This window comes from Leeuwenhoekiella polynyae, from assembly GCF_004104075.1.
Lineage (GTDB): Bacteria > Bacteroidota > Bacteroidia > Flavobacteriales > Flavobacteriaceae > Leeuwenhoekiella > Leeuwenhoekiella polynyae.
Genome location: NZ_QOVK01000006.1, coordinates 57,672 through 173,014 on the forward strand (window position 1 = coordinate 57,672; position 115,343 = coordinate 173,014).

A 115,343-nucleotide genomic window follows, 5' to 3' on the forward strand; every position below is an offset into this window, starting at 1 on the left:
AGACCTTCAGTTTTAAAACTGATTTGACCTACAAACCAAAATCGGATGAAGACTTTGCCGGGATTACCGCTTTACAGAATGAGCGTTCTAATTATGCCTTTGGGGTAACCAAGAAAGACAAAGACTATTATATCGTTTTACAACGCACCGAAAGAGGAAAGTCCAGCATTGTAGCCAGTGAGAAAATTGATCTGGATGACGAAATCTCATTGAAAGTGGAAGGGGACAATGCTGATTATAAATTCAGCTATGTTATCGACGGAGATACCTATAAAAATCTGGGCGGAACCGTGAGTGGAGATATTCTTTCAACCAATGTAGCCGGAGGTTTTACCGGAGCTATGGTTGGGTTATATGCGACTTCGGGGAACTCTATCGAGCCAGCTGAATAGTTTATTTTGTTTTTAATACTAAAAAAGAGGTCAAGGTGGCCTCTTTTTTTATGGAGTATTGCCAACTATTTAATTTTACTCAATAGTCTGAGCGCAGCGCATTTTACTGAATAACCTGATTTTAGTCTAAAAACTGCTCTACATACAGGGAGACTTCGGTTGGTACTATTTATTTGTCAGTATAGCTGGTTTTAATGCTTATACTTTAAATGTAAATCGATATCAGAAACATACTCGTGATTAAGTACTGCTTTACTCCAGAGAGTCTCTCGGGTATCTTCTTTTTAAAAGGTATAGGTAGTAAAGCAACACTTGTCTTTAGTCTTTAGTTAATTGATTTAGATTTCCTTTTAGCTGTAGCCTCTTTTAGGAATAAAAAAACTGCCCAAAAGTTTTTAAGCTTTTGGGCAGTTGCTATTTCAAACGCTTAATTTAAAATTAATAGCCTGGGTTTTGATAGGCATCTTTTTCTGCCTGAGAAACGTCCATTGCATCAAGCTGACCTTGAGGAATTGGTCTCAGATAATGATACGGCTCAATTGTACGGGTAAAAGTCTGTGGACTGTGGTCTCCATATGCATTGCCTGATATACTATAGCTAGCTGCCACTTCATCCCAAGTTTGAGTACGAACTAAATCATACCAGCGGTAGCCTTCACCAAAATATTCTCGAGAACGTTCCTCCAGAATATAGTCGATGGTAATCACTGCTGGTGTCTCATTAACCAGTGTAGCACTATTATCTTCTATACGCTCTTCTTGTTCTCCGTTATCAAAGCGCCACTTACCGGCACGTTCACGAATAACGTTGATTAAATCCCGTGCACTTTTACCACCTTGTGGAGCTGCACCTTTTACAGCCGCTTCAGCCGCAATAAAATAGAATTCAGAGTACTTTGCAATTGGGAAAGGTCTGGTTAGACCAGCGTTAGGCGAACCTAACCCACCATTATTATCTGTTCTATACGTTCCTAATTTCCATAGACCCGGATATACAACACGACTTATACCATTTGGATTGATAACAAAATCTGATCTTCCGGGAAGGGAACCGGCACCAATAGATGCCTTATTTCCGGAATAATCAACAGCAGGATCATCCTCATCTAAGAAGGTAAGTACAGCCTCACCCGGTCCTACTGGAATATCGTTAGCATTAGGATATTCAGTAAAATCTGCTGGGGATAGTTTATCTCTGTTGTTACGGTAACTTGTTGTAAACGTAGCATCATATCTGGAGTCGTTATCTTTGTCTGCAAACGTATTTTTGAATACTTCTATTGGTGGAGCCATACGTGTCCATGGACGACCGTAGCTCTGCGCAGCTTCACGCTGAACGGTTGATACGTTATCACTGCTTCTTATAGCAGTATAGTTCCAAGTAGCCATCCAAACAGAAGCATTATCCTGATCACCTGAAATACCAAAACCTAAACTGGCACCATTATAAATTTCACTTTCTTCGGTATGATCGGCGTAAAGCATCATTTCTGCATGACGATCATTAGGAGCCCAATGCACATCGTAAAAATACTCTAGTAAAGTGTACGGTCCCGGATTATCAATTGCAGTTGTCGCTATGTTATACGCTTGTTGAAAATAATAGGCTGCATCCTTTCCATCAGGATCTGTACGTGGAGTATCAGGATAGGTTGGAATATTATTTGGATTTTGCAACCACCAGGCGTAAGTTAAATAGGCTTTGGCTAAATACAAACGAGCAGTATTCTTAGTTGCTGTACCAGTCAAACGAGGCTGTTCTGGAAGGTTTTGTACAGCCAGTTCCAAATCAGGAAATATAGCTTTAGTATATATTTCTGGGACAGTATTACGAGTAGATCCACGGAAGGTAGAAGTATTAAATACCAGTTCTCCTGATCCTAAATCTAAAGGAACACCACCATAGGTTTGAACTAATAGAAAATAATCAAAGCCACGAAAGAATCTGGCCTCGGCCACTAAAGACTCTGCAATACCTACAGCTTCTGCATTTTCAATAATACCATTAGCTGTATTGATTGCTCCAAAACAACTAAACCATGGCCCTGCCGGTGGCGCCGAACTTGAGATTATAGAACCCACACCAGACAAGTCCATATCTTTAAAGTTACCATCTGCACTTTGCGCATAGGTATATTCATCAGTTCCTGTCTCAGTTGAGTTATAGTAGTTCCACGCGCCATATAAAAAGCGCAAATGCGTATATAAAGCGGTAATACCACCCTCAACACCATTTTCTGTCTGAAAGAATTCTGGTGTAAAAACATTTCTGGGGTTTTCCTCTAGAATATCTTCTGAACAAGAAGTAAAACCTACCCCAACAGCAAGAAAAACCAGGAAGGCAATTTTAAATTGTATTTGTTTCATAATTAATTTTTTAAAATTTTACATTCAACCCTAGAAGGAAGTTACGTGTAGTAGGTACGTTGGTTCCTATGGTCGCAATTCCTCTCGAAATGAAACCTGCCGTACCTGTAGCAGAGTTTTGCGCGTTACCAGAACCATCTGATCCTGAGTTTGTTTCAGGATCCATTCCAGATTCTTTATGATAGGGAGAAAATAAAACAAATGGATTTTGAACGGTTGCATAAAGTCGTAAGCTATTGAGTCCGGCTTTTTCTACAAGAGAAGACTCAAAATTATAGCCAAGTGTCATCGCACGTATTTTTAAATATGAGCCATCAAAATACCCCATAGTTCTACCATATCGTGGTCCATCACCATCCTGAATTCCTCCCGGTGCAGGATATTTAGCATCAGTATTTGTTGGGGTCCAGTAATCCACATCAATATTATTTCTTCTTCCGGTAAGTAAATTCAAATAACCAGCAGAAGAATAAAGTGTACTAATTAAAGTACCACCACTTTGAAAAACACCTACCATATTAAAATCAAAGTTTTTATAGGCTAAGCGCGTATTAAAACCACCTTGAAAGTCAGGAGTTGGATCTATGATTTGTCTATCATCAGAATCAATTTGACGCACCGGTGAGCCATCTTCATTGAATTCTCCGGTATATTCTACTTTAATCATACCCACATTACCACCTGGTTCGTAAGTCTGTAAATACTGGAAATCAGGATCATCTTCATTCCAAAGTCCTATATTTTTATGGTCATAAATTACATTGATGGGGGATCCTACAAACCAAAGCTGTCCTTCATTTCGGTCCTGACCACTTGCCAAAGAAACAATTTCGTTTCTGTTAGTATACAAGTTGACACCAAAATCCCAGGTAAACCCATCAGGGTTATCTAAAATAGTGGCGTTTAAAGCGACTTCAAGACCTTTATTCTCGGTAGCACCTATATTTCCTACAAATGATCCAACACCAGAAGTTGAAGGTAACCCTACGCGGTACAAAATATCATTAGTTTTGGTTGTGTAATACTCTACAGTACCCGAGAGGCGGTTATTAAATAAGCCGAAGTCGATACCATAGTTATAGGTTTCAGAAAATTCCCAGCCTAAATTTGCGTTTGGCAAATCCTGAACAAAATAACCTGTAGCAAAAGTATCACCGAAGTTATAATTACGAACACCAAGATTACCAAGCGTTGCGTAATTTGCAACTGCCTGATTAGAGGTTTCACCATAACCTGCACGAAGTTTAAGGAGGCTTACCCAATCTACATCTTGCATAAATTTTTCGTTGGCAACATTCCAACCTAATGAGATTGCAGGATAGGTCACCCACTTATTTCCGGGTGCCAGTCTTGAAGAACCGTCAGCACGTACCGTAGCGGTTAATAAATACCGATTATCGTACTGGTAAATAGCTCTACCCATTATTGATTCTAGTCCATTTTCACCATAATCGCTTCCATAACCTGTAATATCTTCCAATAATGCAGAATCCAGATTATAGAATAAAAATTGCTCATTTGGTATGTTTCGGGCATTTAAAAATGAACTTTCTGATTTTGAGTTTTGAACCGAATAGAGACCTACAATGTTGACTTTATGCTTGTCTGCAAAAGTTTTATCATAGGTTAATAAATTTTCAATTACATAATCCTGAAATAAGTTGCTGCTGTTTCCTGCGCTATTGGGTGCAAAAGGATCAATATTAGCAACTCCCTGCCCGTTAAAAAATCCATCACGGCTGGTACGTAGATTTAAACCAATATTAAGTCTGTATTTTAATCCGTCAACTCCTGGGATACTTACTTCACCGTATAAGTTATTGTACGTACCAAAATCTTTCTGAAGATTCACTCGGCCTTCTCCCAAGCCTTTAAGCGTACTGCGTGTAGTTACCCAGAAGTCATCAGCAGGCATACTTACCACACGCTTTAGACTTCCATCTTCGTTATAAGGATTAAGAATAGGTGTAGCACTAAGATTTCCATAAATCCCGGTTCCGGCGGCATTGGTAACATTCCAATTCATAATTGAGTTAATACCAAAGCGGAAAGCACCTACCTGCTGATCGATCTGTGCTCTTAGCGAATAGCGCTGAAAATTTTCCACCGGCAATACTGAAGTTTCTTTAAAGTAACCTCCACCAAAACTGTAGCTTCCATTTTCTGTTCCTCCTGTAACACTAAAGTCATGATTGGTTTGCAAGCCTGTGCCATAAATCAAACCCTGCCAGTCAGTATTTACATTGGGATCTTCATCTGCACCATAATTCTCATAAATTGGAACCCCACTTTCTTGTTGTAATGCTGTAGCCTGACGAAGAGCTACAAACTGCGGTCCATTCATCATCGGATATTTTGCAAATACCTCTTTAGTGGCATAATATGTATTGTAGCTGAAGGTTGCCTTTTGTCCCTTTTGACCCGATTTTGTGGTAATCAAAACAACTCCGTTTGCTCCTCTTGAACCGTAAATTGCGGTAGCGGAAGCATCTTTAAGAATATCAATACTCGCTATGTCGTTAATACTAATGTCATTTAGCCCCCCTGAAAAAGGAATACCGTTTAAAACGATTAAAGGGTCATTACTTCCTGAAAGTGAACGCACACCACGTATACGTATGGAAGCATTGTCAGCACCGGGTCTGGTACTTGTTGTTGTAATTTGTACCCCAGGAGCACGACCTTGTAAAGCCTGTTGAAAGTTTGCAACCTGTACTTCTTCAAGCTCATCGCCGTCTAGTGATACTACAGAACCGGTAACCGACTCTTTATTCTGAGTACCGTAACCGATAACAACTACTTCACTTAAGGATTGAAGATCATTTTCAAGTACAGTATTTACCTGAGCTCTGTTGTTAACAGGTACCTCTTTTGCCTCATAGCCTACAAAGCTAAAGACTAATACACCGTCTCCCGGTACATTATTTAAGGTGTAATTTCCGTCAAAGTCGGTTACTGCACCATTGCTAGTACCTTTTACGATAACATTAACGCCTGGTATAGGGCCATTGCCATCACTCACAGTTCCCGTGATTGTTGATTGAGCGTAAATTCCTGAGCAGAAAAATACACTTAAGAAGAAGAGCCCCAGATACCTGAGTGTTTTCTTCTGAAAAAGTAAAATGCTTTCCATAAAACTTAGTTTGATTGAATTAATTAGTCATTTGAGTTAATTTGAATTGATGCGTCTTCATATAATACTTTAGAAAACATTAACATTTATTATACACTCAATCGATTTCGCTAATAATAAAAGTTATAATAATTAAGAAAAATAAAATGTATTTATGACAGTTATTGTCTTTAGTACTATATGTATTATTTTCAAATGTATGTAAATCTCACGTACCACACAACCGATTGCGTAAATTTTGTTTTAATATTTTTTTAGTTCTGAATGAAGTCAATAAAATATTGATTGTTAATGCATTATAAATTAGGTTTATTTTCAACCTCAATAAAATAAAAGGAGCAAATCAAGTTTTTATGTATCAAAACTAGTTTTCAGATTGAAAGAGTTTTACATTTTAAAGTGTTTAATCCACACTATAGAAGCTAATTTTTCGATATTTTACTAGTGTTAGTTGTAATTAGTAAGATGATAAATTTCTTTCTGGATGATATTATGTCTTTAAAAATGATGGTAAAATGCTAAATTATTTTTAGTTTGCAACCGATTGCGTAAATGCTTTAACTATCATTTCCTTCATTCACTTTAAATTTTCAAATTTTAATATTTATGAGTTATTTCTCTTCTTATCGTACGGCTCTTCTAATTATGAGTCTGATTATCCTGTCTTGTAATACTGATCAAAAAACGTCAGCGCAAACGATTGAAAAGGAAGAAATTTCAAACCCCGACTTTCTGTTCTATGATACTTCTTTATCAGTAGATGAGCGTGTAGCCGATTTGATTTCGCGATTATCTCTGGAAGAAAAGGCTGCGCAGATGATGAACAGTACCCCGGCAATTGAACGATTCGGAATTCCGCCTTATGATTATTGGAATGAGGCCCTTCACGGGGTTGGCAGGGCTTCTGCAGCTACGGTTTTTCCGCAGGCTATAGGAATCGGTGCCACTTTTGATGCAGATTTGGCGTATCGTATCTCCAATGCAATATCAGACGAAGCACGGGCTTTATATAATGCAACCAGTGAAAAGGGAAATTATAACCGGTATAACGGTCTGAGTTTCTGGACACCCAATATCAACATATTTAGAGATCCGCGTTGGGGGAGAGGACAGGAGACTTATGGTGAAGATCCGTATTTAATGTCTTTAATAGGAGTTGCTTTTGTCAAGGGCTTGCAGGGCGATGATCCTGATCATTTAAAAACTGCTGCCTGCGCCAAACACTTCGCCGTGCATAGCGGCCCTGAACAATTGCGCCATGAATTTAATGCTACGGCAAGCTTAAAAGATATGTATGAAACCTATTTGCCGGCTTTTGAAGCACTGGTAAATGAAAATGTGGAGGCTGTAATGTGCGCTTACAACAGTACTAATGGCGAACCCTGCTGTACCAATAAGTATTTACTGGATGAGGTATTGCGAAAAAATTGGAATTTTGACGGACACATTCTGAGTGATTGTGCTGCTTTGGTAGATTTATACGTTGCAAAAGGTCAGGGTGGACACGGTATCGCGCCCTCTAAAGCCGGTGCTGCGGCTATGGCAGTAAAAAGCGGAGTGAGTTTAAACTGTGGTGACACCTACAGTGCCTTACCGGAAGCGGTTGAAAAGGGCTTGATTACCGAAGCGGAGATTGACCAGCAGTTAGCTTTATTACTAAAAACACGTTTCAAGCTGGGATTATTCGACCCAAAAGGAAGCAACAAATACGATTCGCTTTCACTTGAAGTAGTAAACAACGATGAACACCGCGCTCTGGCACGCGAATCTGCTCAAAAAAGTATCGTGCTTTTAAAGAATGACGGAATTCTTCCACTTAAAAAAGACCTTTCCAAGTATTTTCTTACCGGGCCTAATGCTACGAGTACCGAAGTACTTTTAGGCAATTATTATGGCGTAAATTCGAATATGGTAACCATTCTTGAGGGTATCAGCACAGCGATAATCCCTACCAGTCAGTTGCAATACCGCCAGGGTGCTATGTTGAATAAAGATTCCAGAAATCCCATTAATTATGCGACCGGTAATGCCGCGAACAGCGATGTGACGCTGGTGGTTTTGGGCCTTTCAAGTACGCTTCAGGGCGAAGAAGGCGACTCTATAGATTCTGATACTGCGGGTGATCGTTTAGATTATGGTTTACCGCCTAATCAAATTCAATATCTGGAGGATTTAAGAGCTATGGCAGATAGAAACCCTGAAGATCGCAAACCACTTATTGCCATTGTAACCGGCGGAAGTCCGGTAGATCTTTCCAAAGTTCAGGAGCTGGCTGATGCCGTGCTCTATGTCTGGTATCCCGGTGAAGAAGGAGGTACTGCAATTGCAGATGTACTTTTTGGCGATGTTTCACCATCCGGGAGATTACCTATTACGTTTCCAAAATCTTTAGATCAGTTGCCTGCTTATGATGACTATTCTATGGAAGGTCGTACGTATAAATATATGAATGGAGAGCCGATGTATCCGTTTGGATTTGGGCTTAGCTATACGCAATTTGAATACAGCAACGCTACTCTTGATAAAACAGAACTTTCTGCAGAAGAGTCTGTAAGCCTGGAGGTCACCGTTAAAAATACCGGAAATGTAAAGTCAGACGAGGTGGTTCAGGTGTATATTTCTGATTTGGAAGCTTCGGTACGCGTGCCGAATTCTCAATTTATAAATACCCGCCGTGTTACACTAGAACCCGGTGCTTCTGAAAAAGTTACATTCGAGATTAAGCCTGAAAGTTTTCAGGTTGTTCAGGAAGACGGGTCTAAAATTATTGAACCCGGTAAATTCAGACTATATGTAGGGGGATCAAGCCCTATGAAACGCAGTGAGGCATTGGGGGCTTCTAAAATGGCTGAAGTAGAATTTGCAGTAAACTAAAAACACATGAAGTTTAAAAGAATAACCGGCATCACCCTTTTTATTTTAAGCTTAAGTCTTTCTGTACAGGCTGAAGTAAAATTACCTGTTTTAATAAGTGACGGGATGGTGTTGCAGCGGGATGCTAAAGTTCCGGTTTGGGGCTGGGCAGATCCCGGCGAAAAGATTACACTTTCGTTTAAAGGAAAGCAATATAAAACCACCACTGCTAAAGATGGAAAATGGAGCATAGAACTCCCTAAAATGAAAGCAGGCGGACCTTTTCAAATGCGCATTGCAGGTAAAAATGAGCTTGAAATCAATGATATTTTAATTGGAGACGTGTGGTTGTGCACCGGCCAGTCTAATATGGTACACCAGCTTGATATTCACGATGTGCGTTACGCGGAAGAAATTGCTACCGCAAATAATCCGAACATCAGACATTTCAAAGTGCCTACCACCCCTGTTTTGTCGGGTCCTGAGGAAGATATTACCGGAGGCGAATGGCAAAAAGCTGTGGGGGAGGAAGTCCGTTCTTTTTCGGCAGTTGCTTATTTCTTTGCTAAAAAAATCTATGAGAAATACCAGATTCCTATTGGTTTAATCAATGCCAGCGTAGGCGGTACGCCCATTGAAGCCTGGATTCCTGAAGAAGGCTATACCAATTTTCCTGAAAAACTTGAGATCATTGAAGAAAATAAAGATACCGTGTTTGTAAACCGCCAGAAGCAATTTCAACCCGTTAATTCCGGCCCTAAAGAAATCAGGGATAAGGGTTTGACAGGAGCACTTCCCTGGTATGATGTGAACTTTGAACCTAAAAACTGGAGACGAATTACTATTCCGGGTTACTGGGAAGATCAGGGAATTAAGGATCTAAATGGCATAGTCTGGTATCGCAGAGAAGTGGAAATCCCAGAGTCTATGGTCGGTAAAAAAGGCCGACTGTTTATGGGGCGTATTGTTGATGCCGATGAGGTGTATATCAATGGCGTATTGGTGGGGAATAAAACCTATCAATACCCGCAACGCCGCTATGATGTGCCGGATACCCTACTTAAAGCCGGAAAAAATAATTTTACCATTAAAGTCACCAATTACAATGGTAAAGGAGGCTTTGTGCCTGATAAACCCTATTACATTTTTACCGAGCAAGATACTGTTGACCTCAAAGGCTACTGGCAGTATAAAGTAGGAGAAGTGTTTAAACCTGTTGTTCGTTCCCGAAATAACTTATTGGGAGAACCGGTGCGCCGCATTAATCCACAAAATGAGCCTGCAGCCCTGTACAACGGGATGATTGCACCTTATGTGCAATTACCGGTCAAAGGTATTTTATGGTATCAGGGCGAAAGCAATGCAGGTAATCCAGAGGCTTACGCAGGCTATATGACGGCTTTGATTTCAGGTTTGCGCAGTGTTTTGCAGCAACCCGAAGCACCTTTTATATATGCACAGTTGCCTAATTTTATGGATGTTTCCTATTTACCGGAAGAAAGCAGTTGGGCCGAATTGAGGGAGTCGCAACTCAAAGCTTTACAGAATTCCAATACGGCGATGACGGTAAATATCGATTTGGGCGAATGGAACGACATTCACCCGGACAATAAAAAAGATGTGGGTGAGCGTATGGCACTGGCAGGATTGAAGTTGGCCTATGATGAAGATTTGGTGTATTCCGGTCCCATTTATAAAAGCTCCTCCGTTGAAGATGGAAAAGTGATTTTGAATTTTGAACATACAGGAAGTGGTCTGGTGAGTAATGATGGCGAACCTCTGAGCGAATTTGCACTGGCAGGGGAAGATGGCAAATTTGTGTGGGCGAATGCAAAAATTGAAGGTGATCAGGTTATCGTTTGGAGTGATGAGATCCCCGAACCAAAGTATTTGCGCTATGCCTGGGCAGACAACCCCGATAATCCCAATTTATACAATGAGGAAGGTTTACCGGCTTCACCTTTTAGAATTGAGTTATAACTCGCACAAAACCCATTAATTGAATATTTTATGATGCGCTTGACTTATTTTTTTGTTGTGGTTGCGTTTGCAGGGGCATTAAACTCCTGTAAAGACTCAGGTTTTCAGAAAAAGACGAGCACGGCAGAAACGCTTTTTACCGAAATCTCAAATGAAGACTCCGGGATTCATTTTAAGAATACCGTGACCGAAACAGCAGCCTTCAACATCCTCAATTACTACGATATGTATAATGGAGGCGGTGTAGCTATAGGTGACGTAAACAATGATGGTCTGGAAGATGTGTATTTCACTTCAAACCAAAATTCGAATAAGCTTTACCTCAATAAAGGAGATTTTAAATTTGACGATATTACTGAAGCAGCCGGTGTGGCAGATGCCGAAGGCTGGACGACCGGGGTCACGATGATCGACATCAATGCTGATGGCTGGCTGGATATTTACGTCTGTAAATCGGCTTCTCTGAATAACAGTTTAGAACGCCGAAACAAGCTGTTTATCAATCAAAAAGACGGCACCTTTACCGAAGAAGCTGCCAAATGGGGCCTGGCTGACGATGGTTTTTCAATTCAGGCGTATTTTCTGGATTATGATAAGGACGGTGATCTGGATATGTATTTGATCAACCATCGCGATGACTTTTTAAATTCGGTTGATCTTAATGCCATTGTCAATGACGAGCAGTTTTACCCGCAAACTTCAGATCACCTGTACCGCAATGACGGCAATAGTTTTACCGATGTAACTCCGGGTAGCGGTTTGATCAACAAAGAATTCAGTCTGAGTGCTTCTATCGGAGATTTTAATAATGACGGCTGGCCCGATATTTTTGTAGCTAACGACTTCATCACGCCCGATAAGCTCTACATTAACAACAAAAACGGCACGTTTGCCAATGAGGTCAATACCAAAATGAAGCACATCTCGTACAGCAGTATGGGCTCAGATTTTGCCGATGTCAACAACGACTTTTTACCCGATTTACTGGTTTTAGATATGTCTGCGGAAGATCATCAGCGTGGAAAACAAAATATGGCCAGTATGAATACCGAAGGATTTTGGTGGATTGTTGAGGCCGGCTTCCATTACCCATACATGTCAAACGTACTTAACTTAAACAACGGGAATGGCTATTTTACCGATATCGCCCAGGTTTCCGGAGTGTCAAAAACCGACTGGAGCTGGGCGCCACTCATTGCCGATTTTGATGGCGATGGCTTTAAAGATATTTTCATCACAAATGGAATTAAACGCGAGATTGCCAATCAGGATTTTGGCAGGTTTCTCGATGCCAACGAGGGTTCGCTGGAGCAAATGCCTATTGACAGCATTCTCAAGGAAATGCCTTCAGACAAGCTTCAGAATTATGCATTTAAAAACAACAAAGACCTTTCCTTTAAAAAAGTAATCGAAGACTGGGGTTTTACTCAGGCGGTGAATTCAAACGGAGTGGCTTACGGGGATCTGGATAATGATGGTGATCTGGACCTGGTAGTAAACAATCTGGAGGATGAGGCCGGTATTTACCGCAACAATTCCACCGCAAATTATATAAGTATTAAGCTCAAAGGCGATGCTAAAAATCCCCTTGCAATAGGTTCTAAGGTAAAAGTGTTTACAGACAGCACAAAGCAGTATCAGGAACTCTATTTATCGCGGGGATATCAATCTTCCGTTTCTCCGGTTTTGAATTTTGGGGTAGGAGAAGAGCAACAAATTTCAAAAATAGAAGTGGTTTGGAATACGGGAAAGGTTTCGGTTTTAGAAAAGGTTCAGGCCAATCAAATCCTCAGCTTATCTGAGGCCGAGGCCACAAATTCAGTTGAAACGCCTTATGATCGTCCAGAACATTTTGAGCGTATAGATCCGCGAGAGCTTGGTTTGACTTATGCGCATGAAGAAAATGATTTTAATGATTTTTCACGGCAGGTATTATTACCACAAAAACAATCGCAGCAAGGTCCGGCTTTTGAAGTGGCAGATGTAAATAATGACGGACTTGAAGATGTATTTCTGGGTGGTGGTCCTGGTCAGGCAGCTCAGTTGTACATTCAGCAAAAGGATGGAAAATTTGAACAAATCCCACAGGCCGCTTTTGAGTCAGATAAAGCCTATGAAGATAATGGAGCGCATTTTTTTGATGCAGACGGGGATGGCGATTTGGATGTATACGTAGCCAGCAGCGGTTATGAGTTAGCGGAAAATGATAGCAAACTACAGGATCGCCTCTACCTGAATGACGGAAAAGGAAGTTTTAGTGCTTCTTCGGCTTTGCCAAAAATGCTTACGGGATCTAAAGCGGTTGTTTCTTTAGATTACGATCAGGACGGTGATCTTGATTTAATTGTGGGCGGTAGAATAGTACCCGGAAAATATCCGCTGTCTCCGCGCTCTTATATTTTAGAAAACCAAAGTGGAAAATTTGTAGATGTTACCAAAACGGTTGCGCCAGATTTTGCTGAAGCCGGATTAATAAATGACCTGCTTTTGTCTGACTACGACGGCGATGGTGATTTTGACTTGCTGGTAGCAGGGGAGTGGATGCCCATTACGGTCTTTGAGAATCAAAACGGAAGCTTTCAGCCTTTAGAAATAGAAGCGTTAAAAGAGACGTCCGGCTGGTGGAATAGCATTGCTGAAATTGATTTTGACCAGGATGGGGATCTGGATTATTTCGTAGGAAACCTGGGTGCAAATAATAAGTTTCATCCCTCCTCAGAAAAGCCGCTGCATATCTACGGTAACAACTTCGATAGCGATGGTAATTATGATATGATTTTAAGTAAGGTGTACAAGGGCAGTTTAGTACCCGTTCGCGGCAAGGAATGTTCTACGATGCAGAATTCTTTTGTAAGCGAAAAAATCAAAACCTATAAAGAGTTTGCCAATTCTACACTAACTGATATTTATGGCAGTGAGCAGATTGCTAATTCGTATCACAAACAAGCTACCGAGTTTGAATCGGTTTATCTTGAAAATTTAGGAAATGGTGATTTTAGAATGAAACACCTGCCGGTTGTCGCGCAACTGGGGCCAACGATGTCGTTTGCATTTAGTGATATAAATAAAGACGGTCACCTGGATGTTGTGGGAATAGGCGCTATTCACGAAGCTGAAGTAGAAACGGTTAAATACGATTCAAACGTGGGTTACGTATTGCTGGGAGATTCAAAAGGTGGGTTGAAGCCTTATAAAGACATCAGTTTTTATAATGACCTCAATGCAAAGCTTATGAAGCAGATGAATATTGGCAATGAAAGCTATTTAGTTATCGCCAATAATAACAGGCCTCTTACCATATTCAAAATCAAAGACTAAACTTCTGTAAATAATTAGATTTCAACATAAATTCTTGCAGTTAGCTTTTAAATGTTTAAATTACATTTAAAACAAGTCGGTTTTTCGGCTTTCTAAAATTAACTTGAGACAGGTAACCCATGAAATCTATTTTTTTAGGTGTTGTAAGCGCTTTTTTAATCTGTACGAGCTGTGCTCGCCAATCTTATGAAACATCTAATTCTGGCGTAAAAACACAAATCGATTCTACACATGTGCGTATTGAATTTGTTTCTCCTTCTATAGTACGCATTCAAAAATATCGTGAGGGACATCCTTTTGAAAAAAAGAGCCTTTCCGTTATTAAAGAGCCAGAAGAGGTTTCTTTTGAAGTCAACGATATGAAGAACGGCTTTGCTTTGACCACGGCAGAATTACGTGTGGAGCTAGATACGCTAACCCAGGCGATACGTTTTTTTAAACCGGACGGAAGTCTTTTACTAAGCGAAAGCACAACTTCGTTTAAACCTTTTGTAGATAATGGGAACGAAACATTTACCGTTAAACAAGGCTGGACTTTAGAAGCCGATGAGCCCATTTATGGTCTGGGGATTTTGCAAAATGGCAAAATGTCTCAACGCAATCAGGAAGTAAAAATGGTTCAAAATAATACCTGGGATTTTTCGACCTTTTTTCAATCTCCAAAAGGTTACGGCGTTTTTTGGGATAATTACTCACCCACCACGTTTAAAGATGATACTGCTGAAACTTCTTTTTCTTCTCAGGTAGGTGATGGCATCGATTATTATGTGTTGGCGGGCGACAATGCTGATGCCGTTATTGCAGAAATGCGTGATCTTACAGGCGAAGTTCCTATGGTTCCGCTTTGGACCTATGGTTTTTGGCAAAGCCGGGAGCGCTATAAAAGTCAGGAAGAGACCGTAGGCGTGGTGCAAAAGCATCGCGAACTGGGAGTGCCACTGGACGGAATTATTCAGGATTGGCAATATTGGGGTGATAATTACCATTGGAATGCGATGGATTTTGGAAATCCGGCATTTCCGGATCCTCAAAAATTTGTTGACGATGTTCACGGACTTAATGCGCATCTTATCATTTCAATTTGGTCTTCTTTTGGTCCTGAAACGCCTCAGTTTAAAGAACTGAAAGAAAAGAATATGTTGATGGACTTCCAGACCTGGCCACAATCAGGCAAAGAAGATTGGCCACCCGATATGAATTATCCCTCAGGTGTGCAGGTTTACGATCCGTATAATCCGGAGGCACGTGATATTTACTGGGAATATTTAAGCAAGAATTTATTCTCTCTGGGTATTGATGGCTGGTGGATGGATTCTACCGAGCCTGATCATTTAGAGATTAAAGATGAAGACTATAACAATGAGACTTATCTGGGCTCTTTCCGCAAGGTGCGTAATGCGTTTCCGCTGGAGACGGTAGGAGGTGTTTATGATCATCAGCGCGAGGAAACATCAAATAAGCGGGTTTTTATTCTTACGCGTTCGGGCTTTGCTGGGCAGCAGCGTTATGGAGCCAACGTTTGGTCTGGTGATTTAGGTTCGTCCTGGCAGTCCTTACGCAACCAGATTCCTGCCGGTCTCAATTTTACGCTTACCGGAAATCCTAATTTTAATACCGATATCGGTGGGTTTTTCGCGGGAGCTTATAACAAGTCGTGGAATGACGGCACAGCTTCTGTAAATCCATTGTTTCAGGAATTATACGTGCGTTGGATGCAATACGGGGCGTTTACGCCAATGATGCGTTCACACGGTACTGAGATGAAACGCGAGATTTATCATTTTGGCGAAAAAGGCGAAGCCATTTACGATGCCATTCAGAATGCAATCGAACTCCGTTACAGTTTACTTCCCTATATCTACACGACTTCCTGGGAGGTTACTCACAATCAGGATAGTTTTATGCGCGCTCTGGTAATGGATTTCCCGCAGGACAAAAAAACCTGGGATCTTAAGGACGAGTATATGTTTGGTGATGCAATTCTTGTGGCACCGGTATTGGAAGCCCAGTACACGCCTGAGAAAATTATAAAAGTAGATGAAGAAACCGGCTGGAATAAAGGCAAGGAGCGAGGAGCCGAAGGATACCCCATAGTTGATTTTAAGGAGACCAAATCGGCAACGGTGTATTTACCCGAGGGAAGCGCATGGTATGATTACTGGACAAATGAGAAGTTTGACGGTGGGCAGGAAATCACAAAAGAAACAACTATAAATACGATTCCGCTGTATGTAAAAGCCGGAAGCATTTTACCCATAGGCCCTGAAGTGCAGTATGCCGAAGAAAAGCCCTGGAACAATCTGGAAATTCGTGTTTATGAAGGAGCTGACGGAAGTTTTAGCTTGTATGAAGATGAATTTGATAACTATAATTATGAAAATGGCGCCTATTCTACCATTTCATTCACGTGGAATGATGCGAACCAAACCCTGGAGATAGCAGATCGTAACGGAAACTTTGACGGGATGCTTCAGGAGCGCAGATTTACTATTATAAAGATCAGTAAAGACGGTTCAGTTTCTGAGCCTAAAACCGTTGATTATTCCGGAGCTGCTGTTGAGGTAGAGTTTTAGATACAGTCATTAATCTAAAACTAAAAAGCCCTTTGAAAATTTTTCAAAGGGCTTTTTTAATTCTGTTAAGCGAGCAGATACTCAGTCTAAAGAAACACTTATTTTACGTTTATTTTAAAAAATCTAAGGTATCACTTTCTAGAAAGTACTCATCATTTTTTACATACCACAAGAACAGGCGGTTGGCGTTCCCTAATTTTTTCAAACAGTTTGCCACTACAAGCTCACGGTATTGCTAGTTTAAAAGATGTAAAGTCTGTTCTGAATAATTTGTGATTTGACTAAAAGCAGCTAGTCAATAATAATAATAATAGAAAGAAACAGGCTGTCTAAAATATTTTAGGTTACCTGTTTCTAAAAATTATCAAGGGATGAAAGAAAATTCAGGTCAAAAATCAAAACGCTGAGGACCTCCTCTTCGAATATCTTCATTAGCGTAGGATTCAAATTTTTCAAAGTTTTTACGGAACGCATTTGACAGTTTAAATGCGGCCTTATAATATGCTGAATCATCATCCCAGGTTTTACGGGGACTCAATACCGAATCAGGGACACTTGGACAGGTTCTCGGTTGAGCAACTCCAAAAACCGAATGAATGTGATAGTTTTCATATTTATATTCATGATCAATGCTTCCATCAAGAATAGCATTGATCATGGCTCTTGTATATTTTAGTTTTATACGGGTACCTACACCGTAAGCACCACCGGTCCATCCGGTATTGATCAACCATACCTGGGCACCACTGCGCTTGATTTTCTCATTTAACATTTCGGCATACTTTGTGGGGTGTAAAGGCATAAAAGGGGCTCCAAAACAAGCTGAGAATGAGGGTAGGGGTTCTACAATACCTGCTTCAGTACCGCCAAGTTTTGATGTGTATCCTGAAATAAAATGATAAGCAGCTTGACTTGCTGTCAATTTTGAAACCGGAGGTAATACGCCAAAGGCATCTGCAGTCAGGAAAAAGATATTTTTGGGGGTGCTTGCTACAGAGGGGATCTGTATATTGTCAATATGGTTAATGGGATAACTTACCCGGGTATTTTGAGTAATCGAGGCATCTTCAAAATCGACTACTCCATTTTCATCCATAATTACATTTTCTAAAATAGCACCTTTCTTAATCGCCCCATAAATCTCAGGTTCCTGCTCTTCAGAAAGATTGATCACTTTAGCATAGCAACCGCCTTCAAAATTAAAAACACTATTTTCTGAAGTCCACCCGTGCTCATCATCACCTATTAATTTACGATTTGAGTCAGTAGAAAGCGTTGTTTTACCGGTGCCAGAAAGACCAAAAAAGATTGCGGTATCGCCATCTTTACCCACATTAGCAGAACAATGCATAGGCAATGCATCCCTATAAACGGGTAAAATAAAATTTAATGCCGAAAAAATACCTTTTTTGATTTCGCCCGTATATCCGGTTCCTCCTATTAATGCAATTTTCTTTGTGAAATTTAATATCGCAAAATTGTGTTGTCTGGTGCCATCTACTACCGGATCAGCCATAAAACCCGGAGCATTGATAACCGTCCACTCCGGGTCAAAATCTTCTAGCTCATCTTCAGTAGGTCTTAAAAACATATTATAGGCAAACATGTTAGACCAAGGGTATTCATTGACTACCCTTATGTTCAACCGATACTCTTTTTCTGCACATGCATAGGCATCACGAACATAAAGCTCCTTATCATTCAGGTACTCAATTACCTTATCATAAAGCGCATCAAAAGCATCACTTTCAAAAGGAATATTGATGTTACCCCACCATACTCTATTTGCAGTAATATCGTCTTTTACGATAAAACGATCCATAGGCGATCTACCGGTGAACTCTCCGGTATTTACGGCAAGAGCTCCCAGGGAGGATTCTTTGCCCATACCCTTGTCAAGGGTGATTTCTTGCAATTGCTCAGGACTTAACTGATACTGTATATTTTGGTGTGTAATTCCGTATTCTACTAAAGATAATGATTTGTTTGATTTGACATGATCTGTCATAAGAAGTGTTTTTAGTTATTTAGGTAAAGTTGATAAGCGAAAACGTTTGCTAAACCCAATATTCTTTTTTTGATCTCTTTATTATAAGATGCAGTTTTTGGTAAATACCCCTATTCATTTTGGAATAAATCTCTAAGTAAGGCTTTTGGAAACTTATCCTGCCAGACTGATTTTGACTATCTCTACATACCAAATAAATAGTATCAATTCATTTCTATTACAGCACAAAATTCGGCTCATGTAAAGGAGTTTTTATGCAAAGAATCTATTCATCAACCAGTATTATTTAGTTTTTATATTTTGAATTAACGCATCTGTTACCTGTACAGTTGAAGCATTTCCGCCTAAATCTGGCGTTAAAACCTTACCCTTAGCAGTTAGTTTCTCTATCGCATCTTCTATTAATGCAGCAGCTTCATGTTCGCCAAAATGCGACAACATCATCGCCGCAGTCCAAACAGAAGCGATAGGATTTGCAACATTCTTACCGGCAATATCTGGTGCGCTGCCGTGTACGGGTTCAAACATGCTCGGAAACTCTTTCTCCGGGTTTAAATTGGCCCCAGGGGCAATTCCCATACCACCTATCACAGCCGGCCCTAAATCTGAAAGGATATCACCAAAAAGATTGCTTGCTACCACGACATCAAATTCGTGAGGTCTTGTTACAAAATGCGCGGTCAGTATATCTATGTGAAACTGAGATTGTATTACGCCTGGATACAATTCACCAATAGCCTTGAATCGCTCGTCCCAATAGGGCATGGTGTGAATGATGCCATTAGATTTGGTAGCACTCGTCAACTTCTTATTTCTTTTGTTTGCTAATTCGTAAGCATACTTCATTACCCGGTCAACCCCTCGCTTTGTAAATATGCTCTCCTGCACGACTAACTCGTGTTCAGTACCTTCATTCAACCTTCCTCCAATTGAAGAATATTCTCCCTCGTTATTTTCCCGAACAATGTAGAAATATATGTTTCCGGGATTCTTCAAGGGTGAGTCAACTCCCTTAAGCAGTTTTACAGGTCTGAGATTTACATATTGCTGAAACGTTCTTCGAATAGGAACAAGTAAGCCCCAAAGGGAAACATGATCAGGAACTCCAGGATAACCAACAGCCCCCAAAAAGATACCGTCGCTATCTCTCAGTTTTTTTAGACCGTCATCATCCATCATTTTTCCGTGGTTTTTATAGTATTCACACGAATAGTCATAGTGTTTATACGAAATTTCAAAACCACACTGAGCCGCTACGGTATTGAGAAGCCGTATCGATTCAGGAACAACCTCATTTCCTATTCCATCTCCCGGTATTACTGCTACTTCATACTTTTTCATGCTAATTTTTCGGTTTTAAAGGTTTAAAAAAATCAATCAAAGCTTTCGTTGTTTCAGTGGGGGCTTCTTCCGGCAAATAATGTCCGCAGGGCAACCCAAATCCAACTACATCATCCGACCATTTTTTCCATTCTTCAATAACATTATATTTTCGGCCAACGAAAGCTTTTTCGCCCCAAATACAGAGAACAGGACATGCTAATTTTTTGCCAGCATTGATGTCTAATTGATCTAACTCAAGGTCTATTGTTGCAGAAGCTCGATAATCTTCACAACTAGAATGTATGGTTTCAGGAGTAAAACAGCGTAAATATTCTTGTCTTGCTTCTTTTGTTATGGCATTTTTATCCCTGCCCCATTGACCGAATTTTTTGTTCAAGAAGTACTCAGGGTCTTCTCCTATCATTTTTTCCGGAATGTCATTTGGTTGAATAAAAAAAAACCAATGGTAGTATGCAGTTGCAAATTCCATATCGGCTGTTTTGTACATCGTATAGGTCGGTGCAATGTCCAAAACCGCCAATTTCAATATGATTTTAGGATAATCTAACGCCATACGGTGGCCAACTCTACCGCCACGGTCATGACCGGCCAAATAGAATTGGTCAAACCCAAGAGATTGCATCAATAAAATTTGATCCATACCCATTTCACGTTTTGAATAGGGGAAATGTTCAGTATCGGTCGGTGGATTACCACTATCCCCGTAACCTCTTAAATCTGATGCGACAACCGTAAAGCATTTTGCGAGTTGGTCCGCTATTTTATGCCAGATATAATTCGTCTGCGGATAGCCATGTAATAAAAGTAGGGGAGGACCGCTACCTCCAATAACATAGTTTATTTTAACGCCGTTAACCTGTTTGATATGATTTTTAAATGCTTTGAAAATCATAATTTTTGTTTCAAATGCTTAGGAAAACTATCTATTGCGATGTCCCATAATTCCGGAAGCAGAAAATAGACAAATAGTGTGAGTAGAACTATAGAAATTATGTTCATTAAAAAACCTTTATTCACCATATCCGGTATTCGAAGATAACCCGATCCGAATACTACCGCATTAGGCGGTGTGGCAACGGGCAACATAAATGCACAGGAAGCTGCAACAGCTGCACCTACCATTAGAACAAAAGGATGTACATCTATATTTAAAGCCATAGGTGCCAAAACGGGTAACAACATTGCCGTAGTGGCCAGGTTTGAAGTAATCTCGGTCAAAAAATTAACAGCCGCTATTAAGATGAGCAACAGCAAAAATAGATGAAGCCCGGATAAACTGCCCATTTGAGAGCCTATCCATATAGCTAAACCACTGGTTTCAAAACCTTGTGCGAGAGCCATTCCACCTCCAAAAAGTAATATGATTCCCCAAGGCATTTTTACAGCTTCATCCCAGTTAATCAAAGTTCGCGTCCTTTTCTTATTGGGTATAAGAAATAATAATATGGAAAAAAACACCGCTATTATTGTATCATCAAGAGCAGGAAAAATTGCTTGTAACAGATAAGATCGTGTAATCCAGCAAAAAGCAGTCAGTCCAAAAACCATGGCGACCATCTTTTCTTCGTAACTGATCTTTCCTAAATTATTTAATAAGCGTTTAATTTCTGTTTTGCCTCCAGGAAACTTCTTTTGCTTAAATGTAAATGCATATCGGGTAAGATAGACCCAACAAATAAATAGTAATATTAGGGAAATAGGCAAACCAAACATAAACCATTGCATAAACGTAATTTCATACCCGTAGGTATCTGAGATTACTCCAGCCAGCACCAAATTGGGAGGAGTACCTATGAGTGTCGCAACACCACCAATTGATGCACTGTAAGCGATGGCGAGCATAAGAGCCTTGCCAAAGGTCTGGTTCTCATCTTCAACAGTATCGGGGTTATCCTGCAATTGCTTTATGATAGCAACCCCTATAGGCAACATCATAACCGATGTGGCTGTGTTTGAAATCCACATAGACAAAAATGCGGTTGCACACATAAACCCTAGAATGATCATACGAACGTTAGAACCTATGATGTTAATGATGTTCAGTGCAATGCGCTTATGGAGGTCCCATTTTTCAATAGCGATGGCAATTATAAAACCACCCATATACAGGAATATATATTTGTGCCCAAAAGAAGCTGCTGTGGTTTCCAAATCCAAACCGCCAGACAGCGGAAACAGGACAAGAGGTAACAAAGCTGTTATTGAAATAGGTAAGGCCTCGGTTATCCACCAAATGGCGACCCATGCAGTACCTGCCAAAATTGCGACACCCTCCTTAGAGAGCCCTTCAGGATGGATGAATAAGTAAATTAGAAAAAAGGTGAGTGGACCAAGAATAAGGCCAATTATTTTCTTTGTATTCATATCAATAGATTATAAAATAAATTAGAATTACGGTCAAAATAGATACAGGTATACCCAGTCCCGGCATTAAAAAAGATAAATCTGGTTTTAGACCAAGTTCTGCAGCTACAATTGCAATGGTATTCATAGGTCCAAGACCAGCACCAAGTACACATACCTTTGCAACTAGCGTATTATGTTCTCCCAAAAAAAAGAAAAGTAAAAATACTAGAAGTGGAGCTATTATAAGTTTATAAGATTGTCCCAAGAGAAAATAGTTTTTATTCCGTTTTACAGATTTCATACTTACGTTAAGCCCAATGGTAAACAAAGCCAAAAATGAAAAGGGTTTTGCTAGTATGGCAAGTGTTTCATTCATAAAATCAGGAAATTTTGTATTGGTAAATAACAGTATAAATGCCAGCACCATTGCTAAAAAGGGTGGAAATATAACAATATCTTTTATGAGCTTCACAGCACTTGTTTGTTTTTGGGCGTACCAAAAACCGGTAAAAACCCCTATGGTATTGCAAACCACAAAAGTACCTGCGAGGGAAAGAATAATACCTAATGCAAGACCTTTTGGACCTAAAAACATCTCAAAAATGGGAAAACCTGCAAATGAAATGCTTCCGATTCCCGAGGTCATTATGAGTACAGCTCTTGCTTTTCTTTCAATTGGTCTAATCAAATTAACCAGTTCAAAAAAAAGAAAGGAAAAACCATAAATGATCCACGGTGATACTATTAACCAGATGTGTTTTTCAGAAAATTCAATCTCCGGGAGATAGCGTAAGGTTAGTATAGGTATAAAAAAATGAATAAGCAGTTTGTTGAGTTTGCCACCTAAGCCTTTGGGCGTTACGCTGTATTTTTTACAGAGTATGCCTATTAGTAAAAAAGCAAAAAGGACTATTGTTTTTTCCATAATTTTAAAGAAGTGGCCCCCGTAGGAGCCACTTTCTACAAACAATCTAACTCAAACAACGCAATTAGAATTTTTAAAAGTTAATGTTAAAACTTGTATAATAGTATGCTCCATTAAATCCAAATTGATTTGAATTTCTAGAATAGGGAATCTGACCACTTGAATAGTTAGAGGCCTGCCCTATAGCACCATCTCTTGTATTGTTCCACTTATCTGGATACGTATCAAAAATATTGTTGCTACCTATAGACCATGTGAAGTTATCACTGAATCTAAAGGAGATTGATAAATCGACTAGTGCTTTATCACTAAATACCTGTACCAGTCTATCTCCCGAATCACTTTCAATTACGTTAGGATCTTCCAAGGACAAACCACCACTTGCCGCTTGAACTTCTCCAAAGTGTGTCATACGACCTATAAAGCCAAATCTGCCCGTATTGTAATTAAGGCTGGCCAAAAGCTTGTATCGTGGCTGTGCTACTTCTATTAATTGAGTTGCAATCTCACCTAGTAGTTTAAAATCCGGATCACCGCCAGCGGTAAGCTCAGCAGGCGCAGCTTGTTGACTTACCACCTCTGTTTGGTTTAAGGTCAAAGCTAAACTCCCTGAGAAATTACTTTTCTCTGAAAATCGCTCTTTGTAAGCTGCTACAATATCTACACCGGTTGTTTTGGTACTAATCGCATTTGTGAAAAAGCGAATTTCACTCGCTTCTGGAAAGAGCGCTGCAACTGCCGGAAAATCACCTGTATCCAATCTTTCGGTAATAACAATTCGATCATTAATATCTATACGGAAAGCATCTGCGGTAAACAGTAACTTACCTCCAAGTAATTTAGCAGTAACACCTATATTATAGTTATTTGAAATTTCGGCCTCTGGATCCTTAACACCTAATTGCGCCAATCTTGGATCGTCACTCGATACCTGCTTAGTAATTACAATGACATCATTTTGTACCGTTGAAGTATTCACCCGGTTACCTATTTGTGCTACAGATGGCGCTCTAAAACCTCTGTTGTAAGAACCTCGTAAGGCAATGTTTTCAGTAAGCTTGTAGCGACCTGCCAATTTACCGGATAAGTTACCTCCAAAGTCACTGTAATTTTCATAGCGAACTGCTGCTCCTAATAAAAATCTGTCAGAAAAATCTTTTTCGACGTCTACATACATAGCAAAATTGCTTCTTGACAAATCATTTTCGTCAATATCAGCGATACCTGGTCTTGCACTGGATCCTATTGCCTTGCCTTCTGTAGCTAATGATCCAACTTCAAAGGATTCTGGTGAACCTTGCTTTAATAAAAATCTATCGGTACGATATTGTGTTCCAAAGGCTAAGTTAAAGGTTTCGCTAAGCGCTTTAGACATGTTGAACTCTCCTATGGTTTGTCTAAAGTCATACCTTCCTACTTTAAATTCAGTAGGGGAGGCTGAACCTAAAGAAGGATTTACCGTATTATTAGCAAAAAGATCCAGATAGTTTCTACCGTAACTAAGACTTAAGTCATAGTTCCAACCTTCTCGTGTAATTCTATCCACACCTACCACAGTTGAAACATCTACAGAAGAACCGGGAAGTTCTGGTACAAAACCATCAGGAAAAATACCTAAAGCCGAATTTCCAAAATTGGAAGGTGCTCTAAAAAAACCATAGGCTAAAATATCTTTTCTGGATACACCTCCAAAACTGTATAATTTCCAGTCTTTTGTACCGATTGGCAACCCTGCGTTGTAAAATGCTTGATAGGTATCATTTTCATTTGAACCATAATTACCTACAACTACATCTCCCTGTGGATAAAACCCTCTATCTTCTCTTGGATTAGCCGTATCATAAGGGAAGTTAGGAGTAGGACCCGTTTGATCGTAGTCATCTGGTGTCTCAGGATATATTCTTCCTGTATAAGAATCAGACCTGTTAGTTCCAGAAAAGGTAAACATTTCTAAGGTTGTGTTAAAATAACTCCCCTCTTTACCTAAACCAAAACCATAATTAATACTGTGCTTAAAGGTAACACCATCGCCTTCTTTATGAATACCTGCTGTACCAATGTAAGTACCCTCACCTACCGATTTATTTAAGTTTAAATTGATTATACCGGATATCGCATCTGAACCATACTGTGCGGCTCCACCATCACGTAATACTTCAATTCTGCTAAGTGCACCAGATGGGATGGAGTTGATATCAGTAACAATGGTACCTAAACCTGGAGAAACATTTAAATTCAAGGTTGAAAATTGATGTCTTCTTTTACCATTGATCAATACTAGCGATTGGTCTGGCGACATTCCTTTTAAGGTAGCTGGTTCAGCATAGTTGGTAGTTCCGTTCACACCATATTTTGCAGAGTTGAACGATGGGGAGGAAAATTGAATTTGCTGACCTAAATCTGTCTGTCCTGTTAAAGCCAATTCTTTTGCCTCTACCACGTCAACCGGTACTGGTCTATTTACATCTGTTCTGGGTTTACCTCTTGATCCTACAAGAACCACATCGTCAAGTTGCGCGGCAGCGGCTTCTAATTGCACTTCAATAGTATCTTTATCGGTAATGTCTATTTCAGTAGTTTTAAAGCCTACATAGGATATGACCAGAATATTCATATCCGCGGGCACCTCAATTGTAAAATTTCCATCAAAATCTGTCGTAGCCCCTATAGTTGTTCCTTTTACTAGGATATTTGCTCCAGGCAATGGGTATCCTCCATCGTCTTTGACTACGCCCTCTATAACAGACTGCATGGAAACAAGAGTGGGACTGGACTGTTCTTTTTTGGTCAGGACAATTTGTTTCCCATTTATCACAAAATTGAAACCTGCTATATCAGAAAGATTTTCAAGCACTTTTTCAACAGTTTCTTTCTTAGCAGAAAAAGAAATTTTTCTAACTACATCGATTTCGTTCACGTTATAAAAAAAACTGTAATCAGATTGTGATTCAATCTCATCCAATACTTTTTTTAATTGTACCTCTTTAACATCAAAATCAATTTTCACTTGTGACAAAACCGTATTTGCAGGTAATTGAAATAAAGCAAAAAACGCTAAGACTAAACTTATTTTCATTTTAAAGTTCATTTTTTTTCCAGGTTCCTCTTTGAGAAAAACAAGGTTTCTTCCATGATTTTTCATAATTTTAGGTGTGTTTAGATTGTTAGAATTATTACTGATGATCTATTATTAAAAGGGGGTGTTCGCAGCACTTCCTTTTTCTTTTAATTAGATATTGTTATAACGTTATTATTTTTTTCATAGTTAAACGGTGTGCTTAATTCAATGGTTTTTAAGATTGTTTCCAAGTCTTCGTTATTAAATTCTCCTTTAAAAATTTCATTATCTAGGTTTTTAGCCTTGTTTATAAATTTCACATCGTACATGCGCTCCAATTTTATCAGGATTTCTGAAAACTTTAGATTATTTATAATCAATTTGCCCTGCATCCACGCGGTGTAGATATCTGTATCTACCACGGCTTTATCAAGCTTACCATCCTTTTTATTATAAGAAGCCTGATAACTGGGGGTTAATCTCAACTCTTCTTCCGGAGTACTGTTTCTGTAAACACTTACGGCTCCTTCTACCAAAGTTGCAGTTACAGACTCATTAGTATCATAAGATGATACATTGAATTTGGTACCTAAAACTTTTACATCTATATCTTTAGCATTAACTATGAAAGGTTTTTTTGCGTTTTTGGTTACTTCAAAGAAACCTTCGCCCTCGAGAAATACTTTTCGCTCCGCTAATGAACTCACAAATCGCTGCGGAAAACGCAACTTAGAACCAGAATTTAAATGCACTGTTGTACCATCTGACAAAATGATCTTAAACTTTTCTCCGAAGGGAATGTATATTTCGTTATAGACTAATTTTTCTGAACTTGAAGATTCGTTTGCTAAGAATGACAGGGAATTATGATCATTTTTAGCAACGATGTTCCCTTCTTTATCTTTAATCTGGTTATCATTTTTAGTGCTAATTACTTTCTGGGTACCATCAGCAAGTGTTATAATAATTTCATCTTTAGGATCAAGAGTATTTTCATGAAGTGTCACATTTTCATTTACAAGTTTTTCGCTGGTATACTCTTTTACTTGATAACCTATAGTAAATAACAGCGCAAAAACAGCAGCGTACTTAAGCAATCGATAAGTTAACTTAGGAGTCTGCTTTTTAGCTTTTGTAGCACTTATAAATTTTTGATAGGCCTTTTCTGCATTAAAATCAATCGAGCTATCTGGATTGTATTTTTGTATCTTCTTTTTAAAAACCTCTAAATGATCAGGATCCTCAAGAACCCATTTTTTTAATTCAAGCTTTTCCTTACTGGAAATAGTCCCTTTTAATAATTTATTGATAAGTATTATTTCTGATTTCATTATTGATATAGTCAGTTTGTCAACTCTATGATACAATTTTGATAAAAAACCCCTATCTATTTTTAATTTTTATTAATTTAGAATTTCTGATATACTAAATGGACGATAAAAAATTATTAAAAAAGTTACGGAAAGGAGATACCGCTGCGTATAAATATTTGTTTTCAACATATTATACCTGGTTGTGTAATTATGTCTTAAAACTTTGTAACGATCCCAGTCTGGCAGAGGATATAGTGCAAGATACGATGATTAATTTTTGGGAGAAACGAGACACAATTTTAATAACAACTTCCTTAAAGAGCTACTTATTCCGTTCTTGTCACAATCAATTCTTACAACATATAAGAAAACAAAAAATAAAGTTTGATTTTCTGGATAATATACGATGGGAAGTTATCGCAAGTGCTCAAAAAGAAGATACCAGTGCCAGAGATCGTGATTTAGAGAAATTAAATAATCTTATAGATAAGCTACCACCACGGTGTAAAGAAATTTTTATTAAAAATAAAATTCAGAAAAAAAAGTATAGAGAAATTGCTGTTGATATGGGGATTTCAATAAAGACTGTAGAGAATCAAATGTCTAAAGCCCTTCACTTTTTAAAGGAGAATGCCAATTCATTTCTAATCTAACTGGTGCAGCTGGAAGCACATTTATCGATTTATTTTTTAGTATATATAATATTGGACTTTAAAAATTTTATTGTTCTTAAAACATTTTATCTTCTTTAAGATATTTGCGTTTACATCCTTTAATACTGCTTGAATGCGTAATCCTATTTGTTTTGTTATTTAAAGCCTGAAGGCAACAATAGTGCATAACATTATTAATATTATCGCCGGTGATGTCATATGTTTTAGCCATTAATGATAAATCGACCTCTACTAAAACTAAACTTGTGAGATAAAGAATTTTCCCAAAGTTAAGTCTTGAAGCATAATCTGGCGTGGTAAAGTGTATTATAGACTGAAACCTGCGAGTAAAGGAGGCATCTATATTTGATTTAAAATTAGAAGCTAAAATATTAATCCCCGCAGTTCTTCAATCTCCCTTTTTGTTTTTTCAGCTAAAATAAGATCATCCCACGTGAGGGGTGTTTCTAATTTTTTAGCAGAAAATTCTATGCTCAATTTAGGGTCTGGTATTTTTCCTGTAATTTGGAGCTGTGCATAGTCTTTTTCTAAGACGAGTTGTCTATTCATTATAGATTCGTCCTAAAGTGGTTTTTCAATTGAATAACTTGATTTTTGATAAGCGCAGTTTCGGCATCAAAATATAGTCAAGCAAATGCTCGTTGTTCTACTTGAGCACCACCTATTAGATATATTGCAGTTTCTCCGGTAGGTAAAAATCCGTGATGATTTGTACCGTTTAATCCTCCTAATTGTGGAAGTTCTCCACCTTCAGGATAGACATCATTTACAGTTTTTGAAATCAATTCAGGAGCTAAATGTGGGTAAGTGTAAGGAGAAGAATTGCAATTTCTTCTTATGCTAGATCAAGCACTTTTATATTTTTTTTTAAAGAATCAGCAAGCGTATCCACTTTAAGAGCAGATGCATTTTTAAAATCCAACGACGGATTTTTTCAACGCCAGCTTAACAAGTGCTACAAATTGCATTGCGCTTTCAAAACCAGCATTAGCCTTATCAGTCTGAGCCATTCTAGTTGTCTAACTCTTGATTTTCCTTATTAAGATTATCTATAAAGTGAGCAATAGAATCTAAAGATACCTTGTCTGAGACCAGACCATAATCATTTATATAGATCGCTACTTGCTCACGTAATATTTCAGGGGCTTCGTAAAGCATATTAATGGAGCATTAGATTTTTTGTCTTTTTTAAATATTTGTTTATAATAGCTGATAATCAGGTGTATAAACCTGAAAAAGCTTGCTTAGAATCCCTTTTTTTAATTCCTGAAAACCCCTATCAATTAAGGGGTTTTTACCCTATTTTATTGAATAATAGATTCTTAGATTTAAAATGGTTTATTTTAAAAATCTAAATAAATATTTAATTATGAATCGTAAACTTTTAAACAGAACATTGCTTGTTTTGGTAACCTTTACTTTAGTCCTTACATATGGCTGTATGGATCAAAAAGACCAGTCAGCGAAGCCTCCTAAAGGAGTAATTTCAATTGAAGAGGCAAAAATACTAGACCGAACATTTACTGAAACACGAGTTGAAGCCATTAATAAGGCCATAGGTATGCCAGATAGCCGATCTGGCTGGTGGTCTATTGAAGATCTGGAGCAATATATAGCTTATGCTAAATCACAAGCAGCAGAAAAAGGATCAAAGGTAAATGGATTGAGAGTATATTTTGGTGCTTATCCTAAAGACCATTCTGATGAGGATGTAGCTGGCTACTCAACACTGTTTATTGTTCCTACCGGAATGAAAGCAGTTGAAAAAGCCGGCTTGATAAATTTCAATTCTTTTTTACAAAGTAATGAAGATCTAGAGATCGCACCGCTTAATATGGGGCACTTGAGAAAGCCACCTCCAGAAGATTACCAATAGAAGCTAGAATCATATGCAGGAATTGAGCTCATATTCTCAGTATTTAGAGTTTATCGCGATCGTGATAGGATTTCTTAGATATAAGGAGATTAAAGATTTTAAATTTAAGTATGTTTTATTCTTTCTGATTTATGTTTTTATAACTGAAATTTTTGCCGGTGTGTGTTATGATCTTTTTGGATTTGTAAACACACCGGTCTATAATGTTTACGTATTAGTAAACTTTGCATTTTTTATTGCCTGGTATCATTCGGTACTAAAGTCACTTATACGCAAAAGAATAATCAAGATATTATTTTTATTTTATGTTTCATTCTGGCTTATAGATGCTGTTTTTTTAGAACAGTTTCTTGTAGATTATTTGACATATTCTTTTTCTTTAGGAACGCTATTCCTTATTGTTTCAGTTTCTTTTTATTTTATTGAAATGCTCAATAGAGAAGTCGTGATGCACATAACTAAGTCTCCTTATTTCTGGGTTTCGTTTGGCATATTAGTTTACTGTGTTACGTTCTTACCGTTTTATATAACTTATTTATTTTTTCTTCAAGAAAACCCTATAATTTTAAGCATCGTATTATTTTTAATCAATTGTATTCAGTATTGTTGCTTTGCTATTGCCTTTGTAAGGGCAGATCGTTTTACGATAGAGCATCCTGTTGATAACAACTCACTTTAAGCGATGAATCCTATAAGATTTTATGATTTACAAGAATCTTTTGAGTTACTCATTTTTGTGTGTTCATTGGTGCTGCTCGCATTTCTAATTTTAGTTTTCATTTTATTTACAGTTTTTCAAAAGCGAAAAATAAAATTCATCACAGAACGTAATGAAGCAATTTTGAGATATCAGGAAGAGGTTGCACGTACACAGCTTGAAATACAGGAAGCTACGCTAAAGAACGTAAGTTGGGAGTTGCACGATAACATTGGTCAATTGCTATCTGTTGCAAACTTAGAACTCAATATTCTCACAAATACACCAACTTATAGAGATGAAGAACCGTTAATTGAAATTAAAGGTTTAATAGGTAAATCGTTACAAGAAATACGATCGCTATCTCGCAACTTAAATAGAGAGGTAATTAATCAAATAGGGCTGATTGAAAGCACAAAAAACGAACTAAACAGATTAGAACGTTTAAAGATTCTAGATACTACCCTTAATACTTCAGGTGCGATCTGGCAACCACCCCAAGACGATGCGCTTATACTTTTTAGAATTATACAGGAGTTTTTAAACAATGTCATAAAACACGCAAAAGCATCTCTTTTAAATATAGATTTTGAGTTCAGTGAACACGAAATTTTGATAAAAGCAGAAGATAATGGTATCGGCTTTGACATAAATCTGATAGCTGTTAGTTCGGGTTTGGTAAATATGAAAAGTAGGGCAGCTCTTATTAATGCTGAGTATAGTCTGCATTCTGTAAAAGAAAAAGGTACTGTTTTAATAATCAGGTATTTAAAACGAACATGAAAGAATTATAACTACCTTTGTAAAATTACAAGTATCAACTAACCAAATTTTATTATGAATAATTACGTAGTGGGGGTCGTTGACGATCACGTACTCTTTGCTCAATCGTTGCAGGGACTCATCAATAGTTTTGATGGGTTTGAGGTAGCTTTTATGGCTCGTAATGGTAATGATCTAATTGGTAAAATGAGCCAGACTTCTAAAGAACCTGATATTATTTTATTAGATATCAATATGCCGGTAATGAACGGTTTTGAAACCTTAAACTGGCTAAATGAAAACCATCCCAACATAAAAACGATAACCTTATCTATGGATGATGAAGAAGAAACCATTATCAATATGCTTAAGGCAGGAAGCAAGGGCTATTTATTAAAAGACATTCATCCAGATACTTTACATTTGGCTCTTAACGAGGTGATAAGTAAAGGCCATTTTTATACAGACAATGTGACGACGGCTTTATTAAAAGGTGTTTCTAGAAAAGATGAGGACGAACTTCAAGATAATTTTTCTCAACGTGAATTAGAGTTTATGGCGCTTGCCTGCTCTGATAAGACTTACAAGCAAATTGCTAGCGAAATGTGTCTAAGTCCCAAAACAATAGATAATTACCGCGATACTTTATTTAGAAAACTGGAAGTTCGCAGTAGAATAGGCCTGGTTCTATATGCTTTAAAGAATAAAATAGTGAGCAATTAGTCTGCTTTTAAAACACTAACTGTTACAAGTAGCTGGCCTAGATGTCGTTGGCTGTGCTCACCGGCATGAAAGAGTAAACCAAATAGCGTGGATGGTAATTCTTTTCTTCCAACCGTTCGGGTTTCTGTGAGAGTTTCTGAATCTAAAGTTTTAAAAAAACTTAAAGCTTCTTCAACGTTATCTTCAAAAGCTTTCAAGAGTTCTTTTATTGATAGTGCATTATTTTGAACTCCTTCGAGTTTTATATATTGAAATTGATCTTCACTTAATTTTTTAGCTTTAGCATAGGTAAGCATTCGATCTAAAACACCGGTTAAATGTTGTAAATGAAACGCAACACTTGCACGTCCTGAAGGCTTTTTCCAAAGTTTTTCCTGAGGAAACTCACTGAGCCAAAAATGCAATTCTTCTATTGTTTGCAATAAAGCAAAGGCAACAGGTTGTAGTAATACAGGAATATCTTCAACTGGACCTCTTAGCCACACTTCAGGTTGTTTTAATTTTTCCATAGAAAGGATTTAGCAACCACATTCCCCATAAATAGGAGTAGTATAAATTGAACCGTCAGCAGCAGTAACCTTAAGTGTACCTTCTCTGTGAAATAACTCTTGATCTAATTGAACTTCCTTCTCAATATCAAATTCAACTTTATAGTATGTGTTAGATTTGGGATCAACAGGAACGAGCGTATCTGCAATACTTATAAAAGCCGGCGTAGCCTCATAGCTGTCTAAGTAAATAAAGCGCTGGTTTTTGAAGTTTTCTTCTGAAGTGGCATAATAACAACTACATCCCATAATTTCAGAAGGGAATCCTTCAATAGTGCTTAATTTTAAATTTTTATCTGGTTTACAAGAGAGTAACAAAGTACAGGTTAAGAGAGATAAGAAGTAACGCATTATATTGTTTTTGAAGTCTAAAATTACAAATTCTAGTAATGCTAAAAACTCAGTCCAAACATAAATGCACCGTCTTTATTGGGACCGTTAATAGAGCGAACGTAATCTATTCTTAAAAATTTCAGCTTACCAAAACCAAGATTACCTATACCCGCAGAAAACTCATAATAGGGTTTGTTTTCCTGTGTTATTAAACTGTGACCTCCAAGTATAAGATTTGCATTTAAAGCTCGTATTCCAGGTATTTTACCAAGAACAAAACCTTTAAAATTATGTTCCAGATGTCCTTCAAAATAGCTGTTGTTTGTACTAAAATCATAATAGGGCAACAGATTAAAACTGTTAAGATGTCGCCCTTCTATATTAATTCTAGTTTGATTGCCTGAGAAATGCTGGTAATCTACAAAACTAATGTTATCTGAACTTAAGAATGTACCACCCCGTAAATTATAACCAAAACTTCCTTTATTTGATATATCAAACTCTTGTTTAAGCTGTGCCGCAAACTGTGTAAAATTATAATCACTGTTTGAAGCTGCAAAGGTTTGCTCGACATCGAGGGTTAGCGTTGGATATTTAGATTCACCAATATTGAATTTTCCGTCTGGATAGCTCATATATTTTTGATCAAAATTAATAATAGCTCGTGCATTAAATTTACCCAGTTGATGTGTTTGAATTGCTGCAGTATTAAAATCTTCAGGTGCTAATGGATTATTTGAGGTATAGTCAACACGGTTTTTGATCCATACCTGATCTGTCGTGTTAAAGAGCGGCGAACGCTTTTCATAAGAAGCGTTTGCATAGAATTTAAATCCATTAAAAAGTTCTTCACTATAAAATAGTCGGGCATAATCCAGTTCATATACTTTCATATAATTACGCTCCCAGAATAATGTAGAAATACTATTTATTAAAGTTGAAATAGGTTCTCTTGCGTTAAACTGTTGAACTTTTGTACCTCCAGAGACACCTATACTTCTGTTTGAAATTCGATTAAAACGTTTCGTTAAACTCCCCGTAAAACGTAAACGGTCATCATCTATTCCGTAATTGGCATCCAGACTAGCATAAGTAGCTTGTTTGTAATCTTCAGTCCAGGTACTATAAAATAAACCTGTCGAGGCATTAAACCCCTGTACGGTATTGAAACGCAGTTCTGGTAACGGACCTTTATATCCCACACGCCAGCGCTCATAAGTATTGGTGTATGAGTACCCCAACAAAGGGTCTGCAAAGCTGAATTTGTTACTCACCCCATCAATAGAATCCTTATACGGTCTAGAATCGCGTATTTCTTGCAGACTATCTTTTACTACATAATCAGAGCGTTCTTCTATAGTTAACGGCACCGGACGTATTTTTTGCCAAAACAAACTGTCTTTTTTATTGGCTTCAGTCTGAAAGCTCAACACTTCGTTACTAAAACTCGACTTTTCAAATTGGGGTTCAAAGTTGTAATTGCTATATACAGCGGTAAATCTTCCGTTACCACCAAAACCTAGAAGTTTAAAGCTAAAGTCTATACTTTGTGAAATTTTAACCCAGAGTTCTTTTTCGGCATCGTATTTAAAATTGTGCTTAAAAACCAATTCCTCAACAAACGGAACTTGTATCGCAGCTCCTGTAGTTTTAAGGTCTGCACCATACAATTGCCAATCATCTTCTACAACATAAATGATTCCTTCAAAAATGCGATCATTTTTACGTTTAGGTGTGACTTCAATTTTATTGATGAGTTTTTCGCCTTCGCGAAAAGCACCCACGAGCTTATAATTGTAATAATTAAACGCATTATCAGCTATGGGAGAAACCAACTGCGAATTGATCTCAAGCGTGTTGTTGTAAAAAGAATAATCAGCCTCCTGAGCACTGTTGAAGCTAAAACCATTATCGTTACCGCTCACTTTACTCGCGGTAATCGTTTCTTTAAAATCATCAGGAGCTTGATATGCAATTTTAGAAATGGTCTCACTCAAATAAACTATACCGGTTCTAGTAGAGTCAAGCCCACCACCTAAATCACCTATTTCCTGACCTAAAAATTTCTCGGGAGCATTTTCTACACGCCACAAACCTCTGGAATAAAAGTCAGCGGTATAAGCATTTTGCTTTTTTAAGATTTCAGGTTTTTTATTGATTACTTCCCTGATGATACGATCTGCAGGATTACCTTTTGCATCTACAACTACTTCATCAAGCGAAGTGGTTTCTTCAGCTAAAACTGTATTGAGCTCATATGGAAATTGATCAATATCAACATCAACTTCCTTTGTTTTATATCCTAAAAACTGAAAAATCACTGTGTGTTTTCCGGTTTTAGAAAGTGATAGTGAGTAGTTTCCGTCACCGTTAGTTGCCGTTCCGGTAGCAGAATTTTTTAAATAAATATTTACGTAGGGCAGAGGCTCGTTGTCATTATTTGTGACTAGCCCGGTGATTTGGCTGTAACCGTTAAAACATAAACATAGCGCTAAGAAAACAAGTAGCTTTTGGGTCATAATAGAAGTTTTTGCTCGGAGATTAAATTATAATAAGCTAAAAGCTAGTTTATTGGCACCGCCAATGGGTTTAATTCCCAGATATAGTTTACTATTCTTTAATTTTCTCGAAGTAAGTTTCTTTAAAGACGCTCACTACTTTTTAAGTGTTGCACTAATTGTTAAAAGCTTTTTTAATTTGACCTAATCTTTTCTTAGAGTCCCGGTCTTTAATAGCTTCACGCTTATCGTATAGTTTTTTACCTTTAGCCAGTGCGATTTGCATTTTAGCCAGACCGCGATCGTTTATAAATAAACGTAATGGTACAATTGTGAGTCCGCTATTGCGCACTTCTTTAAGCAACTTGTTAAGTTCACGGCGGTTGAGTAATAACTTACGACTACTCTTAGGATTATGGTTAAAATAAGTAGCGTGAGAATACTCTTGAATGGTCATATTGATCACAAAAAGTTCATCCCCCTCAAACTCGCAAAAACTTTCTGCGATAGAAGCTTTACCTTCTCTAATCGATTTAATTTCGGTACCGGCAAGTTTGATACCCGCGGTATATTTATCAAGAATCTCATATTCAAAACGAGCCTTCTTGTTTTTGATATTAATTGTATTGGTCTGTTTCATAACACTGCAAAAATACTAATTTCTTAGTTGGACTACTATTGCTTTTAATTGCTTTAATTTTGTGGTTAAATAACCCTAGAACGCGCAATAAATTTATAGCCGCTACCCTTAAATCAATTAAAATGAAATATAGAATTCTTTATATATTAAGCGCTTTATTTATCTTTTCCTGCAAAGAAGAATCTAAAAAACTTGATGCAGATACCATCATACAAAAAGCAATTTCTCAAGTTGGGGGTAAAACTATAGATACGTCTACAATTACATTTAAATTTAGGGATAAATACTACAGAGCGAAACGCAATAACGGTTTATACCGTTTAGAGCGTAGTACCAATGCCGCTTTTAAAGATACGTTGGATCAATTGACCAATTCTGATTTTAAACGTTTTATTAATGAAAAAGAAGTGCCTGTTGCAGATTCGTTAATCAGCTCACTTTCCGGAAGTGTAAACTCTGTGCATTATTTTTCGGTTCTACCGTATGGCTTAGATGCCGAAGCGGTAAATGCTAAAAAGGTTGGAGAGACTACGATAAACGGAAAAACCTATTATGAGATTCAAGTAACCTTTAGTCAAGAAGGTGGTGGAGAGGATTTTGAAGATGAATATATGTATTGGATAAATACCAAACATTTTACTGTAGATTTTTTAGCTTATAATTATCACGTAAATGAAGGAGGAACGCGTTTTAGAGAAGCATATAACATAAGAGAAATCGAAGGAATTCGATTTGTGGATTACCGCAATTTTAAACCTAATGAACAATTTCCGCCATTAGAAAGCCTTGATAGTTTATTTGCAAATGGTGAGCTTGATTTGCTTTCTAAAATAGAACTACAAGATGTTACCGTTTCTGAAAATCAAAAATAAATAGGGAGGGTTTCCCAAAGGGGATTTACTCTTGGCTCCAGCTGTTAAAATCTTTTATTTCAACTTCGGTGTTGCCATTATCTACTTTTACAACATATAGATAACCATATTTAGAGTCATCAATCTCATCATATTTGTTTTCACCCACAATAGCATTTACAAAAGCTGGAGTGGTATTACTATGACCTACGATCAAAACAGTTTTCCCTGCTGTTTCCTGTTGAAATACTGTGTTATATAGATTTGTAGGGTCATAAAGTTGTATCTGCAAATCGTTTTGATTTGCTGTAGGTAGGGCAGTGCTTTTTGTTCTTTTAAAATCAGTGCTATAAACCGCATCAAAATCAACATCTTTTAATTCATCTGCCCAGAATTTTGCTCGTGCTTCTCCAATTTCTGTTAGAGCAGGATCATCACCAGCATTTGGGCCTCGTTCTTTGTCGGAATGTCTTATAAGGTAATAGGTAGCTTCCTGAGGATCACTATTGGCCATAGCAGTTTCCTTCGGCTTGTCTTTACAAGAAAGGATAAAAATGGCGAGCAGTGGTAAAAGCAATTTAATCATGAGATGATAGTTTTAAGCAAATTTAACGCTTGTCAAGCAAAGATTAGCGTTTTATTAGCGCAAATAGTCTATGCTTCAGACTAATTTTAGGTATAACTAATAATTAAAAAGTCAAAGCTATGAATAGTGATCAATTAGAAGGAAAATGGAAACAAGTAAAAGGAAAATTTAAAGAAGAGTACGGTGATGTGACTGATGATGATACAACTCACGCTGAAGGTAAATTTGACCAGATGCTTGGTAAGCTTCAAGAAAAAACCGGAAAAACTAAAGAAGAACTTAAAGACTGGATTGACAAGCAGTAATTGTTTTTCAATTTATTACAGAACCGCTAAGAAATTAGCGGTTTTTTTATGCGCTAAACTGTAATTTCGCAAATCTATGCGAATTGTAAAATCTAAAAAGCTTCCGCTAAATTGTGATATAATCGATCTTCTTCTGGATTGGATTGAAGATGAGCCGGTAAGTTGCTTATTTAGCTCAAATACGCATAAAGATATTTACGGATGTTTTGATGTTTTGTTGGGCATAGGAGCAGAGCATTTACTTAAGGCTTCAGTAGGAAATGCATTTTCTCAACTCGCTAACTTTCGTAGTGAACGTAACGATTGGATACTAGGATACCTTTCTTACGATCTAAAAAACGAACTGGAAGATCTACATTCTCAAAATAATGATAAACTCGATTTCCCGGATCTTTGTTTCTTTCAGCCTAAAAAATTGATACGAATACAAGGAGGGATTATTGAGTTTTTATATTTACCTCTTTATGTGGATGAAATAGAAATAGATTTTCAAAATATTTTCAAATCGCCTTCTTGTAAAAATGTAGTAAAGCCTTCACCTGCTCCTAAAATAAAAATGCGATTCAGCAAAAAAAAATATTGTGAACAGGTATCTAAAATGCTAGATCACATCAACCGTGGAGATATTTATGAGGCTAATTTTTGCCAGGAATTTTATACGGAAGAAAAAATCAATCCTATTTCTTGTTTTAAAAAACTCAATTCACTTTCTGAGGCACCATTTGCAGCTTATATGAGACTTAATGGGCACTACGCATTATGCTCTTCTCCAGAACGCTTTTTGGCCAAAAGAGGAAACCAACTCATCAGCCAACCCATAAAAGGAACAGCACGTAGAAGTATCGATCCTACTGAAGATTTAAAACTCGCCGAACAACTTGCTAAAGATCCAAAAGAGCGTACCGAAAATATTATGATCACTGACCTGGTACGTAATGATCTTTCTAAGCTTGCTAAGAAAGGTAGTGTGGAGGTTAAAGAATTGTGCAAGGTATATACTTACAAGCAAGTACATCAGATGATCTCAACTGTAACTTCAATAATTGATGAAGAAGCAGAGCCTGTTGAATTTATAAAAAAGGCATATCCTATGGGGAGTATGACTGGCGCTCCTAAAGTTTCTGCATTACAAATTATAGAAGCATTAGAAAATTCTAAAAGGGGTTTGTACAGTGGCTCTATGGGATATTTTACTCCCGAAGGTGACTTTGATTTTAATGTAGTAATTCGTAGTATTTTGTATAATTCTGCAAAACCTTACGTATCTTTTTCTGTGGGTAGCGCGATCACAGCAATGGCGTTACCTCAAAATGAATATGAAGAGTGCTTACTTAAAGCTAAGGCGATGCTGGAGACTTTAGACAACTAGTTTAAGTCTAGTAATTCTATTTTATTTCGGTTAATTTTTAGCTTTCCTTCTAATTCTAATTTTTTAAGTAAGCGTGAAATTACTACTCTGGAGGTATGCATTTCATAAGCAATGTCTTGATGTGTGCTGTGTATTTCGTCAAGCTGGGTAAGGTTTTGCTTGTCTCTCAAATACTTCAGTAAGCGCTCATCCATACGCATAAATGCGATACTGTCTAAGGTGTCCAGCATTTCTTCAAGTCTGTTCTGGTAGCTGTCAAAAATAAAATTGCGCCAGGATTTATATTTAGAACTCCATTCTTCCATTTTTTGGATAGGAATCATAACCAGCACCGTATGCAATTCTGCAATGGCACGTATTTCGCTTTTTCTTTGACCACGGGTAAATGAGAGCGTGAGTGCACACGTATCTCCTTTTTCAAGAAAATAGAGTAGGAGTTCGTCACCGTTTTGATCTTCTCTCAATATTTTAATAGCACCACTAATGAGCAAGGGCATAGCAGTGATATACTGACCAATATCCATAAGCATTTCACCTTCTTTAGCCTCTTTTAAGATTCCGGCTTCAGAAATTTCTTTTAAAAGTTCTGTTTCAAAAAGATGCGCGTAATTGAGGTTCAGTAATTCTTCCATACCTTAAAAATAGCGTTAAAAATGTTTTTTACTCGATAATCGAGATTTAAATGCTTCGAGAATTTTCTCGTCTAAAAATATATTATTCAGTTTAATGCTTTCCGGGCTTGCCCCGAAGTAGTTATCTAAGCTATATCCATCCCTATAAAATTTAAAAAAGGGTTAAAATACTGGCAATCTGTATACAATCTTTTATATTGATTTTAGACATAAAATACAGTTGAAATGGCAGGACATAGTAAATGGGCTAATATAAAACACCGCAAAGGAGCTCAGGATAAAAAACGTGCAAAAGAATTTACCAGAGCGATCAAAGAGATTACGGTAGCTATTAAGGAAAATAATCAAAACGGGGATCCAGATTCTAATCCGGTTTTGCGAAATGCTATACAAAATGCTAAGGGGGTAAATATGCCTAAGGATACTATAGAACGAGCTATAAAGAAAGCATCTGGTGCAAATGCTGATTCTTATGAGCAACTCACCTTTGAAGGTTATGGTTCCAACGGAATCGCATTTTTTATAGAATGCACCACAGATAATTCTAATCGAACTATAGCCTCAATACGTTCGATTTTTTCTAAAAATGGAGGAAGCTTGGGAACTAATGGTTCGCTTGAATTTTTATTTGATCGCAAAGGAGTTTTTACCTTAGATAAGACTAAAATAGAACGGGATTTTGAAATGCTTCAATTAGAGCTTATTGAAGGCGGGGCAGAGTCTTTTGAAAATCACGAGGACGTTTTTGTAGTATACACGCAGTTTACAGATTTTGGTAAAATGTCTCAACATCTTGAAGAACTTAATATTGAAACTAAAAATGCCGAATTGCAACGTATTCCTTTAAATACAATTGAATTACCCGTTGATCAAGCACGGAAAATATTGAATCTCATAGAAAAGTTTGAAGATGATGATGATGTACAAAATGTTTTCCACACCTTAGAATTCACGGAAGAATTAGAGCTTGCTTTAAATGACGAAGAGGAAGAATAAAATTCTTCCTCTTCAGATAACATTATTATCTTTTCTTTATAAAGTTTACTAATCTTTAGATAGCTCGTCCTTTTTTTCGTTTTTCGTTCTCTTTTTAGGTTTAGAACCTATATCTGCCACCAACTTATTTTCAAACTGAATACGAGATTTAGAAAGGTGTTTACCGTCTTCTAAAGTAGAAATATATTTAATAAGCTTTTCGCGTAGGATACAGTGTAAATCCCAAGTGGCAGAAGCATCTTTAGCACTACATAATGCTCTTAACTTGATTGAATTTTCGGTAACATCTACAACCTGAACGCTGGGTGGTGTATCGCGATCCCAATCTTCCTCATCCTCTAACAATTCATAAAATTTACTGCGTACATCTTCCACATTAATTTTATAATCTGCATAGATAATAATTGGTCGTACCTGATGTGCGCTGGTCATCGACCAGTTTTCAAAAGTATTAGAAATTACATATTTCAAAGGCACAACTAAGCGTCTCAAATCCCAGGTGCGTACGACCATATAAGTAAACCTGATGTCTTCAACATAGCCCCAATCTTCTTTTATTATTACCGTGTCACCAATACGTGCAGGGCGTGTAATTGCGATTTGTATACCCGCAATAATATTACCTAAAGTACTTTGTGCAGCAACACCAAGAATTACTGTTGCCAAACCTGCGGAAGCTATTAATGAAATCCCCAGTTTTTCTAAAGACCTGAATTGAGATAGTATAACCGAAGCTCCCACGATAATTACTACAAACGTGATCACCCTGCGCGCTACAGATATATAAGTCATCATCATTCGAGCTTCGTTATTTTCCTCGGGGTTCGCGTCGCCTATTTTGGTTTCGGCTACATAGACCATAAATGAATCGATAAAGCGCATAATAAACCAAGTAATCGTTCCTATTACAGCAATTAAAAGAATTGCGTATAAAGTGCTTGCAAAAGAACCTCCAAAAGAAATGAGCTTATTCAGAGCTATGTAAAAGAACAAAACGCCTATTGCCCAGCCGGCTGGAGTAGCCAAACGTTTTGCAATGGTTTTTACCCAGACTTTATCAGATTTCCTAAACATTCTGCGTAAAATAAATAAACTCAATTTACCCAAAAAGTAACTTAGTATAATAAGAATCAGCGTTCCTACAACTTTCCAAATAGGCATATTGAGAAACCGTATACGCGCCCAGTCTGGCATCATTCGGTCTAATTCACGTGGACCGTAAACAGCGTAAAGGCTATCTATATTTTCAACTGTGTTTGCAGAGATCAACCAGAAGGCTCCAAACTCTTTATACTTTACTCGCTGCATACGTAAAACAACATCTTTTCCATCGAGATCAATTTCACCAAAAACTACACTACGCATTGGTTTACCGGCGATAGCTTGATTGGTGTTTGTACTCATATCTATTTGACCATCTGGACGATCAGATAATCCTCCCCAGTCTATTTTCACACGTTGATTGAGTACAAAATATAATTTTTCAGCTAGGGTTTCAGCTTGTTCTTTAGTTAGGTTATCTGGTAGTAGATTAAGGTTTAAGGCATATGCAGCATCTTCAAAATTACCATTGCGAGAACTTACTATAAAGTGTTCTAAAGTGGCTTGAGGAGACTGAAAATTGAATGTATTGGGCGGTAACCCTATAGGTATATTGAGTCTGTTTAAAATGAAATAAGCTTCATTATATTCTTTAATTGCATTGGGTAAATAACGCCCGTCTTCTGGCACTGTAGGCTTACTAGAGGGTAAATCTCTACCGGATGTTGTTTGTGTAGAATCTTGAGCAATACTGCTTAGAAAACAAAGATTTAACAATAGGATAAGGAGAAAGCTGCTTTGGTTAGTTTTCATATTTTGAAATTTACACTCAAAATATAAATTCAGGTATTAGCGTTTCGTTAAAACTCAATTTTTCAGCAGTATAAATGATTAGTTAAACTTATAAAATCTGCTATTTTTATTGAAAAACTATTCCTAACGAGGATATTTTATACAAGCATAAAATATGTGATAATTTTATTGATTTTATATTTAGAATTAACCTTTAATTAATATTATAAATAATAATTTTATAAAGTTTACATAGTTAAAGAAAGGTTTTGAATGAAAACATCTGCAATTAACTCGTGAAATGGATATTATGATGAATAATGACTGATTGAGTGTCGATTTACTAATTATTAGGGGTGTAAATTAAAAATATATCAAAGACCTTTTTTTGATATGAAAATTTATAACAGATCAAAATCAACTAATGAGGAATTTTTTATTTGTTTCTGCTGAAAATGACGCCCTTGCAGATTGCAAAGCGGGAGGTATGGCAGATGTTGTAAGAGACATACCCCGGCAAATTGCTACAACTGGAGATCAGGTGCATGTTATTGTACCAGCCTATAATAGACTTCATAAAAAGGGGCTCTTAATAACAGAACTTAAATTCAATATTAGAGGGCAAGAGACTGTTGCAGAACTTTATGAGGTTAAGCCTAAAAAAGAATTTACGGGCATTACCCATTACGTAATACATCATCCGGAAATTGTAGAAGGTAATATCGCTCATATTTACAACGATGATCCTGAAGAGCCTTTTTTTACAGACACGATTAAGTATTTCATTTTTAATACAGCAGTAGCACAGGCTATTAAACAAAATATTTTTGATCACATAGATGTTGTTCATTTACACGACTGGCACACGGCGCTATTGTTGTTTCATAGAAAATTTCATCAAGATTTTGCTATTTTAAAACAGAGTTGGTTTGTTTACAGCATACATAATTTGAGCTTGCAGGGTATACGACCGTTGAATGACAATTTTGCTTCTTTAAATAATTTTTTCCCGCAAGTCGGTTACGAGTATGAGGTTGTGAAAGATGATCGTTATAACGACTGCATCAATTTGATGGCCGTGGGAATTCGCCTTGCAGATGAAGTGCATACGGTGAGCCCTTCATATATGCAAGATATTATGAAGCCCAGCCATAAACCAGAATTTATAGGGGGTGAAAGTCTTGAAGAAGATTTGAAGAGAGCTTTTGCAGAAGGACGCTTACACGGAATACTAAATGGTGTAAATTATCACAATATGCGTGTCGCTCAAAAGGGGAAATTATATCCTAACATTCTTCGTCAATTATTTAAATGGATACAGGAAGAGTCTAAAAAATACAAAGCAGATATTCTTGCCAATACGGGGGAAAAGGTAGTAGATCTTATTGAGAACCCACCTAGTTTTGTGGTTTCTAGCGTCGCCAGAATGACCGAGCAAAAATTCTATTTCTTCAAACAACAACCCGAAGCACTCAAAGAGATCTTAAGAAAACTAGAAGAACGTAACGGTATATTTATTTTGTTGGGAACTGGAGAACCGGAATATGAAATGCTTATGCGGGAGATTAGTTATGAGCATCCTAATTTTATTTTTATAAATGGCCAGTCTGAAGATATTATAGATTCTATTTATCTGGAATCTGATCTTTATTTTATGCCTAGTCTTTTTGAACCTTGCGGAATAAGCCAGATGCTTGCCATGCGTAACGGGGTCTTATGTTTAGTACACCACACCGGTGGATTAATTGATACGGTAGATACGGGTAAGAATGGATTTTCATTCAAAGGTGAAAATATAACAGATACCATTGCAAATATGGTAGCCTCTTTTGATAGTTGTATGGATGTATATTTTGGGGATAGAGTCAAATGGAATAAAATGAGACGCAAAGCGAAAGCGGTACGTTTTTCTTGGGAAAATTCTATTAAGGAGTACTACAGTAAATTATATACGTATTAGATTACCAGTCTAACCTCTCCTAATTCTTCGACTGAAAAAACGGAATCTTCGCTAGGAGAACCTATAAACATAAAATTGGTTGGTATATTCCAGCGCTTTGATAATTCATTTATTTTTTCAGGACAAAATGTACCGGGCTCTATGATGTATTCTATATCAATTTCAGGATAGGCCCGGTCTAAAACCTTAATATCACTGGGCAGCGTTGAAGCTTCTATTTCATCGGAATCTCCTACACTTACAATTTTTAGTCGTTTTGTAGGTTCGTTATGAGAGACATATTGCATAACCTTGTTCAGCGTTGCGATGTTATCATTTTTTGTGAAAAATACAAACTGCTGACTGTTGACCTTGTTGAGAAGTTCTTTTGTTTTTCGGTTTAAACGTGCAAAAAGTTTTCCGCCGTCAGGAAAAATATAGTCTAATAGTTTTAAAAATGCCTTGAATATACTTACCCGATACAGCATAAAAAACACTACAAACAATGTAGGAATAAGGTATTCAAAGAAAATAACGAGATAACCCGGATTGAGAATGATGTTACCTATAATTGCTGCAGTAACAGCTGCAATGGCAATAAAAAGACCTATCCATGAAGAACGTTCTGGTCTTGGAAGCTGACTTCTTTTTATCTTTAAAAGGACCGTACCTATACCAAACAAGACCATTACAAGCAAAAAGGCAATGGTGTAAATACCCGCAAGCTGAGCAAGGTCTCCACCGGTAACTAAAAGTATTGAAGCGCAAAGACCAAAGAAAAGAATAAAGATTATATAGGAGCTTCCTTTTGTATTTTTATTTAATAAAGGACTAGGAAGAATTCGATCTAACGCCATACGCTCCATCAGACCACCAACACCTACAAATGATGTTAACACCGCTCCACTAAGTACCAGAGCCGCATCTATTCCTACAATTAGAGATAGCCAGTTTCCTCCAGAAAGTCTGCCTAAGTACGATAATAAGGCATCTTGATTATCCACAACTGTATTGATAGGAATGATCGCTAATGCTAAAAATGCAATCAACGGATTGAAGATGGTTACCACAATCCACATGTTGCGTAGCGTTTTTGGAAAGACCCCTTTTTTCTGCTCTTCCACATAATTTGCCGAGCTCTCAAAACCACTTATACCCAGCATCGCTGCAGAAAAACCTAAGAATAATGCAGTTGTAATACTGGTTTTAATAGGATGATTAAAATTTTGAATCAGCGTGTCAAAACCTTCGGTTAAAAAGAAATATATACAAAAACCACAAAGTAAAGTAAGCGAGGTAAGATGAAACAAAAAGATTGCGATAGCTACCTTAGAAGATTCACCAATCCCCAGAATTACAAGTCCCATAAAAATCAGCATAAGACCTATGGTTACCGGGATAACAGGAATAAATTCCCAGATACTATGAACATATTTAATAGCTTCGGTTGCAGAGATGACACAGGTAGCCATATAGCTCAGCACGGTGAGAGCTGCAGCTAGAGAAGCTGTAGATTTTTTGGTTGTATTCAAGAGGGCGTTGTATGCACCGCCATTTAAAGGTAATGCGCCAACAACTTCCCCATAAATTTTTCTAAAAAAGAAAAGAACTCCCGCAACAATTAAAAGAGATACCCAGGCATATTGCCCGGCATATACAATGGCCAATGCCGATACATAAAGGCAAGAGGAGCTAATATCATTACCACAAATTGCCGTTGCTTCGAGTTGGTTGAGCTTTTTCTTTGACATGCGAATATTGATTTTTAAACAGATTAAAAGTACAACATCTTAAAGCTGTTCTATAAAAGTGAGCAGGTTTAGTAATAGATTAACAAGTTTTTTTTAGAATAAAATTCGATGAATAGAAACTATAAATAGTAAAAGAGAAGTTATATATTAAAATGTTCTTCTGATTTTTAACTTTCTTTAGTGCTTTGCTTAACAATGAATAACTTTGGTTCATATCAGCGCTATTAAACAATTACGTCTTGATTTTAAATCAATTCGAAAACCAAAATATACATTTGAGCATGACAAAATTTCAACAAGCTATAAAGGCAATAGATAAAGAAAATTCTCAAGATCCTAATAGAGAACTTGTTGAAGGAAAAAGCTATCCTAAAGAGCTTTTATATTCTGAAAGAATGACGCGGCAATTACTTTTATTTGAGCCTAAAGCTTCAAAAGAACTACAAATTGCCGCACGAGCACAGCATATTTGTCGTTGGAAAAGTCCGCGGGAGGATTATCCTATGGATCGTATAGGCTATTTAAAATGGCGGGAAGATCTAAAAAAAATGCACGCTAAGCTTACAACCAATATCTTAGAACAATCAGATTTTGAAAAAGACTTTATTGATCGAGTTCAGTTTTTGATCAAGAAAAAACTCATAAAAAAAGATGAAGAAACTCAAACTTTAGAAGATGTGATCTGCCTGGTTTTTCTACAGTACTATTTTGAAGATTTTGCGTCAAAACACAAAGATGAAAAAGTCATAGACATCATTCAAAAAACTTGGTTGAAGATGTCTCAAAGAGGACAGGCAGAAGCTTTAAAACTTCCTTTAAATGATAAAACTTTAGAATTAGTAGGTAGGGCGTTAGCTTAATTAAAGTCTGTTTTAGTTTACCCGCCAATCGCGATCATACTGCGGTTATTGTTGTGCAAATCAGGATTGGTCAATTGATCAAAGTCAGTCATCCCGGCACGTACAGCTTTCTTTTTATTGAGGGCCAGGTCTATGAGCTCTTCTAGTTTTTCGCCTTCGCGAAAAGCTTTCAGAAGATTTGTTTCTTTATTAGAAAAAAGACAGTTTTTTAATTTTCCATCTGCTGTGAGTCTGATACGGTTGCAACTGTCACAAAAGGGATTGGTCACCGAACTTATGATACCAAAACTTCCTTTAAAACCTTCAACCTTAAAATTACGAGCTGTAAAATTTTGCTCATTTGCGAGCGGCTTTAAAGCTTCAATGCCAAAATAGTTTGTTACTCGATTTATGATTTCAGCTTGACTAACCAATTTATTTTTGTTCCATTCGTTTCCGTCAAAAGGCATAAACTCAATAAAACGCACATTGATATCTTGATTTTTAGTGAGTTTGATGAAATCTACAATCTCGTCCTCGTTAAAGTCTTTCATCAAAACTGCATTGATCTTTACATAAAAACCTTCCGTTACGAGTTGGTTGATATTTTCAAAAGCCTTTTTGTACTGATCTCTACGGGTGATTAACTTGAATTTTTCAGCATCTAAGCTATCTAAACTTACATTGATATCATTTAAGCCATAACGTTTAAAATCATCAATATAACGATGCGTTAACAATGCATTTGTAGTAATAGATAGTCTTACGGGCAGGTTTGATAAGCGTCTGAGAATATCAGTAAAATCTTTACGAACGAGCGGTTCACCGCCCGTTAGCCGTATTTTATCAACACCATTTGCTACAAAAACTTTAGCAAAGGCTTCTATCTCATCTGCGGTCATAAGATTTGACCGCGGACTCAACGGTATCCCGTCGTGCGGCATACAATAGGTGCAACGTAAATTGCACTTTTCGCTGAGCGAAATGCGCAAATAGTTATGCGTTCTGCCGTGTGTATCTGTTAATATTGAGGTTACGTTATTCATTTTTGTTGTGTTGAGCGCCTCTTAAGATTTTAAAGACATGCAATAAATGCGGGAAAACAGCATCCATAGATTCTTTTGCGCCATTAGTAGAGCCGGGGAGTGCAAGTACTAGACAATTGCCTAAAGTTCCCACTACGCTTCGCGAAAGCATCGCATACGGCATACGATCCTGGCCATATTTGCGTATGGCTTCTTCAACCCCAGGAATGCGTCGTTCAAGAATAGGTTCTAGAGCTTCTGGTGTTACATCGCGAATGCTTAAGCCAGTACCGCCTGTATATATAAGTAGGTTTACTGTCTCTGAAAGTTCTATTGCTTTGTTACGTATGGTTTGCAAATCATCTGGAACAATCTCATACCCCTGAATCTGTACATCATGAGACTGCAGGTTTTCAATAATAGCTTTCCCGGCTTTATCTTCTTTTTTTCCTTCAGAAATAGAGTCTGAACATACAATAATATGTGCGCTCAAGCGCGATGGATTCTGATCTTTAAAGCTGCTTTTGCCTCCTTTTTTATGGAGAAGCTTTACATTATTGATCTCGATACCTTTATCTATAGGTTTCAACATATCATACATTGTAAGCGCAATAACCGATGCTCCGTGCATTGCCTCAACTTCTACGCCCGTTTTGTAAACCGTTTTTATGGTTATCTCTATAAAAACGTTTAAACCTTCAATTTTATAATCAACCGCAGTGTATTCAATAGGTAGTGGGTGACAATCCGGGATGCTGGTATGTGTATTCTTAACCGCAAAAAGTCCGGCAGTTTTGGCCATTTCAAAAACATTCCCTTTCGGGACTGTATTTTTTTGAAGAGCCTCAATCGTTTCAATTTTGCTCACCGTGACCGTTGCTTGCGCAGTTGCTATACGTAGCGTGTTTATTTTATGGGTGATATCTACCATAATCTTATTCTGTATCTGTTGTTTACCAAAAATCCTTTAGACTAGCTGTTCACTTTCCACTGGTGAGTTTCATCTTCAAAGATCTCTTTCCCATAAATAGGCGTGCGATCTTTTACTTGATTGACTAACCATTCTGTTGCGGCATAAACTTCTTTTCTACGCTTTGCGGAAACAAAAACAAAGAAGCATACTTCGCCGGTTTTGATCGTACCCAGACTGTGATAAATATGCATACAAATCAAATCGAATTTCTCAAAAGCCTCTTCCCGAATCTCATGCAGTTTTGTATTTGCCAATTCTTCATAGCAGGTATATTCAATTGCAGCTACTTTTTTGCCGTCAACTTCATCTGCACGTACCTGACCTAAAAATATGTTATGCGCACCGATACTGGTTTTGGTCTGATGTTTAGCAATAGATTCTCCTATAAAATCGCTGGATATGGGACCGCTTATAAATACTTTTTTCATTATTACTGTTTTAAAACTGAAGCATTAGTAATTAATACTTCTAATTGAGAAGCACTCTCTTGAAGTGCTCTGGTATTTTTAAAATTATGTTCTTGTAATATAGTTTCAGCTTTTGCTGCTCGAATTCCACTTTTGCAGAAGACTAAATAGGCTTGCTCTTTATCCAACTGATTCAATGTTTCTTTAAAATTAGATAGGGGCAGCTCAAGAATATTTTGATGTTGTATTCGTGGGTGTTCATTCAATTCCCGAACATCTATCAATGTATACTTTTCTAATAGACTCGGATGGAATGACTCAGGTTCTATTTTTTCTGAAGTATATTCAGTATCGAAAAATTCGTGTGTAATTTCAATCTGTTCATTTTTAGAAAATTGAAACTTGTGCTGACTGGCAGTAAGCGTATTATATATCAGTAACTCTCCTGAAAGCACGTTCTCACTGCCTAAAATAATTTTCAATACTTCTTGTGCCTGCATCATTCCAATCAAACCTACACTCGTTCCTAAAACTCCTGCTTCAGCACAACTTGGCACTTCAATAGCTTTAGGGAATAAGCAACGATACGTAGGGCCATTACTATAATTAAATACTGAAACCTGACCTTCAAACCGGTGTATGCTTCCGTAAACAAAAGGTTTTCCTGTTAATACAGCGGCATCATTTATAAGATATCTAATTGCTATACGATCTGTTGCATCAACAATAATATCATATTTTTCAAATAGTTGTAATGCATTTTCAGCCGTTAAATATTCAGTATAGACAGTTATGCTGCAAGCCGGATTTTGGTTGTTTAGAAAAACTTGAGCTTCTTCAGCTTTAAACTTCCCTATAGAATTATTAGAAAATAAGATCTGTCTGTGCAAATTAGACTCTTCAACACGATCACCATCAACAATTCCTAAGTTTCCAATTCCAGAGGCAACCAGATAGGGGAGTAGAGCACAACCGAGACCTCCAGCGCCAATAACAAGCACTCGGGCTTCAGTCAGTTTTTGCTGACCTTTTTCTCCTATTTGAGGAAGTATTATTTGGCGTTGATATCTACTCATATTAGTTAGTTAACCACCTGCATAAGGAGGTAATAATGCAATCACATCTCCATCATTCAATTTTTTTGACTCTTCCTGATCTATCAAGACATCATTTATTGCCAGTTGAAACGGAATGTGACTTATAGGGTTATTTTGTTTCATTTGCTCTAGTAATTCATTAGAATTCTTCACGTCAATCTCTTGGGTTTCTTCGTGATTACCCATCACATCAACCAATTGTCCAAAATATTTTAGTGTAACTTTCATACTATTCAATTTGCTCCAGTTGTTTCAATTCTTCAGGAAAATTAATGTTGGTTAGTGACTTAGAGTCTTCTATTTCGATCTCCTGATACTGGTGTTCTTTTATAAAATTTATAAGTTTTAAACGGTCATTTTCTATAGCATTTTCTATAGCTGATAAAAGGCTTTTTGAATAAATCCCGACTAAAGGATGCCAGTTTTTACCAGAGGTTGCAAAAGATATTTTAGCATCATTTTCTGCCTTTTTCAAAAGGGTAAATAGTGTATCAACAGTTAGGAGTGGAATATCACAACTCAGCATAAAAACCTTTTCACTTTGTGTATGATTGAGCGCTGTTTGAATACCTCCCAACGGACCTCTGTCTTTATAATTATCACTAAGCAAAGGAAATCCAAAACTCAAGTAATCCTGATTATCTGTCACTAAAAAAATATTAATTGTAATTTTTTTTAAAGAACTGATAATATTAGTAATAAGTGGCTTATCTTGAAGTATTACTAAACCTTTATCTCTGCCCATACGGGAGCTTTTTCCTCCACATAAAATATAAGCTGGTATGTTAGCTAAAGCATTCATAAAACTAGCTTTTGACCTCTTTTAGCGTATTAAATTTTTCATTTAAAAATGCTTCACACGCTTTGTTTAGCGTTTCAAATTCTTCTATCATTTTGTGGCCATAATCTGTAATAGCCGTCCCGCCACCATCTTTACCACCAGTATTTGTAATTACGAGAGGTTGTGATGAGCTGGTGTTCATTGTGTTTATGAGATTCCATGCCTTTTTATAAGACATCCCGATGGCTTTTGCCGCAGCACTTATTGATCGTGTTTCGGCCACTTTTTTAAGTAAGATTACACGACCATAGCCTAAGAAAACTTCTCCTTCTTTTTCAATCCAAATTCTGCTTTTTACTTGTTTCATATTTAAAAGCTTAGATCTATATAATTTACCAGATCACCTGTCTTTAATGCAGTTTCTGTTTCAGGAACGACAAGTAAAGCATTGCTCAGAGCATAGGTGTTGAGCATAGAGCTCGCTTGCCCGGTGTAAGGTGTGATTTTAGTAGTTGAAACGCCCGCTTTTAAGAAGAGGGTTTTGCCAATCTTGTTGTTTATATCTTCAGTAAGTTCTGCTTTTCGTTCATTTAGGAAGGGTTTTAAACTACCCATTCTGCTATGTAAATGCGGTAATACATATATATAAAATGCCGTAAGGCTAGAAGCCGGATTACCAGGTAAGCCAAAAACTGATCTATTTTCAGTTGTACCAAACCATAAGGGTTTTCCGGGTTTTTGATTTACTTTATAAAAGTGTTCTTTAACGCAATTATTCAGTAATGCTTTTTGCACAAAATCATAATCACCTACTGAAATTCCGCCGGAAACCAAGAGAACATCAGAATGTTGTAGTGCTTTTTTAACTGCTTCTTGAGTGGCTGCTAGTGTATCTTCAGCTTTTGAGATTTGAACCTCAGTAATACCTATTCGGCTTAAAGCATTTTTAAGCATTATCCCGTTGCTCTCATAAATATGATTGGGTTTTAACGGGGTACCGGGTTTTTGCAATTCATTACCCGTCGTTAAAATTGTCACCGAAGGTTTGCGGTAAACTTCAATTTGCGTAATACCGAGACCAGCTAAAAAACCTATTGTAGCCTCATTAACCTGATGCCCTTTTTTAAGTACATGAGTTCCCTCGGTAATTTGCTCACCAACAGGTCTGACATTAGCTTTTCTATTTGGTAACCTTTCAAGAATGAGTTCGTCTCCACTACGTATGGTATGTTCTTGTATAACAACAGTATCAGCAGCATCAGGAACCGGTGCTCCTGTAAAAATACGAATTGCTTCTCCTTCTTTCAGGTCAGGGATTTGAGTATCGCCGGCTTGTACCTGCCCTACGATTTTTAATTGAGTTTTACCGGTATGAATAAAGGCATAACCGTCCATCGCAGATTGTCTAAAGGAGGGAAGGTTGATTGGTGCCATTAAATCTTCAGCTAAAAAATAACCGAACGTATTTTCAAGATCAACCGTTACAGTATCAAGTTGTTTTGCATTCTGAATGATAAGTTTTTGAGCTTCGGTTACTGAAATCATACATTTAAAGCGTTATGTCTTAGCGAATATAACGATATGTTTTAGCAGTTAGGTAAGGATTACCAGCTATTAACAGCTTTTTATCAATTTGAAATAACTTGCTAATTCATCGATACCTGTTTTCTTTGAAGCTTTTAGTTTTTTCTTAGTAGTCATCCCTATATTTTATGGTTAAATTGATTGAAAATAAATGGGAGAATTACAGCGTGTTTCTTCTCTGATTGTAAACGAATTAAAAGATCAAAATGGCTAACGACTTTAAGAGAAATGTATCTATAACGGGAATTGAAGAATTTACTAATATAAGATTAGGAGAACCTGTGCGTGATGCAGCAGGAATGCTGGGGGTTAAGGAAGCGCTGAAACACGGCTTTAAAGAAATGGGTGTTTTAAGATCTATGGGTGCATTGCTCAAAATGAATCAGAAAGATGGTTTTGATTGTCCCAGTTGTGCGTGGCCAGATCCTGAAAACAGATCTCCGGTAGCTGAATATTGTGAAAATGGAGCCAAGGCACTAGCTGATGAAGCAACTACTGCAAAGGCAGATGCTGGTTTGTTTAAAAAATGGACGGTTGAAGAATTATCTCAACTTTCGGACTACGAACTCAATAAATTTGGGCGTTTGATAGAGCCATTAGTTCTTAGGCCCAATAGTGTGCACTATGAGCCAATTACCTGGACAGAAGCTTATGGTTTAATCGCTAAACACCTTGAAAGATTAGATCATCCTGACGAAGCGATCTTTTATACGTCTGGCCGCTCTAGCAATGAAGCTGCATTTTTATACGGGATGTTTGCTAGAGCTTTTGGTACTAATAATATGCCCGACTGCTCCAATATGTGCCACGAGTCTAGTGGTGTAGCGCTGGGTGAAACTTTAGGAATAGGTAAGGGGTCAACTGTTTTAGAAGATTTATATGAAGCTGAAGTAATCATCATTGCTGGTCAAAATCCGGGAACTAATCATCCGCGTATGATGTCTGCTCTGGAAAAATGTAAAAATAACGGAGGAAAGATAATCAGTATCAATCCGCTGGAAGAGTCAGGGTTGGTGAATTTTAAAAATCCGCAGCATTTAAGTGGCACCCTTGGTGGTGGCGTGCAGATGGCAGATTTGCATCTTCCCGTACAGATCAATCAGGATATTCCGCTGATGAAATTGATTCTTAAAAAGTTAGCCACTTTAGATTCTATAGATCAAAAGGTTTTTGACCATGCTTTTATAGAAAAATATACCGCCGGTTATGATGCGTTTTTAGAGGACATCATGCAATACGATGAAGCAGATCTGTTAGCCCGTGCCGGTGTGCAGGAATCTGATGTGAACAAAGCCGTAGCAATGCTTCGTAATTCTGAACGAATTATTGTTTGCTGGGCTATGGGATTAACTCAACATAAGAATGGTGTAGAAAATATACGAGAGTTTGTAAACCTGTTATTATTAAAAGGAGCCTTAGGAAAACCTGGCGCCGGTACCTGTCCGGTAAGAGGTCATAGCAATGTACAAGGTGACCGTAGTGTGGGTATTCAGCATTTTGTTGACGAAGCGATGAATGCGCGGATAAAAGAATTTATGTATTTTAATCCGCCTACCAAAAAAGGATTAGATGTGGTTGAGTCTATGGAAGCGATGCACGACGGCAAAGCAAAAGCATTCTTTTGCCTAGGTGGGAATTTCCTGATGGCCGCCTCAGACACAAAATATACCGCTGAAGCCATACAGAACTGCGAGCTTTCAGTACAAATAAGTACAAAACTTAATAGAACCCATTTGGTTACTGGCAAAACGGCTTTGATCCTACCAACACTAGGACGTTCCGAGAAAGATAACATCAAAGGAAAACAGCAATACTTTACCGTAGAAAATAGTATGGGAAAAGTGAGTCAGTCTAAAGGAATTCTAAAACCAGCTTCAGGAAATGTAAAAAGTGAACCACTTATAATTGCCGAGATAGCCGATGCCTATTTTAAAAGTAACCATCCTGTAAATTGGATGGCAATGGGAGAAGATTATGGGATTATAAGAGAATATATTGACCTCGTAGCTAAAGGCTTTAATGATACTTCTAAGCGCTCTGAAGGTCACGGGTATTATTTGCCTAACAATGTGCGTAATCTTGATTTTAGTATGCTTCCGGGAGGGAGAGCACAAATTACGGTTAATAAGTTACCGCAGCATACTTTAGCAGAAGATGAATTTATGTTGATGACCATTAGATCACATGACCAGTTCAACACGACAATTTATGGCCTTGACGATAGATATCGTGGAGTTTATAATGAACGTCGAGTAGTTTTTATGAACCAAAAGGATATGGATAAACTTGGTTTGCAAAAATTAGATGTGGTTGATATCACAAGTGAATATGATGGCATACTGCGTAAAGCGAATAAATTTCTAATGATACCTTATAATATCCCAAAAGGGAATATCGCTTCATATTTTCCCGAAACTAATATTTTGGTTCCGTACAATCATTTTGCAGAACGTAGTCAAACACCAATTAGTAAATCTGTGAGAGTGAAAATTCATAAACAAATCAAAAAAGTAGATGAATTGGTTTAAAAAAATCTAATAACACCCGATATTTAATCGATTTACCTACTATATTTAAGTTATAAATTATTGATAATGCTAATTGAATTTAACCTTAGTAATAGTATTCATTAAAAGAATTATTTTGAAATTAAAAGTATTCATTTCTTTTGTTGTTCTTGCATCTATAGCAAGCGCTACATTTTTAATAAGCTGGAAGGATAAACCCCTTAACCTTGTTCAAAGTGAAAGTACTGCGATCAATCTATATTTAGATTCTAAAACAACCTTTCAATATATAGACAATTTCGGGGCATCTGATGCTTGGTCTGTACAGTTTGTGGGTAGAAACTGGCCCTTATCAAAACGCGAGAAAATTGCAGATCTGCTTTTTAGTACAGAAAATGATAGTTCTGCTAATCCTAAAGGAATAGGCTTGAGTCTCTGGAGGTTTAATCTAGGTGCAGGAAGCGCAGAACAGGGTGATGAAAGTGGTATAAAAGATGAGTGGAGAAGAGCTGAATCTTTTTACGGAGAAGGTGATACTTATGATTGGGATAAGCATCAAGGGCAAGTGTGGTTTGCAAATGCTGCAAAACAGAGAGGAGTTAAAGATCTTTTGCTTTTTTCCAATAGTCCGCCGGTTAAATTTACACGTAATAATAAGGCCTATACTAGTAATAAAAACAGATCTAATCTCAGAGCTAAGAATTATAGCGACTTTGCTAAGTATTTGGCAGACGTAGCGCAACAATTAGAGAAAAATGGCTTAAAAGTAAATTATATAAGTCCGGTTAACGAGCCTCAATGGGACTGGGCAGACGGTGGTCAGGAGGGTACTCCATTTTGGAACCATGAGATTTCAGATTTAGTACGTGCTTTAGATTATGAATTAGAAAGCAGAAACCTGGATAATACATTTATAGACATCGCAGAAACGGCTCAAATTAACTATCTAACAGAGTCTGGAAACAAAACGGGTAGAGGAGATGTGATTAATTCATTTTTTGATAATTCTTCAGAAAATTACTTAGGACACCTAGCACACGTGAATCCAGCAGTTTCGGCACACAGCTACTTTACAACTTCACCTTTTAAAAATATGGTGAAGCAACGTCAAGATTTAGGTGATGCAATTGCAGAAGTTTCAGATTTACACTTTTGGATGAGTGAATACTGTATTCTGGGTGATAATAATGGTGAAATAAACGGAAACGGTAGAGACTTAGGAATGGATTCAGCATTATATATGGCTCAGGTGATTCATAGTGATCTCGTTTTTGCAAACGCAAGTGCCTGGCATTGGTGGACTGCTATTTCTGCTTATGACTATAAAGACGGTTTGGTTTATATTGACAAGAACAAATATGATGGTAATTTTTATGAAAGTAAAATGTTATGGGCTTTAGGTAATTACAGCAGGTTCATCAGACCGGGATATCAACGAGTAGCCCTTAAAGGATTTGAGCAAGATATACTTAATGAAGATTTCGTTTATTCAGCATATAAAAGTCCTGATGATTCAAGAACAGTACTTGTTTTTATCAATTCTGCTTTAGAAAACAAAATAATCAACCTCAACTTTGAGGAGGAAGTAAAACCTTTTACGGTTGAAAGTTATGTGACATCAGAGGGTTCTGATCTTGAAAAAATACAACTCTTTAAACATGAAGAGTTAAGAATTCCATCACGTTCAGTAACTACCATAATACTAAATACTGAATGAACCAGCGAAAAATAAAAACACCTGTTTAAATGTTAATTACAAGTGTGTTATTTTACCATTAAACAGCAACGAGACCTCAATTTTATTGAGGCTTTTTTTTATCAGCTAAAATCAATTAGTACTAGAACTAGTATATCATTCTTCTTCAGAGTTTTTCAATTTGCTATTCCACAATTTGATTTTGAAGTGAAGTTTTTGTTTTCGTTTTTTCACACTCTCTTGATCTTGAAGGAGGTTGATGTAGAATTTAGCACCAGCCTCATCAAAAGTGGTCTTTTTCGGTAATGAAAGTCCGTCATTTGACTTTAAATTCTTCCAAGGCACAGAAAACCAAATATTGACATAGTCATCTAGTTTGATTGTTCCTTCAGCAAAAACCTGAATTGCAGAAGATTGAATTTCAGTCCGTGGAATAATTATTTCCCCATTTACCACTTTAAAGGTTTGATTAATAGGTCTAAACTCTAATTCTTTAAAGCGATTTTCTTTAAGTAAAACAACACTTTCCATCAAAGGTTTGTAGTTATGCAGCGTGAGGTTTTGAAGATTCAACTGCAGTTCACCATTTAGACTATCAGGATTTAGCGTTCCATCATTATTGAGTACTCCTGTTGCAAGAAGATTCAAGTTTATTATTCCACCCAGTTTAGCTATGTCCTCTAAGTTTTTACTCCCAAAATACTCAAGACCTTCAGCAAATTTTTTAATATCTACGTTAGTTGCATCAATAGTAAGAGATACTGGTAAATTATTGGGTTCAGATATATTGGCAACAGCTTCAATATGCAATTTACCCTCATAGAAGTCAATATTGCTTTTTTGAATTTTCAGATTTTCTTTATTGTCAAAAAGGAGGTACGTGTCAAAATCTGTCAGCCTTAAATTTTTATGAATGAGTGTATCAATTGCAATGTTTCCCTGTGGATAATAGGAGTCATTAATGGTATTCAGAATATCCTTTAGGTTTTGAATCTTTAGGGGGTTTTTGTTTAATCTGTCTTTATTTTTTTTTCTCGAATCAAAAAGAGTCACAACATCTGCAGTGTTGAGATAGGGGGAACTGATATCAAAAGTTGAAATGTGCTCTTCATTTTCTATTGAATTATTGATGAAATCAGAGAAATTATTAATAGATCCAGAAACACGCAATGCACTTTTACCGGGCAGGTTTATATTTAAAGTTTCGAGATTAGCAAAATCGTTATTGATCTCTAAGCGAAGACTATCTATAGGTATCTGAATATCTGCTAACGGAAAATTAACTTTAGAATCTACCAATTTTAAACTTCCTGTTGCATCTGTATTGAAAATGGCTAAGTCTGAAGCTTCCCCGTTGTACTCACCTTCAAACTCAAATTTTCCCGACTCAAATATAAAATTGATTGTTTTTAAATAGTCATTAAGGTCAGTAGTATTGCCCGAAGCATTTGCCTTAAATTTAAAATCGAATGGGCTTTCATTACCGTTTTCAATCTTTTTTAATGATCGAATGCTTCCGGTCAGGGAAGCTTGAGAATTTTTGTAGTTGACATTGAGGTAATCTAATTTTAAAACCGAATCGTTCACAAAATAGACCGAAGCATCAACGTCTTTAGTGATCAATTCCTTGTATTTTAAAGAGTCGATATTTAGAGAAAGCTTAGGTTTTAATCTGTTGATATCTTCAAAAGCCTTTGGTAATTTTCTTAATTTTGTTTTAGAATTTGATTCTTCTTTTTTGCCTAAAGAGTTAACGACCTCAATCCACTGGTCTCCATCTACAAAAGGAGCTTCTACATTTAGATAGACACTGCCTCTTTCGTTTTGATTATTTAAAAGGATATTGGTGAAATTATTTATAGTTCCATTTAAAATAAAAGGATGCAAGGCACCCACTTCTAGCTCTACCTGATCTAAAATGATATTAGAATTTGTAATATTTACTGATAACGAATCAAAGTCGATATCAAGCCCAGCATTAGGATAGTAGAAGTTTGCATTTTTTAACTTTAAAGTACCCTTGGCATTATCCAGAAGTTGATTAAATTTTTGAATGTTTCCGGCTACACTTCCTGAAAATTCAAAGTCACCGGCATTGATATTTACTAATTTTATCTCAAATAAATCTTGAAAAACAGCAAGAGTACCCTGAGACTTTGCTTTAATATTAAGATGAATGGGTTGGCTGTTAGCATTATCTGTTCTAGGCACAACTAAACTTCCATTTAAGTCGGTTTCAGATCCTTGATAATTGATGTGAAAATCATTAATGCTAATGTTCTCAGTACTTGTCAATTCAATATCTGAACTTACATTTTGATACTGAATTGAGTTGTAAACAACATTGTCTAAGTTGAGTTTAAATCGGGGATGAAATTTATTAAAAATAGTCGTGAGGACTTCATTTATGGTTTTACGGTCGTCCTTGCTTTTATCAGATTCCGGAATCATTTCTTTAGCTGTAGCAATGAGTTCATCTACATTCAAAGATTCAGATTTTAACTCCACATAACTACTTGTGGGTTCCACTGGATTATTTGATATCAAAGAAGATATATTATTGAGATGGCCTGTAAAAACGAGATTCTCGCTTCTTTCAAGTTCAATGTTTAGCTCTTCTAAAAGTGATTTTTTATTATCTAAACTAAGCTTGATGGTTTTTACGGGTAATTGCAATCCATTTTTCTTCAGAACAACTTGACTATTGTTGAGTAAAAAGTTTCCTTCTGCAAAGTTGAATAGATTTTCAGGATGATCAATATCTCCGCTAAGCTTAGCATTTAAAGTAAAATCCCCTCCTTTAAAATCAAAATTTTCATTGTTTAATACTTGGGCGATCGATTCGTTTTTACCCGCTATATTTAGATTTGCTACGACATAATTATGATACTCAGGTGTAGATTGATAATAACTATTGTCTAAGTTTAAAACCATCCCTTTGAGATTACCAGTGACCTTATTGAAAACTATTTTGATATCTTTTTTAGTGCCTTTTAAGCTCTGAAGGCTATCAGATTCATATATCTTATTCGTTAAGTTTCCTTCAAAACTGGTATTTGAGAGCGTATAATTATCGCTAAAACTTACCGTATTATCTGTGCTTTTAAAATCGGCATTGATCTCTGGTGTATTTCTAAATTGAAATAAGCCATCTAGGGTGAGACTTGTCTTAATAGGTTTTTTGATTGCATACGGCGCAATCTTTTTTGCAATGCTATCAGAAAGAAATTTGTGTAAAGAATCAAAGTGAAGCTTGTCGTTTGAAAGACTAAGGTGATAGGAAGGTTCTATTAAATCAAAGCTAGAACTCACCCTAAATTGCTCTCCATCTAATGTTAGTATAAAATCGGAAACATTTAAAACATTTGTATCTGTATCTAAGGTGAATTCAGGATTGCCTGATACTTTGGTTCTTTTTAAGAAGCTCCCTTTTTTTGTATTAAACCCCAGCTTATTGACATCAGCTTCAAAACTCAAAGAACCCTTTATAACTGATTTATTCATTTTAAGTTCACTACGAATATTGTGAAACGCTATATCAAAATGCTTGTGAAACATACTATCCTTCGCAACATATTTTAGTTGTTTGACTCTAAATTTTGTAGCGTTAGGATCTATCCAAGAAGGAAAAACAAAAGGAGAATTAGTATTAGAAAGATTGTTTAATTTTTGCTTTACGTGATATTCATAAGACTTATCAGAGACTACTTCAGAATAAATAGAAACACTATCAATATTTATGCGCTTAAATTGAAAGTCTCCGCGAATAAGATCACGAGTACTAATCGTCACTAAGGCTTTATCAATAAAAATTGATTTCCTTTTAAAAGTAATAGAATCCTTTTCACTTTGAAAAATGTTGTTGATCGTAAAACCAACATTGGGAAAACCGGTTAAAAAAGTAGCCTCTACATCACCAATTTTTAAAGTTCCCTCTTGATTGGCGTTATACCATTCCTGTAAACCATCTATAATTAAATTTCGACTTTGCCATCCTAAGGTGAATAGACCTATTGGTACCAAAATTATAAGTCCCAAAATAAGTCCAAAATAACGCTTGCGTTTGGTTGATTTCTTTTTCTGTTTATCAGGTTTTGTCAACTGTATTTTGATTGAAAATAAGAAATTAATGATTCTGTAGCACTTTCTATTGATGAGAAAACATCTGCTGCATAGGGAATATCAAAAATAGGCTAGAATTGTATGGAAGTCGATAAATTAATTCTAAAGAATTGTCAAATGTTTCATTTAGTGTGAAAGCTTACATGTTTTTAAAGCATTCATCTCTGTTATAAACCATATTTTTTATATTCATTTTACTCGATAATCGAGATTAAATGCTCCGAGACTTGCCTCGTTCTAAAAATGTATTGTTCAGTTTAGTGCTTCTTGGACCTGCCTTTGTCGGCCAGATAGGCTTACCCTTAGTAGTTTACTTTAATTTTAAAGTATGATATAAAGTTGGTATAAATAGAAGGTTATCACTTTTCCAAATCCACAAGATGCATAGTCAAATCTATTAATAGTGATTTTGGTGATTGGCAACTTCTCAAATCTCACTACTAAAATTAAAAACCTGACATATATCATATTTTAAACGGTAGCTACTTTTCATCTTTGGGTATTAAACTAAAAATAAATGAAAAACGCCATATCCCCACATCAATTTCATATCCCGGTAATGGGCATTGCTTACACCATAGACACACCGTTAAAAGTGGCGCATTTTGGAATAAATTCTTCCATTTCAATTATTGAAGATCACCTTATCGAAAAAATGCGTGCGTATTATTACAAATTGAACAACGAGCCTTTTAAGCCTATAAGCAAAAAAGAACCTGATTTTAGAGCCAAACGGATAACTGATTATTTGAATCTGATTGGTGAAGAAGTGAAAAAGAAGGTAGAAGAGATGAAAACCGCTGCTTTTTCAGGCACTTCAGAAATTACCAAGTATTTCGAAATGCTGCCTGAAGTTTCTGACTTAAAACAGAAATACCTTAAATTTCTTCAGCTAACTGATCCTTCAGAAAAAGAAAATCTGGAAACTGAGTTGAGAAAAGAGGTTACACCCGGTGCGATTGAAGTCAATATTATGACGAAGATTGATAGCGATCAAATCGATGAAAACAAAGAAGTTATAGAAAATGGATCTGATGCCTTACAGGCTTTAAAAGGGTATGCAGAAAGTAATTTAGAGAATTCAACCCTAGTTTTTTCAGCAGGAATGAATCCAAGATTATTTAATTATCTGTCTTCTTTTACAACCTTTCATCCCGATAGCAACGGAAAATTCAACAAAGCCATCGCTATAAAAGTCAGCGATTACCGTTCGGCTTTAATTCAGGGAAAATACCTCGCCAAACGTGGTATTTGGGTAAGTGAATTTAGAATCGAATCAGGCCTAAATTGCGGTGGTCACGCTTTTGCAACTGATGGTTATTTAATGGGCCCGATAATGGAAGAATTTAAGCAGAATAAAGCTGAATTACAATCAGAATTATCGGCACTTTACCGAAGTGTTATTACTGAAGAAGCTGAAACTTTTGAATTACCCGAAATAAAGATTACCGTTCAGGGTGGAATCGGAACTTTTGAAGAAAACAACTTGTTGAAAGATTATTTTCAGGCTGATGCGACCGGTTGGGGATCCCCATTTTTACTGTGTCCGGAAGTAACTAATGTCGATGAGGAAACCCTAAGGAAACTTCAAAAATCGAAAGAAGAAGATATTGTTTTAAGCCATAGTTCTCCATTGGGAGTTCGGTTTAATTACCTGAAGGGAGCTAGCGGAGAAGAATTCCGAAGAAAAAATATTTTAAGAAATAAACCCGGCAGTTCGTGCCCCGAGAAATTATTAGAATCGAATACGGAATTTACCGAAAAACCGATTTGTACCGCTTCGCATAAATATCAAAAATTGAAACTGAAGCAAATTCAACATTCCGATTTATCGAGTACTGAAAAGGCAAAGCAAGCTGATCTGTTGTTTCAGAAAGAATGTTTATGTACCGGTTTGTGCAATAGTGTCGCTAAAAATTACAATTTCAGTTTTGTAAAGAAAATGGATTTTGTGACCGTTTGTCCCGGTCCAAATTTGGCCTATTTCTCGGGTAACTATTCTTTAAAAGAACTCACCGATCATATTTATGGACGAAAGAATGTGCTAAGCGGTTACCGTCCACATGTATTTATTAAAGAACTGCAATTGTATATCAATTACTTAAAGGAACTTGTAGACAGCACCGATTTTTCGAATAAACGAGAAGCAAAAAAGTTTACCCGATTTACACAAAATCTGGAAGAAGGCATTGACTATTACAAGAATTTATTTTTCAAAAAGGTAATCAAAGAACGCCAGTTTTTAACCGATCTGCTGGTTTGCGAAAACCGAATTTTAGAAATCAACCAGCAGGTTGAAGTGCTTAGCTATTAGATAGCTTTGCTTTTAGAAATTTAAATATAGATAATAGGGCGCTTTACTTTTAGAGAATAGAAACTGGACTTTATAGTAAACATGTTATCTTGTAGTCTTGCTCATTTCACGCCATACCTCCCTGCAGTTTAGTGCCAGTCTAAACCTGTTTTATCGTAAACAAAATCAGAGAATCATTGAGTTTTTAAACATTTCATAACCAAATAATCTATTAAAAGTTAAGCTTTTGTTTGTCCGAAATTCTCTAGTTTTAATATGATTTATAGAGAGCAGGCCATTCCCAGTGAAGTAAACCTCTGCATTTTCATTTCAGTGCAGAGTAGTTTATTTTTTATCAGGTTCTAGTAAAAAACTTACAATAGCATCCATTTCCTCTTTAGATAATGCTCCGCCATAAGCCGGCATGTTTTCGGCACCGTTTACAATTCTAATGATAATCTGTTCTTTGGTCAATCTATTTTGAACTTTGGTAAGTTCCGGTCCACGTATACCACCCTGATCACCAATTTTATGGCAGTAGAGACAACCTACGGTGTTAAAAAGTTCTATGCCTTTCTCTATTTTTTTAGAAGTCTTAGGTACCGTAGTATATTTAGATAAAGGTTTGGCATCAAAACGCGGTGACTAGGGTGCTTTAATTCCTATATACCACAAGGAACAAATGGAAAGTATGATAAAAGTAACACCGGCTATTGCCCAAGGTCTTCGCAACGGGTGCCGTTCACCTTTGTTTGATAAGAAAGGAATGGAAAAAAGCAAAAAACCTCCCAATAGAGGCCCCAAAAACATAACATACGATTCTATTTGTCGAGGCATTAACGCAAAAAGCGCGAATATCCAGGTAAAATACCAATCGGGTTTGGGATCGGCATTTACATTGGTCAAGTCGGGTTCTGAGGTAAGTGCAGGAGCACCAATAAACCAAGCGAGACAAACCAGTATAAGGAATACCAAAGCGCTAAATACAGCATCACGCCAGATGGCATCTGGAAAAAGAGGAACCCCTTTTTTCATCAGCATGTCTTCATACCATTTTCTATAGGTTTTTGGTTTTAGAAGTTTGCCAACTTTAGGAGGTTCTGAGATCCCATTTTTAAATACAAGGTATAAATGATAAGTAACGATTAAAAATAATAATGCCGGGAATAAGAATACATGCATCGCAAAGAAACGATTGAGTGTTTCTCCACCTATGGTATCTCCACCCAATAAAAAATAAGCAATAGAATCGCCTATTAAGGGTATTCTTCCCATTTGCTCTGCAGCGACCACTGCAGACCATACTCCGTTATTATCCCATCGTAATAATTGTCCTGTAAACGCCATAACTATGGTGATGACCATAAGTACCACTCCCGTAATCCAGCTCATTTCCCACTTGGAAAACCTAAGTGATTATTGTAATTTTTGTTTATTTCTGAAATTATTCAAAATCAGATATCTTGCACGTTTTAAGTATGACTATTTTTGATCCAACGTTTTCTATTTGAGAATATCTCTATGAACTACATAATTATAGTGGTTGCATTGCTTTTGTTGGCCTTTGCAATTATTACACTAAGCAGGCAGCAAAAGCGAAAAGCCGCTACATTTCCACCTGGCTGGCATAATTTATTATGTCAACACGTTCACTTTTATGACCAGCTCACCGCTACAGAACAGAAGCGTTTTCAAAAGCGGATGATGCAATTTTTGAGTGAAGTTTATATAGAAAGTATTGATTTTGAGTTAGAAGATCTTGACAAATTATTAGTAGCCGCAAGTGCTATTATTCCTGTTTTCGCATTTCCCGACTGGCATTATATTAATCTGAGTACCGTGCTTATATATCCAGATCATTTTAACGATGATCTAAATTTTGGACATAAAGATGAACAGAAACATATTGCCGGGATGGTAGGTTCAGGACGCTTCAATCATCAGATGATACTCTCACGAAAAGCACTTCATGAAGGTTTTGATAAAAAATCAGATCTGCACAATACTGGCATTCACGAGTTCGTACACTTGATAGATATGACAGATGGTGTCGCAGATGGTACCCCCGAGCGACTTATTGCTCACTCGTATAGTATTCCCTGGCTAAAATTAATTCATAGAGAAATGGAGGCCATTAATGACAATAAATCTGATATACGCAGTTACGGAGGCACTAATGAAGCGGAGTTTTTTGCGGTAGCTTCAGAATATTTTTTCGAAAATCCCATTTTGCTTAAAAAGAACCATCCAGAACTCTATGAAATGCTTAGCGCGTGTTTTCATAAAAAATAACTGGATGGATTTTGGTATAGAATAGAATGTTCTGTAATCTAAAATTTATTGTGATTATTTAATTGCTGAATAAGCCTTTGCAGTTTGCTTGGAAGTACCTAAACCTTCGATACCCAATTCAACTACATCGCCCGGTTTGAGGTAGCGTGGTGGCTTAAAGCCCATTCCTACACCAAAAGGAGTTCCGGTTGAAATGACATCTCCCGGAAGTAGGGTCATAAACTGGCTGATGTAGCTCACCACCTGCTGCACATTAAATACAAAATCTGAAGTATTGCTGTTTTGCAATTCCTCACCATTCAATTTTAGCCACAGGTTGAGGTTGTTAGGATCTTTGATTTCGTCTTTGGTCGCTATAAAAGGACCTAAAGGCGCAAAGGTGTCGCAGCTTTTTCCCTTTACCCATTGCCCGGCACGTTCGATCTGAAAGGCACGTTCGCTGTAATCGTTGTGTAGGGTATAACCTGCTACATAATCTAAAGCTTCGGCTTCACTCACATAAGAGGCTTTTTTGCCGATTACCACAGCGAGTTCAACCTCCCAATCTGTCTTTTCACTTCCCTTGGGAATGATCACATCGTCATTGGGACCCACAATTGCCGAGGTCGCTTTAAAGAACAAAATGGGTTCTTTAGGGACTTCCATCCCGGTTTCTTTAGCGTGAGAAACGTAATTAAGACCAATGCATACAATTTTTGATGGCCGCATCAGAGGTGCTCCCAGACGGGTTTCTGCGGAAACTTCCGGACAATTGTCCAGTTCTTTGCTTAACCATGTATTGAGTCGGTCAAGACCATTTGTTTCAAAAAATGCTTCGGTGTAATCTTCACCAAAACCCGATACATCTATGCGTTTTCCGGAGTCTAAAAGCACTCCCGGTTTTTCATTTCCGGCTTCGCCGAAACGTATTAATTTCATAATCTTCCAGTTAAAAAGTTATCCATTTAGTTTTATAAATCCGCCGTCAATAGGGAAGTCTGTCCCGGTGATAAAAGATGCTTCATCAGAGGCGAGGTACAGCGCTAAATGCGCGATTTCTACAGGTTTGCCCATGCGGCCTAATGGCTGTGTTTTAGATAGTTTCTCAAACATCTCTTCCTGATTGTCGGGGTAATTTTTTGCAATAAAACCATCTACAAAAGGCGTATGCACGCGGGCAGGGGAGATGCTGTTGCATCTGATGCCCTCATCAACATAATCTTTAGCGATGGAATAGGTCATCGTGAGTACGGCGCCTTTTGACATCGAGTACGCAAAACGGTCTGAGATCCCAACCGAAGATGCAATGGAAGCCATATTGAGAATGACTCCGTTTTTGCCTTTCATGTGTTTAATCACGGCTTTTGCGCAGTTAAATACACCCTTGATGTTTATGGCATAAATACGGTCGAGATCTGCTTCGGTGGTATTTTCAATGTTTCCCACGTGGGCAACCCCTGCATTATTAACCAATATATCAAGCGAATTTTCATCGGCGATCTCATCAATCACGTGCTGTACTTGATCTTCTTTAGAAACATCGCATATTTTATAGTGCAGCTCCAAGTTATCAGCTCTAAAGGTTTCAACAACTTCTTTTGCCTGCGTTTCATTATAGTCAAGAATGTAAACCTGAGCTCCGTTTTTAGCAAATACTTCTGCGATGGCACGTCCTATACCGCTGGCTCCACCGGTAATTAGTGCTGTTTTTCCAGATAAATTAAAAGGGGTCATTTCAAATTATTTTAAAGTGAGTTTAATAATAGTATCTACCGCATCGCGATGCGCTTCATCCAGATAGATCGTCAATATATTTTTCTTAAGCTTGTATTTAACCGGCTTACCATCATCAAACCAACTTAGTGTTTTAACGCGTTTTTTGGCGAAAGGGATACTCAGGGTATTCAGATCACTATTTAAAACATGCAGATAGGTAGTTTGGTCTTTTTCAGTCGAAACATAATCGGTGCCCTGAAACATGCCGCCACGCGTGTCATAAATACTTTCTCCGTTTTCTTGCAGCCATGAACCCATTTGCAGCAACAAATCCTGATGCTCCTGCTGTATTTTTCCGTTAGGCATAGGACCTACATTAAGCAAAAAATTAGCATTATTTCCGGCAGCCTTCACCAGATACTGAATCAATTCGTTAAATGATTTATGATTGCCATCCTGTAGATTGAAACCCCACGAATGATTTATGGTTTCACAGGTCTCTAAGGGTAAATTACCAATTTGAGAACCTTCACTAAAGCCGGCTGTATTTTTCCCCGGAAGGTCTTTTTCAAACATCTGAAAATCTTCACCGGCAATGGGCGCAAGATGGTGGTTGTTGCCAATGAGCAAACCGGAATTCACGCCGTGAATGATTTTATACGTTGCTTCCAGATCAAAATCCTGATAGGGTTTGCCCGCTTTTTTTAAATCGTTTTGATCCCAATATCCATCAAACCAAAACCCTGCGATGTCATAGTTTTCTGCCAGTTCTTTAATCTGGGCGTTTTGATACGTTATATAATCTTGCCAGTTACCGGATTCTGGTCGACCCAAATCCTGACCGGTTTTCCCTCTGGGATAGTAATCAGGATGATGCCAGTCTAACTGTGAGTAATAGGCAAAAAGCTTGATACCTTCTTTTTTACAGGCTTCCTCAAGCATTCTAAAAATATCTTTGCCATATGGTGTATCGTCAACAATGTTATAATCGGAAACTTTTGAATCATACATCGCAAAACCGTCGTGATGCTTGGTCGTGATCGTGATGTATTTCATACCCGCTGCCTTGGCCAGTTTAACCCAGGCCTCGGCATCAAACTGCTGCGGATTGAAAAAATCCGGTAGTAATTCATACCGGTCTGTTTTTATTTTTTGAGTGTTCATCACCCATTCCCCGTCTCCCAGCGTACTGTATACGCCCCAATGAATAAACAAGCCAAATTTCGCATCCTGAAACCAGGCTCTGTTTTCCAGATTTTCTTTTGAAGGCGTATAGTCGGTTTGACCTAAAGCCACATACAGATTTAGGAAGAGTAGGGCAGTAATGCATACGCGCTTTTTCATAATTTTATTTGGTTTTGGCGATTTCCTGCCAGATTTTTCCGGTTGGAAATGTATACTCTTTAAGTGATTCCGGTTTCATAGTGATGCTGTAACCCGGCATTTGTGAAGGCATATAGGCGCCATTTTTTATAACTACAGGATCAAAGAAATGTTCGTGCAGGTGATCTACATACTCTATAATACGATTTTCAAGCGAACCGCTAATGGCAATATAATCAATCATAGACAAGTGCTGTACATATTCGCAAAGGCCTACACCACCGGCATGCGGACATACGGGAATTTCAAATTTAGCAGCCATAAGCAAAACCGCAAGCACCTCGTTAACACCGGCTAATCTGCAGCTGTCTATCTGGCAAATCTCGATGGCACCGGCTTGCATGAGTTGTTTAAAAATAACCCGATTTTGGCAATGTTCTCCGGTCGCCACTTTTATAGGCGCTACCGCTTTTGCGATGGCCGCGTGTCCCAATACATCGTCTGGGCTCGTAGGTTCTTCAATCCACCAGGGGTTGAATTTTTTGAGTTCGACCATATTTGCGATAGCTTCGGTCACATCCCATTTTTGGTTGGCATCCATCATCAGCTTGAGGTCGTCACCTATTTCTTCGCGAATAATCTGAGCCCGGCGCATATCGTCTTTAAGGTCTTTGCCTACTTTGATTTTCATATGCTTAAAGCCTTCGGCTTTAGCCTCACGGCATAACTTTCGCATTTTCTCATCGCTGTAACCCAGCCAGCCGGCAGAGGTTGTATACGCGGGATACCCCTTTTCAAGCAGGTGATCTATACGTTCCTGCTTAGTGGCTTCGAGCTTTTTAAGCATGGTTATCGCTTCAGCAGGGGTAATTGCATCGGTAATGTAAGTGAAATCTACGCAAGAGACCAGTTCTTCCGGACTCATATCTGCCAGTAGTTTCCAAAGCGGTTTTTCTTCCGCCTTGGCGTATAAATCCCAAACGGCATTTACCACCGCTCCGGTTGCAAGGTGAATCACTCCTTTTTCGGGACCTAACCAGCGTAACTGACTGTCGCCGGTGATCATTTTCCAAAAGGCACCCATATTTTCGGTAAAGGATGACAACGATTTATTCAAAATCAGAGGCATTATAGAATCAATCGCGGCCACACACAGCTCGTTGCCACGACCTATGGTAAAGGTGAGGCCATGACCTTCCAAACCTTTCTGCGAAGTTTTGAGAATAACATAAGCAGCAGAATAATCAGGATCGGGATTCATAGCATCTGAACCGTCCAGAAACTGGCTGGTAGGGAAGCGTACATCTACAACTTCATAGCCGGTGATAATTACCTCTGTTTTCATGGGTTTGAGTGATTAAAGTGAACGTTCCAAATTTACCCAGGCTTGATTCTTTTTACCGACCGTTTTTTGACCAAGAATGATACTATTTTTGCTTAACAGTCAAATTAGGGCATTTTTGAGTGAATTTCTGCGTATTCTTTTGGGGTTTTTCCGGTTACTTTTTTAAACTGTCTGTTGAAATTGGACAGGCTGTTGTAGCCGGAAGCAAAACCAATTTCGCTTACCCGTTCGTGCGGCTCCATTAAGAGTCTGCAGGCAAAGCCAATACGAATCTCGTTGAGGTAACGCATCAGGCTTTTTTTGTGAAACTTGCTAAACAACCTGCTAAAGGCCGAAGGATTCATCGGGATCAGTGCCGCGACATCATCAAGACTAATAGTTTCCCTAAAATTTTTATAGAGGTATTCATATACCTTGTCAAAATTGCCCACCCCGGTATTATAGGCCTCGCTCATATAACCCGCGCTGGTAAGTGCATTATGCTCTAGTGTAACAAGTTCTTTTAAAAGCTGAAGCAGACTCAGGCTGCGTTCAAAAGGTTCGAGATTTTTGAGGTTTTTAAGCTGGTGCAGAATCTCTTTCGGAATATTTTCAAATACGAGTCCGCGTTGTGCTGCCTGCAACAACCGGGCAGGAATACGCATTTCGGGTCTGCTGAAAAAATCGGTACCTAAAAAATTCTGTTTAAAATGTATGGCGATCGCTTCCGCCTGCAGCTCCTTGTTTTCTTCCTTAAAATAAACCGGATCGTTTAGCCACATATGCGGCAGATTAGGCCCCAGCAAAACCAACTCGCCGGGATTGAATTTTGAAATGGAATCCCCAATAAAGCGGGTACCTGTGCTCTCTAAAATAAGCACCAGCTCCAGTTCGGGATGGTAATGCCAGATTTTTAGAAAATGCCGGTCTAAGGTATGGCTGATTGTGAATGAACAATCATCGTGGCTTTGCCTGTCGAGTTTAATGAGTTTCATATCAGCGCATTAGGTGATTTTAAGGTTTTGCTTTCGATACGCACCCGGCGTACTATTGAGGTGTTTTTTAAAGACTTTGTTAAAATGGGGCAGGTTATTAAAACCGGTTTCGATGGCGATATCGAGCAAGGTCTTGTTTGTGGTAACAATAAGGTATTGCGCACGTTCGATGCGTTTTTCGTGAATGTAAGCCAAAGGACGTTTCCCGGTATGTTCTAGAAATTCACGGGAGAAATAGTCCCGGTTTTGATTGGCTTTTTCGGCAAGTTCAGTGACGGTAATGGCCTGGTTTAAGTTAAGCTGAATGTAATTCATAGCATCAAGAACTACCGAAGGAATTTTTCGGCTTTGGGTTTCTGAATAGCGTATAGATTCAATAAACCGGGAAAGTAAAATCAAAATGATACCCTGGGTTTCAAACTGCACCGAAGCTTTCATGTTTCGATTTAAATTTTGGTATTCCTTGTAAAAAGCTTCTTTTTCATAAATTTCCGGATTGTCAGACCGGTTAATCCCACGCCCGGGATTGAGCTTCAGCAATTTTTTAAAGAGAATCACCTCGGTTTCGGAAGCCGGGAGTTCCATCACTTCTCTGTTGTCTTTAAAAAGAGCCCCGGTATCTGGTGATTCTTCAAAAAACTGAACAAAATACTGCTGCATATAATCCGTGCATTTAAAATCACATAAAGTAAAACTGGGAATCAAATACAGGTGACCGGCTCTGAGATTCAATTTTTTTGACGGACTTGCGAGCACACCGCTTCCGGTCTCGATATAATAGATGCGATAATAAGGGCTAATCACGTTTTTATAGTCCCACCGGCTTGACAATTCTACACAATCTATGTTAAGCAGCGAAAAGGTATGTGTGAAGTGTTTAGAATTCAAAATTGCAGGTTTTAGTGAAAACGGCTGTTCTTAAATAGATAAAAATAAGTCGTTTTTATATAATAAGATATAAACAATGCTAGAATATCTTTGGACGTTTACGCATCTGGAATTCTTTTCGAAATCGTTGTAATCGTATATTATTGAGAATCTAAATCTAAACGAGACATTAGCCAAAAGCGGAAATATATAACTTTAGAAAGACTATGAAACGCAGGGATCTTATAAAATTAAGCGCAGCGGCAGCTGCGGGTTTGTATTTAAACCCACTGCTGGCACGTGCAAATTTCTTCAACCCTGAGCAAAGAGGGCCATTTAAACCTAGCTGGAATTCACTTTCTAAATATCAGGTTCCAGACTGGTTTCGTGATGCCAAGTTTGGTATGTGGGCACATTGGGGTCCTCAGTGTGAGCCCGAGTCCGGAGATTGGTACGCTCGCGGAATGTATCAGGAAGGTTCGTGGCAGTACAAATCCCATATTGAGAATTACGGGCATCCTTCAGAATTTGGTTTTAAAGATGTGATCAACGTTTGGAAAGCCGATAAATGGGATCCTGAAGAACTGGTTAGTCTCTATAAAAAAGCCGGGGCTAAATATTTTATGGCGATGGCCAATCACCACGACAATCTGGATCTTTGGGATAGTACCCATCAGCCCAACTGGAATTCGGTTCAAATGGGACCTAAAAAAGATATTATTGCCGGTTGGGAAAAAGCGGCACGCAAGGCCGATTTGCCTTTTGCACTCAGTGTACATGCGGCTCACGCGTGGAGTTGGTATGAGCCTTCTCAACGTGCAGATAAAAACGGTCCTTTGGCGGGAGTTCCCTATGATGGAAATTTGACTGTTGAAGATGGGGAAGGCACCTGGTGGGAAGGTTTGGACCCGCAGGAATTGTATGCTCAGAACCACGAGTTGAGTGAAGGCAGCTACGATAATGGTAAGATTCACAGTCAGTGGAACTGGGGTAATGGTGTTACTCCGCCCTCAAAAGAATATTGCAAGAAATTTTACAATCGCACGATTGAGTTGATAGACAAGTTCAATCCAGATTTACTTTATTTTGACGATACGGCATTGCCGCTTTGGCCGGTAAGTAATGTAGGCCTTGAAATAGCCGCTTACCTATATAACAAAAGCCTGGACAAGGACGGCAATCCACAAGCTGTGGTTACCGGAAAAATTCTGGATGAAGAGCAACGCAAAGCTTTGGTTTGGGATATTGAAAAAGGCCAAAGCAATGAAATTGAGCCTTTGCCGTGGCAGACCGATACCTGTATCGGGAGTTGGCACTACGATAAAGGCATTTACAGAGATAAACGCTATAAATCTGCCAAACAGGTCATACACAGCCTTATCGATGTGGTAAGCAAAAATGGAAACCTCATGCTTAATATTCCGGTTAAGGGAGATGGAAGCATTGACGAGTTAGAGCGTGCGATTGTAGAAGAAATAGGGGAGTGGATGCGTCTCAACGGAGCAAGCATTTACGGTACCCGACCTTGGGAAATTTTTGGAGAAGGCCCCCAACAGGAAAGTGCTGCCGCCTTGACTGCTCAGGGATTCAACGAAGGCAAAGGCAAGCCTTTTTCATCGCAGGATTTTAGATTTGTGACCAAAGGCAAGAAACTTTACGCTACGGTTATGAGCTGGCCCGAAAGTGGAAACGTAGTTATAAAATCATTAGCTTCAGATGCTGCTTATCGAAATAAACCCATCAAAAAAGTAAAACTGGTAAGTACCGGTAAAAAATTAAAGTTTCAGCAAACTGCAGCAGGTCTTGAGGTGTATTTTCCGAAGGAGAAACCTGCTGTTTCATATGCAAATGCTTTGGAAATCAGTTAACAGTAAAAACTACTATGAACTATATTGTTTGTCAGGAACCTGGCACCTTTTTATTAAAAGAACAAGATATTCCGCAGCCTAAAGCGGGAGAGTCGTTGTTGCGCATTCGCAAAATAGGGATTTGCGGTACCGATATTCATGCTTTTGGCGGGACACAGCCGTACTTCAATTATCCACGAGTTTTAGGTCACGAGTTGGCTGCAGAATATGTACAAGGGGATGCCGAAGGTTTCGAGAAAGGAGATGCGGTAAGTTTTATTCCGTATTTCAATTGCGGTACCTGTGTGGCCTGTCGCAATGGTTTGAGCAATTGCTGTACGTCTATTCAGGTTTTTGGCGTGCACATCGATGGCGGGATGGCAGAATATGTAGTCGTTCCGGATTCCTATTTACTGCACGGCGAAGGACTTGATTTTGATGAACTTGCTCTGGTAGAACCTTTAGCTATTGCCGCTCACGGCGTGCGTAGAGCAGGCATAAGATCTGGAGAAACCGTTCTGGTAATGGGAGCGGGCCCTATAGGGATTGGTCTGATTCAGTTTGCACAACAGGCAGGAGCAAGAGTGATTGCGCTTGATGTAAATGCGCACCGCCTTGATTTTTGTAAAAAAGAACTCGGCGTTTGGGAAGCCATAAACCCAATGAACGTGGATGTGATGGAGCATCTGGCTGCACTTACCAATGGCGATATGCCCACAGTGGTTATAGACGCTACCGGTAATCGTAATGTGATGAATAGTGCATTTCAGTATCTTGCTCACGGTGGCCGTTATGTGTTGGTAGGTTTGCAAAAAGGCGAACTGGCGTTTAGCCATCCCGAATTTCATAAACGGGAATCTACACTGATGAGCAGCCGTAATGCGACGCGAGAAGATTTTCAATACGTGATAGATAGCATCAAGAGCGGGAAAATAACTCCTAAAACCTATATCACGCATCGCATTGATTTTAAGGATTTACCTTCGGGCTTTGAGGATTTACTGGCGCCCGAAAATAACGTGATCAAAGCTTTGGTAGAGATTCAATAAACTACCTCTAGAGGTCCATAAAGCATTATGCGGAACAATACATTTTTAGAACGATACAAGTCTCGGAACATTAAAATCTCGATTATCGAGTAAAGAGTTAAAGCATGATACTAGATACCCATCAACATTTTTGGCAGTACAACCCGGTGAAGCACGACTGGATTGATGAGGAAATGGCTGTGATACGCCGGGACTTTATGCCTCAGGATTTACAACCGGTTTATCAAGAGCATGATGTTACAGGTTGCATCGCGGTGCAGGCCGACCAAACGTTGGACGAAAACACCTTTTTACTCAATCTTGCTGATGAGAACGATTTTATAAAGGGAGTTATTGGTTGGGTTGATTTTCAAAGCGATTCTGTGCAGCAGGATTTGGATTATTATGCTGAAATGCCTTTGATGAAAGGTTATCGCCACGTAGTACAGGCTGAAGCGGATCCGTCTTTTTTACTTCGGAAATCGTTTTTAAGCGGAATTTCAAAACTGAAAGATACCGGGGCCGTATATGAAATCTTGGTGTTTTCACATCAACTTCCGGCGGCACTCGAGTTTGTAAAACTGTTCCCTGAGCAGCAATTTGTCATTGATCATATTGCGAAGCCTAATATCAAGGAAGGCTATATTGATTCCTGGGCTTTATTGATGCGTGCTATCGCCAGCTATGAAAATGTGAGTTGTAAAGTATCGGGTATGATTACCGAAGCCGATTATAAAACCTGGAAAACTATTGATTTAATGCCTTACATGAATATAGTTTTTGAAGCTTTTGGCCCCAACCGAATTGTTTACGGTTCAGACTGGCCGGTATGCCTGGTTGCCGGAAGCTATTCTCAGGTTCTTAATGTAGCCAAGGCTTTTGCCGGACAATTATCACACGAAGAACGCAAACTTTTTTTCTATAAAAATGCCCAGCACATTTATACTATTTAACTCATGGATTTAAACTTAAAAGATAAAATTGTTTTGGTAACCGGTTCTGCAGGAATGCCCGGTAGCATAGGTCATACGATTATTTTTGCCCTGGCAGCAGAAGGGGCAACCCCGGTTTTGTTAGATCGAAACGCCCGCGGTTTTGAATATGAAAGTCAACTGCGCGAGCAAGGTATTGACAGCACATTTTATCAAACCGACTTGTCTGATGCAGATCAAATTAAAAAATCAGTTGAAAAACTTTCAGCTAAATATGGGCGTATCGATGCGATTATCAATAATGTGGGGGTAAACGATGGTGTTTCGCTTGAAGGTTCATTAGACGATTTTATGTACTCGTTAAAGCTTAACCTGGTGAGTTTTTATGCTACTGTAAAGTATGCCTTACCCTTGCTCAAAGAAAGTAAAGGAAACATTCTCAACGTAGGTTCAAAAGTGGCGATTACCGGTCAGGGCGGGACTTCAGGTTATGCAGCGGCCAAAGGTGGTGTGTTGGGACTTACGCGGGAATGGGCAGTAGATCTAATCAAATACGGTATTCGCAGCAATGCGCTTATTATTGCCGAAAGTTATACTCCCGCATACGAAAATTGGATTGAAACATTGGAGAATGGTGCTGAAAAACTCCAGGCGATTCGAAATACCATTCCGTTAGAAAACCGGATGACAAGCACTCAGGAAATCGCAGATACGGTATTGTTTACCATTTCTGAAAAATCATCTCATACCACCGGGCAGTTTCTATTTGTTGACGGCGGTTATGTACATCTGGATCGCGCGTTGCTTCCGGCCAAATAATCAATTATGAAAAATCAATCTAAAGTACCAGTAGTGGCCAAGTCGGTACTGCTGCCATTCATATTAATAACTTCTTTATTTGCACTGTGGGGTTTCGCAAACGATATCACAAACCCAATGGTTTCGGCATTTAAAAAAGTGCTGGAGCTTGACAATTTTCAGGCTTCGCTGGTGCAGCTGGCTTTTTACGGCGGCTATTTTACCATGGCGCTACCGGCAGCGATTTTTGTAAACCGCTATTCCTATAAAAAAGGAGTTTTACTCGGTTTAGGTTTGTATGCAGTAGGAGCCTTGTTGTTCTATCCGGCAGCAGCTTATGAAGAGTTTGGTTTCTTCCTTGCCGCGCTTTACATTTTAACTTTCGGTCTTGCTTTTCTAGAAACCACGGCAAACCCCTACATCCTGTCTATGGGAGCCGAAAAAACCGCAACCCAGCGTCTCAATCTGGCTCAGGCTTTTAACCCGATGGGGGCTTTACTCGGTTTGATCGTGGCACAAAAATTCATTCTGGCTTCGCTGCAATCAGATGATTTATTACCTGACGGAACCACGGTCTACTCAACGCTCGGTGAGGAAGCCAAGGCTGTGGTGCGCACCGCAGATTTAGCGGTGATCCGCGATCCGTATGTGTTGCTGGGTATTGTGGTTATTGGTTTTTTGGTTGTAATCAGTCTGGTTAATATGCCGCAAAATGAACATCAGGAAAATAAAGTAGGTATTGGCGGATCAATCAAACGACTTTTTAAATCCCGTAAATTCACTGGTGGCGTTATCGCTCAGGCTTTTTATGTGGGTGCTCAGATTATGTGCTGGACCTATCTGTATCAATATGCAGAATCCTTTGGTATTGAAAATACGGAAGCCGTAAATTACGGTATTGCTGCTCTGGTGGTGTTTCTCATCGGTAGATGGGTTGGAACCGGATTGCTCAAATATATAGACTCCGGTAAATTGTTATTATTTTTTGCAATAGGTGCCGCGCTGGCAACTTTGATAACGATTGTAGTTCCAGGGATGGTTGGTTTAATCGCTTTGGTGAGTATCTCCTTTTTTATGTCTATTATGTTCCCCACCATTTACGGGATTGCACTTGAAGGACAGGGTGATGATGCTAAATTTGGTGCCGCTTTTCTGGTAATGGCTATTGTGGGAGGAGCTTTAATGCCAACGCTTCAGGGATTGATATTAGACTTGGGCGGTTCAGGATATACTGATATAAGTATCTTAGGGGTACCCGAAGTGAATTTTTCATTTATCCTGCCTTTTATCTGCTTTCTAATCATAGGAATTTACGGAAGGGATGTTTACAAAAACTATAATCTTAATAATTTATAATGAAGCGACTTTGTTACGCCTGTGACCTTAAAGATGATCCTATACTTATAGCAGAATATAAAGAGTACCACAATACTGTTTGGCCTGAAATTACAAGGAGTATAAAGGACGCCGGTATTCTGGATATGGAAATTTATTTATGCGAAAATCGGCTATTTATGATTATAGAAGTTTCTGAAGATTTTGATGCAGAAAGAAAGAAGCAAATGGATCTGGAGAACCCAAAGGTAAAGCAATGGGAAAAACTGATGTGGAAGTATCAGCAAGCGTTGCCTAAAGCTAGTAAGGGCGAGAAATGGATTCCAATGGAGGGGATATTTAAAATGTCCGCTTTATAGGGAGGAGGCCAGTATGCTTTTTAAACCCATAGTAGAACAAGCAAATGCGCCAATGTTGGATAGGGAAGAAGATGACTAATCTATAGCGGTTTGCCATCCGCAGAATTAGAGTCAAAGCTACTGAGCAAATTAAGACCCTTATAGACACTATCCCTTGACAAGGCCTTATAAATGCTCTATATTAGTAGATGTAAAGTACTTCTCATTCGTTTTACCCGAACAGCGTAGGATAGAAAAAGGCTTCTTTTTCTCTATAAGTTAGATATTAAAGGGTAGCTTGATACTACCAGCTGCGCGAACTGCGTGATGCAATTATTCCATCTTAACCATTCTCATACCTCCATTCACCCAAGGTTCACCCGTAGTTCACTCGAGGTTTACCCGTGGTTCACCCGAGGATAGTACATAGAAGAAGTATGGTAAAGGTATGGTAAAGGTATGGAATATCCACAACAAGAGGTTAATCTAATCAAGAAGCTTAACAAAAGCAATTCTCAATAATTAAGTAAGCATGTATACGCGCCGCTGTAGATTTTTTGTTAAGCTATCATGGGACTTCGTAAATAGTATTTTTGATGACTTGCCTAGTCATACAGCCCATTTACAACTTTGATATTTTTATTTCAGAATTGATGTAATTCTTAAGGGAAATGCCCCCTTTTCATCCTCTATAAAAAGGCTTCCTTGTAAATTTTTGAAATAAAAACCGATTTGGTTTTACTTCATCTTTTTTAATAAGGGGTATAGTTCTAAAATTGATCTTCGCTCTTTAAAGGCTATAGACAGGAAAAAACACTTGAAATTTTGAATGGAAAATTTAAGTAAAAGCACGTTAAATCTGTCATTTACCAGGAATTTACTTTAAATGTTAATTAAATAATTATAGAAATAAGCTACTTTATTTTATCTATTTCGTAGAAAAACAAAGCATAATTTAAAAAATGTCATGAATAGATTCTTTTTTATGGAGAAAATCTAGGGTGTATTAATTTTCACCAAGTTCAAATTTTTATACAAGTTAAATTTAGTATAATTTTAACGTATCAATGGGAAGTAAAATAAACAATAGAGATCAAGAATTAGTGGTCTCCCTCAAAGCAGGGAACAAGAAGGCTCTTAGTGTGCTCTATGATCACTACTGGAAACCCTTATATATTTCTTCCTATAATTTATTGCACGATAAGGAAACCTGCGAAGAAATCATTCAGGATATTTTTATTGACCTCTGGAATAAGCGGGATAAACTTCAAATTCAATCTTCTTTAAAGACTTATCTTTTTGCATGTGTTCGTTACAAAGTATTTGCAGAATTTAGGAAAAATAAAAATTTACGTTTTGAGCTTTTTGAAAATATAGAAGAGCGTCTTCAAAATACTACCCCGGAAACTGAGTTGATCCATAAAGAACTTCGAAAACAGATACGACTCGTAGTAGATAATCTTCCAGATAAATGCCGAACGGTTTATAAATTAAGCAGAAACGAACGTTTAACGCACAAGGAAATAGCTAAAAAATTGAATATTTCAACAAAAACTGTAGAAAATCACATAACCATTGCTCTTAACGCTCTTCGAGCCTCCTTAGGAATTACCTTGTTACTTCTCCTTTTTGAGTAAAATAATTTCTTTTCTTCTCGCCAGAGTCAAACGCTTTACATTGCGATTTCGATGGCTAAAAGTTCATTCTACAACGCTTTTTATGTTAAAATTAGTAAATAGTTAAGTTTTTATTAGGGGATAAGTGCATTTTAATACACTTCATATATAAAGGCACTCATTAACTGCTTTGAGTATGAACAAAGAAGATTTTCAAATTTTAATAAAGAAATACCTGAAAGGTGAAGCAGATCTTACAGAACTACAACGCCTCATTAATTATTATGAGAGTTTTCAGGAAGAGCATGAGTGGGTTGAGGAATTAGGCTCAGAGGAGACCCTAAAAACTAAAATGTTAATCTCTATCCTAGAGCGTATTGAAGATACTGGAAAGGTAAAACGTATACCCTTTTATAAGACCAATTGGTTCACCTATGGTGTTGCTGCCTCGTTGGTTTTACTGGTATTCACAACTATTTTTTACAAGGGAAATCCTGCTCTCACAACATCTATCCAGAAGAATCAAATTGAAATAGGGAGTTCTAAGGCGACATTGACTCTGGGGAGTGGAGAGGAATTTTTTTTAGCAGGGGAAAAAGACTTTCTATTCAATACTGCAAAAAGTAACGGAAAAGAACTGATTTATAAAAAGGCACCTGCCTCATCCCCTCAATTATCCTATAATACATTAACCATACCACGAGGAGGACAGTTTTATGTAGAGCTTGCAGATGGGACCAAAGTATGGCTTAATTCTGATTCTCAGCTTAAATATCCTGAGTCTTTTGCTATAGGAGAACACCGTAAAGTGGAGTTGGTATATGGGGAAGCGTTTTTTGAAGTTTCACCCAGCTCAGCACATAACGGGGCTCGCTTTAAGGTCAATACTAACAACCAGGAGGTAGAGGTATTGGGAACCGAATTTAATGTCAAAGCTTATAAAGAGGATGCTAACGTTCTTACTACTCTTATTGAAGGAACTATTCAACTAAACACAGTTCATAAGAAAGCAGAGATACTAAAACCAGGGCAGCAATCTGTATTGAACAAGGATAGTGGTAACCTCCTTATCAGTGAGGTTGATACCGACTCTGAAATCGCTTGGAGAAAAGGATTGTTCAGCTTCAATGATAAATCTTTATATGAAATAATGAAGGTATTGTCCCGGTGGTATGATGTAGATGTGAATTTTGAGGAGGAAACGTTAAAAGAGGTCACCTTTAATGGACAACTCAAAAAAAATCAAGAATTGTCAAGCATTTTAAAATTAATCAAAAACACCAATTTTATTACAGACTATGAGATAAAAAACAACACAATCATTTTAAAATAAAAAAAAGGGTAAGGTTCCACTCGCCAAAGTAATACGCCTTACCCTTATTAATCAATCATTAACAGTTAATGAAATTAACTTATTAACGACTTTCAAATTTATGGAAATAAACTTTACTAATGCCCTGCTTATTTTTAAAAGAGGGGTTATCCCTGTCCTTATGAAAGCTTTCATTTTCTTCTTTTGTATCACTGTTTCTGCTTTTACTCCCAACTCTGCTCTTTCTCAAGATGCTCAGATTATAATTGATGAAGACAAAATAGTATCAGTAGATGAAGTTTTTAAATTAATTATGAATCAAACCGATATTGTATTCCTATATCAATCTGATATGTTTAAGGATTACCCTCCCGTCAAAATTCATAAGGGAAAAACAAAAGTGTCTAAACTTTTGAAAACATCTATTCCAAAAAATAATTTCGAGTTTTCATTATCCGAAGGAAATACCATTATTATAAGGACTGTTATTAAGGGTGCTCCCACAAATCAAAACCTGATAGATGTAACTGGAAAAGTTACAGATCAGGACGGCGTGCCTTTACCCGGTACCAACATAACTGTTCAAGGTAACTCTAAAGGAACCATGACTGATTTGGAGGGTGTTTATGCTTTAAAAGTGGAAACTAATGCAACCTTAAAATTCTCGTTTTTTGGATTTAAAGATCAAGAAATTGCAGTAGACGGTAGGAAAGTACTAAATGTCGTTCTTCAGCCTAGTGTTGAAAGCCTTGAAGAGGTCGTCATAACGGGCTTGTTTGAACGTTCTGAAAAGACGTATACAGGTTCAGCCGTATCTATTTCTCAGGAACAATTGCAGGGTGTAAGCAATGACAACCTGCTGGCTGCTATTCAAGTACTCGAGCCTTCTTTCCAACTTACAGAAAATATCAACCTGGGCTCTGACCCCAATGTTACTCCTAGTGTGGTCATAAGAGGCGGTAATAGCCTTCCTGATCTAGCAAATTCAAACAATGGAGATGTTTTTAATTATAACAATGATCCAAATGTTCCTCTTTTCATTTTAAATGGGTTTGAGGTGAACTTGCAACGGATCAATGACATTAATATGAACCGTATAAAAAGTGTTACCATCCTTAAAGATGCTGCTGCAACTGCTCTTTATGGTTCACGGGCAGCTAATGGTATTGTGGTTATTGAGACTATCACTCCAAAAGGGGGAACTTTTAGGGTGAGTTATACTGGGGGTGCTACTTGGGAAAATCCTGATCTTAGTAGTTATGATCTGCTAAATGCAGAACAGAAGCTCGAAATAGAACAAGCGGCGGGAATCTACCGTTCAAACTTTCCTTTTTTCAGGGAAGAGAATGACTTTTTATATAATCAACGCTTAGGCTCTGCCAGAAGTGGAGTGGATACCGATTGGCTAAAAATACCAGTACGTAATGGTATAGGTACCCAGCAGAATGTTTATATAGATGGGGGCTCTTCAGATAACGTGCTTTATGGTCTGGGTTTAAATTATCAGCAGAACAGTGGTGCGATGAAAGGCTCCAGTCGGGAAAACCTTTCAGTTAACAGTTATCTCTCTTATCGGGTTAAAGATGTGCGCTTTCGTAACGAACTGGTTTTTATTTTCAATAAGGCTGTCAACTCTCCCTATGGTTCTTTTCGCAATTATGCGCTTATGAATCCATATTGGGCTCCTTACGATGAATTTGGAGAAACCAAGTTTTTTTTAGAAAACGTAAGGTCTCCCAATCGGGATGTTTTTTTGAATTCACAAATAAACCCAGTATATAATACTACCCTGAATACGGTAGATGAAAGCAAATACCGAAACTTCTCCAATAATTTCGTAGCCGAATGGAAAGCTCTTGACTGGCTACGGTTTACAGGACGGTTCTCGTATCAGGTTCAAAATGATGAGAGTGATAATTTTAAACCTGCGCAACATACCGATTTTGCAACGATACCCTTGGAGCGTTTTTACGAGCGTGGTTCATATCTTAAAGGTTATGGCAGGATGACCCGAATGGATGGTTCTGTTATAGGAAATGTAAACAAATCCTATGAAGAACACGTTTTATATGGTTCAATAGGTATGAATATTATTGAAAATAAATTTTCAGAAGAATTAATTACTGTTCAGGGATTCCCCAATTCCCGTCTTGATCAATTACTTGCCGGTAATAGGTATCCTGAAGGTCTTAGTCCTACAGGTGACGAAAGCATAAGCCGTACAGCTGGTTATTTTGCTAATGGAGGCTATGCTTACGATAATAGGTATTTTGCGGATGCTTCTTACAGGTATGACGGTTCATCCCAATTCGGGAGTAATAAACGATTTGCTCCATTTTGGTCTTTAGGTGCAGGATGGAATGTGCACGAAGAATCCTTTATGGAGGATATGAATTCAGTAAACCGTTTGAAGCTGCGTTATTCTTATGGGTATACAGGCTCACAAAACTTTCCCAGTTATATGGGGATTACTACAAGTAAATATTATACAGACAGAGACTATAGATATAATATAGGTACTTACCTGTTGGGATATGGAAATGACAATTTACAATGGCAGCGTACCATCAAGAGCAATTTTGGTATGGATCTGGAATTCTTCAATAGAAAACTAAGTCTTACTTTAGATTATTTCTCTGAGAAAACACAAGGTAGTGTAATTAGTGTGACTTCAGCCCCATCTACAGGTTTTACTACATATAGTGAGAATATTGGGGACGTTGTCAATAAAGGATGGGAGTTCAAAACCAGATATACTCTTTTAGATGATCCCAATTCCCGAAACCAGATATCCCTATTTTTAAATGCGTTCCATGTTAATGGTACTATAGAGAAAATTTCTAATGCATTAGAAGAAGCCAACGAGGCTAATGCAAACGCATTATCAACAAACCCATTGCCCAGATATGTAGAAGGAAGGTCTACTACAGCCATCTGGGCCGTGCCTTCTGTAGGTATTGACCCTTCAACGGGTAGAGAAGCCTTTCTCACCCGTGATGGTATGTACACTACTGTATATGATCCTGCAAATCAAATCGTGGCCGGTGATAGCCGTGCAGATATTGAAGGTTCCTTTGGTACCAGTATGGAATATAAAGGGATTGGACTTAATCTCTATTTTGGTTACAGACTAGGTGGACAAACTTACAATCAAACCTTAGTGGAACGCGTTGAAGGAGCAGATCTTAACTTTAATGTAGATCAGCGGGTATTCAATGACCGCTGGCGACAACCTGGTGATCAGACCTTTTTTAAGGGAGTGATAGACCCCGAAGGCTTTACAATTAATTCTACTACTTATGCCAGTACCCGGTTTGTGCAAGATTACAATTGGTTAAATCTCAATAACGCTGCATTTTATTACAGGTTTTCAGAAAAACTGAACAAAACACTTGGGATACAGAATACTAAAATCACCTTGTATACCAGTGACGTTTTCTTCCTTTCTTCTGTAAAAAGGGAGCGTGGTCTTGATTACCCATACAGCCGCTCCTTTACACTTCAACTTCAAACCTCATTCTAATTATGAAAAAAACAATAAGTATGTTTAGATCATTCCGTATAGTACAGCTCAGAGTCGCGACCCTAATTATAGCAATTTTTCTTTTGACTTCTTGTGAAGATTATTTAGATGTGAACCCGGCTTCTGAGGTTAAAGAAGATGAATTATTTGAAGATGAGCAAGGGTATAAAGATGCGCTTTATGGAGTTTATCAAATGATTTCAGATAAAACACTTTATGGAGATAACCTTACGATGGGTTTCGTTGATGTTTTGGCTCAACAATACAATACCAGATCTTCTAGTCATATGTTTTATGACGCTGGTCTTTATAGGTATGAAGACAGTGAGGTGGAGGCAAGGATTTTCGATATATGGAGTTCTATGTACACCGCTATTGCCCAGATCAATTTTATTTTAGAGAATATAGATGCAAACCGGAACGTTTTTTCTTCTGATCAACTCTATAGTACAGTAAAAGGCGAGGCCTTGAGCTTACGTGCCTTTTTACATTTTGATCTGGTGCGCTTATTTGGTAGTGCTCCCATAACTTCAAGCGGTGCTGCCGCAATACCCTATAGAGATGAGTTTTCGGTTAAAAATGAAGACAGATTAAGTGTCAAGGAAATTCTTAAAAAATGTGAGGCCGATTTTAAGGAAGCAGAAGCCCTTCTTGCACCTTACCCCGAAATGGATGAAATCCGTAATCCGAAAGGGAGTTTAGGAGGGACTGACAATTTTTTAGCCTTTAGACAAAATCGTATGAATCTTTGGGCAGTTAAGGGGTTACTTGCCCGACTCTATCTCTATAAAGGAGATCAATCCCAGGCATTTTTATATGCAAATGAAGTAATAGACAGTGGATATTTCAGGTTTATGACTCAGACAGAATTAAATACGACAGGGGAATTCAATGACCGTACCTTCTCTTATGAACATGTATTTTCATTAAGTGTATACGATCTAAGAGAGACCTCAGATGAATACTTCAGATTTAGCACTGGTGAATCAGGATCAACAGACACAAAGTTGCTAGTGGAAGAAGACAAGGTTAAGAATGTTTATGAGGTTTCACAGGGGTATAGCAGTGATCCGCGTTACGATAAATTGTGGCAGTTTAGCCAATCAATTTTTGTTCATGCTAAGTTTTGGCAAGAAGATGAACTCTCCCCACTACTGAAAAACCTAGTTCCCGTTGTAAGGCTGAGTGAAATGTATTATATCGCCGCAGAAAGTACCCAGAACCCAGGAACTGCTGTGAAATATATCAATGAGGTAAGGCAGGCCAGATTTATCCCTGCGCTTCCAGATGATCTCAGCGCAGAAGTTCTGCAAAACGAGATTTTTAAAGAATACCGAAAAGAATTCTACAGTGAAGGACAGCTTTTCTATTACTATAAACGTACCGATGCAGAAAATATAATTGATTCACAAATTTCTCCCGTAACCGACGAAGAATACGTATTACCTATTCCCTTACGGGAAGTCGAGTTTGGAGGTTAATGTACCAATCAATTATCAACTTTAAAAACTTAAAAATGAACAGGAAAATATATTCTTTTGTCCTAGCCGTTCTGACCTTCGGAGGACTGTTAACAATCTCTTGCTCCGAAAGTGAAGAGCTGATGTTTGATCTTGAAAAGCCGGGCGTATACTTTTACAAACTGGCCGGTAATGAATATCTGGATAGCCTCAATTATTCTTTTGTTGTATATCCAGAATCAGTTGTTAATGATACTTTGGAAGAGGAACTGAGGGTTCGAGTAATGGGTACTGCGGCTGATTTTGACCGGGAGATTAACCTTGTGGTCGAAGATTCCTCAACGGCTGTAAAAGGTACGCATTTTGATTTGCCGAATTCCATTGTAATGCCTGCCGATGCCTACGAGGTCTATATCCCTTTATATCTGTACAGGACAGAAGATCTCAAGGAGAGTGAAAAGAAAATTTACTTCACACTAAAGAGCTCCGAATATTTTAATGTAGGGTACAATGATAATCTGCAGCATATCGTAACGGTAACAGATCAATTGACCCGTCCTTCAGACTGGGCAGGTGGTCTTACCGATGCCTTTTACGGGGCGTATTCAAAAAGAAAACACGAATTTATGGTGCAGACGTTGGGGACCGTATCCATCACCATGGGGACAGGATCATCCATTTCTGAAATGATGTCGTTTCAGCAAAAGATGCTTGTTGCTCTTTCGGAATATGAAGCAGAAAACGGACCAATGTTAGATGAAAACGGAAATCGAGTTTCGTTTCCCAGCTGATTCATCACCAATTAATAATTAACAAAAAGAACTAAACATATGAAACGATTCTATGGACTTTGCCTTTTTGGGCTATTTATCTGGCTTTTTTCCAGTTGTGAAATGGAGAATGATAATATTTATGACAATCCTAATTTTAATGAGGTTCAGGTAAATGTGGAAGAGACTGAAGCTCCTTCTACAATACTTCAATTTGAGACCTTGGAAATTACTCCTTCAATTTCGCAAAGTCAACAGTCTGGCGAGAGCAATTTGTCTTATGAGTGGACGCTTCGTACCGATGAACAGTATCTCAATGCTCCCATAGATTCTGTAGTAGCCACCATATCCAAAGAAAGGGATTTGCAATATGACATCAACCTTATTACTGGGGATTGGAAATTCGTTTTACGGGTAACTGACGAAAATACGGGAGTAACTGCTACAGGTCAATTTTTTATCACGGTACAAAATCAGTTTAGTGAGGGCTGGTTACTTTTGGAAGAGAAGAACGAGATGGGTGATCTGTCTATAATCCTTCCGAATGGTAATATATTCCGTGATATTTATTCAAGCATCAATCCCGATGCTCCTTTAGACACCCCATTGCGCCAGCTGGTAGTGACCAATTTTTCTTACGGGGTAGATGAAATAGTGATTCTTTCAGAGTCCGGCGGGGTAAGATTAGACTATAATGAACTTCTCAAAATCTTTGATTTACAGGATCTTTTCTGGGAGGCACCCGTCCCATTTAATCCTGAGTATCACGTATGGCACGACGCTATTAATGGGTGGATTATTAACAATGGTAAAGTACATCTTCAGGTGCGTGGAGGGTTTCCAGGGGATAAAAAGTATGGTGCTGCCATGGCATTTCCTACAGTAGGGGATGCTTATCATGCAGCTCCCTTTGTGGCACAGGGATCAGATCCATATTCAGGACCATATCCAGCTATAATTTATGATGAACAAGGACAATATTTTGTTTATCTGTCCACGGCTTTGTCTCCAACCTTGAAAAATTTTCCCCCAGCCCCTGATGGTGCTGCGTTCGATATGAACAATGTAGGTCTTGATATGGTCTATATGGAAACAGGGAATACAGATTATCTTATAAATGCTATAATGAAGGATGATAGCGATGAATACTTTATGCTTCAGATTCAAGGGGATCAAGCAGAGCCTGCAAGAAGTTACCGGGTTATGAATGAGGCTCCAGAAATCGCAAATCATAATGCCTTTGAAACTTCCAAGACACTAGATCGCTTTTATTATAGTGCCGGGAATACGATTTACCTTTATGATATTCCATCAGGTCTCATAATAGGAAACCCTTTCTTGCTGCCTGAGGGAGAAAGCATAACTGCAATGGAAATAAGTTACTTAGATCCAACGGTAATGGTAGTAACCACTTGGGACAATAGTGAAGGTAGAGTCTACAAACTTGCATTGTCTGGTACGGGTGAAATGTCTCTTTCAAGTGAATATGAAGGTTTTGGAAGGATAATCGATTTGGCATTTAAAGACTAAAGAAGTTAATTGAAGCCAAAAAATTGTTTAGAGGATACAAATCATCGCTCAAGAGATGTGTCACGGAAAGGATTTTGATTCGAAGCACTTCTCTCTAACTTCAATAGGGAAAGACGACCAAATCAGTTCCAAATCTACTTGAGCCACTAGAAAACTTAAAAACAAGTGCATTTAAGCACTAATTAAAAAGAACAATTCTACATTTATTATGAGACATACTCTTAAATCTTTAATGTGCTTAGCTGTACTGACAGCCGTACAATGCAAAAAATCAGGATCAGAAGAAAAACCTGAAGCCACTGAGCAATTCCAAATATCGGGAACCATTAAGGATCAATCTTCTGGTATGGTCTACTTGAAAGAGCTTAATGCTCCCGAAGGGACAGACCCAAAGATGGATTCTGTAAAACTGCAAGAAGGCCATTTTTCCTTTACTGGTGAAGTGGATGCTGCTAAGTGGTACACCCTAAAAACAGCAGATACATTAGAGCGGCCGCTATATTTTATTTTGTCCAATGAAGACATTACGATAATGGCTGTAAAAGATTCTTTATATAAAGGAAAAATAACAGGGGCAACAGTAAATGCTGAATATCAGGACTATTACGATAATTATTTTAATCAGGTTCGTCTCAAAGCTCGACCAGTTTATGGTTTACTGGACTCTCTCAACCAAGGTGGAAAACGTGAACTGTCTAAAGATGAGCGTACAATGATAGATAAACAATTTGAGGATCTTGGTATGCTCAGCGATAGCTTGAGTAAATTGTATGTTTCCAAAAACAACACCAGCCTTGCTGCTCCACTTATTATTAAAGAGCGCTATATTCAATATCCAGATCCGGAAAAGGCTCAGGAGTTGTATGACCTGCTTCACCCTTCAGTCAAGGATTCCTATTATGGAGTTGAACTTGCAGAAGCCTTAGAAGGTTATAAAGCCGTAGCTATAGGCAGTATCGCTCCAGCTATTAAAAATCAGGTTGACCTGGAAGGAAAAAAAATAGGTCTTGAAGATTATAAAGGCAAATATGTGTTAGTAGATTTTTGGGCGAGCTGGTGCGGACCCTGTCGCAAGGAAAATCCTAATGTTTTAAAAGCCTATAATACCTATCACGACAAAGGCCTTGAGATTTTAGCAATTTCCTTAGATGATAAGCGGGATCTTTGGGAAAAGGCCATTGATAAAGACGGTCTTCCCTGGGAACATGTTTCAGATTTAAAAGGCTTCAAAAATCAAGCTGCTGAGGATTACTCTGTTTCTGCTATACCCCAGAATTTTTTAATTGATCCAGATGGGGTGATCGTGGCTACAAATTTACGGGAAGAAGGACTGCATCAAAAATTAGCGGAAATCTTTGATAAGTAGTTTGGCAAAATCATTCTAATTCTTATTTCGAGCATTACTCTTTAAGAGTTCAAATGCTCAGGATTTTTTTTGGAAGAATAGATTTTCAAGTTTAAAAAAGGTCATTCCTGCAGATATCTTAGAACTCAATTTTTATATGACCGTAGGGGATCAAAACCCTGGATATTAATTATTCCAAATACTTATTGTGGGGTTTGAATATTAAACCTCACAATACCTTATTGAGCCAGGTTCTAACATCTGCTTGAATCGACTATTCCAAGTAAAAAAATTTATACTATGAAAAAAATTATAAGATATACTGTTTTAATATGCCTTCTGCTACTGTATTGCTATAAAGGACTTGCCCAAAATTATGGTGGCAATCCACGCCTGCAGGCTTTATTAAATACAAAAGATTCCATTGCTGCTGAAAAGGAAATCATCAAAATGTTAAAAAGTAACGACGAAGAAGGCTACTTACTGGCTGTTCAATATTATGATCGAAAAAATCAAAAGGCTAAAGCAGAAGCTCTGGTAGAAGAAGCTATTACTAAATATCCTAAAGGAAGGTTTTCATTCGTTCGTGCTGGGAATACTCTGGTTGGTGACAAAAATCCTAAAGCTAAGGAAGTGCTTTTGGTAAAAATGATAAAGCGGTTTCCCAATAAAAAGAGTGATATGGGGATGTATTATTATGACGTCGTTGCCTCCTATGCACAAGCAGGAAATCTTGAAAAATCTAAAAAATGGTATGCTGATTTTCAGAGTGATGATATGTATCGCTATTTAGCTACAGGCTATGTGGCAGAAGTAATGAAAAAAAATGGTGAAGATTCAGAAGAGTTTTTGAAGAATGAAATCGCCGAAGCTACAGACCGAATTAGGCGTGCAGAACAAATAAAAAGCACAGTTGTTGATTTACAATTGAAACGTGCGTGGAATAAGCGGGAAGCCGGAGACAATTCTGCTGCTTTAGAGATCATTCAGAGGGCTTACGATTTAAACGAAAGAAGAAGTGACAATTTATTGAACAGTTACGCCATAATACAGGCAGACAACGGTAATTATGATAAGGCACTACCAATTTTAACCAGCACAGTAAAAAAAGGCCAGTCTGATGATCTGGTAATGGAGTATCTCAAAAAGTCCTATGAGAAGGTGAATGAAAATGGTTATGAAGAATTTTTAGGAGCCATTCAAGCGACAATGATTGACAGTATTAAAACGCATCTCGATAAAATAGTTATAGATACTAAGGCGCCCTCCTATAAGGTGACAGACAGTGAAGGAAATACTGTAACATCAGAGGATTTGATGGGCAAGGTATTGGTAATAGACTTTTGGGCAACCTGGTGCGGTCCTTGCAAAAAATCTTTTCCTTCTATGAAAAAGGCTCTTAAAAAATATCGAAAAGATCCTGATGTCCAGTTTTTGTTTGTACACACCTTTGAAAGGGATGAAGCTCCTTTGGCCTCAGCACAGGAGTATTTAGACGAAAATGATTACGACTTCCCGTTGTATATGGATTATCAAAATAAGGAAACCAGGCTTAATCCAATGGCGGCAGCTTTTGAAGTTAATGCCATACCTACGAAGGTAATTATAGATCCTAACGGCCAAATACGTTTTCGCATTGCGGGATTCTCCGGTGGTGAAAATGCGGCAGTAGCTGAAGTTTCGACAATGATTGCTATGGCTAAGGAAGCTGCAGAAACAGAAACACCTTAAAATAAACCAATAAAATAATAATGGGCCATTTATAAATAGCGTATTCATTTACTCGATTCTATAAAATGCACTCATGCTTAATTAATAATTGATTATGAAATATACAATTTTATGCCTCGCCTTATTTTTCTTTGGGGTTGGACAGTCTCAAATTTTAGAACCCGTCAAGTGGTCAACCTCCGCAGAAAAAGTCTCGAATAAGGAGTATGTCTTAGTAGCAACAGCCACTATAGAGCCTCACTGGCACCTCTATTCTCAAAATGTCCCTGAAGATGGTCCTGTACCAACCGTATTTACCTTTATAAACAACGGCAGTTTTCTCAAGAAAGGGAACACCTTAGAAGATAAAGGTCTAACGGTCAATGATCCCGTTTTTGAAATGCAGATTAAATATTTTGAAAACAAGGCCACCTTTAGACAAACCGTCAGATTAAAAAATGAAACTCCTTTATCCATTAAGGGAAAGGTTGAGTTCATGGTTTGTGATGACGCAAGATGCCTGCCACCAACGGAAGTAGATTTAGTATTTACGCTAAAATAAATCAGGGCACATTGAAGAAATTGTTTTTAGTATTAGCAGTTCTGGCCGCGACCATATCGGCTCAGGCCCAATTGGTAAATCACGTAAAATGGGAGACATCGGTAGAAAAAAAATCAGAAACCGATTATGAGCTGATAACCCAAGGTACAATCGATGAAGGATGGCACCTCTACTCTCAGAATGTACCTGAGGGAGGTCCCACACCAACTACCTTTATATATGATGATAGTAATGAGAAATTCACCATCGTAGGCAATACCAAAGAAGAAAAGGGAAGAGTTATTAATGATCCTGTCTTTGACATGGATATCTCCGTTTTTAATGGGCAAGCTGAGTTTCGCCAAACAATCACTATCAAAGAATCTATTGATCGTATTGATGCTTTTTTAGAGTTTGCAGTAAGCGATACTGATCAATACCTGCCTCCGACTGAAGTGAATTTGACCTTTGAAATTGCAGATGTAGTCAATAAATCAGATACGAGTTCGCAGGTGCTGGCTGCAGAAAACACAACAAAAAAAGCGGATAATGATAGCAACTTGGGGCTTTGGTCTATATTCATTATTGCCTTTTTTTCAGGTTTTGCCGCTCTTTTAACGCCTTGCGTATTCCCCATGATACCGATGACGGTAAGTTTTTTTACCAAACAAAGTAAAACACGTATAGCGGGTATAAAAAACGCAATAATTTATGGAGTCTCCATCATTGTAATTTATGTATTGTTAGGGATTTTGGTAAGTGTTGTTTTTGGAGCAGATGCTTTAAATGCCTTATCTACTAACGTATGGTTTAATCTGGTTTTTTTCATACTGTTGATAGTTTTCGCCGCATCCTTTATGGGTGCATTTGAAATTATGTTACCCAATAAGTGGGCTAACAAAGTAGATTCTCAAGCCGATAAAGGTGGGTTTATAGGTATCTTTTTTATGGCACTAGCTCTGGCGATTGTCTCTTTTTCCTGTACAGGACCTATAGTAGGTACCCTGCTTGTACAGGCTGCCTCAGGAGGAGGTCACATAGGGCCTATTATGGGTATGTTGGGCTTTTCTCTTGCGATTGCCTTGCCGTTTGCATTATTTGCGGCCTTTCCGGGTTGGTTAAACTCGCTTCCCAAATCGGGTGGCTGGCTCAATACGGTTAAAGTAGTATTGGGATTTCTGGAGTTAGCATTTGCCTTTAAATTTTTAAGTAATGCCGATTTAGTGCTGCAATTACATCTATTGGAACGCGAGACGTTTTTGGCGATCTGGATTGCCATTTTTGGAGGTCTGGCGCTTTATCTTTTCGGAAAAATCACGTTGCCACACGATAGTCCATTGCCACATATATCGGTAGGAAGACTCGGCCTGGGGTTATTTGTTTTGGCCTTTGTAGTATATATGATTCCCGGTCTTTGGGGAGCACCCTTACAATGGATCAGTGGTTTTCCACCCCCATCGCAATATAGCGAGTCTCCCTATGGGGTAGGAAATATTAAGGGAGGTTTGAACGCAGAAATAGAATTGCCACCACACGCAGAATTAGGCCCTCTGGATATTGTAACATTTAAAGATTATGAAGACGGAATGGCCTATGCTAAAAAGATGAACAAGCCGGTGATGCTAGATTTTACAGGATATGCCTGCGTAAACTGCCGTAAGATGGAAGAGCGTATTTGGCCGGATCCTCAGATTGCACAGATATTGAAAAATGACCTCGTGCTGATTTCTCTTTATGTAGACGACAAAAAAGACCTGCCCAAAAGTGAACAGTATATTTCTGAAACCACCGGTAAGAAGATTAAGACCATAGGAAACAGATGGAGTGATTTTCAAATCAAACACTATAAAGCAAATGCTCAGCCGTATTATGTGTTGATCGATAACAAGGGAGAAAACCTCAATGAGCCTACAGCTTACGATCCGGATATCGACTCGTATTTGAGCTGGCTAAAGCAAGGAATCGAAAATTTCAGCAATTAAATTTGAGAAGCACTTTCTAGATAGAGAAACCAGCAATACAATAGCCTCAATTACTTAATCAAAAATTCTGATCTAAGGCTTAAGAAAGGTCCTTTTCAATACATTTGATGGAAAACAAAATAAATCACCGGCTTAATAAGGGTTTTGCTTTCTAGAATCGTCTTTAATAAGAAAGCTATTTATAAAACTAAAAAAAGGTCTTGCACTATTTTGATAAGAATTAGCTTTTTACAAGTTAAAATCCGAATAGAGTTCTGTAACATTCCTTGACCTAATTCTACTAATACTCTATTAATATTTAAGATCAAAAACAATGACTAAAACGGTAAATACCTTACTATTTCTTTTTATACTTCTAAGCACATCCCTGAGTGCTCAAAACGGATCCGAAACTCCCGTTAGACCTGAAAATTTGGAAAGCGGGGTTCTTGAAAACGGGATGCATTATTATGTGTTTCATAACGAAGAACCTAAAGATCGGGCCTCTTTTTATTTTGCACAAAATGTAGGTTCTGTTTTAGAAAACGATACCCAGCAAGGTCTTGCGCATTTCTTAGAACATATGGCCTTTAACGGGACGCAGAATTTCAAAGACAAAGAAATGCTGGAGTATCTGGAGAAAAACGGGATGAAATTCGGTTCTGAAATCAATGCGTTTACCAGCTTTGATGAGACGGTTTACAACATCAATCAGGTGCCGGTTACGAATGAGAAATTACTGGATTCTGTTTTATTAATCCTCCATGACTGGTCGGGTTATTTATCGTTAACCGATGCAGAAATCGATAACGAGCGTGGAGTGATTAATGAAGAATGGAGATCTCGTAATACGGCAGGTTTCCGGGCTAATTCAAAAGTTTGGCTTGATGGGTATTTAAAAGATTCAAACTATGGTCAAAGAATGCCCATAGGTTTGATGGATGTGGTCAATAATTTTGAATACGATGAACTGCGTGACTATTACAAGCGCTGGTACCGCCCAGATCAGCAAGCCGTAGTGGTTGTGGGCGATGTTGATGTAAAAGAGCTAGCGGCTAAAATCAAAAAGGTATTTTCATCCATTCCATTAAAAAAGAACTTGCCGGAGCGCCCTGTTTTTGATTTACCTATTACGGAAGATTTGGTATATATCAATTCTACAGATAAAGAACTGGGAGAACCTTCCCTTCAATATTTTGTCAAGCGGCCCCCTTTAGATTTAAGTGTAGTTGAGGACATCAAAGAAGCTATTACAGCCAGCTTTGCTTCCTATATTTTAAACAACCGGTTTTCTGAACTGGTTTTAGAAAAGAATTGCCCGGTGTTGGGAGTGAGTTTTGGAGTGCAGGAATTTGTACGCCCCCTAGAGGTACTTAGTCTGAATGCACGTCCTAAAAAAGACAGTCTACTTAGCGGACTTAAATACATTGTGACGGAGTATAACCGTTTTGCAGAATTTGGCGCAACGCCGGGCGAATTAGCCAGAGCTAAAGCAGCTTTTAAAACCAGTTTAGAGTCTTCAAAAGCAAATATAGCAAAACGCAGCAACGACAGTTATGCAGGTGAGATTTATCAGGATTTCTTTGAGAGGGAGCCGGTAACGGATTACGCCTGGAAATTGGATTATCAATTAAGTCTTTTAGAGAAGGTGAGCAATGAATCTATTCTGGATTATCTGAAACGTTTTAAAGGCGATACAGGCAGAGGGGTAAGTATGGTAGGTTCTGATACAAACACCTATCCAGATCAGCAAGCCATTGAAACAATCCTTGACGAAGTGGGAGCAAAGAAGCTCACTCCTTTTGAAGAAACCAGCTCAGATAAAAAGCTTATCAATACAGCTCTTGAAGGCAGCCCGGTAACAAAAACGGAAGCCATCGAAGGCATAGATGCTCAATTATACACCTTAGCAAACGGATTAAAACTGGCACTTTATCCTACAGATTTTGATAAAGAGCAGGTGTTTATGACGGCCTTCAGTCCGGGAGGTAGTTCGCTACTTTCGGTAGAAGAATTGCCAAATACGTTTATCGCCTCCTATCTGGTTGGTCAATCAGGCCTTGGGGAATTAAATAAAATTGAGCTTCAAAAATTGCTTGCCGGCACTGAGACTTCTCTGGGTGTTTCAATAAATGGCTATAGTGAGAACCTTAGCGGAAGCAGTAAAACTAAAGACCTGGAGACTTTATTTAAGAAAATCTTCCTTCAATTTACCGCCCCTCGTTTTGATGCGCAGGCTTTTGAAATTATAAAACAAAATCTGGCGACTAATTTAATTGCTAAAGAAAAACAGGTGACCAGTGCTTTTCAAGACTCCCTCACACTCGCATCTACCGGTTACAGCAAGCGGGCCGTTCTTTTTGATCAGAAGCTCATAGATCATGTGAGTTTAGAGGGAGCTGCTAAAGTTTATCGGGAGCGTATCTCCAATGCTAACGATTTTACTTTTGTTTTTGTAGGGGATTTCGAAGAGAGCGAATTGCTTGATCTCGCTACAAAATACTTGGGAAGTATACCGGCAACGGATAAAACAGAAGAGGTTGTCAACCATAACATGCGTCCGGCGCAAGGGACAAAACCGGTTCATTTGACCAAACAAATGGAAACTCCTCAGACAACCATCAGTGTTAGTTTTAATGGTGATATGGAGTATTCCAAGAAAAATAACCTGGAGCTTTATGTGCTTTCTCAACTCCTTGATAAACGGTATATGGAACGTATTCGTGAGGAAGAAGGTGGTTCTTACGGTGTTCGGGTAGGCGGTTCTGTAAGCTGGGAACCTACAGGAAATTATGATTTAAGCGTGAGCTTTAACTGTAACCCAGATAAAGCAGACGACTTGTTAAAGATTGTTTATTCCGAATTGAAAAAGATGGAAACCAGCATCGATGCTGAGGAGTTGGCAGAAATAAAAAGCAATTACAAGAAGGGTGTTTCAGAAAACCAACGCAACAATAGCTATTGGTTGAGCAATATCGCGAATAACCTTCAAAAAGGAATGCCTGTTTCTGATGAGGCAGATAGTATAGCTTTAATTGAAAGCATCACAGCTGCAAATCTTAAAGCAACAGCAGCGTTAATCAATTCCAATGCGGCTATTGTAGAAGGTGTATTAATGCCGGTGGAGTAAAATAATTATAACCCCATTCATTCTCGTAAAAGCAGCATTTGAATAGGTTTATTTATTTGAATTAGCCTTTAAATAAAGACTTTTAATTTATGTTGACTTTAATTTGAAGTGAGCTTGAATCATCAGATTTGGGCTCTCTTTTTTTAATCAACTCAATACAACTACATTTTTAGGATCAAAGGTTCTATTTAAAATATCACGTATGTACTTAAACGAAGAAACCTCAATCAGTTTGGAAAACTATTTTGATCAATTTCGAAAAAATACCATTGGTTTAAACCATCAGTTTGAATCTATTTATGGCATTCAGAATCAGCTCTATGCAGATTGGATTGCCAGCGGTAGGTTATACCAACCTATTGAAGATATAATTTGTGAGCAGATAGGGCCATTAATGGCCAATACACACTCGTTTTCCAGCGAAAGTGGTAAAGCAGCTACGTATGCGTATCATCAGGCGCGAACGATAATCAAACAGCACGTCAATGCAGGTGATGATGATGTCTTGATTACCACCGGCACGGGTATGACGGGAGCACTGGCTAAGCTACATCGTATTATGGGGTTAAGACCTAAAGATACTATTTCAGCTTCTGAAGAACGCCCTGTAGTTTTTATCAGTCATATGGAGCATCACTCCAATCAGGTACCGTGGATGGCGCTGGATGTGGACGTTGTTCTTTTGGAACCCAATGATCAGTTACAGATTTGTACAAAAACCTTAGAAACTCAGCTTAAAAAATATGCAGACCGAAAGCTGAAAATAGGTTCTTTCACCGCCTGCTCAAATGTAACGGGGGAGATAGCTCCTTTTTACGAACTGGCAGAATTAATGCACGCTTACGACGGACTTTGCTTTGTTGATTTTGCAGCCTCAGCTCCTTATGAAGCTATTGATATGCACCCTAAGAATCCGATGCAAAAACTGGATGCGATATTCTTTTCCCCACATAAATTTTTAGGAGGTCCTGGTACTTGTGGAGTTTTAATTTATGATAAAAAATTACATAAAAACACCATTCCTGATAATCCCGGTGGAGGTAATGTAAAATGGACAAACCCTTGGGGCGAATACGGTTATCACGCCGATTTAGAGACGCGTGAAGATGGTGGTACTCCCGGTATATTACAGGTAATCCGTACCGCCTTATGTCTAAAGCTTAAAGAGCAAATGACCCCTGAAAAGATGAAGCAACGCGAGCACGAATTGCTTGAGTTGTTTTACGATCAGGTCTCTGACTTACGGAAAGTTGAATTACTGGGTAATCGTAATGTGGATCGCATCGGGTGTATTTCATTTAATATAAGTGGTATGCATTACAATCTGGTGGTGCGCTTACTTAACGACCGTTTTGGTATTCAAACCCGTGGTGGATGGTCATGTGCAAGCAGTTATGCACATTACTTATTCAAGATTAAAGCCGAAAAATCAAAAGACTTAATAGAAGCTATTGAAAATAAACAGTTAACCGATAAGCCGGGATGGGTGCGGGTTTCCTTGCATCCAATAATGACTGATGCTGAAGTAATTTTTATTACTCAAGCAATCAAAGAGATCATCGAGAACCACAAGGAGTGGGCTTCACAATACAGCTATAATCCTGCTTCTAACGAATTTGATAGCCACAAACAAGATGATTCGAAATTAAAAGAAAGCATGAAGGCTATTTATAATTTTTCATAAAATTTCATTGATAAAATAACTCATAACCGTAATGGGTTAATGAGAATTATTTTTTTATACTAGTTAGAGCCGGTTAAATACTATCAGTATGTTCTTTTAAGTATAATCAATGATTCGGTGAAGAGATTAACTATTTAATCGGTTAGACACAGGAAATATAGGGGTGAAGGCGTCTATAAATTACCTGCCACCCCGATTAAATAGATATTAATGGATTTATAGTTAGGGGCTAATAAGCTGAAAGAATTTTAAAATTGGTTACTAAAGAGTCAGAATACTTCAGTAAAGTTTTAAGCTTGTAGTTTGAAATATTTAGAAATCACATCCAAGAAGGTTTTTCCTGTTGCTTCAGATAATAATCAAAAAATTCCTGCATTCTTTTGCTCCAGTCTTTTTGATTGGATAATTCAGATAAAGTGTGAGCTTCATCTTTATAGTTGATTAACCAAGCTGGTTTAGAAAGCCGTCTTAAAGCAAAAAAGAGACTCAAGCCTTCTTCAAAAGGTACAGAAGTATCTCCTTTATTGTGAAAAATCAAAACCGGGGTGGTTATATTATCGGCTTGAAATACGGTTGAATTGCGAATGTATGCGTCCTGGTTTTCAAAAAGGGAACCTTCCATTCGGTATTGATCTGCTTCAAACTTAAACATATTAGACAATCCATTACCTCTGTAGCCGAGATAACTCGATGTGAAATTAGAAACTCCAGAACCTACAACGGCACAGGTAAATAGGTCTGTTTTGGTTAGAACAAAGGAAGTCTCGTATCCTCCAAAACTGTGGCCTTGGATGCCTATTTTACCTTTAGCCGTGATTTTTTCCTTTATAAGGTACTCTAAACCACTTATGGCACAATTATAGGCGCTAAGTCCGGGGTTGTTATACGTGTAGTGAATGTCTGGCTGAAATACTAAATAACCCTCGCTTAAATAGGTGGGTATATTGATATTACTGGAGCTGTACTCAGGTATTTGATAGTTGTGTAAATCCTGTGTATGTTTTTCATAAAAATGAACAAGCAAAGGATAGGTTTTTGAGGCATCATAATCCTCAGGGACATATAAAATCCCTTCATTTAATTCCTGATTAAAGTTCTTCCAGTTTATAAGTTTTGCTTTGCCCCACTTATAGTCCTTTTGTTGACCGTTGAGTTCTGTAATCATGGTTCGTTTCTTAAAATTTTGGTCTGCTATCCATAAATCAGGAAATGTGCTATAGTTTTCTTTATTAAAGAGGTAGTGTTTTTCATTACCTGAAATGCTTATTACATCAAAATTATAATCGGCATTTTGTGCTAAAGCCTCTACTTTTTTGGAGCTGAGACGGTAAATACCTCTTGCCTTAGTAGTAGTGTCAAACCCTTCTAAAATGATACCTTCCAGATCTACTTTTTCAATATAATCATTGCTGTTAAACCTCAGTTCAACTTTATGTCTTCGTCCATATTCCTGTGTTAGGGAATAGGGTTTTTGCTTTTCAGTAAGGTCAAAAGCCCAAATGTCATACCGGTCGTAGAGAAGCACTGTGTTACCATGGTTTATCCACCCGGCTGCGCCATAAGCATCTTTGCGGTGCCCTGTATCTTGTGACTGATTTACAAAAGAATCCTGAGGGGAATTAAGAAGCGGTTTAAAATTCTGCTCTGGTGTGGTGGCATCATACACCAGCCAAATTTCTTGCGTTTCGTCAAACAGCAAAGCATAGTTCCCAGAAGGACTCCAGATGGGATTGTTGTTGATTCCTTTTTTGATAAGCTTTTGGTTCCCGGTAAGAGCATCTAGGATATAGAGATCATGACGTTCATTAAACTTCCAGTCTACTTCTGTGAGATAAGGCGTATTATCGGTCTTGAAAAATTTAGAAAAATTTATCGTATTGGGCTTAATAATATGATCGTAGTCTGTAGCCAGCTTTTTAAGTTGTTTGGTTTGTAAATCATACACATACACAGGGTCTTTTACCATGGGTTTCGAGTTGCGTATTTTTGCTTCCCTGCGTAACATAGTGCCTTCGTCCCATTTCCAGATGTCGACATTACTTTTTGGGATAGCTTGTGAGCTGTATTTATCAAATTCAGCCTGAAGTTGTAAGTACACAAAACGGGTATCTTTTTGAACCGGATAGGCTATTCGGGATACGGAATAATTTGCATCGTCTAATTGAAGATTTTCAAAATCTAAAACAACCTCGTGTTTTTTCAATTTTAGATCAAAAAAATGCAGCATGTTTGCTTGCCCGTTGATTTGGGTAGTAAATGTTACCGCCAAACCGTCGGGGTTCAGGTTGTAATTGCCAAATTCTGAAGCCTTACAGCTGTAGATGGTTTGATAAGGGCCATTAATGGGACCTGATTTTAAAAACGTTTTATCTCCTACCATCTGGGCGTATACAAGTTTGTTTAAACCGTAAAAATTATAGGAAAGCAGTTTGTCAAGACTGGTGCTGTCGTTTTTTTTAAGGTCGTAGATGACCAATTGGGTATTGGCATTATCTGGCGAAGCCTTAAAAGTGGTATAGTACAAAAAATCAGTATTTTTGAGGACATTTGTGTAGGCTTGAGATTGCCAGAGTCTAAACTTTTCTGTATCTAAATTGTGCAGGTAATTTTGCCCCTTCTTTTCATAAAGCACCCAGTTACCCGTCCCAACAAATTTAACCGAGCTTACATCTTTTAGAACCTGATTTTCTGAGGTTTTGGTATTAACGATATAGGTTTGCAGGGGATTTTCTTTTTCAAAATCCTGATACACCGTGTTGTAGGCAACCCAATCTCCGGTATAGGAAATTTCAGAAGATTTGATATATTTCCATTCTTGATATGCAGTGCTGTCTATATCTTTTTTTTGAGCGGAAAGCCCCTGCATCACTATAAAAATAGCGATGCAGAGTATAGTTTTTCTAATCATATCAGTTTTCAGATTTTAGCATATCAATAACAGCATTCATTTCATCTTTGAGCTCATCAGGATTGCCCGAGTAGCCTTCAGATGTAAACCGTATTTTTCCATCTTTGATAATTACTTTTCTGGGGATGCCGCTCGAGTTGAACAGGGAAGCGAATTTTGAAAAGGTCTTGGTGTTTCTTTGGGCGTTTTCAGTTTTCTTATCAAATAAAACCGTCATAGTATCTAAATGATACTTTTTAAAGTAGGAGGCTGTAACTTCCTTATAGTCTTTTGAAGTCTCACTGGTATTGATAAAATAAAAAGCTACCGTTTTGTCATTTTGATAATTCTCAACGAGCTGTTGCATTGCCGGAAATGATTTTTTGCAAGGCGCACACCAGTTTGCCCAGAAATCCAGGACGATGATTTTATCTTCTGAAGGGATTCTAACCTCTTTTCCTTTTTGGACTTCAAAAATCAGTTCTGGAGATTCTTCATCAATAAGGTCGCTTTGGATCCGGTCTTTAAGCCCTTTGTTTTTAAAACTGTTTAAATACGAATCAAAGCCGGCATCGGTTCCTTTTTTTACGGTATAAGTTTCTTTTAAAAGTTCTTTCAATTCTGGAGTGAGCGCTTGGTTTGCAGCGGCAACTTCCAGTTGCTGCGTTACTTCTTTATGTTCCTGAAGCAAGGCTTTAATGTAGATTTCATTGAGCTCAGAATCAGTGTATTTAGCTTCTGAAGAAAGATAATCCCCATATTTGATTACCTCACTGGGCTTATTCAGTTCGGCCGAGATACGCATTTGTACCCTTAGTTTGCGATTTAATTGTTCTTGTGCATTATTCAGTGCCTGTTGCGGCGATAAGTAGATCCCCTGTACATAGGATGCATCATCAAGTTTGGCAAGCAGTTCTGCGATGATAGCCTGAGATAATTCGTTTAAAACCGGAAAGGGAACAGCCTTATAATGATAGGCCTTAGAAATGGTAAAGTGATAGCCTTCGATCAGGTTTGCAAAATTCAGTTGAGGCAAGAGCGTCTTCAGTTTATCATATTCTTCGTTATTAAAATAGTCTTCAAGTAAGAAATTATAGATAGTCCTGTAGAAAAAAGGTTGCCCTCCCTCTAATTCGGTAATCGGATATTTCTTAAGAAATGCTTCAAACTGCTTTACCTTCGCGCTGTGATCTGTAACCTGAGATGCAATTTGAAAGGATTTTAACTGTGCAGTACGTCCTTTTGGAAAGCGTTTTAAGAGTACCTCGCGGAGGGAATCTGCACGTTTTTCATCCTTTAGGTCAAACGCATACAGATTGTACATTTTAGCATATTGATCTTCAGTCAGGTCTGTATACGTGTTTAAAAATTGACGGGCAAGAACGTGGGCAATAGTATCAAATTGTTCAGGCTTTCTTATTTTTGCGATTTGAAAATAGGTTTCTACAAAACGCGGAAAATTTTCCGGATGTTCCTGAATTTCTTTTTTTACCCAAAATTCCGAAGCTTCATCTGAGGCGCTAAACTCCCTGAAATACTGTCCAAAATCAGTATTAAAATTAGAATTTCTAAAGGTGCCCCAGGCAACATTACTTCCGGGTATTTTTTGGTTTTCGGAGTCTACGGTAGTAAAAATATAGCCCTGATCCTGATTGGTGTCAGAGATTATACCTTCAGAAGTGTTTGCATAAAATTTGAAGGCCAAGAAAGCACAATCCTTGGGGATTTGATAGGAACAAGCATAAACAGCTCCTTTCTGTGTGATTTCAATATCATCCAGCTTCCACGTATAATTTGCATATATATACACCAGACCTTTTACATCCTTAACGTTTTCAAGACCATTTTTTGGGACATAGGTAAATTCTGCCTTAGTCCCCACTTTGGGTGGGTTTTTCAACCCCGGTAACAATTCAGATTCCTTACTGGATGGTTCTGCAGACAAGCTGATTTGCATTGTGCCACTTGTTCCGTTATTCGTTGTTTTTTGGCAAAAAATAATGCCGCTATTTAGCGCTGCTACTACAAGCAGCGCTAGTGTGAGTTTTTTCATAAATACGTATATTTTTTATTTACCTAATTCCGGATTCAGGTCTATATAATTCTGGAAAATAGGAAAGACATAACCATCAGAATTAGGTTCTAATACATAGGTTTCCCCTTTAAAAATACGGGTAAAGGTTTGCTGATATTCAGAATCAAGATTTAAACGCCGTTGATCAAACCAGCTAAATCCCCTGCCTATAAGTTCTTTGGAACGCTCAGTGATGACATAATCCATAACTTCCTCAGGTGAGCTTGAGCTGAGCTCATAAGCACTTCCGCTCTGATACCGTTTTTCCCGTAGATCATTAAGATATTTTAATGCATTCTCAAGATCGCCAGATCTGGCGTATGCTTCTGCTGCAATTAAATGCATTTCGGGTACCGAAGGCCCTACGTTTACACCGGTGTTAAAATTGTAGTTCGAAATACCAAAAGCCCTACCAGTAAAACTGGGATAGACATTAGCTCCATCAATCGTATAGTAATCATAACGCAGGTCATCATCTTCAAAACTCATAATCAGATCTTCAGATAGCGGAGCGTTATGATAGCTAAAGAGTAGTGTTTTTGATAAGAGAATCTCTGGGTTTTCAAATAAAGGAGGGTAATCATAACCTGAGGAAAAGGCGTTGAGATCTATTAAAGACCCCTCTAAATCCAGCGCTTCCAGCGAATTATCAAGCGCTAGATCATAATTACCCATATAAAGATAGGTTCTGGCCAAAATAGCATAAGCCGCTGCCTTTGTGGGCAGGGTATTAAATTCTGCATTAACCTGAATAGAATTATCGAGTGATTTTTGAAGATCTGAAAGAATCAGCTCATAGACCTCAGCAACACTAGTGCGATCCAACTCAGTATACAGGCTGGGAGTAGTTAAAAGAGGAACAGCCTTTGCGGTGTTAGTACCCTGTGGGTCAAATTGAGGCGCATAGGTATTTACCAGTTGTAAATAAGCAAAGGCACGGTGTACGTAGGCTTCGGCAAGGATTTCCTGCTTTTCAGATGCATCACCTCTCTCGCTTCCCATAACACCATCTATTACGACGTTACTGTAATAAATAGCTTTATACAGATTATTCCAGTCAGCATCACTTTGGGACTCATTATAAATGGCGTCTTTCCAGGTATAGGCATTAGCCCAAATGGGAGATACTATATCCTGATACGTTTCGGGAAATTGAATTTCGGTACTTGAAATTAAATAAATACCTCCCGAGTTTTGAAAATTACTTTGATTATTTACCAGCGATCGGTAATCTGCAGTATACTTTAGTACCCGTGTATTGCCTACAGGGTCTATTTCTACGTAATCACTACAACCAGTGATCATAAGCGTAGCCAATAAAATGAATATACTATATATAGGAGTTTTCATAATGTGTTTTTAGAATTAGAAACTTAGACTTACACTAAGGGTGTAATTACGCTCTGGAGGAAGGGTGCTGTAATTATTAATCGACCGGTATAACGGATCGATTTTTTGATCATTTGCCCTCCATAAAATACCCAGGTTGCGCACAGCAAGGTTAAGGCTCGCAGCTTTGAAGAAGCTATCCCCAAAGAAAGAAGCCGGGAGGTTATAACCAAGTCCTATTTGTTGCAGGCGGATGTGATCTGCAGATAATACATTGATAGATGCATTTTTAAACCTGTTGATACTGTTGAAATTAAGATTGCTTAATCCGGGAACATTGGTAAAGTTTTCGTCACCGGGATTCATCCAGCGTTCCGCGGCAAGCCCCTCTCTGCTTACCGGTCCATAGTGAATTCCTGAAAAGGAAGGATAGTTTGATAAAACCTGATTTCTGAATACGTGACCCATATAATAGGTCATTTGAATAGTAAGCGACCAATTTTTGTAGTTGAAATTGTTAAAAAACCCACCGGAATAGGGTGCACGGGTGGTACCCATATAAACCAGGTCTTCCGGATTAACGTCTACTATGCCTTGATCTGAGTCAATGATATCCCCTGCAGCATTATAGATTTGAGACTGCCCATTTTCATCGAGACCTGCCCAGTTGTAAGCATAAAGACTGGTTAAGGGTTTGTTGAGAATAGGTGCTGCACCAAAGTATTGATTAGTGGTGGTTACTTCAAACCTGGAGTCTGTAACTTCATTGGTATTATACCCAAAATTGAAAGTGCTTGACCAACTCAGGTCACCATTGAGTATAATGCCTGTAATACCCAAGTCTATGCCACTTCCCTTAAGGGTTCCTGTGTTATAGGTTAGGAATGAAAAGCCGTAGGTAGGATTAAAAGGAACATTGGTAAGAATGTCTAATGATTTTTTAAAATAGACATCTACATTACCCGAAATTCTTCCGTTGAATAAGCCGTAGTCAAGTCCAAAGTTCCAAGATTTTGTGGTTTCCCATTTTAATTCTGCATTTTCTGGAGTGGAAATAGTTCCTACAGGCAATTGGGTGTTAAAATCTGTTGAAGTATTTATAATAGGATAGATGTTACCCAACCCTCCCGGAGGCGTACTGCCGGTTTTACCATAAGTTGCTCGCAGGCTTAAAACACTCAGCCAGTCTGTATCTTCGAGAAAGTTTTCTTTAGAAATATCCCATTTCAAACCCGTAGACCATAAAGGCATGATCCGGTTTCTGCTTGAAGCTCCCAAAAGGTTGTAATCATCAAGTCGCAAACTTCCTGAAACATGATATTTATTTCGAAAGGAATAAGAGCCTAAACTGTAATAAGAAGCAAAACGATTTAAGTATTTTCCAATACTATTGTCAGAACTCCCTATAAATGTATCCCACCCATATACAGTTGTATAATATTCGGTAGGGTTTACAGCTTTAAAAGTATTGGAATCTAAATCATAACCATAAACAGACCGGGCTGCCCTTTCATTTTTCTCTTCCCGGGTTTCCAATCCTATTAAGAAATTTAAATTGTGTTGCCCATTAAAAACTTTGTCAACAGTTGCCTGAAGCCTTAGGGATTGATCTTCGGTAACGTCATAGGAGCTGTAGCGATAGGCACCTAAAGGAATTCCATAGACCAGTCCACCCGCTTGAGTATAACTTGTGGCTTCGTTAATCAAATTGCGGGTATAATAGCTTTCCTGCTGGTTGATTTGCTCAACTTCATCCCGTATTTTATTATACCTGCCGGAAGCAGAAACACGTAACCAGTTTGTAAGATTTGCAGTCAGTTTTGCCGTAAATCTAAGGGCATTACCGGTGGTGATATTGTTATTATAATTTAGCTCGTCAAGATAATTATACGTCCATGGAAGGTAGCCTTTACTGGTTAGATCATCTATTACGGCTGGGGTAAATTTTAAATATCGGTCTATACCGTTTCCATTCGCATCTGCAAGGAGGTCATAAGGCCGCAACGATGAATTAGAAGCAAGGGACAAGGCTTCGTTGGATGTGGTGTTTAAATTGTATTTAGATTTTACGTAATTAACACCGGTTTCAAGGGTAAGATAATCCCTGATATCGAAACTATTATTTAAAGTAACGTTATACGACTTAGAAGAGTTGCTTTTCATAGCCCCTTTATCTTGATTATAACCTAAGGAAGCATAGTAGGTATTGTTTGTTCCCCCTCCAGAGACCGAGAAGTCATATTGCTGCGTGATCTTATTTTGCAAAAGATAATTGTTAACCTGACTTGAATTATCACGAGAAGCGAGTTCAGCGATAATGGCATCACGTTCTTCAAGGCTTATTTCTCCGCGTTTTTCCTGAAAATAAGCAGTTTGTAAGGCGCTTGGGTTAGCGGCCTGCCAGTTTGAGGAATTGTCTACTATGTAATTCTTTTCAAGCATTTCTAACTCCAGGTCCACGTATTGTGCGCTGTTCATTTCCCTCAGTTTATCTAAGCTGATTTTATCACTTATGGTTACGGTTGAACTTATATTGACAACCGGGGCAGATTTTTTTCCTTTTTTAGTTTCGATCACGATCACCCCGTTTGCAGCTCTGGAACCCCAAATCGCAGTTGCTGCTGCATCTTTCAATACAGTTAGGCTTTCAATATCATCGGGGTTTAAATAGCTGAGTATGGCATAACCCGGGTTAGCACGGCTTTTAGTAAATGAAAATTCTTCCGTAGACATAGGGAACCCGTCAATGACAATAAGAGGAGGCGTAAGCGAATAGCTGTTTGTTCCCCTTATTTCTATGTTACCTGTACGTGGATTTACATTTACGCCGGGTATTTTTCCTTCCAGGCGCTCATTTAAATCTATAGTGGGAACTTTTTGTAATTCCTCCTTTGAAACCGATGCAAAAGATCCTGTTGAACGTTCTTTAGGAATTTTAGTATACCCATTTGATTCGGCAGCGGTTACGGTGACTGCATTTAATTGCTCGATGTCTTCTTTCAATGAAATGTTAATGACCGTTCTCCTGTCAACAGGTACTTTAAGTTTTTTTAATCCCAGATAGCTAAACAGAAGTGTATCTGTAGCTTGGACTGTAAGCCTGTATTTCCCGCCATCACGGGTAATATCCCATTTCTTTTTATGAAGAACTTCTACTGTAGCCCCAGAGATGGTATTGCCAAACTCATCAGATACAGAACCGGTTAAGGTATAGTCTTCCTGTTGTATCTTGGAATCCCTTTCAAATCTGGGCTTAATGGTGATGAGATTTTTATCTGCAAAAGCCGATTTAAAATCGTTCCCAATGATTTTTGGAAGAAGTTCTGAAATAGCAATATCAGCTTCCTGTATCGAGATGATTTTATCGCTATTGAAGAGATCACTGCTGTAAAAGAAATCTACACCTGTTTGTTGCGTTATCAATTTCAGGACTTCTGAAATGGGTTTCCTTTCTACATCGATGCTTACCTTTTGTGAAAAGGCAAATAGGGATAAGTTGAGAAAGAAGATTGATGTGAAAAGGGATTTTCTCATAACAACCATAATTTTTGCTGAAATACTATTTGTAGTATGCCCACACGAAGCAGGTAGTATTTTTTTCATACTTTTAAATGTTTAGTTTATTAAAAAATGGATTTGATGACTAGACTTAATTACCGGGAAATGTTGGCGCATTTTCCGGTTTCTATTTTTTGGTAATATTTAGTTCATAATGATCGTTACTTTTTTGGGTTAAACTGTAATTAATAGTTGATGTTAGCTTGATGATTTCAAGCAACTCTACAAGGGTTTTATTTTTATCGATCACTCCGGTAAAGCGTACTTTATGGAGATCACGATCCTTAAATGTGAATTGAAAATCATACCAGCGTGCCATTCGCATAAGAATTTGATCCAGCGGGACTTTTTCAAAATAGAATTTGCCGTCCTTCCAGGCCGAAGCGATTGTAGTATTTACATCGGTTACTTCAAGCTTATTGGTGTCTTTATACAAGGTAGCTTGTTCTCCGGGTTTAAGAACAATCGGGGGATCACTTGCATAGTCTTCTATATTTGAAAGTTGAACTTTTCCTTCAGTTAGCGTGACGGCATTAAAAGGATCTTCAGCATAAGCACTTACGTTAAACTGTGTACCCAGTACATTGATGTCTGTAAACGCTGTGCTAACTATAAAGGGTTTCTCCCGGTTTTTGGCTACTTCAAAGTAGGCCTCTCCCTTTAACACGACTTTTCGGGTATTTCCTATAAATGAAACCGGATAATACAAGTAAGACTCAGAATTCAACCAAACACGTGTGCCATCTGCAAGACTCAAGTTATACACGCCACCTCTGGGAACGAACAGAGTATTATACGACTCAGCAGAATTGTTTTTACCTGCTGAGTAAATCAGGGTATTGTTTAAGTTAACTATAGAACTGTCCTTTTCGATTATCGCATTTTGTGTGTTTTCAAGAGTAACTCGATCTCCATTACTTAAAATAAGAATAGCTTTTTTTGAGCCGGGTGCAAGATCTGTAACTGGATTAAGAGGAAGCTCATTCTCGGTTCTGGTCACAACAAAAATGCCGGAGCCTATCCCAATGGCCAGGATTAAAATAGCGGCGTACTTATAATACCTGTTGAAAAACGAAGTTTTGGGATTTTCGTAGGCTTTAATTCGTTTTAAAACCCTTTGATAAGGGGTATTGGTATCTATTGAGGACGACAAATCTTGCCTTGCTCTAAATTTGACACTATTAAAAGGCTGAAGCTTTTTATTGGCTTTTGAACTTTCAGCCAATAACCTATCTAAGCCTTTTTGTTCCTCTTGAGAAATGATGTTTAAGCGGCTTTTGGCTATAAGTTTAGCCAACTCAAACACTTTTTTATAACCTTCAATTTTCATTTAAACTCTTTAACTTTAAGATAGCTTAACATCTTCTTTACAGTTATAAGAGTCTAAAAGCCGAAAATGGGTGGAAGGTTTTTAACTTTTTTTTTGATTAATTCGAACCAATTAAGAGTAAAAACAAAATAAAAGGATGGTTTTTGAGCTTTTCCTTTAGTAATTTGATAGCTCGTGTTCGTTGAGATTTTACAGTATTGACAGATATGTTAAGTCTGGATGCGATTTCCTTATATTTTAAACCTTCTATTACCGATAATTCAAAAATCTCTTTGCAGCCTTCTGGCAACTGATTTAATTGTTCAATTAAAATAGCGTAAACTTCTTCTTCTAAAATTTTGTCGTCAAAATCTTCATCCGAATCCGGAGTAAGTTCTTCATGGAGTGCTATTTTCTCTTTCTCTTTATTTACAATGCGGTAGGCATCATTACGAACCATCGCATAGAGATACGACTTAATGTTTATTACATTTTGAAATTTTTCCCTGTCCCGCCAAAGTTGGAACATGGTATTCTCAACGATGTCCTCGGCAGTTTGAGTATCAGAAACAATTTCTTTAGCGTAGGTTAAAAGACGCGGGTATAGTTTATGAAAGATATTCTGGAAGTATGACTCATCAATAGTATTTAAACCTTTTCTGTTCAGATTGATCTTTAATTAAATTAGAGTAAATTCAAAAGTAATGAAAAATTAAGATTTTTTTAGGAATTGAAGGCAGCATTTGTAGTCTGTAAATACGATATGGTTTGATTTAAATAAGGCAGGCGATGGGTTAGAGTACTTTAATATATTCCCAGATCTGTAATTGCTGAGATTATAGAATTGATACCAATTATTTGGTTTAAATGGTTTTATCCGATAACCCTGAATCTTATGTTTGGAAAGAGGATTTGGTTAAATGCCTAAGAAAGATTCTGGCTCAGGTGAATACCTTTAAGCACTTGTATGCTCAAATAGATGCGTTCGTGTTTATCGCAAAAAAAAAGATCTGATAACAATTGGTTTGTAGGTTCACTTACAACCAGGGGTTCGCGTTAAAATGAAAATCCTGATAATCGATTGATTAACAGGATTTTTGATATAAACCGTGATTTGGATCGTCGGGATGAGAGAACTATATTCGAATGAAACTTCTCCTATATACCGTGGTTTAAAGCCTATTAATTTCAGTGATACACCTTATTGCCGATTTCTAGTAAAATTAGACTAAATGAGCGTAACTAAGATTAATATAAAGTTATGAAATTCTTCTATATATGTGAATTTTAATTATTGAAATTTTCATAAAGTTCTCGTAGAAAACACTCTCCTTTCTTAGCAAATTCATTACATCTTTTTCATTTGAATATTCAGTTAATGTGTCATCGTTTAAATTATCCATATAATGGTAGGGACGGATTATGGGAACCACTAAAAACAGCAATTATGAGCCACTCGAAATTTTGTTGTAGTAAATTGTAAGTCAATGCCTTATTAGTTGTTTTGGTATGTTCTTTCTATTCCGGAGAAGTGGTATACAATGCCCGTTTTTTGCAGCCTATATGAGCAATCTGCGAAAAAAAAAAGCACATCTGTATTTTATGAGCACTCTTAAACTGTATGATTAATCTTATGGTAATATGTGCTTAACACGTGATAATAAGGAATGTAATAATTTCAAATCATAAAAAACAATAAAGCAATGAAAATTCTGGGACTTAACTTTTTTTTGGGATTAACCATGGCCATGGCCATTCAATCCTGCGACAACGATGACGATGGGAAAGGTCAAGAAAATGATATCACGGGCCAATGGCATCTATATCAACGCTTCGACGGAGATGGCATTGATCCTGTTGATAATGGCAAAACACTGACGTTTACGGAAGAAAATAATTTTATCGATAGTTTCTTACCTGACTGCCAAGGTACATTTTCCATGGATAACGACACGATCACAATTGATATGCCGTGTAAGGATGAGCCTATACAATATGTTTTCAGTTTTGAAGAAATGAATCTGATCCTGGTGGAATTGCCGAGCACTTGCGATGAAGGTTGTTATGATATCTACAAAAAGAAATAATCCTATAAACCAAACCAATCCATGAAGAAAAGATACTTATTTCAACTTGCTTTGATCTTTTGCTTTGGAACCATCCATTCGCAGGAGTGTGGGACCAGTGCACCATCGGTAAAGCATACCTATCCTACCAATGAGTCTTCCAAGGCAAGTGTAAGCAATTACTGTATAGATGTACAATTCCATATCGTCAGGGAAACGAACGGTACGAATGCTTTTGCAGCCATAAATAGAACCGCCATTATAAATGATTTGAATGCTAGATATAATGACCATAACATTTTCTTCAACAACCTCGGTACGAACTTCATTAACAATAGCAACTTTGTCAATATAGACAATGATGGAGAAGCCGAAAATTTGGTTGCTATAAACAATAACCAGAATGCCTTGAATTATTATATTGTCGAAACATTGTGGAGCACACCAACAGGTTTTATAGCCGGTACGGCCTTGGATATACCCTCCAATCATTTAGTGATAAGAAATGACAGGACACTTACATCGACTTCTTCCCATGAAGTAGGTCACTGTCTCGATCTCTACCATACCCATGAAACAGCATTTGGTACTGAGAATATCAATGGCAACAATTGTGGCTCGGCAGGAGATTTGGTTTGTGACACGCCGGCAGATCCGCGACTTGGTAATGTAAATGTGAGCGCGGCATGTGTTTATACCGGAGGGGGTGGATACAACCCTTTGCCGGACAATATCATGTCCTATTCCATGTCCTTTTGTAGGGATGATTTTACCAATGGGCAAGGGGTTCGCATGAGACAGGCCCTGATATCTAATTCCATTTTTCAAAACTTTGTCAATACTTTTCAATTGAGTGGGCTGGAATACCTATGCTCCTCTGGATCGTATTCCGTCACTGGCTTACCAACCGGGGCCACCATAAATTGGAGTACCAGTGGCAACATTACAAGGAACTCATCCCAAGGATCGAACCCTTGTACATTTTCCAGAACAGGTACAGGATCTACAGGTTGGATAAGGGCGACAATATCCAATCCCGGAGCATGCGGGAACGGAATGGTCATAACCCAAAATGTGAGCCTCAATTCACAAAACCTCGACCTCTCCGTCACAAGCGTTGAGGGAGAAGGTTCTGCCATCTATGTAAGTGGCTATGTCTCCGGTGGGTCGAGTCCATTTAAATGGTACATCAATTCACAATTGATCGCTACTACATCCTCACGAAATTTTAGCCATAGATATCGTTGTGAGGGTGGGTCATCCCAAATGGCCGTTACCTCGAACTGTGGTTCTGATTATACCTATTTCTATGAAGACTGCACTGGCGGAGGGCACCGAATGACCGTATATCCAAATCCTGCTTCCTCAGAATTGAACATAACATTGGATCAAGGAAATCGAATACCCAACTATTATACCTCGTTCAATGCAGAGATTTTATCTAGGCCTAAAGATATTGGCTTGACGTTGTTGGATTTTTTGGGAAGACCTGTAATCGAAACCGTATTCAAGGGTCCAGCACAGGAAATGAAAATGGACGTTTCCACCTTACCTAAAGGAGTTTATTTTCTTCAGGTCATCGGAAAAGATGTTGATGAGAGGCACACTGTTTTCATTGAATGATGTGATTCCAAAACATATTGTATTGAAACAAATTTCCATTCTATACCGCTACAAATATTGATGGAATTCAATTTAAAAAAGTTCCAAGAAAAGATAATTGGCGTAAGGACAATAGACTACCCAAAGAGTTTCAATTTGGTAAAGAGCTATATAGTGCCCCAAATAGTGAATTTGACAAAGGGCATATGACTAAGCGAGAGGACGTTCAATGGGGAGAATCACTCGCAATAGCTTTAAATGCAGCTAACTCCACTTTTTATTATACTAATGCCGTTCCTCAACATAAAGATCTAAATAGATTTATATGGAGAAGTTTAGAAGATTACATACTTCATACCGAAACTAAGCAAAATGAACTACGTATTTGTGTTTTTACAGGTCCTGTTTTATCAAGCTTAAATCCATATTTTATAACACCTATAGGTGGTAATCAAATACAAATCCCATCTTTATTCTGGAAAGTAGTTGTTTTTCAGAAAGAAGATGGAAAAATTTACAGAGTTGGATTTATGATGAGTCAGAATAAACTGCTCCAAGAAAACCATATTATAGAGGAGTTAGAATTAGGCGAGGAGCTGTTTTTGCAATTTAAAGATGCTGATACTTATCAGGTCAATATCTCTTTGATCGAAGAATTAACAGGCTTAGAAATCCCTAAGGCAATTGACTCATATCAAGATAAGAGAACAACAAGGTTGATTTTGGAAGAAATAGATATTGACCCTGATTTAGAGAATTATGGCTTTGATTCCTTAGGATATGATATCCTGAATATAAAACTTTAATTAACTCTACCATAATTTCAGTTAAAACTCATTAATGAAGTTCAATAGCCCAAATTCTCTAGTTATGACCAGTGCCTAAATATGGGAGGAGGACAATCATTTAAATTAATATTAAATTATCACTAAAAAGTACCATTTTTAGTAGCGTAGCGAATATAAAATGAGTAGCAAGAGGGTAACACGCTGCGCGATGTTACAGATTTATAACTCATTTTATTTCAATTACTTACGGTTTGTTTTTCCGCTTGATTTTGAACAATTTGCGACAAATGCGCTTTTAAGCCCTGTAAACAGGCAGGTTTTTGCGACAAATCCTATTTAGATAGCGGTAATGAAGGGTAATTTAGGTAGTCCTCACCACATTCCCCTACACTGGGTTTCGGGGAAAGAGGTTCGTCCAAAAGGTCTT

83 protein-coding genes and 1 pseudogene (1 of these 84 only partly in view) are annotated in these 115,343 nt (G+C 37.9%); 41 read left to right on the plus strand and 43 right to left on the minus strand.

The features are described 5' to 3' along the window. A protein-coding gene (locus DSM02_RS08925; RefSeq protein WP_128765294.1) for a glycoside hydrolase family 43 protein crosses the window boundary here: on the plus strand, positions 1–392 show its 3' end. It extends 1,342 nt beyond the left edge of the window; only the last 392 of its 1,734 coding nucleotides appear in the window; its start codon lies off the left edge, out of view; it ends in the stop codon at positions 390–392. Between the two features lie 438 nt (positions 393–830). Here DSM02_RS08925 and DSM02_RS08930 read toward each other — a convergent pair whose 3' ends face one another. Continuing rightward, a complete protein-coding gene (locus DSM02_RS08930; RefSeq protein WP_128765295.1) occupies positions 831–2,759 on the minus strand; it encodes a RagB/SusD family nutrient uptake outer membrane protein in 1,929 nt (642 codons plus the stop codon). 10 nt (positions 2,760–2,769) lie between these two features. Continuing rightward, positions 2,770–5,892 (minus strand): SusC/RagA family TonB-linked outer membrane protein, encoded by a 3,123-nt coding sequence (locus tag DSM02_RS08935; RefSeq protein ID WP_128765296.1) that lies wholly within the window; start codon positions 5,890–5,892, stop codon positions 2,770–2,772. A gap of 645 nt (positions 5,893–6,537) precedes the next feature. On the opposite strand from DSM02_RS08935, the gene DSM02_RS08940 reads away from it, so the two are divergent. From DSM02_RS08940 to DSM02_RS08955, 4 genes are all read left to right on the plus strand, one after another. Then, entirely contained in the window at positions 6,538–8,766 is a 2,229-nt protein-coding gene (locus tag DSM02_RS08940) for a glycoside hydrolase family 3 C-terminal domain-containing protein (RefSeq protein WP_128765297.1), read from the plus strand. Positions 8,767–8,772: 6 nt separating this feature from the next. Beyond that, positions 8,773–10,725, plus strand: a complete 1,953-nt coding sequence (locus DSM02_RS08945; protein ID WP_128765298.1) for a sialate O-acetylesterase — start codon at positions 8,773–8,775, stop codon at positions 10,723–10,725. Between the two features lie 30 nt (positions 10,726–10,755). After that, positions 10,756–14,043 carry a VCBS repeat-containing protein gene (locus tag DSM02_RS08950; RefSeq protein WP_128765299.1) on the plus strand — a complete coding sequence of 1,096 codons (3,288 nt, stop codon included), beginning with the start codon at positions 10,756–10,758 and terminating at the stop codon, positions 14,041–14,043. A 119-nt stretch (positions 14,044–14,162) separates the two neighbouring features. After that, positions 14,163–16,616, plus strand: a complete 2,454-nt coding sequence (locus tag DSM02_RS08955; protein WP_128765300.1) for a glycoside hydrolase family 31 protein — start codon at positions 14,163–14,165, stop codon at positions 16,614–16,616. Positions 16,617–17,004: 388 nt separating this feature from the next. Here the strand turns inward: DSM02_RS08955 and pckA are convergent, their stop codons facing one another. The 7 genes from pckA to DSM02_RS08990 all read right to left on the minus strand — a co-directional run bounded on the left by pckA (position 17,005) and on the right by DSM02_RS08990 (position 27,628). Beyond that, positions 17,005–18,624, minus strand: coding sequence for a phosphoenolpyruvate carboxykinase (ATP) (gene pckA / locus DSM02_RS08960; protein ID WP_128765301.1), 1,620 nt, complete (start codon positions 18,622–18,624; stop codon positions 17,005–17,007). Positions 18,625–18,906: 282 nt separating this feature from the next. Next, the gene (locus DSM02_RS08965) at positions 18,907–19,965 is read right to left on the minus strand and encodes a tartrate dehydrogenase (protein WP_128765302.1); all 1,059 of its coding nucleotides are present in this window, start codon (positions 19,963–19,965) and stop codon (positions 18,907–18,909) included. Between the two features lies 1 nt (position 19,966). Continuing rightward, on the minus strand, positions 19,967–20,860 hold the full coding sequence (locus tag DSM02_RS08970; protein WP_128765303.1) for an alpha/beta fold hydrolase: 894 nt from the start codon (positions 20,858–20,860) through the stop codon (positions 19,967–19,969). Next, a complete protein-coding gene (locus DSM02_RS08975; protein WP_128765304.1) occupies positions 20,857–22,332 on the minus strand; it encodes an SLC13 family permease in 1,476 nt (491 codons plus the stop codon). The genes DSM02_RS08970 and DSM02_RS08975 overlap by 4 nt, the downstream gene beginning before the upstream one ends. Before the next feature lies 1 nt (position 22,333). After that, a complete protein-coding gene (locus tag DSM02_RS08980) occupies positions 22,334–23,239 on the minus strand; it encodes an AEC family transporter (RefSeq protein WP_128765305.1) in 906 nt (301 codons plus the stop codon). 73 nt (positions 23,240–23,312) lie between these two features. Further along, entirely contained in the window at positions 23,313–26,315 is a 3,003-nt protein-coding gene (locus DSM02_RS08985; RefSeq protein WP_164918272.1) for a TonB-dependent receptor, read from the minus strand. Between the two features lie 149 nt (positions 26,316–26,464). Continuing rightward, a complete protein-coding gene (locus DSM02_RS08990; protein ID WP_128765307.1) occupies positions 26,465–27,628 on the minus strand; it encodes a FecR family protein in 1,164 nt (387 codons plus the stop codon). A gap of 98 nt (positions 27,629–27,726) precedes the next feature. On the opposite strand from DSM02_RS08990, the gene DSM02_RS08995 reads away from it, so the two are divergent. Next, positions 27,727–28,263 carry an RNA polymerase sigma-70 factor gene (locus DSM02_RS08995; RefSeq protein ID WP_128765308.1) on the plus strand — a complete coding sequence of 179 codons (537 nt, stop codon included), beginning with the start codon at positions 27,727–27,729 and terminating at the stop codon, positions 28,261–28,263. A 384-nt stretch (positions 28,264–28,647) separates the two neighbouring features. On the opposite strand, the gene DSM02_RS09000 is transcribed toward DSM02_RS08995, so the two are convergent. The 3 genes from DSM02_RS09000 to DSM02_RS20355 all read right to left on the minus strand — a co-directional run bounded on the left by DSM02_RS09000 (position 28,648) and on the right by DSM02_RS20355 (position 29,442). Next, entirely contained in the window at positions 28,648–28,833 is a 186-nt protein-coding gene (locus DSM02_RS09000; protein WP_128765309.1) for a hypothetical protein, read from the minus strand. A 77-nt stretch (positions 28,834–28,910) separates the two neighbouring features. Further along, positions 28,911–29,069, minus strand: a complete 159-nt coding sequence (locus DSM02_RS20350; protein WP_164918273.1) for a hypothetical protein — start codon at positions 29,067–29,069, stop codon at positions 28,911–28,913. A 226-nt stretch (positions 29,070–29,295) separates the two neighbouring features. Continuing rightward, a complete protein-coding gene (locus DSM02_RS20355) occupies positions 29,296–29,442 on the minus strand; it encodes a hypothetical protein (protein ID WP_164918274.1) in 147 nt (48 codons plus the stop codon). Positions 29,443–29,653: 211 nt separating this feature from the next. Between DSM02_RS20355 and DSM02_RS09005 the strand changes: the two genes are divergently transcribed. The 4 genes from DSM02_RS09005 to DSM02_RS09020 are packed head-to-tail and all read left to right on the plus strand — an operon-like array spanning position 29,654 to position 32,342. Continuing rightward, positions 29,654–30,160 (plus strand): hypothetical protein, encoded by a 507-nt coding sequence (locus DSM02_RS09005; protein WP_128765310.1) that lies wholly within the window; start codon positions 29,654–29,656, stop codon positions 30,158–30,160. Positions 30,161–30,173: 13 nt separating this feature from the next. Continuing rightward, the gene (locus DSM02_RS09010; RefSeq protein WP_164918275.1) at positions 30,174–30,839 is read left to right on the plus strand and encodes a hypothetical protein; all 666 of its coding nucleotides are present in this window, start codon (positions 30,174–30,176) and stop codon (positions 30,837–30,839) included. A gap of 3 nt (positions 30,840–30,842) precedes the next feature. After that, a complete protein-coding gene (locus DSM02_RS09015) occupies positions 30,843–31,640 on the plus strand; it encodes a sensor histidine kinase (RefSeq protein ID WP_128765312.1) in 798 nt (265 codons plus the stop codon). A 54-nt stretch (positions 31,641–31,694) separates the two neighbouring features. Further along, positions 31,695–32,342 carry a response regulator gene (locus DSM02_RS09020; RefSeq protein ID WP_128765313.1) on the plus strand — a complete coding sequence of 216 codons (648 nt, stop codon included), beginning with the start codon at positions 31,695–31,697 and terminating at the stop codon, positions 32,340–32,342. Here DSM02_RS09020 and DSM02_RS09025 read toward each other — a convergent pair. From DSM02_RS09025 to smpB, 4 genes are all read right to left on the minus strand, one after another. Beyond that, positions 32,339–32,851, minus strand: coding sequence for a DinB family protein (locus tag DSM02_RS09025; protein WP_128765314.1), 513 nt, complete (start codon positions 32,849–32,851; stop codon positions 32,339–32,341). The two genes, DSM02_RS09020 and DSM02_RS09025, sit on opposite strands and share 4 nt — an antisense overlap. A gap of 9 nt (positions 32,852–32,860) precedes the next feature. Beyond that, entirely contained in the window at positions 32,861–33,241 is a 381-nt protein-coding gene (locus DSM02_RS09030) for a hypothetical protein (RefSeq protein WP_128765315.1), read from the minus strand. Between the two features lie 41 nt (positions 33,242–33,282). Then, positions 33,283–35,742 (minus strand): DUF5686 and carboxypeptidase regulatory-like domain-containing protein, encoded by a 2,460-nt coding sequence (locus tag DSM02_RS09035; protein ID WP_128765316.1) that lies wholly within the window; start codon positions 35,740–35,742, stop codon positions 33,283–33,285. 154 nt (positions 35,743–35,896) lie between these two features. Then, positions 35,897–36,361: an SsrA-binding protein SmpB gene (smpB, locus tag DSM02_RS09040; RefSeq protein WP_128765317.1), complete on the minus strand. Its 465-nt coding sequence runs from the start codon at positions 36,359–36,361 to the stop codon at positions 35,897–35,899. A 122-nt stretch (positions 36,362–36,483) separates the two neighbouring features. On the opposite strand from smpB, the gene DSM02_RS09045 reads away from it, so the two are divergent. After that, positions 36,484–37,233, plus strand: coding sequence for a DUF6503 family protein (locus tag DSM02_RS09045; protein ID WP_128765318.1), 750 nt, complete (start codon positions 36,484–36,486; stop codon positions 37,231–37,233). Positions 37,234–37,258: 25 nt separating this feature from the next. Here DSM02_RS09045 and DSM02_RS09050 read toward each other — a convergent pair whose 3' ends face one another. After that, positions 37,259–37,798, minus strand: a complete 540-nt coding sequence (locus DSM02_RS09050; protein ID WP_240674018.1) for a SixA phosphatase family protein — start codon at positions 37,796–37,798, stop codon at positions 37,259–37,261. A gap of 119 nt (positions 37,799–37,917) precedes the next feature. Here DSM02_RS09050 and DSM02_RS09055 point away from each other — a divergent pair, with 119 nt between their 5' ends. Both DSM02_RS09055 and DSM02_RS09060 read left to right on the plus strand, forming a co-directional pair. After that, on the plus strand, positions 37,918–38,103 hold the full coding sequence (locus DSM02_RS09055; RefSeq protein WP_128762623.1) for a CsbD family protein: 186 nt from the start codon (positions 37,918–37,920) through the stop codon (positions 38,101–38,103). A 76-nt stretch (positions 38,104–38,179) separates the two neighbouring features. After that, entirely contained in the window at positions 38,180–39,472 is a 1,293-nt protein-coding gene (locus DSM02_RS09060) for an anthranilate synthase component I family protein (protein ID WP_128765319.1), read from the plus strand. Here the strand turns inward: DSM02_RS09060 and DSM02_RS09065 are convergent. Beyond that, positions 39,469–40,104, minus strand: coding sequence for a Crp/Fnr family transcriptional regulator (locus tag DSM02_RS09065; RefSeq protein ID WP_128765320.1), 636 nt, complete (start codon positions 40,102–40,104; stop codon positions 39,469–39,471). The two genes, DSM02_RS09060 and DSM02_RS09065, sit on opposite strands and share 4 nt — an antisense overlap. Before the next feature lie 225 nt (positions 40,105–40,329). Between DSM02_RS09065 and DSM02_RS09070 the strand changes: the two genes are divergently transcribed. Then, positions 40,330–41,100 carry a YebC/PmpR family DNA-binding transcriptional regulator gene (locus DSM02_RS09070; protein WP_128765321.1) on the plus strand — a complete coding sequence of 257 codons (771 nt, stop codon included), beginning with the start codon at positions 40,330–40,332 and terminating at the stop codon, positions 41,098–41,100. A 48-nt stretch (positions 41,101–41,148) separates the two neighbouring features. On the opposite strand, the gene DSM02_RS09075 is transcribed toward DSM02_RS09070, so the two are convergent. After that, positions 41,149–42,954: a mechanosensitive ion channel family protein gene (locus DSM02_RS09075; RefSeq protein WP_128765322.1), complete on the minus strand. Its 1,806-nt coding sequence runs from the start codon at positions 42,952–42,954 to the stop codon at positions 41,149–41,151. 403 nt (positions 42,955–43,357) lie between these two features. Here DSM02_RS09075 and DSM02_RS09080 point away from each other — a divergent pair, with 403 nt between their 5' ends. After that, on the plus strand, positions 43,358–44,893 hold the full coding sequence (locus DSM02_RS09080; RefSeq protein WP_128765323.1) for a glycogen synthase: 1,536 nt from the start codon (positions 43,358–43,360) through the stop codon (positions 44,891–44,893). Here the strand turns inward: DSM02_RS09080 and DSM02_RS09085 are convergent. Continuing rightward, on the minus strand, positions 44,890–46,623 hold the full coding sequence (locus tag DSM02_RS09085; RefSeq protein WP_128765324.1) for an APC family permease: 1,734 nt from the start codon (positions 46,621–46,623) through the stop codon (positions 44,890–44,892). The two genes, DSM02_RS09080 and DSM02_RS09085, sit on opposite strands and share 4 nt — an antisense overlap. 281 nt (positions 46,624–46,904) lie before the next feature. Here DSM02_RS09085 and DSM02_RS09090 point away from each other — a divergent pair, with 281 nt between their 5' ends. Continuing rightward, complete coding sequence (locus DSM02_RS09090) at positions 46,905–47,483, plus strand: DUF4202 domain-containing protein (RefSeq protein ID WP_128765325.1); 579 nt, start codon at positions 46,905–46,907, stop codon at positions 47,481–47,483. Positions 47,484–47,500: 17 nt separating this feature from the next. Here DSM02_RS09090 and moaA read toward each other — a convergent pair whose 3' ends face one another. Genes moaA through DSM02_RS09130 form a run of 8 tightly spaced genes read right to left on the minus strand, consistent with a single transcriptional unit; the run spans position 47,501 to position 53,290 of the window. After that, entirely contained in the window at positions 47,501–48,508 is a 1,008-nt protein-coding gene (gene moaA, locus DSM02_RS09095) for a GTP 3',8-cyclase MoaA (RefSeq protein WP_128765326.1), read from the minus strand. Further along, positions 48,501–49,418 (minus strand): bifunctional molybdenum cofactor biosynthesis protein MoaC/MoaB, encoded by a 918-nt coding sequence (gene moaCB / locus DSM02_RS09100; RefSeq protein ID WP_128765327.1) that lies wholly within the window; start codon positions 49,416–49,418, stop codon positions 48,501–48,503. The genes moaA and moaCB overlap by 8 nt, the downstream gene beginning before the upstream one ends. A 41-nt stretch (positions 49,419–49,459) precedes the next feature. After that, positions 49,460–49,888 (minus strand): molybdenum cofactor biosynthesis protein MoaE, encoded by a 429-nt coding sequence (locus DSM02_RS09105; protein WP_128765328.1) that lies wholly within the window; start codon positions 49,886–49,888, stop codon positions 49,460–49,462. Positions 49,889–49,890: 2 nt separating this feature from the next. Next, on the minus strand, positions 49,891–50,943 hold the full coding sequence (locus DSM02_RS09110) for a HesA/MoeB/ThiF family protein (protein ID WP_128765329.1): 1,053 nt from the start codon (positions 50,941–50,943) through the stop codon (positions 49,891–49,893). A 9-nt stretch (positions 50,944–50,952) separates the two neighbouring features. Next, entirely contained in the window at positions 50,953–51,192 is a 240-nt protein-coding gene (locus DSM02_RS09115) for a MoaD/ThiS family protein (protein WP_128765330.1), read from the minus strand. Between the two features lies 1 nt (position 51,193). Continuing rightward, complete coding sequence (gene mobA, locus DSM02_RS09120; RefSeq protein WP_128765331.1) at positions 51,194–51,766, minus strand: molybdenum cofactor guanylyltransferase; 573 nt, start codon at positions 51,764–51,766, stop codon at positions 51,194–51,196. 4 nt (positions 51,767–51,770) lie between these two features. Further along, positions 51,771–52,112 carry a winged helix-turn-helix domain-containing protein gene (locus DSM02_RS09125; protein WP_128765332.1) on the minus strand — a complete coding sequence of 114 codons (342 nt, stop codon included), beginning with the start codon at positions 52,110–52,112 and terminating at the stop codon, positions 51,771–51,773. Between the two features lie 2 nt (positions 52,113–52,114). Continuing rightward, positions 52,115–53,290, minus strand: a complete 1,176-nt coding sequence (locus tag DSM02_RS09130) for a molybdopterin molybdotransferase MoeA (RefSeq protein WP_128765333.1) — start codon at positions 53,288–53,290, stop codon at positions 52,115–52,117. Between the two features lie 245 nt (positions 53,291–53,535). Here DSM02_RS09130 and DSM02_RS09135 point away from each other — a divergent pair, with 245 nt between their 5' ends. Then, the gene (locus DSM02_RS09135) at positions 53,536–55,857 is read left to right on the plus strand and encodes an FdhF/YdeP family oxidoreductase (protein ID WP_128765334.1); all 2,322 of its coding nucleotides are present in this window, start codon (positions 53,536–53,538) and stop codon (positions 55,855–55,857) included. A 115-nt stretch (positions 55,858–55,972) separates the two neighbouring features. Continuing rightward, positions 55,973–57,553 carry a glycoside hydrolase gene (locus tag DSM02_RS09140; protein WP_240674019.1) on the plus strand — a complete coding sequence of 527 codons (1,581 nt, stop codon included), beginning with the start codon at positions 55,973–55,975 and terminating at the stop codon, positions 57,551–57,553. A 135-nt stretch (positions 57,554–57,688) separates the two neighbouring features. On the opposite strand, the gene DSM02_RS09145 is transcribed toward DSM02_RS09140, so the two are convergent. Next, a complete protein-coding gene (locus DSM02_RS09145) occupies positions 57,689–61,633 on the minus strand; it encodes an AsmA family protein (RefSeq protein ID WP_128765335.1) in 3,945 nt (1,314 codons plus the stop codon). Between the two features lie 538 nt (positions 61,634–62,171). On the opposite strand from DSM02_RS09145, the gene DSM02_RS09150 reads away from it, so the two are divergent. Further along, a complete protein-coding gene (locus DSM02_RS09150) occupies positions 62,172–63,968 on the plus strand; it encodes a hypothetical protein (RefSeq protein ID WP_128765336.1) in 1,797 nt (598 codons plus the stop codon). Between the two features lie 324 nt (positions 63,969–64,292). Here DSM02_RS09150 and DSM02_RS20500 read toward each other — a convergent pair whose 3' ends face one another. Then, positions 64,293–64,529 carry a c-type cytochrome gene (locus DSM02_RS20500; RefSeq protein WP_205875123.1) on the minus strand — a complete coding sequence of 79 codons (237 nt, stop codon included), beginning with the start codon at positions 64,527–64,529 and terminating at the stop codon, positions 64,293–64,295. A gap of 63 nt (positions 64,530–64,592) precedes the next feature. Beyond that, complete coding sequence (locus DSM02_RS09155; RefSeq protein WP_205875112.1) at positions 64,593–65,339, minus strand: cytochrome b N-terminal domain-containing protein; 747 nt, start codon at positions 65,337–65,339, stop codon at positions 64,593–64,595. Positions 65,340–65,468: 129 nt separating this feature from the next. Here DSM02_RS09155 and DSM02_RS09160 point away from each other — a divergent pair, with 129 nt between their 5' ends. Continuing rightward, positions 65,469–66,239, plus strand: coding sequence for a M90 family metallopeptidase (locus DSM02_RS09160; RefSeq protein ID WP_128765337.1), 771 nt, complete (start codon positions 65,469–65,471; stop codon positions 66,237–66,239). A 54-nt stretch (positions 66,240–66,293) separates the two neighbouring features. On the opposite strand, the gene DSM02_RS09165 is transcribed toward DSM02_RS09160, so the two are convergent. The 6 genes from DSM02_RS09165 to DSM02_RS09190 form a co-directional block, all read right to left on the minus strand. After that, on the minus strand, positions 66,294–67,157 hold the full coding sequence (locus tag DSM02_RS09165) for a fumarylacetoacetate hydrolase family protein (protein WP_128765338.1): 864 nt from the start codon (positions 67,155–67,157) through the stop codon (positions 66,294–66,296). Positions 67,158–67,175: 18 nt separating this feature from the next. Continuing rightward, positions 67,176–67,952, minus strand: coding sequence for an SDR family NAD(P)-dependent oxidoreductase (locus tag DSM02_RS09170; RefSeq protein ID WP_128765339.1), 777 nt, complete (start codon positions 67,950–67,952; stop codon positions 67,176–67,178). A 6-nt stretch (positions 67,953–67,958) separates the two neighbouring features. Beyond that, entirely contained in the window at positions 67,959–69,278 is a 1,320-nt protein-coding gene (locus tag DSM02_RS09175; protein ID WP_128765340.1) for an alpha-L-fucosidase, read from the minus strand. A gap of 4 nt (positions 69,279–69,282) precedes the next feature. Next, on the minus strand, positions 69,283–70,602 hold the full coding sequence (locus tag DSM02_RS09180; RefSeq protein WP_128765341.1) for an L-fuconate dehydratase: 1,320 nt from the start codon (positions 70,600–70,602) through the stop codon (positions 69,283–69,285). Positions 70,603–70,706: 104 nt separating this feature from the next. Continuing rightward, a complete protein-coding gene (locus DSM02_RS09185; RefSeq protein ID WP_128765342.1) occupies positions 70,707–71,576 on the minus strand; it encodes an AraC family transcriptional regulator in 870 nt (289 codons plus the stop codon). A gap of 9 nt (positions 71,577–71,585) precedes the next feature. Then, positions 71,586–72,464, minus strand: coding sequence for a helix-turn-helix domain-containing protein (locus DSM02_RS09190; RefSeq protein WP_128765343.1), 879 nt, complete (start codon positions 72,462–72,464; stop codon positions 71,586–71,588). Between the two features lie 206 nt (positions 72,465–72,670). Here DSM02_RS09190 and DSM02_RS09195 point away from each other — a divergent pair, with 206 nt between their 5' ends. From DSM02_RS09195 to DSM02_RS09280, 18 genes are all read left to right on the plus strand, one after another. Further along, complete coding sequence (locus DSM02_RS09195) at positions 72,671–74,311, plus strand: alpha-L-fucosidase (RefSeq protein WP_128765344.1); 1,641 nt, start codon at positions 72,671–72,673, stop codon at positions 74,309–74,311. A 14-nt stretch (positions 74,312–74,325) separates the two neighbouring features. Further along, positions 74,326–75,339: a zinc-binding alcohol dehydrogenase family protein gene (locus tag DSM02_RS09200; RefSeq protein WP_128765345.1), complete on the plus strand. Its 1,014-nt coding sequence runs from the start codon at positions 74,326–74,328 to the stop codon at positions 75,337–75,339. 104 nt (positions 75,340–75,443) lie between these two features. After that, a complete protein-coding gene (locus DSM02_RS09205) occupies positions 75,444–76,271 on the plus strand; it encodes an amidohydrolase family protein (RefSeq protein ID WP_128765346.1) in 828 nt (275 codons plus the stop codon). A gap of 3 nt (positions 76,272–76,274) precedes the next feature. Continuing rightward, entirely contained in the window at positions 76,275–77,069 is a 795-nt protein-coding gene (locus tag DSM02_RS09210; protein ID WP_128765347.1) for an SDR family oxidoreductase, read from the plus strand. A gap of 6 nt (positions 77,070–77,075) precedes the next feature. Continuing rightward, complete coding sequence (gene fucP / locus DSM02_RS09215; RefSeq protein WP_128765348.1) at positions 77,076–78,404, plus strand: L-fucose:H+ symporter permease; 1,329 nt, start codon at positions 77,076–77,078, stop codon at positions 78,402–78,404. Continuing rightward, positions 78,404–78,742 (plus strand): L-rhamnose mutarotase, encoded by a 339-nt coding sequence (locus tag DSM02_RS09220; protein WP_128765349.1) that lies wholly within the window; start codon positions 78,404–78,406, stop codon positions 78,740–78,742. Before fucP ends, DSM02_RS09220 begins: the two co-directional genes overlap by 1 nt. 1,046 nt (positions 78,743–79,788) lie before the next feature. Next, on the plus strand, positions 79,789–80,358 hold the full coding sequence (locus tag DSM02_RS09225; protein WP_128765350.1) for an RNA polymerase sigma factor: 570 nt from the start codon (positions 79,789–79,791) through the stop codon (positions 80,356–80,358). 175 nt (positions 80,359–80,533) lie between these two features. Beyond that, positions 80,534–81,670, plus strand: a complete 1,137-nt coding sequence (locus DSM02_RS09230) for a FecR family protein (protein ID WP_128765351.1) — start codon at positions 80,534–80,536, stop codon at positions 81,668–81,670. Between the two features lie 160 nt (positions 81,671–81,830). Further along, positions 81,831–85,172: a SusC/RagA family TonB-linked outer membrane protein gene (locus DSM02_RS09235; RefSeq protein ID WP_164918276.1), complete on the plus strand. Its 3,342-nt coding sequence runs from the start codon at positions 81,831–81,833 to the stop codon at positions 85,170–85,172. Positions 85,173–85,174: 2 nt separating this feature from the next. Next, on the plus strand, positions 85,175–86,653 hold the full coding sequence (locus tag DSM02_RS09240; RefSeq protein ID WP_128765353.1) for a RagB/SusD family nutrient uptake outer membrane protein: 1,479 nt from the start codon (positions 85,175–85,177) through the stop codon (positions 86,651–86,653). Positions 86,654–86,688: 35 nt separating this feature from the next. Continuing rightward, positions 86,689–87,423: a DUF4843 domain-containing protein gene (locus DSM02_RS09245; protein WP_164918277.1), complete on the plus strand. Its 735-nt coding sequence runs from the start codon at positions 86,689–86,691 to the stop codon at positions 87,421–87,423. A 39-nt stretch (positions 87,424–87,462) separates the two neighbouring features. Continuing rightward, positions 87,463–88,932, plus strand: a complete 1,470-nt coding sequence (locus tag DSM02_RS09250) for a PKD-like family lipoprotein (RefSeq protein ID WP_128765355.1) — start codon at positions 87,463–87,465, stop codon at positions 88,930–88,932. Between the two features lie 208 nt (positions 88,933–89,140). Continuing rightward, positions 89,141–90,298, plus strand: a complete 1,158-nt coding sequence (locus DSM02_RS09255) for a TlpA disulfide reductase family protein (RefSeq protein ID WP_128765356.1) — start codon at positions 89,141–89,143, stop codon at positions 90,296–90,298. Between the two features lie 279 nt (positions 90,299–90,577). After that, positions 90,578–92,008, plus strand: coding sequence for a redoxin domain-containing protein (locus tag DSM02_RS09260; RefSeq protein ID WP_128765357.1), 1,431 nt, complete (start codon positions 90,578–90,580; stop codon positions 92,006–92,008). Between the two features lie 94 nt (positions 92,009–92,102). Then, positions 92,103–92,549: a protein-disulfide reductase DsbD domain-containing protein gene (locus DSM02_RS09265; protein ID WP_128765358.1), complete on the plus strand. Its 447-nt coding sequence runs from the start codon at positions 92,103–92,105 to the stop codon at positions 92,547–92,549. An 11-nt stretch (positions 92,550–92,560) separates the two neighbouring features. After that, positions 92,561–94,510 carry a protein-disulfide reductase DsbD family protein gene (locus DSM02_RS09270; RefSeq protein WP_128765359.1) on the plus strand — a complete coding sequence of 650 codons (1,950 nt, stop codon included), beginning with the start codon at positions 92,561–92,563 and terminating at the stop codon, positions 94,508–94,510. A gap of 313 nt (positions 94,511–94,823) precedes the next feature. Next, positions 94,824–97,619, plus strand: coding sequence for a M16 family metallopeptidase (locus DSM02_RS09275; protein WP_128765360.1), 2,796 nt, complete (start codon positions 94,824–94,826; stop codon positions 97,617–97,619). A gap of 202 nt (positions 97,620–97,821) precedes the next feature. Then, positions 97,822–99,303, plus strand: a complete 1,482-nt coding sequence (locus DSM02_RS09280) for an aminotransferase class V-fold PLP-dependent enzyme (RefSeq protein ID WP_128765361.1) — start codon at positions 97,822–97,824, stop codon at positions 99,301–99,303. 319 nt (positions 99,304–99,622) lie between these two features. On the opposite strand, the gene DSM02_RS09285 is transcribed toward DSM02_RS09280, so the two are convergent. The 6 genes from DSM02_RS09285 to DSM02_RS09310 all read right to left on the minus strand — a co-directional run bounded on the left by DSM02_RS09285 (position 99,623) and on the right by DSM02_RS09310 (position 111,133). Next, on the minus strand, positions 99,623–102,211 hold the full coding sequence (locus DSM02_RS09285; RefSeq protein ID WP_128765362.1) for a S9 family peptidase: 2,589 nt from the start codon (positions 102,209–102,211) through the stop codon (positions 99,623–99,625). 1 nt (position 102,212) lies between these two features. After that, complete coding sequence (locus DSM02_RS09290) at positions 102,213–104,243, minus strand: TlpA family protein disulfide reductase (protein WP_128765363.1); 2,031 nt, start codon at positions 104,241–104,243, stop codon at positions 102,213–102,215. A 15-nt stretch (positions 104,244–104,258) separates the two neighbouring features. Further along, a complete protein-coding gene (locus DSM02_RS09295; protein WP_128765364.1) occupies positions 104,259–105,614 on the minus strand; it encodes a RagB/SusD family nutrient uptake outer membrane protein in 1,356 nt (451 codons plus the stop codon). Between the two features lie 15 nt (positions 105,615–105,629). Then, positions 105,630–109,196: a SusC/RagA family TonB-linked outer membrane protein gene (locus DSM02_RS09300; protein WP_128765365.1), complete on the minus strand. Its 3,567-nt coding sequence runs from the start codon at positions 109,194–109,196 to the stop codon at positions 105,630–105,632. An 82-nt stretch (positions 109,197–109,278) separates the two neighbouring features. Further along, positions 109,279–110,481, minus strand: a complete 1,203-nt coding sequence (locus DSM02_RS09305; protein WP_128765366.1) for a FecR family protein — start codon at positions 110,479–110,481, stop codon at positions 109,279–109,281. A gap of 97 nt (positions 110,482–110,578) precedes the next feature. Then, positions 110,579–111,133, minus strand: a complete 555-nt coding sequence (locus DSM02_RS09310; RefSeq protein ID WP_128765367.1) for an RNA polymerase sigma factor — start codon at positions 111,131–111,133, stop codon at positions 110,579–110,581. Positions 111,134–112,163: 1,030 nt separating this feature from the next. Between DSM02_RS09310 and DSM02_RS09315 the strand changes: the two genes are divergently transcribed. From DSM02_RS09315 to DSM02_RS09325, 3 genes and pseudogenes are all read left to right on the plus strand, one after another. Then, complete coding sequence (locus tag DSM02_RS09315; RefSeq protein WP_128765368.1) at positions 112,164–112,547, plus strand: hypothetical protein; 384 nt, start codon at positions 112,164–112,166, stop codon at positions 112,545–112,547. A gap of 21 nt (positions 112,548–112,568) precedes the next feature. After that, the gene (locus tag DSM02_RS09320) at positions 112,569–114,149 is read left to right on the plus strand and encodes a T9SS type A sorting domain-containing protein (RefSeq protein WP_128765369.1); all 1,581 of its coding nucleotides are present in this window, start codon (positions 112,569–112,571) and stop codon (positions 114,147–114,149) included. Between the two features lie 41 nt (positions 114,150–114,190). After that, positions 114,191–114,934, plus strand: a pseudogene (locus DSM02_RS09325) (DNA/RNA non-specific endonuclease); the annotation flags it as partial. Between the last annotated feature and the right edge of the window lie 409 nt (positions 114,935–115,343).

Excerpts from the sequence above, each read along its gene's own strand:
- DSM02_RS09060 (WP_128765319.1), top strand. The coding sequence starts at position 38,180 with ATGCGAATTGTAAAATCTAAAAAGCTTCCGCTAAATTGTGATATAATC.
- DSM02_RS09160 (WP_128765337.1), top strand. The coding sequence starts at position 65,469 with ATGAACTACATAATTATAGTGGTTGCATTGCTTTTGTTGGCCTTTGCA.
- DSM02_RS09170 (WP_128765339.1), bottom strand. The coding sequence starts at position 67,952 with ATGACCCCTTTTAATTTATCTGGAAAAACAGCACTAATTACCGGTGGA.
- DSM02_RS09000 (WP_128765309.1), bottom strand. The coding sequence starts at position 28,833 with ATGAATAGACAACTCGTCTTAGAAAAAGACTATGCACAGCTCCAAATT.
- DSM02_RS09280 (WP_128765361.1), top strand. The coding sequence starts at position 97,822 with ATGTACTTAAACGAAGAAACCTCAATCAGTTTGGAAAACTATTTTGAT.
- DSM02_RS09235 (WP_164918276.1), top strand. The coding sequence starts at position 81,831 with ATGAAAGCTTTCATTTTCTTCTTTTGTATCACTGTTTCTGCTTTTACT.
- DSM02_RS08935 (WP_128765296.1), bottom strand. The coding sequence starts at position 5,892 with ATGGAAAGCATTTTACTTTTTCAGAAGAAAACACTCAGGTATCTGGGG.
- DSM02_RS09045 (WP_128765318.1), top strand. The coding sequence starts at position 36,484 with ATGAAATATAGAATTCTTTATATATTAAGCGCTTTATTTATCTTTTCC.
- DSM02_RS09195 (WP_128765344.1), top strand. The coding sequence starts at position 72,671 with ATGAAACGCAGGGATCTTATAAAATTAAGCGCAGCGGCAGCTGCGGGT.
- DSM02_RS08990 (WP_128765307.1), bottom strand. The coding sequence starts at position 27,628 with ATGAAATCAGAAATAATACTTATCAATAAATTATTAAAAGGGACTATT.
- DSM02_RS08995 (WP_128765308.1), top strand. The coding sequence starts at position 27,727 with ATGGACGATAAAAAATTATTAAAAAAGTTACGGAAAGGAGATACCGCT.
- DSM02_RS09035 (WP_128765316.1), bottom strand. The coding sequence starts at position 35,742 with ATGACCCAAAAGCTACTTGTTTTCTTAGCGCTATGTTTATGTTTTAAC.
- DSM02_RS09205 (WP_128765346.1), top strand. The coding sequence starts at position 75,444 with ATGATACTAGATACCCATCAACATTTTTGGCAGTACAACCCGGTGAAG.
- DSM02_RS09155 (WP_205875112.1), bottom strand. The coding sequence starts at position 65,339 with ATGAGCTGGATTACGGGAGTGGTACTTATGGTCATCACCATAGTTATG.
- DSM02_RS09015 (WP_128765312.1), top strand. The coding sequence starts at position 30,843 with ATGAATCCTATAAGATTTTATGATTTACAAGAATCTTTTGAGTTACTC.
- mobA (WP_128765331.1), bottom strand. The coding sequence starts at position 51,766 with ATGAATGCTTTAGCTAACATACCAGCTTATATTTTATGTGGAGGAAAA.
- DSM02_RS09115 (WP_128765330.1), bottom strand. The coding sequence starts at position 51,192 with ATGAAAGTTACACTAAAATATTTTGGACAATTGGTTGATGTGATGGGT.
- DSM02_RS08970 (WP_128765303.1), bottom strand. The coding sequence starts at position 20,860 with ATGATTTTCAAAGCATTTAAAAATCATATCAAACAGGTTAACGGCGTT.
- DSM02_RS20355 (WP_164918274.1), bottom strand. The coding sequence starts at position 29,442 with ATGCTTTACGAAGCCCCTGAAATATTACGTGAGCAAGTAGCGATCTAT.
- DSM02_RS09315 (WP_128765368.1), top strand. The coding sequence starts at position 112,164 with ATGAAAATTCTGGGACTTAACTTTTTTTTGGGATTAACCATGGCCATG.
- DSM02_RS08945 (WP_128765298.1), top strand. The coding sequence starts at position 8,773 with ATGAAGTTTAAAAGAATAACCGGCATCACCCTTTTTATTTTAAGCTTA.
- DSM02_RS09005 (WP_128765310.1), top strand. The coding sequence starts at position 29,654 with ATGAATCGTAAACTTTTAAACAGAACATTGCTTGTTTTGGTAACCTTT.
- DSM02_RS09295 (WP_128765364.1), bottom strand. The coding sequence starts at position 105,614 with ATGAAAACTCCTATATATAGTATATTCATTTTATTGGCTACGCTTATG.
- DSM02_RS09010 (WP_164918275.1), top strand. The coding sequence starts at position 30,174 with ATGCAGGAATTGAGCTCATATTCTCAGTATTTAGAGTTTATCGCGATC.
- DSM02_RS09020 (WP_128765313.1), top strand. The coding sequence starts at position 31,695 with ATGAATAATTACGTAGTGGGGGTCGTTGACGATCACGTACTCTTTGCT.
- DSM02_RS09300 (WP_128765365.1), bottom strand. The coding sequence starts at position 109,196 with ATGAAAAAAATACTACCTGCTTCGTGTGGGCATACTACAAATAGTATT.
- DSM02_RS09080 (WP_128765323.1), top strand. The coding sequence starts at position 43,358 with ATGAGGAATTTTTTATTTGTTTCTGCTGAAAATGACGCCCTTGCAGAT.
- DSM02_RS08985 (WP_164918272.1), bottom strand. The coding sequence starts at position 26,315 with ATGAAAATAAGTTTAGTCTTAGCGTTTTTTGCTTTATTTCAATTACCT.
- DSM02_RS09050 (WP_240674018.1), bottom strand. The coding sequence starts at position 37,798 with ATGATTAAATTGCTTTTACCACTGCTCGCCATTTTTATCCTTTCTTGT.
- DSM02_RS09110 (WP_128765329.1), bottom strand. The coding sequence starts at position 50,943 with ATGAGTAGATATCAACGCCAAATAATACTTCCTCAAATAGGAGAAAAA.
- DSM02_RS09065 (WP_128765320.1), bottom strand. The coding sequence starts at position 40,104 with ATGGAAGAATTACTGAACCTCAATTACGCGCATCTTTTTGAAACAGAA.
- DSM02_RS08950 (WP_128765299.1), top strand. The coding sequence starts at position 10,756 with ATGATGCGCTTGACTTATTTTTTTGTTGTGGTTGCGTTTGCAGGGGCA.
- DSM02_RS09180 (WP_128765341.1), bottom strand. The coding sequence starts at position 70,602 with ATGAAAACAGAGGTAATTATCACCGGCTATGAAGTTGTAGATGTACGC.
- DSM02_RS09230 (WP_128765351.1), top strand. The coding sequence starts at position 80,534 with ATGAACAAAGAAGATTTTCAAATTTTAATAAAGAAATACCTGAAAGGT.
- DSM02_RS09025 (WP_128765314.1), bottom strand. The coding sequence starts at position 32,851 with ATGGAAAAATTAAAACAACCTGAAGTGTGGCTAAGAGGTCCAGTTGAA.
- DSM02_RS09245 (WP_164918277.1), top strand. The coding sequence starts at position 86,689 with ATGAACAGGAAAATATATTCTTTTGTCCTAGCCGTTCTGACCTTCGGA.
- DSM02_RS08975 (WP_128765304.1), bottom strand. The coding sequence starts at position 22,332 with ATGAATACAAAGAAAATAATTGGCCTTATTCTTGGTCCACTCACCTTT.
- DSM02_RS09275 (WP_128765360.1), top strand. The coding sequence starts at position 94,824 with ATGACTAAAACGGTAAATACCTTACTATTTCTTTTTATACTTCTAAGC.
- DSM02_RS09175 (WP_128765340.1), bottom strand. The coding sequence starts at position 69,278 with ATGAAAAAGCGCGTATGCATTACTGCCCTACTCTTCCTAAATCTGTAT.
- DSM02_RS09165 (WP_128765338.1), bottom strand. The coding sequence starts at position 67,157 with ATGAAATTAATACGTTTCGGCGAAGCCGGAAATGAAAAACCGGGAGTG.
- DSM02_RS09105 (WP_128765328.1), bottom strand. The coding sequence starts at position 49,888 with ATGAAAAAAGTATTTATAAGCGGTCCCATATCCAGCGATTTTATAGGA.
- DSM02_RS09285 (WP_128765362.1), bottom strand. The coding sequence starts at position 102,211 with ATGATTAGAAAAACTATACTCTGCATCGCTATTTTTATAGTGATGCAG.
- DSM02_RS08940 (WP_128765297.1), top strand. The coding sequence starts at position 6,538 with ATGAGTCTGATTATCCTGTCTTGTAATACTGATCAAAAAACGTCAGCG.
- DSM02_RS09055 (WP_128762623.1), top strand. The coding sequence starts at position 37,918 with ATGAATAGTGATCAATTAGAAGGAAAATGGAAACAAGTAAAAGGAAAA.
- DSM02_RS09305 (WP_128765366.1), bottom strand. The coding sequence starts at position 110,481 with ATGAAAATTGAAGGTTATAAAAAAGTGTTTGAGTTGGCTAAACTTATA.
- DSM02_RS09130 (WP_128765333.1), bottom strand. The coding sequence starts at position 53,290 with ATGATTTCAGTAACCGAAGCTCAAAAACTTATCATTCAGAATGCAAAA.
- DSM02_RS09135 (WP_128765334.1), top strand. The coding sequence starts at position 53,536 with ATGGCTAACGACTTTAAGAGAAATGTATCTATAACGGGAATTGAAGAA.
- pckA (WP_128765301.1), bottom strand. The coding sequence starts at position 18,624 with ATGACAGATCATGTCAAATCAAACAAATCATTATCTTTAGTAGAATAC.
- DSM02_RS09250 (WP_128765355.1), top strand. The coding sequence starts at position 87,463 with ATGAAACGATTCTATGGACTTTGCCTTTTTGGGCTATTTATCTGGCTT.
- moaCB (WP_128765327.1), bottom strand. The coding sequence starts at position 49,418 with ATGGTAGATATCACCCATAAAATAAACACGCTACGTATAGCAACTGCG.
- DSM02_RS09240 (WP_128765353.1), top strand. The coding sequence starts at position 85,175 with ATGAAAAAAACAATAAGTATGTTTAGATCATTCCGTATAGTACAGCTC.
- DSM02_RS09220 (WP_128765349.1), top strand. The coding sequence starts at position 78,404 with ATGAAGCGACTTTGTTACGCCTGTGACCTTAAAGATGATCCTATACTT.
- smpB (WP_128765317.1), bottom strand. The coding sequence starts at position 36,361 with ATGAAACAGACCAATACAATTAATATCAAAAACAAGAAGGCTCGTTTT.
- DSM02_RS09225 (WP_128765350.1), top strand. The coding sequence starts at position 79,789 with ATGGGAAGTAAAATAAACAATAGAGATCAAGAATTAGTGGTCTCCCTC.
- fucP (WP_128765348.1), top strand. The coding sequence starts at position 77,076 with ATGAAAAATCAATCTAAAGTACCAGTAGTGGCCAAGTCGGTACTGCTG.
- DSM02_RS09030 (WP_128765315.1), bottom strand. The coding sequence starts at position 33,241 with ATGCGTTACTTCTTATCTCTCTTAACCTGTACTTTGTTACTCTCTTGT.
- DSM02_RS09200 (WP_128765345.1), top strand. The coding sequence starts at position 74,326 with ATGAACTATATTGTTTGTCAGGAACCTGGCACCTTTTTATTAAAAGAA.
- moaA (WP_128765326.1), bottom strand. The coding sequence starts at position 48,508 with ATGAATAACGTAACCTCAATATTAACAGATACACACGGCAGAACGCAT.
- DSM02_RS09210 (WP_128765347.1), top strand. The coding sequence starts at position 76,275 with ATGGATTTAAACTTAAAAGATAAAATTGTTTTGGTAACCGGTTCTGCA.
- DSM02_RS08955 (WP_128765300.1), top strand. The coding sequence starts at position 14,163 with ATGAAATCTATTTTTTTAGGTGTTGTAAGCGCTTTTTTAATCTGTACG.
- DSM02_RS09125 (WP_128765332.1), bottom strand. The coding sequence starts at position 52,112 with ATGAAACAAGTAAAAAGCAGAATTTGGATTGAAAAAGAAGGAGAAGTT.
- DSM02_RS09320 (WP_128765369.1), top strand. The coding sequence starts at position 112,569 with ATGAAGAAAAGATACTTATTTCAACTTGCTTTGATCTTTTGCTTTGGA.
- DSM02_RS09185 (WP_128765342.1), bottom strand. The coding sequence starts at position 71,576 with ATGAAACTCATTAAACTCGACAGGCAAAGCCACGATGATTGTTCATTC.
- DSM02_RS09090 (WP_128765325.1), top strand. The coding sequence starts at position 46,905 with ATGACAAAATTTCAACAAGCTATAAAGGCAATAGATAAAGAAAATTCT.
- DSM02_RS09255 (WP_128765356.1), top strand. The coding sequence starts at position 89,141 with ATGAGACATACTCTTAAATCTTTAATGTGCTTAGCTGTACTGACAGCC.
- DSM02_RS08930 (WP_128765295.1), bottom strand. The coding sequence starts at position 2,759 with ATGAAACAAATACAATTTAAAATTGCCTTCCTGGTTTTTCTTGCTGTT.
- DSM02_RS09075 (WP_128765322.1), bottom strand. The coding sequence starts at position 42,954 with ATGAAAACTAACCAAAGCAGCTTTCTCCTTATCCTATTGTTAAATCTT.
- DSM02_RS09290 (WP_128765363.1), bottom strand. The coding sequence starts at position 104,243 with ATGAAAAAACTCACACTAGCGCTGCTTGTAGTAGCAGCGCTAAATAGC.
- DSM02_RS09070 (WP_128765321.1), top strand. The coding sequence starts at position 40,330 with ATGGCAGGACATAGTAAATGGGCTAATATAAAACACCGCAAAGGAGCT.
- DSM02_RS08980 (WP_128765305.1), bottom strand. The coding sequence starts at position 23,239 with ATGGAAAAAACAATAGTCCTTTTTGCTTTTTTACTAATAGGCATACTC.
- DSM02_RS09265 (WP_128765358.1), top strand. The coding sequence starts at position 92,103 with ATGAAATATACAATTTTATGCCTCGCCTTATTTTTCTTTGGGGTTGGA.
- DSM02_RS09085 (WP_128765324.1), bottom strand. The coding sequence starts at position 46,623 with ATGTCAAAGAAAAAGCTCAACCAACTCGAAGCAACGGCAATTTGTGGT.
- DSM02_RS09150 (WP_128765336.1), top strand. The coding sequence starts at position 62,172 with ATGAAAAACGCCATATCCCCACATCAATTTCATATCCCGGTAATGGGC.
- DSM02_RS08965 (WP_128765302.1), bottom strand. The coding sequence starts at position 19,965 with ATGAAAAAGTATGAAGTAGCAGTAATACCGGGAGATGGAATAGGAAAT.
- DSM02_RS09260 (WP_128765357.1), top strand. The coding sequence starts at position 90,578 with ATGAAAAAAATTATAAGATATACTGTTTTAATATGCCTTCTGCTACTG.